Here is a 112,529-nt window from a genome sequence, read left to right on the forward strand (position 1 = left end):
TTTTTGTCGATGGTTTCGCCATCGCCCATGCCCTGCGCACGGAAGAACCCGAGGCGTTTCGTGCACTGTGTGAAATCCCCGTGGAGTTTCGCAACAAGGACCGTCACAGCGACTATCGCCGCCTCGCGCCGATCATTGCACTGGATGCCCTGGGCGATGTGGCGGAGATTCGCATGGCGAACTTTTTGCGCGGGCCGTTCGAGGCGCCGGTGGAGCAGATGCCGTTGTTGTATCGGGCTTATCGGCGGTTTATTGCGATGACGCGCGAGGCTCGCTTTCGCCTGGTCAAGCGCCTGAACCCGGGCGAGCTGTGGTGCTTCGATAACCGTCGCACCTTGCATGCGCGCAATGCGTTTGATCCGGCTTCCGGGGCACGGCATTTCCAGGGGTGCTATATCGACCGGGATGAGTTGTTGTCCAGGATATTGGTGTTGCAGCGGTAGACCGAGGCGCGCCCTTCGCGAGCAAGCCCGCTCCCACATTTGACCGGGCTCACACTCCAAACTGTGGGAGCTGGCTTGCCTGCGATAGGGCCAGTACCAACACCCCAGATTCCAGGCAAAAAAAAGCCCCGATCCAGCCGTGACAGGATCGGGGCAGAGTGCTTTGTGTGAGCTGCGCATCCCGAGGGTGACCAAACCTTCAAGCTGCTTGCTTGATGCCAGTGTGCACACTCCTCTTCCATGCGAGTTAGCCGAAAACGACCTGTTCATAGGTGTGCCGGACATTCACGCATTCAGGCCTTGCCGACTCGGTGATGGCCTACCAGAATCGACCTCAATCTCCCGCTCCCTACACCAGGATAAACGTCATGATGCACGCGGATTTGATTGACCAGGATGACCTGCTGAGCCAACTGCGCTCGCTGGGTTTCGAGGTATCCAGCGGCGCCAGCGCCGAACAGGCCTGCGAGTGCGCCGTGCGCGGTTTGAGTGCCGCACGGGCCAAGGCGCTCAAGGGCATGGTGGAACAGATGTACACCGGCAGCGCGACGATCCTGCCGGCGGTACGCCAGGCGATCGACAAGCAGTTGTTGCCGGCCTTGGTGCAGTTCAAGCAGAACTCTGGCGCCTGATAAAGCGCGATCGCCGGCAAGCCAGCGCCCACATTTGAATCTATTCACGGATCAAAATGTGGGAGCTGGCTTGCCTGCGATGAAGACGGCTCGGCCTAGAGCCTTACACTGGCAAAAGTCGACTCATTGCGCGCCTGGCTCAACGCCGACATCGGCCCCGACAACGGTGACAACACCAGCGCCTGCGGAATCGGCATCATCGCCACTTGCTGCGTGGTGTTGGAACCCACACGCTCATCGCGTGGCGGAATGCCGAAGTATTCGCGGTAGCACTTGGAGAAGTGCGGCGTGGAGACAAACCCGCACACCGACGCCACTTCGATGATCGACATCGGCGTTTGCTTGAGCAACTGCCGCGCACGGATCAGGCGCAGCTTGAGGTAGTAGCGCGACGGCGAGCAGTGCAGGTATTTCTGGAACAGCCGCTCCAGCTGGCGCCGCGACACGGCGACGTACACCGCCAGCTCATCCAGGTCGATCGGCTCTTCAAGGTTGGCTTCCATCAGCGCGACGATTTCCTGCAGCTTCGGCTGGTTGGTGCCGAGCATGTGCTTGAGCGGCACGCGCTGGTGATCCTGTTCGTTGCGGATGCGTTCGTACACGAACATCTCGGAGATGGCTGCGGACAGTTCGCGACCGTGGTCGCGGCTGATCAGGTGCAGCATCATGTCCAGCGGCGCGGTGCCACCGGAGCTGGTGAAACGGTTGCGGTCGAGGGTGAACAAGCGCGTGCTCATGGCGACACGCGGGAAGGCTTCCTGCATCGACGCCAGGCATTCCCAGTGCACGCTGCAATCAAACCCATCGAGCAAGCCGGCGCAGGCCAGGGCCCAGCTGCCGGTGCACACCGCGCCAAGGCGACGCGACTGGCGCGCCTGGCTTTGCAGCCACGACACGTGTTCACGGGTAACGGTGCGCTGGATACCCACGCCGCCGCACACAATCACAGTGTCCAGGGCCGGGGCTTTGTGCATGGAGGCATCGGGGGTGATTTGCAGGCCGTCGCTGGCCCAGACCTGGTTGCCGTCGACACTCAGGGTGGTCCAGCGATACAGCTCGCGGCCGGACAACTGGTTGGCCATGCGCAGCGGCTCCACTGCCGACGCCAGGGAAATCAGCGTGAAATTGTCCAGCAGCAAAAAGCCGATGGATTGAGGCGCACGGTTCTGGGGTTGGGCCCCTGAGTTGAACGACGTCATCGCGGTATCTCCTCACACAAAGCGGGTGATGGCCTCAGGCGAGGCTCTTGTTATTGCGCTCGTCCTGGAGAGGCGAGGCTTTGAATTGATAGAGCAAATGCCATGCCTAAATTTGAATGGCCATTCAATAACTCCTGAAAACGACCTGATGAAGCGTCTATATAAGCCCGCGCCGCGAGTGCGGGATATGACCCGATTCAGTGGCAGGAGTGAGCCTGCTCAAGGGGTGTGAGCAGATCGGTAGCACTTGTGGGAAGGCGCTTTCAGGGCGTAGGAAAAGTCTGTCACCACACGCACAGGTGACGGGTGGTCGAGGGGCAAATCGTTTGGGAGCTACTTATCTGTTTGCGACGCGCTAAAAGGTGGCGCTTTTGGTTGGGATGTTCACTTTATGCGCAGTTTGCACCTCAATTGTGGCGAGCGGGCTTGCCCCGCGTTGGGCTGCGCAGCAGCCCCAGAACCTGACACCTCGATATTCCTGAACGAACTCAGTGAAGTTATTGGGGCTGCTGCGCGGCCCAACGCGGGGCAAGCCCGCTCGCCACAACAAGCCGCCCACCGGCAAAGGTGGTCAACACTCCACCGCGCTCACCGCCAGCCCACCGCGCGAGGTTTCCTTGTACTTGTCGTGCATGTCCGCCCCGGTATCGCGCATGGTGCGGATCACCCGGTCGAGCGAGATGAAGTGCTGGCCATCACCGCGCAGGGCCATCTGCGCCGCGTTGATCGCCTTCACCGCCGCAATCGCGTTGCGCTCGATACACGGCACTTGCACCAATCCGCCCACTGGATCGCAGGTCAGGCCGAGGTTGTGTTCCAGGCCGATCTCCGCAGCGTTGCACAGTTGCTCCGGCGTGGCGCCGAGGATTTCCGCCAAGCCGGCGGCGGCCATCGCACAGGCCGAGCCGACTTCGCCCTGGCACCCGACCTCGGCGCCGGAAATCGACGCGTTTTTCTTGCACAGGATGCCCACCGCCGCAGCGCCGAGCAGGTAGTCGACCACGTTGGCCTCGGTCACTTCCTCGCTGAATTTCATGAAGTAGTGCAGCACTGCCGGGATGATCCCCGCCGCGCCGTTGGTGGGTGCGGTGACCATGCGTCCACCGGCAGCGTTTTCTTCATTGACCGCGAGGGCGAACAGGTTGACCCACTCCATGGCGCTCAAGGTCGAGCCGATCACATTGGGTTTGTTCAGCTCCAGCAAACTGCGGTGCAACTTGGCCGCGCGGCGGCGCACGTTCAGCCCGCCCGGCAAGATGCCCTCGTGCTTGAGCCCCTCCTCCACACACGCCTGCATGGCGCGCCAGAGTTTCATCAGGCCGCTGCGGATTTCATCTTCCGAGCGCCAGGTTTTTTCATTCGCCAGCATCAGCTCGGCGACGCGCAGGTTGTGGGTCTTGCACAGCTGCAACAACTCCACCGCGCTGGAAAAATCATAGGGCAGCTCGGTGCGGTCCATATCCGCCACGCCACTCTGCGCCTGGGCTTCATCCACGACAAAACCGCCGCCGACCGAGTAGTAGGTGTCGCGATGCAACTCACCGTCATCGCCGAACACCACCAGGGTCATGGCGTTGGGATGAAAGGGCAGGTTTTCGTCGAGCAGGCGCATGTCGCGTGCCCACACAAACGGCACCGGCAAGCGCCCATCCAGCAGCAACGTGTCGGTCTCGCGCAGGGTGTGGATACGCAGGCCGATCTGCGCCGGATCGATCGCGTCGGGCCACTCGCCCATCAGGCCCATGATGGTCGCGGTGTCACTGCCGTGGCCAATGCCGGTGGCCGACAATGAGCCGTAGAGCTGAACTTCGACGCGCCTGACTTGTTCCAACAGTTCACGTTCACGCAATGCCTGGACGAACAACGCCGCGGCGCGCATGGGGCCGACGGTGTGAGAACTAGAAGGCCCGATGCCGATCTTGAACAGGTCGAAAACGCTGATAGCCATTAACGTGGGACTCCGCAGGTGAGCAAACCGGACACCAAGGAGCTGCTACGCTCAGATCGCCCAGATGGCGGCATCATCAAGCTTTTATCCGCCGTCACGGCGTCTCACACCGACGTACCCATGCTCACCAGCGTCGCTCTCGTGCGATCAGGCGTTTTGGCCGTTTTTAGCGGTGCAGATCGTTGAAAACTGCAGTTTTGCCTTTGGAAAAATCTGTAAGCGACGTCACCGACACTGGATACGACCATCCCTGTACTGGTTACGACGCCCCCTGTAGGCGTCAGATTTTCACTGGTACATGATCAGTCTCGACTCGTTTGCAAGGCACCGCGCCGCCGCTGCGTCGCACGTTCCAACCGCAACACATATAAAGCGCGGCGAATGCCGCCAGAAAAAACACAGGAGTCTACCCAGATGAAAGGTTCACCCTCGTTGTTGTTGGCCGCCATGCTGAGTCTGCCAGTCCTGGCGCACGCTGCAGAACCGGCACAATGTCAGACCGTCAATTTCTCCGATGTCGGCTGGACCGACATCACCGTCACCACCGCGACCACCAGCGAAGTCCTCAAGGGCCTGGGCTACAAGCCGCGCACCACGATGATTTCGGTACCTGTGACCTACAAGTCCCTGGCCGACGGCAAGAACATGGACATCTTCCTCGGCAACTGGATGCCGACCATGGAAAACGACATCAAGCAGTACCGTGATGCCGGCACCGTGGAAACCGTGCGCGCCAACCTGGAGAACGCCAAGTACACCCTGGCGGTACCCGAAGCGCTGTACAACAAAGGCCTGAAAGACTTCGCCGATATCGCCAAATTCAAGGATGAGCTGGGTGGCAAGATCTACGGCATCGAGCCGGGTAACGACGGCAACCGCACCATCCAGACGTTGATCGACAAAGACGCCTTCGGCCTGAAAACCGCCGGCTTCAAAGTCGTCGAATCCAGCGAAGCCGGCATGCTCTCCCAGGTCGAACGCGCCACCAAGCGCGACCAGGCCATCGTGTTCCTCGGCTGGGAACCGCACCCGATGAACACTCGCTTCAAGATGAAGTACCTGACCGGGGGTGACGACTCGTTCGGCCCCAACTACGGCCAGGCCACCATCTACACCAACACCCGCAAGGGCTACACCCAGGAATGCAGCAACGTCGGACAGTTGCTGAAAAACCTGGTGTTCACCCTGAACATGGAAAGCACCCTGATGGGTAAAGTCCTGGACGAAAAACAGAAACCCGATGCAGCGGCCAAGGCCTGGCTGAAGGCCAACCCGCAAGTGCTCGACACCTGGCTCGCAGGCGTCACCACCGTCGATGGCAAACCCGGTCTGGAGGCCGTCAAAGCTTATCTCGCCAAATAACACCCGCTGACCCCAGGCCGGTGCGCTGGCCTGGGATGTTTTCCCCTTCGCATGTGGACATTCACTACCATGCTGACTGAACAGAAAATCCCACTAGGCCAGTACATCGCTGCCTTCGTCGAATGGTTGACCCAACACGGCGCCAACTACTTCGACGCAATCGCATCGACGCTGGAAACGATGATCCACGGCGTGACGTTTGCGCTGACCTGGTTCAATCCGCTGGCATTGATCGGTCTGATTGCGCTGCTGGCTCACTTCATTCAACGCAAGTGGGGCCTGACTGTATTTGTCATCGCCTCGTTCCTGCTGATCCTCAACCTGGGGTACTGGCAGGAAACCATGGAAACCCTCGCGCAGGTGCTGTTCGCCACCCTGGTCTGCGTGGTCATCGGTGTGCCGCTGGGCATTGTTGCCGCGCACAAGCCGATGTTCTACACCCTGATGCGGCCGGTGCTCGATCTGATGCAGACCGTACCGACCTTCGTCTACCTCATCCCTACCCTGACCCTCTTCGGGCTGGGTGTGGTGCCCGGGCTGATATCCACGGTGGTGTTCGCGATTGCCGCGCCGATCCGCCTGACCTACCTGGGTATCCGCGACGTACCGCAAGAGTTGATGGACGCCGGCAAGGCCTTTGGCTGCTCGCGCCGTCAGTTGCTCTCGCGCATTGAACTGCCCCACGCCATGCCGAGCATTGCCGCCGGCATTACCCAATGCATCATGCTGTCGTTGTCGATGGTGGTGATCGCGGCCCTGGTAGGCGCCGACGGCCTCGGCAAGCCGGTGGTCAACGCGCTGAACACCGCCGATATCGCCCTCGGTTTCGAAGCCGGCCTGGCGATCGTATTGCTCGCCATCATGCTCGACCGCATCTGCAAACAACCCGACGCCAAAGTAGGGGGTGATGCATGAGCATTATCCGATTCGACAAGGTCGATGTGATCTTCTCCAAGGACCCACGCGAAGCCCTCAAGCTGCTGGACCAGGGGATGCACCGCAACGAAATCCTGAAAAAGACCGGGCAGATTGTCGGCGTTGAAAAAGCCAGCCTGGATATCGAGAAAGGCGAGATCTGCGTGCTCATGGGCCTCTCCGGGTCCGGCAAGTCGAGCCTGCTGCGTTGCATCAACGGCCTCAATACCGTCAGCCGTGGCCAGCTGTTCGTGGAACATGAAGGACGCCAGATCGACATCGCGTCGTGCACGCCCGCCGAGCTGAAAATGATGCGCACCAAGCGCATCGCCATGGTGTTCCAGAAGTTCGCCCTGATGCCCTGGCTGACAGTGCGCGAAAACATCAGCTTCGGCCTGGAAATGCAGGGCCGCCCGGAGAAAGACCGCCGCAAGCTGGTAGATGAGAAACTCGAGCTGGTGGGCCTGACCCAGTGGCGCAACAAGAAACCGGACGAACTCTCCGGCGGCATGCAGCAGCGCGTCGGCCTGGCGCGTGCGTTGGCGATGGACGCCGATATCCTGCTGATGGACGAACCTTTCTCCGCCCTCGACCCGCTGATCCGCCAGGGCCTGCAGGACGAGCTGCTGGAGCTGCAACGCAAGTTGAGCAAGACCATCGTGTTCGTGAGCCACGACCTCGATGAAGCGCTCAAGCTGGGCAGCCGCATCGCGATCATGAAAGACGGCAAGATCATCCAGTACAGCGTGCCGGAAGAGATCGTGCTGAACCCGGCGGACGACTATGTGCGCACCTTCGTCGCCCATACCAACCCGCTCAACGTGCTGTGCGGACGCAGCCTGATGCGCACCCTGGACAACTGCAAGCGCGTGAACGGCTCGGTGTGCCTCGATCCGGGTGGCGACTCATGGCTGGACCTGGCCGAAGGCAACACCATCACCGGTGCTCGCCAGAATGGCGCGGTGATGAACCTGCAGAACTGGGCGCCGGGGCAACCGGTGGAAGGTCTGGGCCGGGTGCCGACACTGGTGGACTCCAACATCGGCATGCGCGATGCGCTGCAGATTCGTTATCACACCGGCAACAAGCTGGTGTTGCATGACAACAACCAGGTGGTGGGGATTCTGGGGGACAGTGAGCTCTACCATGCCCTGCTGGGCAAGAACCTGGGCTGAGCAGTGCACAGATCGGCTGAATGAACTGGGTCAATGTGGGAGCTGGCTTGTCTGCGACAGCAATGGTGAATCCAACATAGCTATCGCAGGCAAGCCAGCTCCCACATTTGATCTCTGTTTCGGCATAAAAAAAGCGGCGCCAGTGAGGGCGCCGCTCCTTTCAGGCATCAGCTATAGACACGGCCAAGGAGCTGCCGATGGCTTTCAAACTGATCGAGCACGTCCCGGGTGATCTGTTCCTGGGCAAAGCCCATCAGGTCGTACTCCTGAGGCCCGTTGTGCAGGTAGACCTCGGCACGGTAGTAGCGGGTGCGCTCTTCTTCCGGCAGGTCGCTCGGCGCCGACGAGTAAGCATCCAGGCTCACTTCGTAGACAAACGGGTTGCCCTCTTCCATCTCGATGCGCACACCGATGCAACGCTTGGATTTGCCCAGCAGGGTCTGCACTTCCAGCCCCTGGTCGCGCAACGCCGTCGCGGCTTCTTCCAGCGCCGGCGTGACGTGTTTGTCCATGAAGCGCTGCACAGTGGCCTGGCTCGGTTGCAGATCCAGCGCGGTGAGGCGCTCGCTGAACCCCCGACGGCCACGCTCGGCCAACTGCGCCTGCTCCTGTTCGATTGCGACGTCCTGGCGCATGGCCTTGTGCAAACCGAACATGAAGAAAATCAGCACCACCGAGAACGGCAGCCCCGCCAGCACCACCATGGTTTGCATGGCTTCGAAGTTACCGGCGAACAGCAGGCCGATAGTCACCAGGGTGATCACCGCCGACCAGAAGATCCGCAGCCAGTGCGGCGCATCTTCATCCACATTGCCGCCTTTGCAGGAAAGGTTGGCCATCATCACCGCGCCGGAATCCGCTGGGGTCAGGAACAACACGAAGCCTACGAAGATCGACACACCGATGACGATTTTCGACGCCGGGTAATGCTCCAGCAGTTGATAGATGGCCATGGACGGTTGTTCCAGCGCCGTCTTGCCCAACTCCACCGCACCGTGGTTGAGCACCAGGTCCAGCGCCGAGTTGCCGAAGATCGACAACCACGCCAGGGTGAAGCCCAGCGGGATCAGCAGCACGCCGGCCACCAGCTCGCGCACGGTGCGACCACGGGAAATACGCGCGATGAACATGCCTACGAATGGCGCCCAGGAAATCCACCAGGCCCAGTAGAACAGGGTCCACAGGCCCATCCAGCGCTCGGTCTTGTCGGCGTCGCCTTCATACACATAGAGGTCGAAGGTTTTCAGCACCAGGCCGTTCATGTAGTCGCCGATGTTCTGCACAAAGCCGTTGAGCAAGTGCAGGGTCGGGCCGAACAGCAATACGAAGATCAGCAAACCGCTGAACAGCACGATGTTGAGGTTGGACAGGCGGCGAATGCCGTTCTCCACACCCGATACCGCAGCGATGGTTGCCACGGTGCTCATCACGATGATCACGATCAACAGGTTGGTGTTGCTGTGCTGCATGCCGAACAGGTTTTCCAACCCGGACGAGACCTGCATCGAACCAATACCCAGGTTGGTCACCAGGCCGAGCAGGGTCACGAACATGCCGAAGCCGTCCACCGCATGGCCGGCCGCGCCCTTCACCCAACGCTCGCCTACCAGCGGGTACAGCGCCGAACGCAGCGCCAGCGGCTGGTTATGCCGGTACGCGAAGTACGCCACGGCCAGGCCGACCAGGGCATAGATCGCCCAGCCGTGCAGGCCCCAGTGCAGAAAGGTCAGTTGCAGCGCCTGGCGTGCTGCGCCATTGCTGGCGGCCGCGCCTTCGGGCGGGTTGAAGTAGTGGTCCAACGGCTCCGAGGCGCCGAAGTACAGCAGCGAGATGCCGATCCCGGACGAGAACAACATGCCGGCCCAGGCGCCGTAGCTGAAGTCCGGGGTGTCGTCCTTGCTGCCCAGTTTCAATTTGCCGTAGGACGAAAACGCCAGGCCGACCACAAACACCAGGTAAGCGGCGATGACCACCATGTAGTACCAGCCAAAGCTTTTCGACAGCCAGGCCTGTGCTACGCCGAGCATGCGCCCGGCCTCCTGCGGGGCGATGATCAGAATGGCGGTCAACAACAGAATGAGCGCGGTGGAGGTGTAGAACACCCAACCGTTGACCCGGACCTTTTCCGGCGGGGTCTTTATAAGAGAGGCAGAACTCATGGCGCAGATGCTCCGGGCAGTGCGAGAGAGAAACACAAGGCAACGGTTATCCCGGGACATCGATTTTTCGGCAGTCGACGGACGGGTGTTATAAAGACACCCCGAAAATTCTTGAGCCCCGTCGAAGCGGTGCCCAGGCCCTGATACGGCCTGTTTCAAGGACTTTTGCAGGTGTCAGATGTCGCAGCTCGCAGGTAGGAAATATCTGTAGGCAGCGACCATTTGTCGCAGATCTTATTCTTTGTTGATTGAACGTTCAATCAAAACAAAATAGACTGGCCATCAAGCCGACGGACGTTGATCGCCCATCGGCAGGCCTAAGGAGAGGTGCTACATGCCCAAGGTCGGTATGCAACCCATACGCCGCCAGCAGTTGATCGAAGCCACCTTGACGGCGATCGATCAGGTCGGAATGGGGGATGCCAGCATTGCGCTGATCGCCCGTCTGGCCGGCGTCTCGAACGGCATCATCAGTCACTACTTTCAGGACAAGAACGGCCTGATCGCCGCGACGATGCGGTACCTGATGAATGTGCTGATCGAGAACGTCCACGAACGCAGGCTCGCACTGAAGGATGACAGCCCACGGGCGCACCTTCAGGTGATCATCGAGGGCAACTTCGATGCCAGCCAGGTCAACGGCCCGGCAATGAAAACCTGGCTGGCCTTCTGGGCCACCAGCATGCACCACCCGTCATTGCACAGGTTGCAGCGGATCAACGATCAACGTCTGTATTCCAACCTGTGCTGCCAGTTCCGCCGAGTGCTGCCGCTGCCGCACGCACGCAAAGCAGCCCGAGGCCTGGCGGCCCTGATCGACGGTTTGTGGTTGCGCGGCGCCCTGTCGGGAGACGCTTTCGACACGGCGCAAGCGCAACGGATCGCTTACGAATACATGGATTTCCAATTGGCCAAGCAGGTGAGTTAGAGCACACACAACCGCTCAACCCCTGAACTGCTGTCGATCAGTGATGCCAGACCCTTATGGCCCACTTTCGGCGGTTAACGCCAACCACTTATGCACTTGCGAGGACTTTATGGCCCGTTTCGAACTGCAAAAACTCTACATTGACGGCGGCTACAGCGACGCTGGCAGCGATGCCACCTTCGAAGCCATCAACCCGGCTAACGGTGAAGTTCTCGCCCAAGTGCAACGCGCAACGTTCGATGACGTTGAACGTGCCGTGGTCAGCGCCGAAAAAGGCCAGAAGATCTGGGCCGCGATGACCGCCATGGAGCGTTCGCGCATCCTGCGTCGCGCCGTCGACATCCTGCGTGAGCGCAACGACGAGTTGGCTGCCCTGGAAACCCTGGACACCGGTAAAGCTTTCTCCGAAACCCAATACGTCGACATCGTCACCGGCGCTGACGTGCTGGAGTACTACGCAGGCCTGGTGCCGGCCATCGAAGGTGAGCAGATCCCACTGCGCGACACGTCCTTCGTCTACACCCGTCGCGAGCCGCTGGGCGTGGTTGCCGGTATCGGCGCGTGGAACTACCCGATCCAGATCGCGCTGTGGAAATCCGCACCGGCCCTGGCTGCCGGCAACGCGATGATCTTCAAGCCGAGCGAAGTCACCTCGCTGACCACCCTGAAACTGGCCGAGATCTACACCGAAGCCGGCGTTCCGGCGGGCGTGTTCAACGTACTGACCGGCAGCGGCCGTGAAGTCGGCACCTGGCTGACCGAGCACCCGCGCATCGAGAAAGTCTCCTTCACCGGCGGCACCGACACCGGCAAGAAAGTCATGGCCAGCGCTTCCAGCTCCTCGCTCAAGGAAGTGACCATGGAGCTGGGTGGCAAGTCCCCGCTGATCGTGTTCGAAGACGCCGACCTGGATCGCGCCGCCGACATCGCGATGATGGCCAACTTCTACAGCTCCGGTCAGGTCTGCACCAATGGCACTCGCGTGTTCGTGCCCAAGCACCTGCAAGCCGCCTTCGAAGCCAAGATCGTTGAGCGTGTGGCACGCATTCGCGTTGGCGACCCGCAAGACGAAAACACCAACTTCGGCCCGCTGGTCAGCTTCGCCCACATGGAAAGCGTGCTCGGCTACATCGCCAAAGGTAAGGAAGAAGGCGCTCGCGTGCTCTGCGGCGGCGACCGCCTGACCGACGGTGCATTCGCCAAGGGCGCCTACGTGGCCCCGACCGTGTTCACCGACTGCACCGACGAGATGACCATCGTGCGTGAAGAAATCTTCGGCCCGGTGATGAGCATCCTCACTTACGAAACCGAAGAAGAAGTGATCCGTCGCGCCAACGACACCGACTTCGGCCTGGCTGCGGGCCTTGTGACCAAGGACCTGAACCGCGCCCACCGCGTGATTCATCAGCTGGAAGCGGGTATCTGCTGGATCAACGCCTGGGGCGAGTCCGACGCGAAAATGCCGGTCGGTGGCTACAAGCAATCCGGTGTGGGCCGTGAGAACGGCATCAGCTCGCTGAACAACTTCACCCGCATCAAATCGGTACAGGTTGAGCTGGGCGACTACGCCTCGGTGTTCTGATAAGCGGCAAGCGGCAAGCTTCAAGCTGCAAGTAAAAGCAGTTTGGTTTGCCGCACTTCCCAGATACACCGCTCGCTGCTCTTTCTTGCAGCTTGAAGCTTAGAGCTAGCAGCTCTCAAGGAGACCCCCATGACTCAAGAATACGATTACATCATTGTGGGTGCCGGTTCCGCCGGTAACACCCTGGCGACCCGTCTGACTGAAGACGAAGGCGTCACCGTCCTGCTGCTGGAAGCCGGCGGCCCGGACTACCGTTTCGATTTCCGTACGCAAATGCCGGCCGCCCTGGCGTTCCCGCTGCAAGGCCGTCGCTACAACTGGGCCTACGAAACCGATCCAGAGCCTCACATGGACGGCCGCCGGATGGAATGCGGTCGCGGCAAGGGCCTCGGCGGCTCCTCGCTGATCAACGGCATGTGCTACATCCGTGGCAACGCCATGGACTACGACAACTGGTCGAAACTGCCGGGCCTGGAAAACTGGACCTACCTGGACTGCCTGCCGTATTTCCGCAAGGCTGAAACTCGCGACATCGGCCCCAACGACTACCACGGTGGCGACGGCCCGGTCAGCGTGACCACGCCTAAAGCCGGCAACAACCCGCTGTTCCACGCCATGGTTGAAGCAGGCGTGCAAGCCGGCTACCCGCGCACCGAAGACCTGAACGGCTACCAGCAGGAAGGCTTCGGCCCGATGGACCGTACCGTCACGCCGAACGGCCGTCGCGCCAGCACCGCGCGCGGTTACCTGGACACAGCCAAGAAGCGTTCGACCCTGACCATCGTCACCCACGCCCTCACCGACAAAGTGTTGTTCGAGGGCAAGCGTGCCGTGGGCGTGCGATATCTGATCGGTGCCGCCGAAGAGCGCGTTGAAGCCCGTGCGCGTAAAGAAGTGCTGGTGTGCAGCGGTGCAATCGCTTCGCCGCAGCTGCTGCAACGCTCCGGCGTGGGCCCGGCCAAACTGCTCGAAAGCCTGGACATTCCGGTAGTCCACGACCTGCCGGGCGTTGGTGAAAACCTGCAGGACCACCTTGAGCTGTACCTGCAATACGCGTGCACTCAACCGGTCTCGCTGTACCCATCGCTGCTCTGGTACAACCAGCCAGCCATCGGTGCCGAGTGGCTGTTCAACGGCACCGGCATCGGCGCCAGCAACCAGTTCGAAGCGGGCGGTTTTATCCGTACCCGTGAAGAATTCGATTGGCCGAACATCCAGTACCACTTCCTGCCGGTGGCGATTAACTACAACGGCAGCAACGGTGTGAAAGAACACGGTTTCCAGGCGCACATGGGCTCCATGCGTTCGCCAAGCCGTGGCCGCGTGCAACTGAAGTCGAAGAACCCACGGGATTACCCGAGCATCCTCTTCAACTACATGGCCACCGAGCAGGACTGGCAGGAATTCCGTGACGGCATCCGCCTGACCCGTGAAATCATGCAGCAGCCGGCGCTGGATCCCTACCGTGGCCGCGAGATCAGCCCGGGCATCGAAGTGCAAACCGATGAGCAGTTGGACAAGTTCATCCGCGAGCACGCCGAAACCGCGTTCCACCCGTCCTGCTCGTGCAAGATGGGCACCGACGAGATGGCGGTAGTGGACGGCGAAGGCCGTGTGCATGGCATGCAGGGCCTGCGGGTGGTCGATGCGTCGATCATGCCGATCATCACCACTGGCAACCTGAACGCGCCGACGATCATGATCGCCGAGAAAATCGCCGACAAGATCCGTGGCCGTCAGCCGCTGCCGCGCAGCACCGCCGACTACTACGTGGCAGGCGATGCGCCGGTGCGTGGCAAGCCGTTGCGTGAAGTGGGCCCGACTGCGCAGTAACTGAAACACTTTGTGGCGAGCGGGCTTGCCCCGCGATGGAGTGCGTAGCGCTCCCAAGATTTTTGGGACCGCTGCGCAGCCCAACGCGGAGCAAGCCCGCTCACCACAAGGGTTCACCTGCTACAAGTAGTCGCCCTCCTTGATCAGCTCCCAGCCCAGGCCTACTCTGTTTGCCTGCCTGCGCTGAGCCGCCCACAAGGAAGGCCCCATGTTCGATCACCACGCCACACTCAAAAAGCATTTCAGTGCCCTGCGCACCACCGCCGACTTCTTCTCGCTGCGTTATGTCCGCGAATCCGGCCAGTACCTGTCGGTACGCAAGAACGTCGCCGAACCGCCCCACCTGAACCACGACGAAGGCGCCATGCTCACCGTGCGTGTCAACGGTGTGGAAGCCTACGCCGCAACCCACGATATTTCCCTGCATGGCCTGCAAGCCGCCCTTGAGCGCGCCGAACAGCAAGCCCGGCGAATTTTGCCCCACGCCCTGCTCGACCTGCGCGACCAACACGTCTCCAGCGACGTCGCCGACTACCTGTCACCCAACCTTGCGCAAGCCTTCCCTTCCCTCAGCGATTGCTACCAATTGCTCGGTGATGAATCCGCCGCCGTGCCTCAGGACGAGCGCCTGGTGAACTGGGAAGTCAGCCTCGGCCTGACCCATGTCGAGCAGATCTACCTCAACAGTGCCGGCGCCGAGCTGCGCCAGGCCCAGCGCTTTGTGTTCCCCGGCGTCAATGTCACTGCCTACGACGGCAACGACAGCCAGTCGCGCACCCTTGGCGGCAGCAACTTCGGCCAGCAAGGCGGCTTTGATGTGATCGACCGCTTCGGCCTGGTCGGCGCTGCGCCGCGCATTGCCGACGAAGCCCTGCAACTGCTGCTGGCGCCGAACGCGCCCCAGGGCCCGCGCGACCTGCTCTTGATGCCCGACCAGATGATCCTGCAGATCCACGAGTCCATCGGCCACCCGCTGGAGCTGGACCGTATCCTCGGCGATGAGCGCAATTACGCCGGTACCAGCTTCGTCAAGGCCGAGGACTTCGGCCACCTGCAATACGGCTCCGAACTGCTCAACGTGACCTTCGACCCGGACATCCCCGAACAACTGGCCAGCTACAGCCATGACGATGACGGGACCCCGGCCAGCAAACAGTTCCTGATCCGCGAAGGTGTGCTGCTCAGGCCACTCGGCGGCGCGCTGTCGCAGTTCCGTGCCGGCCTGGGCGGCGTCGCCAACAGCCGCGCCAGCAGCTGGAACCGCCCGCCGATCGACCGCATGGCCAACCTGAATATCGAAGCCGGTGACCAGAGCCTGGCGCAACTGATTGGCGGCATCGAACACGGCATCCTGATGTCGACCAACCGTTCCTGGTCCATCGACGATGCGCGCAATAAATTCCAGTTCGGCTGCGAATGGGGCCAACTGATTGAAAACGGCGAACTCAAGGGCGTGGTGAAAAACCCCAACTACCGGGCGATTTCCGCGCAGTTCTGGCGCAACCTCAGCGCCGTGGGCGATGCCAGCACCTTCAAGGTCCTGGGCACGCCAAACTGCGGCAAAGGCGAACCCAACCAAGTGATCCGCGTCGGCCACGCGTCGCCGGCCTGTGTGTTCAGCAACGTTGACGTATTTGGGGGAGATGCCTGATGAACAACTTCAAGGCATTGGTGCAATGGCTCAAACAGGCCATCACCGACAAGGAACAATTCCACCTGGGCTATGCGGCCGAGTCGTCCGAGTTCGTGCGTTTCAACCACGCCAAGGTGCGCCAGGCCGGCCAGGTGCAACAGGCCAGCCTCAACCTGAAGCTGATCAACGATGGCCGCCACGCCGACCTCGGCATCACCCTCGCCGGTGATCCGGAGCTGGACCGCCAGCGCCTCGCCGAGGGCCTGCAACAGCTGCGCGAAACCCTGCCGCTGCTGCCCCACGATCCCTACCTGCTGCTCAACCACAACGCCTGGCAGAATCACAACGAACAGGACCTGCCATTGCCGGACCTGGCCCAGGTACTGGACGAAATCAGCCAGGCAGCCGCAGGTGTCGACCTCGTCGGGTTCTACGCCGCCGGCCCGATCAGCCGCGGCTTCGCCAGCTCGAACGGCGCGTTCGGCTGGCACCAGGCCAATAGCTTCAACTTCGACTTCAGCCTGTTCCACGCCAATGGCGAGGCTGTCAAAGCCAGCTACGCCGGCCATGCCTGGAACAGCGCCGAGTTCGCCCGGCGCTTCCAACTGGCCCGCGAACAGCTGGAATTCCTCGGCCGCCCGTTGCACGCGCTGGCACCCGGTGAATACCGCGCCTACCTGGCCCCGGCGGCGCTGGAAGAAATCATCAGCATCATCACCTGGGGCGGTTTCTCGGCCCAGGCCATCGCCAGCAAGGGCAGCTCCCTGCAACGCCTGTACGCCGGCGAGCAACACCTCAGCCCGCAGGTGACGGTGGACGAACAGGTCAGCGGCTCCCTGAGCCCGGCGTTTTCCAGCGAAGGCTACCCGCGCAGCGATGTCAGGTTGATCAACGCCGGCAAGGCCGACGGCCAACTGGTGAACTCGCGCAGCGCCGCCGAGTACGGCCTGAGTGCCAACGGCGCCAGCCGTGACGAATCCCCCAGCGCCTTGCAGATGGCAGCGGGCACCCTCGCCCAGGCCGACATCCTCAAGCAACTGGGCACCGGTTTGTACATCAGCAACCTGTGGTACCTGAACTACTCCGACCTGCCGGCCGCCCGCCTGACCGGCATGACGCGCTTCGCCACGTTCTGGGTGGAAGACGGCGAGATCAAGGCGCCGGTCAGCACCATGCGCTTTGATGACAGCGTGTTCCAGTTGCTCGGTGCGCAGCTGGAAGCACTGACCGCTGATCGGGAACTGCTGCTGTCGGCCAGCACGTATGGCCAGCGCAACACCGCCTCCAACCTGCTGCCAGGCGCCCTGGTCAAACGCCTGACCCTGACCTTATAAGCACCGCCAGTCCCGGTGGGAGCTGGCTGGCCTGCGATAGCATCACCGCGGTGTCACTGATACACCCTGGTGCCTGCAGCGCAGGCAAGCCACTTCCCACACTGCTTTGCAGTGCTTTCAGCCACTGCATTTCGTCCCTTCCTACCGACAATTCCCATCTCACCCGTCTCTGCGTGCGGCCGGTTGTCGCCCGCAAAAAACCTCGTTATAACGGTTAGTGGCACCCCGCCACTAACCCCACGTGCGCGCACGTGATGCACGACCTTGCCTGGATTGGGCAAGCTGGAGCGTTGACATGAACCATGGAAGTTTTGTCATTGAAAAGCTGTTCAAGCACTACAACGTTCATGTTGAGCAGCTGGGAAACGATTCGGAAAAGAACACCGTGCTGATGGTCAATGGAGCGCTGTCCACCACGCGCTCCTTTGCCCGGACCAGCAAATGCCTGGCCGAGCACTTCAATGTGCTGCTGTTCGACCTGCCGTTCTCCGGCTATTCGCGCGAACACAACACCGACCTCGACCTGGTGACCAAGGACGACGAGGTGCAGATCCTGCGGGCCCTGGTCGAACGCTTCGAGGTCAATCACCTGGTGTCGGCCTCCTGGGGCGGCATCTCGACACTGCTGACCCTGGCGCACAATCCGCCCTCCATCGAAAGCTCGGTGGTGATGGCCCTGGCACCCAACCTCAACCAGGCGATGCTCGATTATGTAGAGCGCGTACGCGTGCTGATCGAGGCCGATGACAAATCCGCCGTCGGCCACTTGCTCAACGAGACGGTGGGCAAGTACCTGTCGCCGCGCCTCAAGCGCAACAACCATCGTCACCTGTCGAACATGGCCACCACCGAATACCGCCAGGCGCGCTTTCATATCCATCAGGTACTCGCGCTGGGGGATGGCAACTACCTGCCGGCCCTCACCCGCATCGAGACGCCGGTGCACTTCATCAACGGCACGCTGGACGAATACACCCCCGCCGCAGAAGCCCGGTTATTCAAACAGTATGTCGGGCGCAGCAGCTTTGCCGTGGCGGAACACACCGGCCATTTGCTTGACCTGGAATCCCGTGAGGCGGCCCTGGCGGTGCACCGTGCCTTGTTGGATTTCCTGGTGGGAGAGCATGCAACGATGTCGGATTTAGACGAACCGCCAGTGGGAAAAGGAGCGACGGATGGCGCATAATCGCCGACACATAGCCTGCTAACAAAAAGGTCACCTATGCCGAATCGCGCCCCTCTCGATGCCAAGACCGCCCGCTGGCTACCCTGGGTGGTCGCGATTGCCTTCTTCATGCAATCGCTGGATGGGACGATTCTGAACACGGCATTGCCGGCCATGGCCCGCGACCTCGCAGAGAACCCGCTGCGCATGCAAGGGGTGGTGATCGCCTACATGCTCACCGTCGCCTTGCTGATCCCGGCGTCGGGCTGGGTTGCCGACCGTTTCGGCACCAAACGCATCTTTTTCGGCGCGATCATGCTGTTCAGCATCGGCTCATTGTTGTGTGCACTGTCGAGCAGCCTGACCATGCTGGTCGGCGCGCGGGTGATCCAGGGCCTGGGTGGCGCGCTGATGCTGCCGGTCGGCCGGCTCGTGGTGCTGCGCGCCTACCCCCGCTCCGAGCTGGTGCGCATCATGGGTTTCATCACCATCCCCGGCCTGCTTGGCCCGCTGCTTGGCCCGACCATGGGCGGCTGGATGGTGCAATACCTGACCTGGCACTGGATCTTCCTGATCAACCTGCCGGTAGGCATGATCGGTTGCTACGCCGTGTGGAAATTCATTCCCGACCTGCGCGGCAGCGAGCGCACGCGCTTTGATGGCGTCGGGTTTCTGCTGTTCGGCGCGGCAATGGTGCTGATCACTATCGCCATGGAGGGCCTGGGCGAACTGCACTTGCCGCACCTGCGCGTGATGTTGCTGCTGTTCGGCGGGCTGGCGTGCCTGGCGGCGTACTGGCTGCGCGCCGGGCATATCGAGAACCCGCTGTTTTCGCCCGTGCTGTTCAAGACCCGCACGTTCGCCGTGGGCATCCTCGGCAACCTGTTCGCGCGCCTGGGCAGCGGCGCCCTGCCGTTCCTGGTGCCGTTGCTGTTGCAGGTAGCGCTGGGCTACTCGCCGTCCGAAGCCGGCATGAGCATGCTGCCGCTGGCGGCGGCGGCGATGTTTGCCAAGTCCATCGCCCGGCCGCTGATCGAGCGCCTGGGTTACCGAGTGGTGCTGACCGGCAACACCCTGGCTTTGGGCATCATGCTCGCGAGCATGGGCCTGGTCAGTGAACACACGCCCTACCCACTGCTGCTGGGCATGCTGGCGATACTGGGCGCGATCAACTCGCTGCAGTTCACCGCGATGAACACCGTCACCCTGATCGACCTCGACGACGCCCAGGCCAGCAGCGGCAACAGTTTGCTCTCGGTAGTGGCGCAGTTGTCCCTGAGCCTGGGGGTGGCCTGTGCAGGCGCGTTGCTCGGTGGCTTTACCGCCGAAGCCGGCAACGACGGGGTCGACAGTGTGCTCGGCGCCTTCCAGCTGACCTTCCTGACCGTGGGCATCATGGCGATGCTGGCTGCTGCGATCTTCCTGCAGCTGTCGCCCAAAGACGGCAAACGCGTGGTCAGCCGCGAGCACGACATCGAGCATTGAAGCCGCTGCAAGCGTGCCGCTTGCAGCTCATCAGTTGCCGCTGTCCCCCACCCCCTTGTCTGGAACATGCGAAAAAACCCACGGGGGGCTGCTACACTGCGCAACATTTTGTTTTGCAGAGCCAGTCCCGTGACTACCATCGCCACCGCTTTTAATACTTTGCCGCTTTCCGCCGCCATGCTGGCTAACCTCGACTCGCTGGGTTATGTCGAGATGACGCAGATCCAGGCGCAAAGCTTGCCGGTGATCCTCAAGGGGCTGGACCTGATCGCCCAGGCCAAGACCGGCAGCGGCAAGACCGCGGCCTTCGGCATCGGCCTGCTGAACCCGATCAACCCGCGCTACTTCGGCTGCCAGGCCCTGGTAATGTGCCCGACCCGCGAGCTGGCCGACCAGGTCGCCAAGGAAATCCGCCGCCTGGCCCGCGCCGAAGACAACATCAAGGTGCTGACGCTGTGCGGCGGCGTGTCCCTCGGCCCGCAGATCGCTTCCCTGGAACATGGCGCCCACGTCATCGTCGGCACCCCGGGCCGGATCCAGCAGCACTTGCGCAAAGGCTCACTGGTACTCGACGGCTTGAACACGCTGATCCTCGATGAAGCCGACCGCATGCTCGACATGGGTTTCTACGACGCCATCGAAGACATCATCAGCAAGACCCCGGCCCGTCGCCAGACCCTGCTGTTCTCGGCCACCTACCCGGTGAGCATCAAGCAGCTGGCGTCGAAATTCATGCGTGCGCCGCAGCAAGTGAAGGCCGAGGCGTTTCACTCCGACGACCAGATCGAGCAGCGTTTCTACGAGATTTCCCCGGAAGAACGCATGGACGCCGTGACCAAGGTGCTGGCGCATTTCCGCCCGGCATCCTGCGTGGCGTTCTGCTTCACCAAGCAGCAGGTGCAGGAAACCGTGGATCACCTGACGGCCAAGGGCATTTCTGCCGTCGGCCTGCATGGCGACCTGGAGCAGCGCGACCGTGACCAGGTGCTGGCGATGTTTGCCAACCGCAGCACCTCGGTACTGGTCGCCACCGACGTTGCCGCCCGTGGCCTGGACATTGACTCGCTGGACATGGTGATCAACGTCGAGCTGGCCCGTGACTCGGAAATCCACATCCACCGCGTCGGCCGTACCGGGCGTGCGGGCGAGACCGGCATCGCCATCAGCCTGGTAGCACCGTCCGAGGCGCACCGCGCCCAGGCCATCGAGCAGCTGCAGAAATCGCCGCTGAACTGGGACCAGCTGGACAACCTCAAGCCACAAAGCGGCGGCCCGCTGCTGCCGCAGATGAGCACCCTGTGCATCGCCGCCGGCCGTAAGGATAAGGTTCGCCCGGGCGATATCCTCGGCGCCTTGACCGGTGAAGCGGGCATCCCGGGTGCGCAGGTCGGCAAGATCGCCATCTTCGACTTCCAGGCGTTTGTAGCCGTGGAGCGTGGGATCGCCAAGCAGGCGCTGCAGCGCTTGAACGACGGCAAGATCAAAGGCCGTTCGCTGCGCGTGCGGATCCTGTAAAAAAAACCGCGTTCCTATTGAAGGAACCGAATCAATGTGGGAGCCGGGCTTGCCCGCGATGCAGGCGACTCGGTCTGAAAGATTGACCGAGTTGATGCCATCGCAGGCAAGCCAGCTCCCACTTTTGATTGCATTTCAGATCAATATTTTTGTGAGGACATTGCTGTGCGCTCGACCGAAGTTGTGATCATTGGCGCCGGCGCCGCAGGCTTGATGTGCGCACTGACCGCCGCCGGGCGTGGGCGCAAGGTGATGTTGATCGACCATGCCAACAAGGCCGGCAAGAAGATCCTGATGTCCGGTGGTGGCCGCTGCAACTTCACCAATATGTACACCGAGCCGGCCAACTTCCTCTCGCACAACGCACACTTCTGCAAATCCGCCCTGGCCCGCTATACCCAGTGGGATTTCATCGGGCTGGTGGCCAAGCACGGCGTGCCATACCACGAGAAAAAACTCGGCCAGCTGTTCTGCGACAACAAGTCCAGCGACATCCTCGGCATGCTCTTGGATGAGTGCATCCAGACCGGCGTGAGCCTGCACCTGGACACCTCCATCGAAGAAATCGCCAAGCTCGACAACGGCTATCAGCTGCAGACCACCCTGGGTGAGTTGCGCTGCGAGTCCCTGGTGATTGCCACAGGCGGCCTGTCGATTCCGACACTTGGCGCCACCGGCTTTGGTTATCAGGTGGCCAAGCAGTTCGGTCACGAGCTGCTGCCGACCCGCGCGGGGCTGGTGCCGTTCACCATCACCGACCAGCTCAAGGAATTGTGCGGCGAGCTGTCCGGCACCTCGGTGGATTGCCTGGTCAGCTGCAACGGCCAGAGCTTTCGCGAGAACCTCCTGTTTACCCACCGTGGCCTGAGCGGCCCGGCGATCCTGCAGATTTCCTCGTACTGGGAGTCCGGCGATACCGTGGAGATCAACCTGCTGCCCGATCACGACGCCCACAGCTGGCTGCAACAGCAACAAGTCGAGCGTCCCAACAGCGAGTTGAAAACCCTGCTGGGAGAGATCTTCACCAAGAAGATGGCCAACCTGCTGGCGGAAACCTGGTTCGTATCCAAGCCCATGAAGCAATACACCCATGCCGAAGTGGCCGATATCGCGCAAAAACTCGCGAGCTGGCAACTGGTGCCGGCGGGCACCGAAGGCTATCGCACCGCCGAGGTGACGCTGGGTGGCGTGGACACGCGGGAAGTCTCGTCGAAAACCATGGAGTCGCTGAAAAGCCCCGGGTTGTACTTCATTGGGGAAGTGCTGGATGTGACCGGTCACCTGGGCGGGTTCAATTTCCAGTGGGCGTGGGCATCCGGCTACGCCGCCGCGCAGTACGCCTGAAGCGCGTACTCGGTCAAACTGTGGGGGCTGGCTTGCCTGCGATAGCGGTGGTGAATTCACCGCCGTCATCGCAGGCAAGCCCGCTCCCACATTCGTTTTGGGGTGGCACTCAAAAATATGCAATGAGATGTGATCGCTACGCTTGCCGTGACGTCACTGATGGCTCAATTTAGCGGCATCGTCCCGGAAGACTCCAGCCTTCATGTCATCGACCTCGTTCAAGCAGTCCATGCGGCGCCTGTGGGCGCTGGATAAATTCAGTTACAGCGTTCGGGTATTCATCGCCCTCACCGGCAGCATGGCGCTGTGCTGGTACCAGGATGAAATGACGCTGCTGATCCCGCTGTTCCTGGGGATTATCGCCAGCGCCCTGGCCGAGACCGACGACAGTTGGCAAGGCCGCCTGAATGCCCTGGCGGTGACGCTGGTGTGTTTCAGCATTGCCGCGCTGTCGGTGGAGTTGCTGTTCCCCTACCCCTGGATCTTCGCGATCGCCCTGGCGCTGGCCAGTTTCTGCCTGACCATGCTCGGCGCCCTCGGCGAGCGCTACGGGGCGATTGCGTCGGCGACGCTGATCCTGTCGGTCTACACCATGATCGGCGTTGACCAGCGCGGTGGCGCGGTTTCCGATTTCTGGCACGAACCGCTGCTGCTGGTGGCGGGAGCTGCCTGGTATGGCGTGCTTTCGGTGCTGTGGCAGGCGCTGTTTTCCAACCAACCGGTGCAGCAGAGCCTGGCGCGGCTGTTCCGCGAACTGGGGCGCTACCTCAAGCTCAAGTCATCCCTGTTCGAACCGATCCGTCAACTGGATGTGGAAGCGCGCCGCCTGGAATTGGCCCAGCAGAACGGCCGGGTGGTCGCGGCGCTGAATGCGGCGAAGGAAATCATCCTGCACCGTGTGGGCAATGGTCGCCCAGGCTCGAAGGTCAGTCGCTACCTGAAGCTGTACTTCCTGGCCCAGGACATCCACGAGCGCGCCAGCTCATCGCATTATCCCTACAACGCCCTGGCCGAGGCGTTCTTCCACAGCGATGTGCTGTTCCGCTGCCAGCGCCTGCTGCGCCAGCAAGGCAAGGCGTGCCAGGCCCTGGCCGAGTCGATCCAACTGCGCCAGCCGTTCATCTATGACGACAGCTTCGCCGAGGCCCTGGGCGACCTGAACGCATCGCTGGAACACCTGCGCATCCAGAGCAACCCGGCCTGGCGCGGCCTGCTGCGCTCGTTGCGCGCCCTGGCGGCCAACCTGTCGACCCTCGACCGCCTGCTCGGCGACGCCAGCAACCCCGACGCCCTGGCCGACGCCACCGACAGCAACCTGCTGGACCGCGCGCCGCGCAACCTCAAGGAAATGTGGACGCGCCTGCGCACCCAGCTCACGCCGACGTCGCTGCTGTTTCGCCACGCCTTGCGCCTGGCCCTCGCCTTGACCGTCGGCTACGGCATGCTCCACGCGATCCACGCCTCCCAAGGCTACTGGATCATCCTCACCACCCTGTTCGTGTGCCAGCCCAACTACGGCGCGACCCGGCGCAAACTCGGCCAGCGGATCATCGGCACCGCCATCGGCCTCACCGTGGCCTGGGCACTGTTTGATCTGTTCCCCAGCCCGCTGGTGCAATCGATGTTTGCCATCGCCGCCGGCCTGGTGTTCTTTATCAACCGCACCACGCGCTACACCCTGGCCACGGCGGCAATCACCCTGATGGTGCTGTTCTGCTTCAACCAGGTGGGCGATGGCTACGGGCTGTTCCTGCCGCGCCTGTTCGATACCTTGCTCGGCAGCCTGATCGCCGGCCTGGCGGTGTTCCTGTTCCTGCCGGACTGGCAGGGCCGACGCCTGAACAAAGTGCTGGCCAACACCCTGACCTGCAACAGCATTTACCTGCGCCAGATCATGCAGCAGTACGCCGCCGGCAAGAGCGACGACCTCGCTTACCGCCTGGCCCGGCGCAATGCGCACAACGCCGACGCAGCCCTGTCCACCACCCTGGCGAATATGCTGATGGAGCCCGGACACTTTCGTAAGGAGGCCGATGTGGGCTTCCGCTTCCTGGTGTTGTCGCACACCTTGCTCAGCTACTTGTCGGGCCTGGGCGCGCACCGCGAAACCCAGCTGCCAGCCGAAGTACGCGAGCATTTGATCGACGGTGCCGGTAACAGCCTGGCGGCGAGCATTGATGAAATCGCCACCGGGCTGGCGAACAAGCAGCCGATTGCGATCCAGAGCGATGCCGAAGAAGCGCTGGCGGCGGACCTGGAGCAGATGCCGGATGAGATCGATGAAGGCCAGCGGTTGGTGCAGACGCAGTTGGCGCTGATCTGCCGGCAGTTGGGGCCGTTGCGCACCTTGGCGGCGCATTTGATCAAAGACACCCGCGCGGCTTAGGTCGCTACCCCCGTAGGCGCCGGCTTGCCGGCGATAGGGCCCCCAAGGACGCTACATCCCATGCTGCCGCATCAATCGCGCATAACTGCCATCAGCCTTCATCTTGGCAATCTCCCGATCAAAGCTGGCAACGATCTGCTCATGCTGCGGGTTCTTCAGGCTGACCAGAATATGCAGGCTGTTTTCACTCAGCGGCTTGGGTAGAAACTCCACCGCATTGCGCACCCGCGCCGATTCGCGCGCCAGGTAATAACGCGCCACGTATTCATCTTCCACTGTCAGCCGCACCCGCTGCGCCGCGAGCATGCGCACGGCCATGGCGAAGTTATGCACAGGGACTTTCTGCAACTGTGCATCCGCATCGAACGCCGCCGAATAGGCATAGCCGCGCACCACCGCGACGGGGTAGTCGTGCAGTTGCTCAAGGGTCTGGAAGTCGATGGGGTCGTCGTGGCGCTTGATGAAGCGCACACGGTTAAGCAGGTATTCGCCGGAGAACTGGCCCAGTTTCGTACGGGCATCGTCGTACCAGGCATTGACCAGCACGTCATAGCGGCCATCGCCGACGCCCATCAGCGCACGGGCCCAGGGCACTTGTTCGAAATCGCTGGCGTAGCCCGCGCGAGCCAGGGCCGTGCTGACAATGTCGGTAGCCAGCCCGCCGTTGATCAAGGTGGCATCGGTAAAGGGTGGCCAGGCATCCGCCACCAGGCGCAGACGCTGAGCGAACGCAGGCGTCGCCAGCAACACCACTCCAATCAAAGCAACGACACGAGTGAATCGCAGCATGCTCAAAGTCCTTGGCGGGCACTTGTTCCAGGCGGTGCCTGAGGTTCTAACAGTAGCTCAGATTACACAAAGAAACGGGCAGCGAATGCACTCAATGATGGCAAATTGATTTCACTCACAAAAATAGCTGATTTAGACAGACTCACCCGCCGCGCTTACTATCCAGACCTGACACTTATGCGAGAACACACCATGACAGTTGATTGGGTCTGCAAACATCACGACGAGCTGGGCAAAGAGCAGCTATACGCCATCATGCGCCTGCGCAACGAAGTGTTTGTCGTCGAGCAGAAATGCATTTACCAGGACCTCGACGGGCAGGACTTGTCGGGCGACACCCATCACCTCATGGCCTGGCAGGACAATGAACTGGTGGCCTACCTGCGCCTGCTGGACCCGGAGTTCCAGGGTGGTGATGTGGTGATCGGCCGCGTGATCGTCGCACCGGTGGCGCGCGGCACCGGGCTGGGGCATCGGATGATGACCGAAGCGCTCAAGCAAATCGCTGATATCTGGCCCGAGACGCCGATTTTTCTCTCGGCCCAGGCGCACCTGCAGGGCTATTACGGGCAGTATGGCTTTGTGGTGGCGGGTGAGGAGTATCTGGAAGATGACATTCCACACATCGGCATGCGCCGCGACTGAGAGCCTCATCGCAGGCAGCTCCCACACATCAAAAGGTGGGAGCAGCCAATCAAGCTTCAGCGAAGCGGCGGCATGGGCGATAGGGGTTGGCCCCTCGCGATCCCTGTGGGAGCTGGCTTGCCTGCGATGGCGCCAGCGCACTCACCACCGACCTTCAGGGATACCCCAGCACCTGCTTCACCGACGCCAGATTCGCCTCGATCCACCGCCGATCAATCGCACCCCAGTCGCGAATCCGGTAATGCCCGGCATGGTTGCGGGCGCCGTCTTCCTGCTCGAACTCACACACGATATCCAGGTCCGCCAACGCCGCAATCGTGTCCTGCGCGGTGCGCCGGGGCATGCCGGTGGCGTCGGTCAGGGCCGGTACGCTGCTGGCCTGGCCGCTGTCGATCAGGTAGGCCACGTACAGGCGGCGGTAGAAGCTGCTCTTGGTCTTGCTCACATCCATGGTCGGTCGCCTTGTGCGGTCAGGGTTTGCCCTGCAGGTCGCGATACGTGAGGTACACCCGCAGGTCGAATTCCACCTGATGGTAGCCGGGCATCATGTATTCGCAGAGTTTATAGAACGCCTTGTTGTGGTCCGATTCCTTGAAGTGTGCCAGCTCGTGCACCACGATCATGCGCAGAAATTCCGGCGCGGCCTCTTTAAACAGCGCGGCGATGCGAATCTCTTTCTTGGACTTGAGGTTGCCGCCCTGCACCCGCGAAATCGTGGTGTGCAGGCCGAGGGCGCGATGGGTCAGGTCCAGGCGGTTATCGAACAGCACCTTGTCGATGGCCGGCGCGTTGCGCAGGTGTTCCTGTTTCAAGGCCAGGGCATACGCGTACAGGGCCTTGTCGCTCTGCACGGCATGGCGTTCGGGGTAGCGCTGCTCCAGGTAGGCGCCCAATTGGTCCTTGGCGATCAATTGGCGCACTTGCTCTTGAAGGGCAGCGGGGTAGGCCTGGAGGTATTTCAGCGCGGTCATGGGGTATGGCAACAGAATTCGGAAGGTCGCCAGTGTAACGAATTCAGCGCAAGCGAGTGCGTGACCAGTCGACCACTTCCTCGGCCATCAACGGCTGCGCCGCCCAGGAACCCTGGATAAACGCGCAACCATTGGTCTTGAGCCAGTGGGCTTGCTCGGGGGTTTCCACGCCTTCGGCCACCACCAGCACATCAAAATGCCCGCACAGCTCGATGATGCTGCGCGCCATCGCGGCGTCGCGTGCCGAGCCCGGCAGGCGTGCGACCAATTGCGGATCGAGTTTGAGCGTATCGAACGCCAGGTCGCGCAGGTGGGCCAGGGAGCACTGGCCGGCGCCAAAGTCATCGAGGGCAATGCGCACGCCGATCCGACGCAGCAACTTGAGCTGTTTGGCGGACTCTTCCAGGTTGCTCATCAAGCAGTCCTCGCCGATTTCCACCTCCAGCTGCCGCGCCTGCAGCCCATGTCGCTCGAGTACCTGCTGCAGTTGGTTGGCCAGGTTGGGCATATTGAACTGGCTGCTGCTCAGGCTCACGCTCAACACCAGCTCATCGTCGAACGTGGCTTGCCACGCCTGGCGCTGGGCAGCGACCTGCTGGTAGATCCAGGCACTCAATTGGCTGATCAACCGCGCCTCTTCCAACAATGGCAGGAACAACCCCGGCGGCACATCGCCGACACTCGGGTGCTGCCAGCGCAACAGCGCCTCGACGCCGCGCAGACGTCCGTCTGCCAGCGACACCTGAGGCTGATACACCAGGGTGAAGTCCTTGTTTTGTATGGCGGTGCGCACGCTGTCTTCGAGCATCAGGCGCGAACGGGCGCGGCCGTTCATTTCCTGATCGTAATAGCGATATTGCTGACGCCCCGCACGCTTGGCTTCGTACATGGCGATGTCGGCAGCGCGCAGCAGGCCATTGAGGTCCGAACCACAGTCCGGAAAAATCGCGATACCAATGCTCACACCCAGCATCACATCCAGGCCATCCACCTGCTGGCAAATCGAAACCCGGTCGATCAGTTTTTCCGCAATCTTCGCCGCCTGCTCCGGGAACTCCAGCTCCAGCAACGCGGTAAATTCATCCCCACCCATGCGGCCCAGAACGTCACCGGAGCGCAGGCAACCCTGCAATTGCTCCGAGACCCAGCGCAGCACCCGGTCGCCGGCGTCATGACCCAGGGAGTCGTTGACTCGTTTGAAGCCATCGAGATCCAGATAGAGCAGCACCAGGCAATGTTCCGCGCGCTCGCTGCGCAGCAAGGTGTTCTCGACGGTCTGGTAGAAGCCGCGCCGGTTCAGCAGGCCGGTCAGCGGGTCGGTGACCGCCTGGAACTCCAACTGCTGATGCAGGTGACGCACCTCGGACATGTCCAGCACGGTCACCACCATGGCCTTCTGTTCGGTCGGCAACGGCGCACACGACAACGCCACCGGCACTTGCTGGCCACGGCCGGTGCGCAGGATGGCGTCGTGCAGGCGCCAGGTTTCGCCCTTGCGAAACCCGGCATACATCTGCGACTCCAGCCACGTAGGGACATGCGGTTTTTGCAGGAAGCCGAGGAATTCCTGGCCCTGCAGCTCATGGATCGTGGCATTGAGCAGGCGCGAGATCGCCGGGTTGGCGTATTCGATCACCCCACCTTCGCTCACCACCAGGATGCCTTCGGCGGCGTTATCCAGCACCGAGGCGTTGAAGGCGCGCGCCGATTCCAGGTCATGACTCAGGCGCTGCAAGGCCCGGCGGTTACGCTGGTGCTCCAGCAACGCCTGGACCTTGGGCTTGAGGATATGCGGGTCGAAGGGTTTGAACAGGTAGTCGATGGCGCCACTGGCGTAGCCTTCCAGCACAGCAGCCGGGGATTGGGCATTGGCACTCAGGAAGATGATCGGCGTCATGCAAGTGCGCTGGCTGCCGCGCATCAGGCGGGCGACTTCAAAGCCGTCCATGCCGGGCATCATCACGTCGAGCAGCACCAGGTCGACCTCATGTACCAGCAGCAACTCAAGGGCTTCCAGGCCGGAACCGGCGGTGACTACCTGCCAGTCTTCCCGCTGCAAAAGTGCGCGCATGCTGATCAGGTTTTCCGGGTAGTCATCGACCACCAAAAGAACCGAACTGCTATCGCCGTGGTGTGGAGCGCATTCCATGCTACATCTCTTCCTTGGGAGCCCACTCCGGTCACTTCTGGGAGAAAACCCGGACAAACACTGAGGCCTCACTCTAGCCCCGGTTCCGAAAAATCAGAAGTAACCTCAGTGCCATCATTGCGCCAAAGCTCAGGAAGCCGACTAACGGTCAGTGCCTGCAGCCCACGGTTCATGGGAAACATGGCTTTTTGGCATTCCTCTGGCGCCAATAATTTGCCAGCGATTAATTAACAAGCGGAGGACTACGGCCTATAAAGAACCTGTCTGGCCTAAGGGCCATAGCCTACACCCCTCTGTAAAAAGGCCTACGCCATGATCGACCTCTCTACCTGGAACCTGAGCATTCCCGTTGGCTCGCCCCCCGCGACCATCGACACCCCGAAACTGCTTAGCGGCTTCAAGGACCAATATTTCCAGGCCGAAGGCAGCAACGTACAATTCTGGACCCCCGTCACCGGTACCCGCACCGAAAACGCCGTCTACCCGCGCAGCGAACTGCGCGAAACCTACGCCGACGGCCGCTTGCGCAACTGGACCTACCCCGACGCCGACAATTTCCTGCGCGCCACCCTGGCCGTCAACCAGGTGCCCTCCAGCGGCAAGATCGTCATCGGCCAGATTCACGCCTATGACAGCCAGAAACCGCTGATCAAGCTGGAGTATCAATTCAAGGAAAAAACCCAGACCGGCAACATCGTCGCCAAAGTGCGCATGCGCCCGGACGAGGACGAAGGCCGGGTGATCATCGTCGCCTCGAATGTGCCGCTGGAAAAAACCTTCACCTACGTCATCAACCTGAACAAGGCCGGGCTGCTAAGTGTGTATGCCGCCGACGGTGAGTGGAACGAGCGCATCGGCGCAGCGTGGGGTGCCAAGCCGCTGTACTTCAAGGCCGGCGCGTATGTGCAGGACAACAGTGGCAACAGCAAGGAAGGCGCGCGGGTGACGTTTGCGAAGTTGGACATTGATCACGACTGAGCGGCATCTCATCTCAAGACCCTCAAGCGCGTGCCCGTAGTGGCCCGGCTTGCCGGCGATGGCGTGCGCAGGGTCGTCCTCAGGCTTCAGGCGCCCATCGCCGGCAAGCGGGGCGCCTGCACATTAAGCGTCGCGCATAAAAAAACCCGCATTTCTGCGGGTTTTTTATTAACGCTTAGGCTTAGTTCACCTTGGCGTTCAACTCACCTTTCAGGTAACGCTGGTACATCGCTTCCAGGGAGATCGGCTTGATCTTCGAAGCGTTGCCCGCAGTACCGAAGGCTTCATAACGCGCGATACATACGTCACGCATGGCCGTCACGGTAGCGCCGAAGAATTTGCGTGGGTCAAATTCGCTCGGGTTGGTGGCCATCAGGCGACGCATCGCACCGGTGGAGGCCAGGCGCAGGTCGGTGTCGATGTTGACCTTGCGCACGCCGTACTTGATGCCTTCGACGATTTCTTCAACCGGTACGCCGTAGGTTTCTTTGATGTCACCGCCGTACTGGTTGATGATCGCCAGCCACTCTTGCGGAACCGAGGAAGAGCCGTGCATCACCAGGTGGGTGTTAGGGATGCGCTTGTGGATTTCCTTGATGCGGTCGATGGCCAGCACGTCGCCGGTAGGCGGCTTGGTGAACTTGTAGGCGCCGTGGCTGGTGCCGATGGCGATGGCCAGGGCATCAACCTGGGTCTTCTTGACGAAGTCGGCGGCTTCTTCCGGATCAGTCAGCATCTGGCTGTGATCCAGCACACCTTCGGCGCCGATGCCGTCTTCTTCACCGGCCATGCCGGTTTCCAGGGAACCCAGGCAGCCCAGCTCGCCTTCAACCGAAACGCCGCAGGCGTGCGCCATGGCCACGGTTTGTTGGGTGACGCGGACGTTGTATTCGTAGTCGGTCGGGGTCTTGCCGTCTTCACCGAGGGAGCCGTCCATCATCACCGAGCTGAAGCCCAGCTGGATGGAACGCTGGCACACGTCCGGGCTGGTGCCGTGGTCCTGGTGCATGCACACCGGGATATGCGGGAATTCTTCGATCGCGGCGAGGATCAGGTGACGCAGGAACGGGGCACCGGCGTATTTGCGCGCACCGGCCGAAGCCTGGACGATCACCGGGGAGTCTGTCTTGTCAGCGGCTTCCATGATGGCGCGCATCTGCTCAAGGTTGTTGACGTTAAAGGCTGGGACGCCGTAGCCGAACTCGGCTGCGTGGTCCAGCATTTGACGCATGCTGATAAGTGCCATTGTGTTGTCTCTCCCGGTCGAGGGTCGTTAATCGTGCAAGCCTGCCGTAGCGGCGGCTGCTATTCAAGTTATTGCAGGTCAGGGTGAGTGCATCTGACCGGCTGAATCGTTATTGCTGATGAGCTGGACTTAAATTCCAATCGGAAACACCGCTTTCGCGGGCAAGCCAGTTCCCACATTTGATCTTCAGTGATCTCACTATTGGGCCTTGCAGCCGCGCCCGATCAAATCATCAGTGGCGACCCAGTAAACCAGGCCTTCCTCACCTTTTGTGTGGAACGCCAACTGGTCGTTGCTATAAAGCACGCCCGAGGCGGCAACGTCCTGTTTAAGGCGATAAACCTGGTCCGAACCACCGAGGCGAACATCCACCTCGTTGCGGGCCTGGTTGGCAAAGCGCCAGTTCACCTCGGCCTTGCTGTCGCAAATCCAAGTGGTCCATTTATCGGCAGGCTCTGCCTTGTTGAACATGTTCATGCTGCTGCAACCGGCCAGAAGGGCCAGGGCTGCCAGGGCGAAAACGCCTTTCATTGCCAATCCTCGAACGACGGCCCAAAGCGCCGTCATTGCTGTCGGTTAGTTGATCTGACCCGTCAAGGGCAACCCTGTTCCTGACCGTTGGGCGCGGCGTCGTATTTCTCCAGCCGCTCGTTGCCGATGCGCTTGTTGATCACCGGCATGGTCTCGGCCTGCCAGCCCGCCTGATAACAGCTCTTTTTCTGCGCCGGGGCAGACTTATCCGCCTCCGGCACACTGCTTGGCGTGCTGCCGCAGCCGGCCAACAGGCCCGCCGCGATCATCAATGCCAACGGCTTGATCATGGGAATACTCCTTTTCCGGATCACGAGCCTCAGCCTTTGGCTCGGGTTTCCAGCACTTCAACGGCCGGCAGGACTTTGCCTTCGACGAACTCGAGGAACGCGCCGCCACCGGTAGAAATGTAGGAGATCTGGTCAGCAACGCCATATTTATCGATGGCGGCCAGGGTGTCGCCACCACCGGCAATGGAGAACGCCGAGCTTTCGGCAATAGCCTTGGCCAGCACTTTGGTGCCGTTGCCGAACTGGTCGAACTCGAACACGCCGACCGGGCCGTTCCACAGGATGGTCTGCGAGGCTTTCAGCAGTTCAGCGAAGTTCGCCGCGGTTTGTGGGCCGATATCCAGGATCATGTCGTCGGCAGCCACATCAGCAATCAGCTTGACGGTAGCTTCGGCGCTTTCAGCGAATTCCTTGGCCACGACCACGTCGACCGGCAATGGCACGCTGACTTTGGCGGCGATGGCGCGGGCGGTGTCGAGCAGGTCCGGCTCGTACAGCGACTTGCCTACCGGATGGCCGGCGGCGGCCAGGAAGGTGTTGGCAATGCCGCCGCCGACGATCAACTGGTTGCAGATCTGGCTGAGGCTGTTGAGCACGTCCAGCTTGGTCGAGACCTTGGAGCCGGCCACGATGGCGGCCATTGGTTGTGCCGGCGCACCCAGGGCCTTGCCCAATGCATCCAGTTCAGCGGCCAGCAGTGGGCCAGCAGCGGCGACCTTGGCGAACTTGGCCACGCCGTGGGTCGAACCTTCGGCGCGGTGGGCGGTGCCGAAGGCGTCCATCACAAACACGTCGCACAGCGCAGCGTACTGCTGGGCCAGTTCGTCGCTGTTCTTTTTCTCGCCTTTGTTGAAGCGCACGTTTTCGAACAGCACGATGTCGCCGGCCTTCACGTCGACGCCACCCAGGTAATCAGCGACCAGTGGCACGTCGCGACCCAAGGCCTTGCTCAGGTAGTCGGCTACCGGCTTGAGGCTGTTCTCGGCGGAGAACTCACCCTCGGTCGGACGACCCAGGTGCGAGCAGACCATCACGGCCGCGCCTTTTTCCAGGGCCAGCTTGATGGTCGGCAGCGAGGCCAGGATTCGCGCATCGCTGGTGACAACACCGTCCTTGACTGGGACGTTGAGGTCTTCGCGAATCAGTACGCGCTTACCTTGCAGATCGAGGTCGGTCATCTTCAACACGGTCATGGGTCGCAGTTCCTGAATTACTGTTGAGGTTGTTTAGAGGCGATGTGCAGATAATGTTCCGCAACATCCAGCATTCGGTTGGCAAAGCCCCATTCGTTGTCGAACCAGGCCAGGATGTTCACCAGCCTCGGGCCGGAAACGCGGGTCTGGCTGGCATCGACAATGGCCGAATGCGGGTCATGGTTGAAATCACAACTGGCGTGGGGCAACTCGGTGTAGGCCAGCAGGCCTTTGAGCGGGCCGCTGGTGGCGGCGTCGCGCAGGATCCGGTTGACCTCCGTCGCGTCGGTATCGCTGACGGTTTGCATGGTGATGTCCAGGCAGGACACGTTCACCGTCGGCACCCGTACGGCTTTGGCCTGAATTCGCCCGGCAAGTTCCGGCAACAGTCGCTCGATACCGCGAGCCAGGCCGGTGGACACCGGAATCACTGACTGGAACGCCGAGCGCGTGCGACGCAGGTCTTCGTGGTGATAGGCATCGATCACCGGCTGGTCGTTCATCGCCGAGTGAATCGTGGTGATCGACACGTAATCCAGGCCAATCGCCTGATCCAGCAGGCGCAACAGCGGCACGCTGCAATTGGTGGTGCAGGACGCGTTGGAGACCAGCAACTCGTTGCCGGTCAGGCAATCCTGGTTGATGCCGTAGACGATGGTGGCGTCGACATCCGCCTCGCTGGCCATCGGCTGGGAAAACAGCACGCGCGGTGCGCCGGCGTCGAGGAAACGCTGGCCATCGGCACGGGTGTGGTAGGCACCGGAGCATTCCAACACCAGGTCGACGCCCAGCGCCGCCCAGTCGATGCCCTCGGGGGTGGCACTGCGTAATACTTTTACGCAGTCGCCATTGATATGCAGACAATCGCCTTCCACACGCACTTCGCCGGGGAAGCGGCCGTGAGTGGAGTCAAAGCGTGTCAGGTATTCGATGCTGGCCATGTCGGCCAAATCGTTGATAGCAACAATCTCAAACCCGGCCGCCGCCCCTCGCTCGAACAGAGCACGCAAGACGCAACGACCAATGCGGCCGTAGCCGTTGAGTGCAACTTTGTAAGGACGCGGTTGGGGCATGGGGTTCTCGATTACCTTGGGTAATGGGGTGTCTACCAGACTGCCTTCGCGAGCAAGCCCGCTCCCACATTTGGAATGGGTTCACAATTGCAACCATGTGAACCCGATCTAATGTGGGAGCGGGCTTGCTCGCGAAGGCGTCAGTACAGCCACCTCAATCTACAGCCTTAGTCTTCCAGCAGCTCTTCAGCCTGGCCCAGGATATTTTCCAGGGTGAAGCCGAACTCTTCGAACAACGCTGGCGCCGGCGCCGACTCACCGTAGGTGGTCATGCCGATCACGCGGCCTTCCAGGCCCACGTACTTGTACCAGTAGTCGGCGTGAGCCGCTTCGATGGCGATACGCGCGCTGACCTGCAGTGGCAATACCGATTGCTTGTAGCCGGCGTCCTGGGCTTCGAACACGCTGGTGCACGGCATGGACACAACGCGCACGTTGCGGCCTTGCTCGGTCAGCTTGTCGTAGGCCTGGACGGTCAGGCCGACTTCGGAACCGGTGGAGATCAGGATCAGCTCCGGCTCGCCGACGCAGTCCTTGAGCACATAACCGCCACGGCTGATGTCGGCGATCTGCGCGTCGGTACGCGCCTGGTGCTGCAGGTTCTGACGCGAGAAGATCAGCGCCGAAGGGCCGTCCTTACGCTCGATCGCGTGTTTCCAGGCCACTGCGGATTCGACCGCGTCGGCTGGACGCCAGGTGTCCAGGTTCGGCGTGGTGCGCAGGCTGGTCAACTGCTCGACCGGCTGGTGCGTCGGGCCGTCTTCGCCCAGGCCGATGGAGTCGTGGGTGTACACGTGGATCACGCGCTTCTTCATCAATGCGGCCATGCGCACGGCATTGCGCGCATATTCCATGAACATCAGGAAAGTCGCGCCGTAAGGCACCAGGCCGCCGTGCAGGGACACGCCGTTCATGATGGCGCTCATGCCGAACTCGCGCACGCCGTAGTACATGTAGTTGCCGCTGGCGTCTTCGGCCGAGACACCTTTGCAGCCTTTCCACAGGGTCAGGTTGGAACCGGCCAGGTCAGCCGAGCCGCCGAGGATCTCAGGCAGCAGCGGGCCAAAGGCGTTCAGGGTGTTCTGGCTGGCTTTACGGCTGGCGATGGTCTCGCCCTTGGCCGCGACTTCGGCGATGTAGGCCGAGGCTTTTTCCGAGAAGTCCGCAGGCAGGTCACCGGCCAGGCGGCGTACCAGTTCGTTGGCCAACTCAGGGAATTCGGCGGAGTAGGCCGCGAAACGCTGGTCCCACTCGGCTTCGGTCGCCAGGCCTTTTTCCTTGGCGCTCCACTCGGCGTAGATGTCGGCCGGGATTTCGAACGGGCCGTGGTTCCACTTCAGCGCTTCGCGGGTCAGGGCGATTTCCGCGTCACCCAGTGGGGCGCCGTGGCAGTCTTCTTTACCCTGCTTGTTCGGCGAGCCGAAACCGATGGTGGTCTTGCAGCAGATCAGGGTGGGTTGCTCGCTCTTGCGCGCGGTGTCGATGGCGGTCTTGATCTCTTCCGGATCGTGGCCATCCACGTTGCGGATCACCTGCCAGTTGTAGGCTTCGAAACGCTTGGGCGTGTCATCGGTGAACCAGCCTTCGACTTCGCCGTCGATGGAAATGCCGTTGTCATCGTAGAAGGCGATCAGCTTGCCCAGGCCCAGGGTGCCGGCGAGGGACGCGACTTCGTGGGAAATGCCTTCCATCATGCAGCCATCACCCAGGAACACGTAGGTGTGGTGGTCGACGATGTTGTGGCCAGGGCGGTTGAACTGCGCGCCCAGGACTTTTTCGGCCAGCGCGAAACCAACAGCGTTGGCCAGGCCTTGGCCCAGGGGACCGGTGGTGGTCTCGACGCCTGGGGTGTAGCCGAATTCCGGGTGGCCCGGGGTGCGGCTGTGCAGCTGGCGGAAGCTCTTGAGGTCATCGATGGTGACGTCGTAGCCGGTCAGGTGCAGCAGCGAATAGATCAGCATCGAGCCGTGGCCGTTGGACAGCACGAAGCGGTCACGGTCGGCGAACGACGGGTTGCTCGGGTTGTGTTTCAGGTAGTCACGCCAAAGTACCTCGGCGATATCCGCCATGCCCATCGGGGCACCGGGATGGCCGCTGTTGGCTTTTTGCACGGCATCCATGCTGAGGGCACGAATGGCGTTGGCACGCTCACGACGGCTGGGCATCGCTGATCTCCTGGGGTTTGAATAAAAGAAACGGAAAAAAGGACCGGCATTTTCCCTCAGCCACCGCCTGCGGGCAATGACAGATAGTCACTTGTGGGTGTTTTTCCTGTGCTTTGCGCGGCAATCGCTTGCAGAAAAGACCGACCGGTTCGTCTAAAGGTTATAGCGGCTGCTTATAACTGCCACTTATCGTTCAATATCAAAACTTTTTGATATTGGCCTTGCGAGGTCTTCACCTCGTCACTAGACTGCTGGCCTTATGAATCTACCCGTGCCCTCCCTGCGTCCTGACGACGGCGATGACCTGGCAGCCTTGTGCAAGGCCGCTGGCGACCCGTTGCGCCTGAACGTATTGCGCGCACTGGCCAACGATTCGTTCGGCGTACTCGAACTGGCGCAGATCTTCGCCATCGGCCAGTCCGGCATGAGCCACCATTTGAAGGTCCTGGCCCAGGCCGACCTGGTGGCCACCCGCCGCGAAGGCAATGCGATTTTCTACCGTCGCGCCCTGCCCCACACCGAGTTGCTCGGCGGCAAGCTGCACGCCGCCCTGCTCGAAGAAGTCGACAGCCTGGCCCTGCCCAGCGACGTGCAGTCGCGCATCGGTCAGGTCCACGGTCAGCGCGCCGCCGCCAGCCAGGATTTTTTCACCCGGGTTGCCGAGAAGTTTCGCGCCCAGCAGGACCTGATCGCAGGTTTGCCGCAATACCGCGACAGCGTACTGGCGCTGCTGGACAAGCTGAGCTTCAGTGATGAAGCCACGGCACTCGAAGTGGGCCCTGGCGATGGCGGTTTCCTGCCAGAACTGGCGCGGCGTTTCCAGCAAGTCACGGCGCTGGACAACAGCCCGGCCATGCTCGAACTGGCGCGCCAGCTCTGCGAGCGTGAAGCGTTGGGCAACGTGCGCCTGCAGTTGGCGGATGCGCTCAATCACAACAGTCTGCAGGCCGACTGCGTGGTGCTGAATATGGTGCTGCACCATTTCGCTGCCCCCGCAGACGCCCTCAAGCAGATGGCGAAGTTGCTGCAACCCGGCGGTAGCCTGCTGGTCACAGATTTATGCAGCCACAACCAGAATTGGGCCAGGGAGGCCTGCGGTGATCTCTGGTTGGGTTTTGAACAGGACGATCTGGCCCGTTGGGCCACCGCTGCGGGACTCGTTCCCGGGGAAAGCCTCTATGTAGGTTTACGTAATGGTTTCCAGATCCAGGTCCGCCATTTCCAGCGGCCGGCTGGCGACACTCACCATCGGTAAATTTCAGGAAAACATCGAGATGAGCGAATACTCCCTTTTCACCTCCGAGTCCGTGTCTGAAGGGCATCCGGACAAAATCGCCGACCAGATTTCTGATGCGGTGCTGGACGCCATCATTGCTGAAGACAAGTTCGCCCGTGTGGCGTGCGAGACTCTGGTGAAAACCGGTGTAGCGATCATCGCTGGCGAAGTAACGACTACCGCCTGGGTTGACCTGGAGCAGATCGTTCGTGATGTGATCACCGACATCGGCTACACCAGCTCCGACGTCGGCTTCGACGGCGCGACCTGCGGCGTGATGAACATCATCGGCAAGCAATCGCCTGACATCAACCAGGGTGTCGACCGTGCCAAGCCTGAAGATCAGGGCGCCGGCGACCAGGGCCTGATGTTCGGCTACGCCAGCAACGAAACCGACGTGCTGATGCCAGCGCCGATCACCTTCTCGCACCAGCTGGTGCAACGCCAGGCTGAAGCCCGCAAGAACGGCCTGCTGCCTTGGCTGCGCCCGGACGCCAAGTCCCAGGTGACCTGCCGCTACGAAGGCGGCAAAGTCGTCGGCATCGACGCCGTTGTACTGTCGACCCAGCACAACCCGGACGTTTCCTACGCTGATCTGCGTGAAGGCGTGATGGAGCTGATCGTCAAGCACGTACTGCCGGCCGAACTGCTGTCCAAGGACACCCAGTTCCACATCAACCCGACTGGCCAGTTCATCATTGGTGGCCCGGTGGGCGACTGCGGCCTGACCGGTCGCAAGATCATCGTCGACAGCTACGGCGGCATGGCCCGTCACGGCGGTGGCGCGTTCTCCGGCAAAGACCCGTCCAAGGTTGACCGTTCGGCGGCCTACGCCGGTCGCTACGTGGCCAAGAACATTGTCGCCGCGGGCCTGGCCGAGCGCTGCGAGATCCAGGTGTCCTACGCCATCGGCGTGGCCCAGCCGACGTCGATCTCGCTGAATACCTTCGGTACCGGCAAGATCAGCGACGACAAGATCGTCAAGCTGGTGCGCGAGATCTTCGACCTGCGCCCTTACGCGATCACCACCATGCTCGACCTGCTGCACCCGATGTACCAGGAAACCGCAGCCTACGGCCACTTCGGTCGTACCCCTGCGCAGAAGACTGTCGGCGACGACACCTTCACCACCTTCACCTGGGAAAAAACCGATCGCGCCAACGACCTGCGCACCGCCGCCGGCCTGTAATCGCTCACGGCATATAAAGCCTCGCCGGGTTTACCCCCGGCGGGGCTTTTTTATTGCCTGCGGGATCACCCTCACATTTTTTGGATCCAAAGCTTGCAGGCCAAATAATGGCCCTCTAGAATCCGCGCCCTCTCGGGCCCTCTACCTTATTTGGATATTGCCCTGCGCCAGCCCGGGATCGATCAGCGCGCAGGCAATCGAACATTGAGGTTTTTCATGCGCATCTCCACGCTCGCCCCTGCCGCCCTTCTGCTCAGCCTGTTCGCCCTGCCGGCCCAATCCGCCGACCTGAGCGCACTGAGTGGCGCGCTGACGTCCCAACTGGGTGGCGGCAACTCCGGCGACTGCCAGAAGCAATCCGCGGACCTGCAAGCCAAGATCGATGCAGCCGAAGCCCAGAAAGACAACCTGAAAGTGAAGGCCTTCAAAGCGGCGCAGGAGCAGATCAACAAAGGCTGTAACAAACTTGCTGAAACCCAGGCCAAGGCCGACGCCAAGCAGCAAACCCAGGAGGCCAAGGCTGATAAGAATGACGCCGTGAAAGCCTTGGGCGGTCTGTTCAAGTAACTGGAAACACCCGGTAAAAAGCCCCGCACTGCCGGGGCTTTTTTGTGCCTGCCTGGATCACTTAGGCTGGGCGCCCTTTACGAGCAAGGAATGCTCATGACGCGCTTACTGATTGCGCTGCTGCTCAGCACGCTGACCTTTTCAGCCTGGGCTGACGGCTGCCCGGCTGAAGCCCGGACCCAACTCGGCAGCCTGGCCGAACAGATCCGCCAGTGGGATGACAGCTATCACCGGCTCGGCCATTCCCCCGTCAGTGATGAACTCTACGACCAGGCTCGCCAACGCCTCGCGCAATGGCGCGAATGTTTCCCTCAACCCACGGCAAAGGCCGACAACCCACTGGCCAGCGCACGCGGCACCCTGGCTCACCCGGTCGCCCATACCGGGCTGGCAAAACTGCTGGATGAACAGGCAGTCGGCACCTGGCTCGGCACGCGCCAGGAAGTGTGGATACAACCCAAGGTCGATGGCGTGGCGGTGACATTGGTGTACCGCCAGGGTCGGCTGAGCCGGGTCATCAGCCGTGGCGATGGCCTGCTCGGCCAGGACTGGTCAGCCTCGGCGCGCAAGATCCCCGCTATTGTCCAGCAGCTGCCGGAGCCCCTCGACCTGGTGCTGCAAGGCGAACTCTACTGGCGCCTCGACGACCACGTGCAGTCGGCACATGGCGGGCTCAATGCCCGCAGCAAAGTGGCTGGGCTGATGAACCGCAAACACTTGAGCGACATCGAAGCCGCCGGCATCGGCGTGTTCATCTGGGCCTGGCCCGACGGCCCGGCCGCGTTCAACGAGCGCCTCGCCAGCCTGGCACGCTGGGGTTTCACCGACAGCCAGCGCTACAGCCAGCCCATCCAGGACATTACCCACGCCGCACACTGGCGCGCCTATTGGTACAACCATCCCCTGCCCTTCGCCAGTGATGGCGTGGTGCTGCACCAGGCGCAGCGCGCACCCGCCGGGCGCTGGCAGGCCAGCACGCCGTACTGGGCGGTCGCCTGGAAGTACCCGGCGGCCAAGGCCCTGGCACTGGTGCGCAACGTGCGGTTCAAGATCGGCCGTACCGGGCGCATCACCCCCATGCTCGAACTCGAACCCGTGCGACTGGATGACCGGCAGATCAGCCGTGTCAACGTCGGCTCGCTGAAACGCTGGCAAGCACTGGACATCCGCCCTGGCGATCAGGTCGCCATCAGCCTGGCGGGCCAGATCATCCCACGGTTGGACCAAGTGATCCTGCGCAACGCCACCCGGGTCGACCTGCCGGTCCCGGACCCTCTGGACTTCCACGCCTTGAGCTGCTGGCAGCTGGACCCCGGCTGCGAGGAACAACTGCTGGCGCGGCTCACCTGGCTCAGCGGTGATCAAGGCCTGGCCTTGCCCCATATCGGCCGCGAAACCTGGAACATATTGATCCAGGCCGGTCTAATCGCAGGCTTTCTCGATTGGTTAACCCTGGACGCGGCAGAGCTTGCTAACATTGATGGCTTCGGCGATCGCAGCCGCGCGCGGGTGCTCGACAGCCTGCACAGCGCGCGGCAACGGCCCTTCGCCCAATGGCTCAAGGCCCTGGGCATACCGCCTGCGGCACGCAACAACCTGGAAGGCGGCTGGCAGACACTGGCCGCCAAGGACACCCAGGCCTGGCAGGCCACCGATGGCATCGGCCCGGGTCGCGCAGCGCAACTGAGCGCTTTTTTTCGCGATCCGCACGTACAGGCTTTGGCTGAAACACTACGCGTGGCCGGGATAGACGGGTTTTGAACCCGGCCTGGCCACCTTTGAACGGCGGCAGAATTCATCCTGCTGCCAGATTGCGACTTTGGAGTCCCACATGAAATTTCTCGCCCCCTTTGTCTTGTTGACTGTCGCAAGCTGCATGGCCACGCCACTGCTGGCGGCCGAAGAAGTTGCCCCCCTCACCGGCTGCGCCGCCAAGCGCCAGGCCATCAGCGCCCAGATCGAACAAGCCAAGGCGCATGGCAACAGCGCGCAACAGGCCGGCCTGGAAAAAGCCCTGAGCGAAGTCACTGCCAACTGCACCGACGCCTCCTTGAGGAAGGAGCGCGAAAACAAGGTGCTCGACGCCAAGCACGAAGTCAGCCGCCGTCAGGCTGACCTCGACAAGGCAATGAAAAAGGGCGATGCCGAGAAAATCAACAAACGTAAGGACAAGCTCGCCCAGTCGCGCAAAGAACTGCAGGACGCCGTGGAACAACTCGACGAATAACGCCGGTCAGTGATCGCGAAACTGCTTATGGCAGGCGCTGCAGGCATCTTCGACTTTCTGCACCGCAGGCCCAAGGTTGCTGGCCTTGTACGGCTGGACCTGGCTGGCGACCACCAGTTCACCGGTGGCCGCTTCAAGGTTGCGGGCCAGTTCCTGGAAGCGTGCCTGTTGTTGCCATACGTCGTCCTTGGCACTGGTGTGATCTTCTTCGCGCACGCTCGGGAAGTGCTTCCACGGTTCATGCGACAACGCATCAAGCTTGACCGCGCCTTCGGCAAACTTCGCGCCGTCGAACGGGATGCGCCCACGCAACATGCCGCCCAGGTCCTCGCCAGTCTTGAGCATCTGCTTGAAAATCGCCTTGCGCTGGCCCAGCGGGGAATTTGGATCGACGCCGCCACAGGCGGACAAGGCCACGCAGGCCAGCAATACAACCGTCAGTTTTTTAAAAGTCATGATGGCTCAGGGTCACGGGAAACGGCGGCCAGTATCCTCGCCCCGCCCGTAAAGACCAATAGCCCTATTAATAATAAGGGTTGCCCGACTGCGCTACAGCGCGGGCAATCGCTTCAGGAATTGCGTTTATGAATGTCGTGCTGAAAACCTGGAGCCGCCGCCTGGCGTGGGCTCTGCCGATTGCTGCACTGCTGGCCGGCTGTGATGGCAGTAAAGACGCCAACAAAACAGAGGAAGTGGCCAAACCCCATGCCGTAGCCACCTACGTGAGCGCGCCATGGGAAGCCCTACCGGCGGTGTCCGACAGCGACCTGCTGGCCGGCTTTGAAGCCTGGCGCAGCGCCTGCCAACGCCTCAAGGCCGACCCGATCTGGGGTGCGACCTGTGCCGCAGCGGTCACCGTGCCGGGCAATGCCGTGGCGGTGCGTGGTTTTCTCAAAGAACGCCTGGATGTATTCGGCCTGCGCTCGGCCGACGACACCCCCAATGGCCTGATCACCGGCTACTACGAACCGGTCTACCCCGGCAGCCTGACCAAGACTGCCACCGCCCATGTGCCCGTGTATGGCGTGCCGGATGACCTGATCATCGTCAATCTGGAAAGCATCTATCCGGAACTCAAGGGCAAGCGCCTGCGCGGTCGCCTCGAAGGCCGCGTGCTCAAGCCCTATGACGATGCCAGCGCCATCAACGGCCAAGGCTCCAGCGCCAAGCCGATTGCCTGGCTGACCAACCCGATGGACCTGCAATTTCTGCAGATCCAGGGCTCGGGCCGCATTCAACTCAAGGACGGCCGCCAACTGCGCGTGGGTTATGGCGACCAGAACGGCTACCCCTATCGTCCTATCGGCCGCTGGCTGGTGGAGCAAGGCGAGTTGAAGAAAGAAGAAGTGACCATGGGCGCCATCAGCGCTTGGGCCAAGGCGCACCCGGAGCGAATCCCGGAACTACTCGCGAGCAACCCCAGCTACGTGTTCTTCAGCGCCCGTCCCGACAGCAATGAAGGTCCGCGCGGTTCGCTGAACGTGCCGCTGACGGCAGGCTACAGCGTGGCGGTGGATCGCAAGGTGATCCCGCTGGGCAGCCTGTTGTGGCTGTCGACCACCACGCCCGACGGCTCGGCATTGGCACGTCCCGTCGCCGCACAGGACACCGGCGGTGCAATCACTGGCGAAGTGCGCGCGGATCTGTTCTGGGGCACGGGTGATGCGGCAGGCGAGTTGGCGGGGAATATGAAGCAGCAAGGCCAGATCTGGATGCTGTGGCCCAAAGGCGCGGCGTTGCCGCACGTGCCGGATGCACCCGCGGGTACCTGAGGAACACTGTAGATCAAATGTGGAAACGGGCTTGTCGTGGGGAGAAGGCCTGTCGTGGGGAGCGGACTTCTGTGGCGAGCGGGCTTTTCGTGGCGAGCGGGCTTGCCCCGCGTTGGGGTGCGAAGCAGCCCTGACAACAGGCGCCGAGTTCCTTCTGAAAAAACTCGGTGTGCCGATTGGGGCCGCTTCGCGCCCCAACGCGGGGCAAGCCCGCTCGCCACAGTAGGCGGGCTTGCCACAGCAGCCCGCTTGCCACAGTAAGCCCGGCCACAATAGAAGGGCCGGGCTACGCCTTAGATCGATACGAAGAAGAAGCTCGCGATCAATACCATCCCTACAAACCACACCAGCGAACGCAGCATTGCCCAGTCGGCGACGTAGCAGATGATGTACAACAGGCGACTGGTGATAAACAGCACCGCCAGCACATTGATGGTCACCAACGACGCAGTCCCGGCAAGGTGGGCGATAATCACCGCCGCCGCGAAGGCGGGTGTCACCTCAAAGCTGTTGAGCTGCGCGTTGTGGGCGCGCTTGGCGAAGCCGTCGAGGGTATCCAGAAAAGCGCGCGGATCATGATTCTGCCGCGGGCCGAATTTGCCGCCACTGAACTTGGCCACCCCTGTGCACAGGTAAGGCAGGAAAATCGCTATCAACACACACCAGAAAGCCACCGTCATCACTGATTCCTTTTGTAGTTTTAAACAGAAATTAGAGTTTTAGCACTAAACCTAGCAAACCGCACTCACCGGCTATGAGCACGCCGCGCACCGAAAGGTTCTATCGCGCTGTGCAACCTCATGCCCGCCCTGCGGTCCACCCATGCACCAAAGAACTGCCACCCAACCTCCAAGGACCCCGGATGCTTGAACTTGTCGCCGCCTTCATCTGCCTCACCACCCTGCTCACCTATGTGAACTTCCGTTTTATCGGCCTGCCACCCACCATCGGCGTGATGGTCACGGCCCTGCTGTTTTCGCTGATCCTGCAAGGCCTGAGCGTGCTCGGCTACCCGGGCCTGGAGGAACGTATCCAGCAACTGATCGGCCAGATCGACTTCGGCGATTTGCTGATGAACTGGATGCTGTCGTTCCTACTGTTCGCCGGCGCCCTGCACGTCAACCTCAACGACCTGCGCAGCTACCGCTGGCCCATCGGCCTGCTGGCAACGTTCGGCGTGTTGATTGCCACCGTGGTGATCGGCAGCCTGGCGTACTACATCTTCGCGCTGTTTGGCTGGCACGTAAGCTTCCTCTACTGCCTGCTGTTCGGCGCGCTGATCTCACCCACCGACCCGATTGCGGTCTTGGGCGTGCTGCGTACCGCCAACGCCTCCAAACCGCTGAAAACCACGATCGTCGGCGAGTCGCTGTTCAACGACGGCACGGCGGTGGTGGTGTTTACGGTTTTACTGGGTATTGCACAGCTGGGCGAAACGCCGACCGTAGGCGCTACCGCGATGCTGTTTGCCCATGAGGCGATTGGCGGCGTGGTGTTTGGTGGCCTGATCGGCTACCTCGTGTACCTGATGATCAAGAGCATCGAGCAGCACCAGATCGAAGTGATGCTGACCCTGGCCCTGGTCATCGGCGGTTCGGCGATGGCCACCGAACTGCACGTCTCGGCGCCGATTGCGATGGTGGTGGCCGGTCTGATCATCGGCAACCTGGGGCGCAAGCTGGCGATGAACGACATGACCCGTCGCTATCTGGATGGCTTCTGGGAACTGCTCGATGACATGCTCAACGCGCTGCTGTTCGCGCTGATCGGCATGGAGCTGCTGCTCTTGCCGTTCAACTGGCTGCACGTCTTCGCTGCCAGCCTCCTGGCCGTGGCAATCCTGCTGTCACGCCTGCTGACCGTTGCTCCGGCGATCCTGCTGCTGCGCCGCTGGCGCACGGTGCCACGCGGGACCATCCGCATCCTGACCTGGGGCGGCTTGCGCGGCGGGGTTTCGGTAGCGCTGGCACTGGCATTGCCGCTCGGCCCGGAGCGCGACCTGCTGCTGAGCATCACCTACATCGTGGTGCTGTCGTCGATCCTGTTGCAGGGGTTGAGCATCGGCAGGCTGGTCAAGCGCGTGACTCGGGACGAGCCCCCAGCCACGCCCGAGCCTCACTGATCCTTGTTGATCTGCTGCGGATGCCTCGGGTCCGCAGCGGTTTTTCCCGGCAAGCTGCTTTCACTGCGAATCTGCGCGTGACTGATCAACGCAAAGATAAAGCTGCCGCCGATGATATTGCCGGCCAGGGTCGGACCGGCAAACACCAGCCAGAAGTCTTTCCACGGCAATTCGCCGGCAAACACCAGGTACGAAACCTCGGCCGAACCGACGACGATATGGGTGAAGTCCCCCAGCGCCATCAGGTAAGTGATCAGGATAATGATCCACATCTTGGCGCTTTCCATGGAAGGGATCATCCACACCATGGTCGCGATCATCCAACCGGAAACGATGCCTTTTGCAAACATCTGGCCGGCGTCGTTTTCCATGATCTTGCGGCCGATTTCGAGGAAGGCCAGGTCGGTCTTGGTATCGAAGATCGGCAGGTGCAGCATCACATACGCCACCAGCAGGGTGCCGCACAGGTTGCCGACCAGCACGACTGTCCATAAGCGCAGCAGGCGTCCCGCATTGCCCAGCGTAGGCTTGCTCATCACCGGCAGCACGGCGGTCAGGGTGTTTTCGGTGAACAATTGCTGGCGCGCCAGGATCACCGCGAGGAAGCCCGCGCAGTAGCCGAAGCTGGCGATGACCTTGAAGGCTTCGCCATCTGGCAGACGCGAGTTGAGCAAGCCCATCGCCATCAGCGACAGTCCCATGGTCAGGCCGGCAGCGAGCGCCGACCACCACAAGGCGGCGACGCTGCGCTCCAGTTCCTGGTCGCCTTGGGTGCGGATGATTTCATGCAACACCGCCGCGCGGGGGGGTTGGTTCTTGTCTACGTCCTGTTGCTCTTCCTGCGACAGGTTGGGGGTCTTGCCGTCTGCTTGAGTGGCCATGATGTACCAGAGTCCGAGGGGTGCCTGTAGCTACGACATGCCGGCACAGTAGCTGTTCAGTGGCCAGGCAACTAAACCCGTTTGCGCCAGGCCTTGGCCATCTCCACAGTAGTGTCACTGGAAGACATACTCCATGGCATGTTGCGCGCCTGGTAATGTTCGCTGAGATCATCAAGCACACGATTGAACGCCTGCGGCGTGGTGGCCTTGGCCAAGTCTCGTGCCGCGCGCTGCAACAGTTCGACATTGAATGCCGGCTGGCCAGGCCGGAACAGTGACGGGTAGATAACCTCCCGTGTAAAGCTCTCGGCACTCACCGCAATATCGCGACGTTTCATTTCGGCAACAGCGCAAGCCATGACCCTGGAAGTGGACGGTACATCGCCGGAGCCCTGACTAGCAGCCACTTGCAGCAATCGCTGAAAATTTCGCTGGCCTGGGTCATTCAAGCGCCGTCCCAACCACTCCAATTGCTCGGGACTTCGGGCAAGTGCTTCCAGATTGCGCACTGCCGACGACAGCTTCGGTGTGAACAGCAAGCCAGCATGCGACTTATCGACCTCTGTAATCGCATGGTCCAGCGCGCGCAACGCCTGTTTCGCTTCTTCTCGAAACATCAGCACACTGGCTGCGGCACTGTCTGCCTGCAACGCCGTCTGCACACTGGCCAGTGTTTCATCATCCATCGCCAGCACCGCCGCATCCAGCGAACCGAACGAGTGAGAATCCCTCGTCGAGGCAAGATTCTGCAGGTGCCCAGCCACCGTTTCACGGGTCCTTTCCTGCAGGTGCTGCTTGTGCTCATCCTTCATGGTGAAGTTGACCGTACCGTTGAACAGGCCGCGAAAATCTCCCTGCTCAGTATTCAGTGGCGACACCAGCGTCTGGTCGGCAAATGCCTTGAGCCTATTATCCTGGTAAGCCTCGGCAGCCGAATGTGGCGTTCCCGTAATGCAGTCGACCAAGCTGCTGAAAAAACTGCCACTTTGGGCAGGCTCCTCGGCGGAGTCAGGCTCGAATTTGATGATCAGCGACTCGGGCTTGCTCAGGAGGCTCTCGGCAAACAATCGGTCCACCACGCCTGGCGCTGGCGTATTGAGCATCAGGCCACCGTCCTGAAAGGTCGTGGTTTCTGTCGCCATCTGGAAGCCATGCCCCTGTTCCACAGGGCTTTTGAACAGTGCCGGCAACGAACCCGAAATACGCGCAGCGCGGGCAATATCCATGTCCGGCGTCAAACTGCTGTTGAACACTACCAACTGTGGACGCCCTCCAAACATGCCCGTGCCGGTGATATTGAGTTGCTTGACCGCTGCAATACTGCGGCTTAACACCTCAAGGTCGGCAAACGTCGGCGCGCCACCAGCACTGAGCTTGTCAGCAATGCGCATGACGTCGGCAGGCCGGGTTTCTCTGGGAGTGTCGGCAATATGACCAAGAAGCGCCTTGCGCGACTCGTCGCGGACCATGTCCTCCAGCGGGGCGGCATCGGTTTTCAGGCGCGGCAGCAGGGTCATCAGCAACTGGGAAATATTGCCGACCGGGCCCGGCAAGTACCCGAGGTATTTGCCCAGTGTCGAACTGGCGTCCTGCAACCAGGCCGTCACCGGGTCTTTGCTGTTCAGCAAAGTTGGCAGACTGATGTTGTCCGACAGTCCATCGAAGGCCGCCGTACTCATTCCACTGGCGATCAATGCTGCAGAAATCGCACCGGCGGATGAGCCGGAAATCACCTGGATGCCTTCCAGCTTCCGGGCGTCCTCGAGTGCCTGCACCACCCCCGAAAAGGCAACCCCCTTGGCGCCACCACCGCTGAGCACCAAATGCGTGATGGGCGGCCGCGACAATGTCACCTCCACACGCCCATGGGGATCGCGCTGGAGGATCAGATTGCGCGCGCCGCCGCCCTCCACCCGTAACGTCTTCGCGGTGTGATCGACGCGGGTACTGACATCCCCAGGCGAGGGAAACTGAACGGGGTTGACCGGATTGAGCACTTTCATGCGCTGACTCACTCTGCGGGGGGTGTAGTGCTGAGTGATGACAGCGCCTGGGAAAGATCCAACCGGAACAATCAGGTAACAGAAACCAAACCGGTGGGCATGCAGTTACTCCTGGATGCCATCCTCTTGAAACTGGTCTTTCACGTACTTGATTTCCGTACGGCCGTGAGGCGCTGGCAGGCCATCTTCACCGAGGTTGACGAAGACCATTTTCTCGACGGTGAGGATGCTTTTACGGGTGATCTTGTTGCGCACTTCACAGGTCAGGGTGATCGAGGTGCGACCGAATTCGGTGGCGGTGATGCCCAGCTCGATGATGTCGCCCTGGCGCGAGGCACTGACGAAGTTGATTTCGGAGATGTACTTGGTCACCACGCGCTGGTTGCCCAACTGGACAATCGCATAGATCGCCGCTTCTTCGTCGATCCAGCGCAACAGGCTGCCACCGAACAGGGTGCCGTTGGGGTTGAGGTCTTCGGGTTTTACCCATTTGCGGGTGTGGAAGTTCATGGGGACTCCAGGTTTGAGATGTTTGGCGATGGGGTTGTGGCCCCCAGCTTCAAGTTTTAAGCGACAAGCTGCAAGTAGTAGCCGATTCGCTCTTACTTGCCGCTTGTAGCTTGTTGCTTGCCACTAGCCGGATAAAGACAGCTATAATCGCCCCCGATTTCAGAACGGCTACTACTACCGTTCTCCCGCCACCTGTCCGAGGGGCGCTGCAGCAGGTTCAACCTGTCAGGCTCGGATGGGGCGTTGTCCGGCCTGGTTAGCCAGCTGGATACTAAACGCACAACGGCGCCCATTCGCACACTACGAATGGAGGCTCTTCATGAGCGCTGTAAACACGCCTGCAGATTTCAACGACTACAAAGTCGCCGACATGTCCCTCGCTGCCTGGGGCCGTCGCGAAACCTTTATCGCCGAATCCGAAATGCCTGCGCTGATGGGCCTGCGTCGCAAGTACGCCGCTGAGCAACCGCTCAAGGGCGCGAAGATCCTCGGCTGCATCCACATGACCATCCAGACTGCCGTGCTGATCGAGACCCTGGTTGCCCTGGGTGCCGAAGTACGCTGGTCGTCCTGCAACATCTTCTCGACTCAAGACCAGGCCGCTGCCGCTATCGCTGCTGCCGGTATCGCCGTGTTCGCCTGGAAAGGCGAGACCGAAGAAGAGTACGAGTGGTGCCTGGAGCAAACCATCCTCAAGGATGGCAAGCCATGGGACGCCAACATGATCCTCGACGACGGCGGCGACCTGACCGAGCTGCTGCACAAGAAGTACCCGCAGATCCTCGACCGCGTCCACGGCGTGACCGAAGAAACCACCACCGGCGTACACCGCCTGCTGGACATGCTGGCCAAGGGCGAGCTGAAAATCCCGGCCATCAACGTCAACGACTCGGTGACCAAGAGCAAGAACGACAACAAGTACGGCTGCCGTCACAGCCTGAACGATGCCATCAAGCGCGGCACCGACCACCTGCTGTCGGGCAAGCAAGCCCTGGTGATCGGCTACGGTGACGTGGGCAAGGGTTCGTCCCAGTCCCTGCGTCAGGAAGGCATGATCGTCAAGGTGTCCGAAGTCGATCCGATCTGCGCCATGCAAGCCTGCATGGACGGTTTCGAAGTGGTTTCGCCGTTCATCAACGGCCAGAACGACGGCACCGAAGCGAGCATCGACAAAGCCCTGCTGGGCAAGATCGACCTGATCGTGACCACCACCGGTAACGTCAATGTTTGCGATGCGAACATGCTCAAGGCCCTGAAAAAGCGCGCCGTGGTGTGCAACATCGGTCACTTCGACAACGAAATCGACACTGCTTTCATGCGCAAGAACTGGGCATGGGAAGAAGTGAAGCCACAGGTACACAAGGTTCACCGTACCGGCGCTGGCGATTTCGACCCGCAGAACGATGACTACCTGATCCTGCTGGCTGAAGGCCGCCTGGTTAACCTGGGCAACGCCACCGGCCACCCAAGCCGCATCATGGATGGCTCGTTCGCCAACCAGGTTCTGGCCCAGATCTTCCTGTTCGGCCAGAAATACGCCGACCTGTCGCCTGCCCAGAAAGCCGAGCGCCTGACCGTGGAAGTACTGCCGAAGAAACTCGACGAAGAAGTGGCCCTGGAAATGGTCCGCGGCTTCGGTGGCGTCGTGACTCAACTGACCAAGACCCAGGCCGACTACATCGGCGTGACCGTCGAAGGTCCGTTCAAGCCGCACGCTTACCGCTACTAAGCAGCGGCAAGCTTTCAGCGGCAAGCGTCAAGAAATGCGCTTGTGCCGAGGGCTTGCTACTTCATTGCTCTTTAAGCAGCTACCAGCTGCGAGCTCCAAGCTGCAAGAACAGGCACACCGCCCTCTTGCAGCTTGAGGCTTGCAACTTGCAGCTGGAGACCTCACATGTCCCAAGACCGTCGCTACAGCTTCGAGTTCTTCCCGACCAAGACCGATGCTGGACATGAAAAACTGATGGCCGTTGCCAAGCAACTGGCCAGCTACAACCCTGACTTCTTCTCCTGCACCTACGGCGCCGGCGGCTCGACCCGTGACCGCACGATCAACACCGTGCTGCAGCTGGAAAGCGAAGCCAACATTCCCGCCGCTCCGCACTTGTCGTGCGTGGGCGACAGCAAGGCCGACCTGCGCGGCCTGCTGACCCAATACCAGCAAGCCGGCATCAAGCGCATCGTCGCCTTGCGTGGCGACCTGCCATCCGGCATGGGCATGGCCAGCGGTGAGCTGCGCTACGCCAACGACCTGGTGAGTTTCATCCGTGAAGAAAGCGGCGATCACTTCCATATCGAAGTGGCGGCTTACCCGGAGATGCACCCCCAGGCGCGTAACTTCGAAGACGATCTGCAGAATTTCGTGCGCAAGGCCAACGCCGGTGCCGACAGCGCGATCACCCAGTACTTCTTCAACGCCGACAGCTACTTCTACTTCGTGGAGCGCGTGCGGGCCATGGGTGTGAACATCCCGATCGTGCCAGGCATCATGCCGATCACCAACTACAGCAAGCTGGCACGTTTCTCCGACGCGTGCGGTGCCGAGATCCCACGCTGGATCCGCAAGCAACTGGAAGCCTACGGCGACGACGTCAAGAGCATCCAGGCGTTCGGCGAACAGGTCATCAGCAGCATGTGTGAAGAATTGCTGCAAGGTGGCGCACCTGGGCTGCACTTCTATACGCTTAACCAGGCTGAGCCGAGCCTTGCAATCTGGAACAACCTCAAGCTGCCGCGCTGAGGTCTGACCGAGTTGCACCCAGGCCCTCGTTTATACGAGGGCTTTTTTTGTTCACATCTCCCCGGAATGGAAGCCTGCAGTAAATGAATACAGCGTCCCCGACTCCCCGCCCGCAGCTGGTTTACCTGGTATTCGGCGCCGAGACCTATCATCAGGAAGCGGTATTCAGCATCGCCAGTGCCCTGGCGCAGCTGGGCGCAACCGAGGACCTGCCCCTGGACATCCAGGTGTTCAGCGACAACCCGGCGCCCTACGACGGCCTGCCGGTGCAGGTCCACGTACTGGATGAGGCCACGCGCAAACGCTGGAGCGAGCCTCACGGCTACCATTTCCGCACCAAGCACGTGCTGTTGCGCCAAGTCCTGGAAACGGCGGAGCGCGCACTGCTGATCGACACCGATACGTTTTTCCACGACTCGCCCATGGCCCTGTTCGAGCGCGTCGCGCCCGGCACCCTGCTGTGCAACGCCTTCCACGCCAAGTACGGCGATAACCGCGAAAGCGTGCTGTACGAAGCGCTCGCGCCATACCTGAGCGAAAAAGGCCTGGCCGACGACAACATGTGGCTGCTCAACTCCGGGGTCATGGGCCTGGCACGCCAGGACGCGCACCTGCTGGACCAGTCGATCGCGCTGATGGACGAACTGTTCCCGATGGCTCTCGGCGCCTACACCCTGGAAGAGTTCTGCCTGTCGGTTGCCGCCTACCGCCAGGTCAACGTGCGCCAATGCCCGGACCTGATCCACCATTACTGGAGCCGCAAACAGCTGTTCCGGGCCAAGGTCAAGGCGTGGATCACCAAGCACAGGGCCAGCCCCATCAGCACGCTGGCCCTGGCCGACACACGCAAGGTCTCCGCCCACTTGCCGCGCCCGCCACGCCTGCAGCGCCTGATGTACAAGCTGATCACCCTGGCCCTGCCCAAGCGCAAGCAGCAGTTCATCCGCGAGATTCTCTACGGGTGCTACGAGCACCAAAACGAGTTCGACCAGGCATGTGGCCCGGTTTGGTGGGACAAGGCCCGCCAGAATCAGGAAGAGCGCCAGCAGCGCCCGGTCGATGCACACCAGTTGGAGCACTGGTTCGCCAACCCGTTGGTGCGCCTGATTCTCGGTGAGCGGCGTACCGCTATCTACGAGCACCTGATGAGTTCGCAGACGCATTGATACCGCCTGCAGATGCGTGTGCCAGAGCTTCTCTTTAGCGCAGGAGCGTCGTAACCTCAGGGTATGCCCGTGATCCTGAAGCTTGCGACCGCTGCCCTTTTCACTTGCCTGAGCCTGGCCGCTTATGGCGAGAAACTGCGCATTGTCACCGAGCCCTGGGCACCCTATGTGTACGAAGAACGCGGCGCCATGCAGGGACTGGACTACGACACCACGGTGATCGTGTTCCAGCGCCTGGGGGTCGATGTAGAGTGGCAATTCCTGCCCTGGAAGCGCTGCCTGGCCATGCTTGACCAGGGCCAGGCCGACGGCGCGCTGGATATTTTCCACAGCCATGAGCGCGACGCGCTGCTGCTCTACCCCAGCGAACCGCTGTCACAAGTCGAGTTCACCCTGTTCTATGCCAACGAACGGCCGCACCCGGCCCAAAGCCTTGAGGACCTGCGCGGCCTGACTGTCGGCACCTCGCCAGGCTACCTGTATGGCGAGCCGTTCAGCGATTCCGCGCTGTTCAACCGCGAAGCGGCGCCCAGCCATGAGGCCAACTTCGGCAAATTGATGCTCGGGCGCATCGACCTGGTGATCACCGACCGCCGGGTCGGCCAGCACGTGATCAAGGCCATGGGCCTGGAAGGCAAGGTCAGCCAGGCCCAGGTCGTGGTCAGCCGCCAGCCGCAGTTCCTGGCCGTGCGCCGGGGTGCGGGCATGGACCTGCTGGTGCAGCGCTTTGCCGCCGAGCTGAGGCGCTTCAAACAGGAACCGGCCTACGCCGCCTTGAGTGCCAAATATGGTGGAATCCAGGCCATATCGGCAGCAGGAGACACCGTTGAGCAGCAGGAAAGCAGCGCGCAGTGATTGCTCTGTTATACTCCGGCCTTTCCGCCAGGCTTACGCCCGGCCGCTGAGGTCTTGAAAAAGGCACCCAACCCCGCTACAGCGCAGCTTTGAGCCCGCGCGAGCCGGTGGAGTGCTCGCCAGACGCAGCAGGACCGGACGGGATTGCGCTCCCCTAAGCGCCATTCGCGCCCGGCAAGATTATCCCTCTGGGCCAAGCCCTAACTAAAACAGGATTACTCATGTCCTTTGCTTCCCTCGGTCTCTCCGAGGCTTTAGTCCGCGCCATCGAGGCAGCGGGCTATACCGAGCCTACTCCGGTGCAACAGCGGGCCATTCCCGCCGTGTTGCAAGGTCGCGACCTGATGGTTGCGGCTCAGACAGGTACTGGTAAAACCGGCGGCTTCGCCCTCCCGATTCTGGAGCGGTTGTTCCCCAATGGTCACCCGGACAAATCCCAGCGTCACGGCCCGCGCCAACCGCGCGTACTGGTCCTGACCCCCACCCGCGAACTCGCCGCGCAAGTGCACGACAGCTTCAAGCTGTATGCCCGCGACCTGAAGTTCGTCAGCGCCTGCATCTTCGGCGGCGTCGGCATGAACCCACAGGTTCAGGCCATGTCCCGTGGTGTCGACGTGCTGGTCGCCTGCCCCGGTCGCTTGCTCGACCTGTGCGGCCAAGGCAGCGTCGACTTGTCCCACGTGGAAATCCTCGTGCTGGACGAAGCAGACCGCATGCTCGACATGGGCTTTGTCCATGACGTGAAAAAGGTCCTCGCACGCCTGCCGGCCAAACGTCAGAACCTGCTGTTCTCGGCAACGTTCTCCAACGACATCACCGCCCTGGCCGGCAAGCTGCTGCACAACCCGGAACGCATTGAAGTCACGCCGCCGAACACCACGGTCGAGCGTATCGAACAACGCGTGTTCCGCCTGGCCGCCAGCCACAAGCGTGCGCTGCTGGCCCACCTGATCACCGCCGGCGCGTGGGAACAGGTACTGGTGTTCACCCGCACCAAGCACGGCGCGAACCGCCTGGCCGAGTACCTGGACAAGCACGGCCTCACCGCCGTCGCCATCCACGGCAACAAGAGCCAGAACGCCCGCACCAAAGCCCTGGCCGATTTCAAGGCCGGTGAAGTGCGCATCCTGGTGGCCACCGATATCGCCGCCCGCGGCCTGGATATCGACCAACTGCCACACGTGGTCAACTTCGAACTGCCGAACGTCGACGAAGACTACGTGCACCGTATCGGCCGTACCGGCCGTGCCGGTCGTTCGGGTGAAGCCATCTCCCTGGTTGCACCGGACGAAGAAAAACTGCTGAAAAGCATCGAGCGCATGACCAAGCAGAAAATCGCCGACGGCGACCTGATGGGCTTCGATGCCAGCGCCGTCGAGGCTGAAAAGCCAGAAGCGCGCGAGCGTCCGGACGTGCGCAACCCACGCAACCCACGCGGTCCGAAGGGCGATGGCCCGAACGGCGGCGGTGGTGGCGGTGGTCGTCGCGACAAGGGCAAGGACAAGGGCGGCAAGGAAAAAGCGCCTACCAACGGCCGTGGCGAGCGCCCGGCCCGTGAGCAAAAACCACGTGAAGGCACCCCGGCCCGCGAACAGCGCCAGCCGACCCAGCCACCACGCGCTGCAGCCGACCGCGCCCCGGACGAGTTCCTCGACGACGACGTGGATAACTTCGGTAACCGCGTCGACTACGTGCCCCAGGCCAAACCGGCCCAGGGTCGTGGCCGTCGTCCAGGCGCCCCGGCGCAAGGTGCCGGCGCTGGTGCCCCACGTGGCGGCCAGCCACAGGGCGGTCGTCAGAACGGTCCGCGCAACAGCAGCGGCGGCACCACCGGTACGCCACCGGCCAAGCGCAACGGCCCGCGTAACGGCGCGCCTCGTGATGGCCAGGCCCGTCGCGATGATTCGCGCAGCAACAACCGTCGCCCGGCCCGTGACGACCAGCCACGCTTGTCCGAACCCGCCGTGCAGAACCCGCGCGGTGGCCCGGCGCCGAAGATCATCCACAAGGAGTCGAAAGCCGACCGCTTCCCGACACCGGAGCAGTTGGATCAACTGCCAGGCCGTCCTCGTGGTGAAAAACCAGCGCTGCTGACCCGCAACCGCTGAGTTTCACAGCACCACAAAAAATGCCCCGCCTCTTTCGAGACGGGGCATTTTTTTTGACTCGACACTGATCAACGTGGGAGCTGGCTTGCCTGCGATCGTATCGACTCGGTGTGCCTGATGCTTCGATGCGCCCGCATCGCAGGCAAGCCAGCGCCCACATTGCGTGCATTCCAGGCATAAAAAAACCGGATCTCAGGATCCGGTTTTTTCGGGTAAAAACAGAAATTACTTCTGCTTGACGCCTTCCAGCGAGATGTCCAGGTCCACAGTCTGCGAGGACGGGCCTGGGCCTTTGATGCCGAAGTCGTTCAGGTTGACGGTAGTGGTGGCGTTGAAGCCAGCACGTTCGCCGCCCCATGGATCCTTGCCTTCACCGTTGAAGGTCGCCTTGAAGGTCACAGGCTTGGTCACGCCGTGGAAAGTCAGGTCGCCCGTCACGTCAGCGGTTTTTTCGCCGGTGGATTTAACAGCGGTGGACACGAACTTGGCATCGGCAAACTTGCCAACATCGAGGAAGTCCTTGCTGGCGATGTGCTTGTCACGTTCTGCGTGGTTCGACCACAGGCTGGCGGTTTTCACGTCGACCGCGATTTTGCTGGCTTCAGGCTTGGCGGCATCCCAGCTGAACGAACCATCCCAGTCCTTGAAGGTACCGTGGATGTAGCTGTAGCCCAGGTGGCTGATTTTCCAGTCGATGAAGGCGTGCTGGCCTTCCTTGTCGATCTTGTAGTCGGCGGCCATCACCTGACCAGCAGACAGCAGGGCGGTACCGATTGCCAGAGCGGCGAGCGTCTTTTTCAACATGCTTTCTATTCCTTGTGAGTCGAGGTTGAACATCAGGCTTTGCGCCCCAGCATACGAACCAGGGTCACATCACGATCAATGAAATGGTGTTTCAGCGCGGCCACGCCATGCAGGCCGGCGAACACCACCAATACCCAGGCCAGGTACAAATGCACCACGCCTGCAGTGTCTGCCTGGTCCGGTAGCCCGGAAACCAGCGCAGGAATCTCAAACAAGCCAAACACCGGGATCCCGACACCGTCTGCGGTGGAAATCAGGTAACCGGCAATCATCACGGCAAACAGCCCGAGATACAGGAACGCGTGGCCAAACGCAGCCCCCAGACGCGTCATGCGGCTATAGCTGGCAAGCGGTGGCGGCGGCGGGCTGACCAGGCGCCAGACGATCCGCACGAGCATGATGGCGAACAGCGTAATGCCGATGCTCTTGTGCAGGTCCGGGGCGTCTTTGCGCCAGGCACTGTAGTAGTCGAGACCGACCATCCACAGGCCCAATGCGAACAGACTGAACACCACCAGAGCCACGCCCCAGTGCAAAACGATGCTGACCCAGCCATAGCGGGCCGGTGAATTACGTAGTTGCATGTCCCAAATCCCGTAAGAGCTGTGGCAAGACTATCGATTTACCTATCGAATTAAAGCGGAAAATTTCGCTTTGAAATATCGAGAAATACGATCAAGAGCGTATGCAGAGTAAGTTAACAAGAGATTAAGGACTATCCAGAAGAAACGTGACGGACTGTCCTGCGTTTACCACCAATTTACGCTTCAAACTCGCAATGGGTTGTGACACAGGCCTGCATTGCATAGGCTTGCGCGACTGTTTCACCTGCGCCACACGCAGGACCGCTTCGAGGAGATGACCGATGGGCTTGAACAACCAGTGGATGCAACGCGACCTGGCCGTGTTGTGGCATCCCTGCACCCAGATGAAAGACCACCAGCAACTGCCGCTGATCCCCATCAAGCGCGGTGAAGGCGTGTGGCTGGAAGATTTCGAAGGCAAGCGCTACCTCGATGCCGTCAGCTCCTGGTGGGTCAACGTGTTCGGCCACGCCAACCCACGTATCAACCAGCGCATCAAGGATCAGGTCGACCAACTCGAACACGTGATCCTCGCCGGTTTCAGCCACCAACCGGTGATCGAACTGTCCGAGCGCCTGGTGGCGATGACGCCCGAAGGCCTGACCCGCTGTTTCTATGCCGACAACGGTTCGTCGTGCATCGAAGTGGCGCTGAAGATGAGCTTTCATTATTGGCTCAACCGCGGCCTGCCGAACAAGAAGCGCTTCGTCACCCTGACCAACAGCTACCACGGCGAAACCATCGCCGCGATGTCGGTGGGCGATGTGCCGCTGTTTACCGAAACCTACAAGGCGCTGCTCTTGGACACCCTCAAGGTGCCGAGCCCGGATTGCTACCTGCGTCCCGAAGGCATGAGCTGGGAAGAGCATTCGCGCAACATGTTCCAGGCCATGGAACAGACCCTCGCCGAAAACCACGACAGCGTCGCGGCGGTGATCGTCGAGCCGCTGATCCAGGGCGCCGGCGGCATGCGCATGTACCACCCGGTGTACCTCAAGCTGCTGCGCGAAGCCTGTGACCGCTATGGCGTGCACCTGATCCACGATGAAATCGCCGTGGGCTTCGGCCGCACCGGCAGCATGTTCGCGTGCGAGCAGGCCGGTATCCGCCCGGATTTCCTGTGTTTGTCCAAGGCCCTCACCGGCGGCTACCTGCCATTGGCGGCGGTGGTCACCACCGATGATGTCTACGACGCCTTCTACGACGACTACCCGACCCTGCGCGCCTTCCTGCACTCTCACAGCTACACTGGCAACCCGCTGGCGTGCGCGGCCGCCTTGGCGACCCTGGATATTTTCGAAGAAGACAACGTCATCGAGAACAACAAGGCCCTGGCCCAGCGCATGGCCACCGCCACCGCGCACCTGGTGGACCACCCGCACGTGTCGGAAGTGCGCCAGACCGGCATGGTCCTGGCCATCGAGATGGTCCAGGACAAAGCCACCAAGACCGCCTACCCGTGGCAGGAACGCCGTGGCCTGAAGGTCTTCGAGCATGCCCTGGAACGCGGTGCGCTGTTGCGGCCCTTGGGCAGCGTGGTGTATTTCCTGCCGCCGTATGTGATCACGCCGGAGCAGATCGATTTCCTGGCCGAGGTGGCCAGTGAAGGCATCGACATTGCCACCAACAGCAAAGTCAGTGTCGCCGTGCCGAAGGACTTCCACCCAGGCTTTCGCGATCCCGGCTGATCACACCCTTGCAGGCGCCGGCAAGCCGGCGCCTGCAGAAACACCTTATTTTCCAGAGAACAGAAATGAGACTGTCCCGCTTTTTCACCGACACCCCGCTGAGCCTTGGCGAGCACGAACTGCCCGAAGCCCAGGCGCACTACATCAGCCGTGTACTGCGCATGAACGAAGGCGACGCCGTGCAGTTGTTCGACGGTTCCGGCCAGGAGTTCCTGGGTACTTTGCTGGATGTCGGCAAGAAGCGCGTCAGCGTGCAACTCACGCAAAGCTTCGCCGGGCAGGCCGAATCGCCGCTGCACATCCACCTCGGCCAGGGGCTGTCGCGGGGCGAGCGCATGGATTGGGCGATACAGAAAGCCACCGAACTGGGCGTCAACGCGATCACGCCGATTTTCAGCGAGCGCTGCGAAGTGCGCCTCAAGGATGAACGCGCCGACAAACGCCTGCTGCACTGGCGCCAGGTGGCAATCAGCGCGTGCGAACAATGTGGGCGTTCGACAGTGCCAGTGATTCACCCACCGCTGCTGCTGGCGGACTGGTTGAAGCAGACCGAGGCCGACTTGAAACTGGTCCTGCACCCGGTGGCCGAGCCGCTGGTCAGCCATGCCAAGCCTGCCAGCCTGGCCTTCCTGATCGGTCCTGAAGGCGGTTTGACCGACAATGAAGTGCAAACCGCGCAAGACGCCGGCTTCCATGCCGCCCGCCTGGGCCCGCGCGTATTGCGGACCGAGACGGCGCCCGTCGTCGCGCTGGCGGTGGCCCAGCAACTCTGGGGCGATTTCTAACCCTCCCTCCAATGCAGGCGCTGGCTAGCCGGCGCCTACAGTTGATCAGGTGATCACTCCACCGGGTCACTCACCGGCGTGGCAATGATCGCCTTCAACTCGCTGGTCATCGGGAACTCCAGGTTCAAGCCCTTGGGCGGAATCGGCTGTTCAAACCAACGCTGGTAAATCCCGTTGATCGCCCCCGAGCGGTACAGGTCGCCCAGTGCCTCGTTGACCACCGCGAGAAACTGCGGGTCGCCCTTGCGCACCATGCAGCTGTAGATTTCCCGCGACTGCTCTTTGCCGACCACCACCCATTTGTGCGGATCCCTGGCCTTGGCGCGCTCACCGTAGAGCAGCGCATCGTCCATATAGAACGCCGCTGCGCGACCGGTCTCGAGCATCTTGAACGCCTCGCCGTGGTCCTTGGCGCTGATCACGAACATATTGGTCTTGTGCTCGGCGTTGTAGTTCTTGAGAAACCGCTCGTTGGTGGTACCGGCGGTGGTCACCACGTTTTTGCCCTTGAGGTCGTCAAAGCCCTGGATACCGCTGTCCTTGGCGGTCAGCAACTGCCCCTTCACGTAGATAAAGCCGTAGGAAAATGCCACCTGTTGCTGGCGCTCTGCAGTCACCCCGGTAGAGCCGCATTCCAGGTCGACGGTACCGTTCTGCACCAGCGGGATACGCGTCTGGGAAGTCACCAGGTTGTATTTCACCTTGAGATCGGCCACCCCGGTTTTCTCCTCGATGCGCTCGACGATCTTGCTCGCCAGGTCTACCGAATACCCCATGGGCTTGCCACTGCTATCCCCCACGTAGGAAAACGGCACCGACGCATCGCGATAGCCCAGGGTGATCGACTTGGCACTGGCGATCTTGCCCAGCGTGCCGTCCAGCGGCGCTTGATTGGCATGGGCCTGCGCCCCCAGCAACAGCCCCAGGGTGCAACCGGTCAACAGGATTTTTTTCATTGTTATTCTCCGTTGGTCTTTGAGTTATTTACGGACAGCAATCACGCTGATTTCCACCAGCACACTCGGTCGCGCCAGTTCCGCCTGCAAGGTGGTGCGCGTCGGCGCCATGCCCGGCGACAGCCAGGCTGACCACACATCATTCATTGGGGCGAAACCGTTGCCGATATCTTTCAAGTAAATGGTCGCATTCAAGACATGATCCTTGTCACTGCCGGCCTGGGCCAGCAGCCCGTCGATCTTCGCCAGCACTTCGCGGGTCTGGGTCGCCACGTCGACACCCTCGCCCGGCACCTGGCCCGAGAGGAATACCAGGTCCTTGAAGGTGACGGCGCCGGACAGTCGTTCGTTGCTGCTGATTCGCGTGATGGTCATGGGTGCATCCTTATGCGGCGCGGGGCGCCAGGCCCTGCATATCAATGGAAGGGACGTGTTGGCCGATCAACTCGGCGAGCAATTGGCCGCTGCCGCACGCCAGGGTAAAGCCCAGGGCACCGTGGCCCAGGTTCAGCCACAGGTTGCGATAGCGACTGGCGCCAATCAGCGGCACGCCGGTCGGGGTAGCCGGGCGCATGCCGGCCCATTCCAGCGCATGCGCGTAGTCGCCAGCTGTAGGAAATGTCTCGATTGCCTGGCGCTTGATCAGTGCCAGGCGCTTGGGCTCAAGGCTGGCGTCGAAGCCGACGATATCCACCATCGCCGCCACCCGCAGTTGTTCGCCGATGCGCGCGTAGACGATCTTGCGGTCGTAGTCGGTGATGCTCACGTTCGGCGCGCGGTGCTGCGCGCCAATCGGCACGCTCAGGCTGTAGCCCTTGAGCGGGTACAGCGGCAGTGACAAGCCCGGCAACGCCAACTCGGCACTGCGATGCCCGGCAGCCAGCACCAATTGCTGCACTGGCATCACTTCGCCGCCCAGTTCGATAGCCTGTACCGCACCGTCGGCATGCAGGATCCCGGTGACCTTGCGCCCCAGCATGAAGGTACAGCGCCCCGACGCTTGAAGACGCGCCGCCAACTGCTGGCAGAAGGCATGACAGTCCGCCACTTCCTCATTGGGCGTGTAGATGCCGCCGACAAACCCACCTGCCGCGAGTGTCGGCTCCAGGCGCGCACAATCTACCGCCGACAGCACCTGCTGCTGCAGGACGTCGGTGACCTTGCTGCGCGCCCGCTCGAAGGTATCGGCGTTGCGAAAAGTCACCAGCTTGCCGTTGCGTCGCCAGTCGAAACCGTCCAGGCCGTCATCGACGCGCCATTGCTGCAAGGTGGATTGGCTCAGGCTCGCCAGGCGCAGCAAGTGCGCGGCGTTGCGTTTGTTCACCGAGCCGCGGCAGGCGCCGATGAAGGCCGCCATCCAGCGCCATTGCTGGGGGTCCAGGCGCGGGCGCAGCTTGAGCGGCGAATCGCCACGCAGCAACCAGCCAATCGCCTGCAGCGGCACGCCGGCGTCTGCCAGCGGGGCGACGTAGCGGTAGGACAACTGCCCACCATTGGCAAAACTGGTTTCGCTGCCCAGGCTGTCGCGTGCCTCGATCACCGTCACTTCATGGCCGGCGCGGACCAACGCGTAGGCACTCGCCAGGCCGATAACCCCTCCACCGATGATGCAAACCTGCCTGGTCATGCCAGCCCCCAGCCGTTGAATAAGAAGGCTCAAGCCTAGGGGCAGGTGACAGGTCACCGACAATGAATAAAGATGGGTCACCTATAAACAAAGGTTATGGACACGCCATGCGCTTGCGTCATATCGAGATCTTCCAGGCTATCCGCCAGACCGGCTCCATCAGCGCTGCCGCGCAGTTGCTGCATGTGTCGCAGCCGGCCGTGACCAAGGTGTTGCAACACGCGGAGTTACAATTAGGCTTTCCGCTGTTCCTGCGGGTGCGCGGCAAGCTGCAACCCACGCCGGAAGCCCTGGCGCTCGAAAGCGAAGTGGAAAAAGTCACCCAGAGCCTGCAAGGCGTGCGACGCCTGGCCAAGAGCTTGCGCCGCGAGCCGGGCCAAAGTGTGCGCATTGGCGCGATCCCGGCCCTGGCGCTGTCGCTGCTGCCGCCGGCGATTCTGGAGTGGAAGCACGATTACCCGGACATCGCCTGCGAACTGTCCAGCGACCACAGCCGCGAACTGGTGCAGAAACTGTTGATGCGCGAGATCGACCTGGCATTGACGCTCAACTTCGCCGGCCATCCGGGGTTGACCACCCAGGTGTTGGCCAATGGCGTGCTGGTGGCGCTGGCGTCCAAAGGCTATTGGTCCGAGGCTGAAACCCGCCAGCCGCTGCCGCTCGCCGACCTGGCGGGTGCGCCGCTGATCGGGCTGTCCAGCGCCGACCCGCTGGCCGCGAAACTCGACAGTTACCTGGAAAACGTCGACCCGCCGCCCCAGGTGACGATCTCGGTGCAAACCTATTCGCTGGCCCGGGCCATGGTGGAATCCGGCGCCGGGCTCACGGTGATCGACCCCTTCACCGCGCTGGGAGCCTCGACCGCCACCACGCGCATCCGCACGCTCACGCCGCCCTTGCCGATCACCCTGTACGCCCTCACCCGCGCCGACGAACCACCGCCGCACATGCTGGCAAACCTGCTGCAGATTTTCGGCAAGCGTGCCCGCGAGCTACTGGAACGCCTGTAAGCGTAATCGCCGGCAAGTGACGGTCACAGCACGTAGTGCATGATCGCCACAAAATGCAGCAGGCTGCCGCCGATCACGAACAGGTGCCAGATGCCATGGGAATGCCGCAGGCGATCCTCCAGGGCAAAAAAGATGATGCCCACGGTATACAGCACCCCGCCCGACGCCAGCCAGGCGAACCCCGCCGTGCCCAGCGCGGCGAGCAGCGGCTTGACCGCCACCAGTACGATCCAGCCCATCACCGCGTAGATCACGATCGACAGGATGCGCGCCTCGGACCGCGGCTTGATCTCCTGCAGGATGCCGATCACCGCCAGCCCCCACACAATCCCGAACAGCGTCCAGCCCCATGGCCCGCGCAGCGTGACCAGGCAGAACGGCGTATAGCTGCCGGCAATCAACAGGTAGATCGAGAAGTGATCGACCTTCTGCATGATCTCTTTCCGTCGCCCCTGCACGCTGTGGTACACGGTGGACGCGCTGTACAACACCAGCAGGGTAAAGCCGTAAATGGCCACACTGACGATTTTCCAGGGGCTGCCGTCCAGGCTCGCCACCACCAACATCCATACCGCACCGACAAAAGCTGCAACCGTCCCGAGCAAATGGCTCCAGGCGTTGAATCGTTCCCCGTGATACATGTGTCACTCACCTCGAATAACCGTTATCACCTTGAGCATTCTGACCGCAGTCACTCACTATCGGGTAACAACCTTTCTTCATTTGCCCTAACACCGCTGCCCATCGGATGATTCACACCGTCCTTGCCGGCACAGGGCTCAAGGGCCTCATCGCCGGCAAGCCGGCCCCTGCAAGGGTGCACCTGCCCCCAATGGTATCGACAATGCCTGAGCTTGAACCCGACATGCCGCAACCCAGCCTATGGCAACTGTTTTACAACTTCGCCATGGTCGGCCTGTTCGGCTTTGGCGGCGTGATGCCTTGGGCGCGGCAGATGATGGTCGACCGCCGCCGCTGGGTCAGCGAGCAAGGCTTCAATGAGCTGCTGACCACCGGCCAGTTCTTCCCCGGCCCCAACATCGCCAACGTCGGCATCATCTACGGCCGGCGCCTGCATGGCTTGCCGGGTGCGATTGTGACCGTCTGCGGGCTGTACCTGTTCCCCTCGCTGATCACCGTGTTCGCCGGTTTCGCCTACGCCAAGTGGTGGAGCAACGAGGTGGTGCAGCAGATTTTCGGCGCCGTGATGCCGATCGCCACCGGGCTGATGCTCGGCACCACCCTGCGCTTGCTCAAGGCCATGCCTCGCACCCTGGCCAACTACAGCGCGTTCGTGCTGACCTTCGTGCTGATGGCGGTTTTCGTGCTGCCGCTGTGGATGGTGCTGCTGATCTGCATCCCCAGCTCGCTGGCCCTGAGTTTTGTCAGCACACATAAGGTGGCCGGCTGATGCAAACCGTGCTGCTGCACCTGATGATCCAATGCGCGCTGTGGTCGTTGATGTCGATTGGCGGCAATACCGTGGCCATCAGTGATATCCACCGCTACGCCGTCACTGACATGAACTGGATCACCGACGCGCAATTCGTCGCGTTCTTCGCCCTGTCCCAGGCGCTGCCGGGGCCCAACGGCATGTTCCTGGTATTTATCGGCCAGCAGGCGGCAGGGTTGCCCGGCGCGCTGGTGGCGCTGGCCGCCAAACTGGTGCCTTGCTCGGTGTTGACCTACGTCGGCGCCGGCTGGCTGGAGCGTCACACCCGCACGCCCTGGGTGCAGCGCGTCAAGCGCAGCCTGCTGCCGCTCTCCATCGGCTTGATTCTCGCCTCGACCTACATCCTGATGAACAGCCTGGAAAACAATGCCACCAGCCTGGTGCTGACGCTGGCCAGTGCTGCCGTGGTGTATTACACGCGCCTGAACGCGATCTGGCTGATCATCCTCGGCGTGGTGCTGGGCCTGTGCAGCGCATGGCTGGGAGTGAACTGGTTTTAGGGGCACAATCGACGGCATTCGAACAAGAGCCCATGGCCATGCTGATCGACGAAGAATTCACCCTCAAAAAGCTCGAGATCTTCCTGGCGTTCATGCGCACCGGCAACCTGGCCCGCGCCGCCGCCGAGCTGCAAACCAGCAACGTCAGCGTGCACCGCGCCATTCACTCGCTGGAAAATGCCCTGCGCTGCCCGCTGTTCAAACACGAAGGGCGCAACCTCACGCCGCTGGAAAGCGCCTACGTGCTTGAAGAACGCGCGCAAAAACTCATCGCCGATGTGGTCGACAGCGTGCGCCTGACCCGCGAAGCCGCCGGGTTCTCCGCCGAGCGCTTCAAGCTTGGCTCGCTGTACTCGCTGACCGTCAAGACCGTGCCGCAACTGATCATGGGCCTCAAAATCAGGCGCAGCGAACTCAATATCGACCTGATCCTGGGCTCGAATTTCGACCTGCTGTACAAGCTCAAGAACATGGAAGTGGACGCGATCCTCATCTCTCTGGATGAGCACGCCAACGACCCCGACTGCGAACAGATTGCCTTGTTCAACGACGACATCTTCCTCGCTACCCCGGCCGATTCGCCCTTCGACCGCGAGCGGGAAATCGACCTTGCCGACGTGCGCGACGCGACCTTCATCACCCTCACCCAGGGCTTCGCCACGCACCAGGATGGCAATCGCGTGTTCAAGCAGGCGGGGTTCGAGCCGAAGGTGGCGATGCAGGTCAATGACATCTTCACGCTGTTGAGCATGGTCAGTTCGGGCGTGGGTTATGCGCTGCTGCCGGGAAGGATTGCGGCGGTGTACGAGAACCGCGTGAAGCTGATACCGCTGCAACCCAGGTATCGGTTGCAGCAGCATATCGGCGTGGTGTTCCTGAAGGCCAAGGAAAGAGACCCGAACTTGCTGGCGTTGTTGGCGGAGTGTCGGATGTATGCCAATCGGCAGGGGACAGCCTGACACTCCGCTATCGGGGGTCAGCCCACCAACCCACGCACGATGAAGTACAGCAGCGAAGGCCCGAGCAAACACCCCAGCCCGGTATGGAACGTCGCCGTCAGCGCGCCATACGGCACCAATCGCCGATCCGTTGCCGCCAAGCCTGCCGTCACTCCACTCACGGTGCCGGCCAAGCCGCCAAACACCATCGCCGAGCGCGGGTTATCCAAGCCCATCCAACGCGCCGCCACGGGCGTGCCGACCATCACCAGGATCGCCTTGATCAACCCGGTGGCAATCGACAGCGCCATCACATCCGAGGTCGCGCCAATCGCCGCGCCAGTCACCGGGCCGACGATGTACGTCACCGCGCCCGCGCCGATGGTGGTCATGCTGATTGCATCGCGGTAGCCAAACACCCAGGCCATGCTCGCGCCGACGATAAACGGCAGGATCGTGCCCAGCAGCAAGGCGATCACGCCAATCATGCCGGCCTTGCGCGCTTCGGTGGCCTGCACCTCAAACGCGGTGGCGACGATGGCGAAGTCACGCAGCATCGCTCCGCCCATCAGGCCGATACCGGAGAACAGTGCCAGGTCGGCCAGGCCTTTTTGCCCGCCCGTGATCGTGCCGCCGACCCAGGCCAGCACCAGGCCAATGACGATGGCAATCGCCGAGCCGTGGATGCGTCCGAAGGTGAGTCGCTTGGACAGCACCACGGAAATCCACATGACCACGCCAACAAAGGCAAACGCGGTGATCAGGCCGTTATGTTCCAAACCTTTTTCAATGAGATCCCACATATCAGCGGCCTCCCACGACAGGTGTCGGCGTGATCAGCGGCTCTTCATCGGGTAAAGGTTCACCCTTGTGCGTGCGGCTGATCAGGGCAATGGTGCACCCGCACACCACCACCGAACCAATCGCCGCGAGCACCGCGACCGGTCCGCCGTGCAGGGCAGTGACGACGTTCTGTTGCGCGGCCATCGCCACGACCACGGGGATGTACATCGCGCCCCAGAAGCCCACGCCCATCTCGCAATCCTTGGTCATGCCGCCGCGTTTTTGCATCCACAGGCGGGCGCAGATCAGCAGGATCATCGCAATCCCCACCCCGCCCACGTTGGATTTGACGCCGAGCAACACGCCAAGCATGTCGCCCATGATCACGCCCGCGAGCGTGCAGATCGCCAGCAATGCCACACCGTAAATAATCATTGTTGTTGTCCTCAAAGTGCTCGATCGAAATTGTTGTTTTTGTGCTTCGAAAGCCTTGGGTGGTGCTTTATCGGTGGCGGCGCTCCTCCTCTTCCAGCAAGGCCTGCAAGGTGTCCAGGCGGGCGCCTTCACAGGCGATCACCGTGCCTTGTTCAAACACGCGGCGCGACAGGCCGGTGAGCACGGCGCCCGGCGGCAGTTCGATCTGCAGGCGCACGCCGCGCTCGTAGGCGCTTTGCACGGTGCCGCGCCAGTCGACGACGCGGCACATATTGAAGGCCAGGTCGTCGCGCAATTGCTCGGGGTTGTGGATCGGCCGCGCACGCGTGCTGCTCAGGTAGGTGATGCGCGGCGGCTTGAGTGCACCGAACGCCTGGGCCAAGCGCTGGGCAGGCGCGTCCAGCAGCGCGCAATGGGACGGCACGCTGACCGCCAGGCGCTTGGCGATGCCGTTGCCCTGGATGCGTTCTGCGACAAGCTTCATTGCTGCATCGCTGCCGGCAATGACGGTCTGGTTGTCGGCGTTGATATTGGCCAGGTACACCGGCGTTTCAGCACGGTGTATTTCGGCCAGCAGGTTTTCCACCGTGGATAACGCCGGGCCGATGATTGCGGTCATGCCGTAGCCGTGTGGATAAGCGTTTTGCATCAGCTCGCCACGCAGGCTGACCAGTTTGATGGCCTCGTCGAAGTCCAGCGCGCCCGCAATCACCGCCGCAGGGTAGGCACCGATGGACAGGCCCGCGACATAATCCGGGGTGTGTTGCAGGAGGCGGGCGTGGGCCACACCGGCGATCAACAGGCAGAGTTGTACCGCTCGGGTCGACTCAAGGGCTTGCGCCGAGTCGAGCGCCAGGACGTCTTCGCCCAAGGCCTCACTGGCCTGCTCCAACACCTCCACAGGCAGCTGGTGAAGCATGCCCGGCCGTTGGGCGCCCTGCCCCGGGAAGACCAGGAGGCTGCTCATGCTACGGCCTGCCAAGGGTCCTGCACAAGGTGTGCACCGCTGGCGGTCTTGAGCAGCACGCGGCGTGACCCACTTGCCCATTCGCGCAAGGCGACGGCGCCAAACGGGGTTTGCAGTTGCAGATCCACGGCGCACGGTGCGGTGTTCAATATCGCCAGCAGATCCTCGGCATCACCGCGCTCAAGTCGCTCGGACGTACGCAGGATCAAATCCAGATCACTCTGCGCGTGCAGCGCTTGAATCCCGCTGGCCAACTCGAAACCCGCGCTGCCCGTGACACCCCACGCCTCCTGCGCCAGCACCGGCCGCAATAGATCGAGCGCGCGCAGCGCGGGTAAATCCCGTGGCGAGACCACACCACACAGAGCCTCGGGGATCACGCGCCGCTGCACTGCCGCCAGCGGCATCTGGGCAGCATAGCGCTGCTCACGCAACCGCCCGCGTACGCCGACGGGCACATGACCCGGCTCGGCCATGGCGCGGCGCACCACCACCGGATGGCCAGAGGCGACGGCCTCCAGCACCCAGGCCGGTGCGTCGGCAGGCACGTGCGCCGGGGTCATGCCCCAGAGCAAATCGTGGGCGTTCACCATTGCTCCCGCAGCAGCTGGCGTACATGGCTGGAGGCGGCGCGATTCGCCGCGCCGAGACGCCCGCTCAAATCGCGGCCGTCGATATCCTTGATCGCGTTGACCAGGCAATCGCTGACCCGCGCCACATCGTCCGGCGTGGGCTGTTCAATCTGGCTGACCGACAAGGTCTCCCACAACAGCCCCAAGCTGGCATAGCTGTCGATGTCATAAGCCATCGGCGGCACGCTGGCGGCCAGGGCTTCCAGCTCCTCGACACTGCGCAGGGTCACCCGCGCCGCCGAGGCCTTGCCCATGGCGTGCACCATCACCCCGGGGTCGCGCAGGGCGATCAGGCGGTTGGCCTGGTAGCCGTGGGCGAGGAACGCCCCGGACATCGCCTTGCCCACCAGCAGTGCGATCACCGGGTGGCCGGCCAACCGGGCGCGCGCATAGCTGTCGGCGGCGGCGGCCAGGGCCTGGTGAATGCCGAGGGCTTCTTCGCGACGGCCGTAGGCTTGGCTCGGTACATCGACGATGGCGATGATCGGACGCTGGTCACCGTGGGCGATGGCTTCATCCACCGCCTTGGCCAGGCCCCAGCCTTCGAGCAACCCGACTTCGCCGTTACGGGCGCGCGGGAAGCGGTTCTGAGGGTCGCTGACCACGGCGACGAAGCGCACTGTCTGCTCACCCAAGAGACCGTCGGCAACCCTCAGCGACTGCGGCAAACCGTCGACAGGGGTGGCGCCGGCGCTCAATGCGTTGAACCACTGCAAGCCTCTCATGAGCGTTCTCCTTGATACAGGTCGCGCACCGTTGCCGGGTCGATTTGCGGCGTGGCGTCCAGTTGCCCAAGACGCGCCAGGTAATGTTCGGCCTGACGGCTGCGCTGTTGAGCAGGCAAGCCTTGTTGCAGCAATGCAGTGACGGTCTGCTGGATCTGCGTCACATCGTCTGCCACGTAACGGTCGGCCAGGCCGCTGTTGAAGCGCTGCTCGCCGCCGGTCAGGCTCCAGATAAACGGGCGGTCGCGCGAATCGTATTCTTCCAGGCCGGCTTCCTGTTCGATCACTTGCGGGCCATTGAGGCCAAGGCGTGCTTCGCGGGTCACGACCAGGTAACTGCACAGCCCGGCGGCGATGGACATGCCGCCAAAGCACCCGACACTGCCCGCCACCACACCAATCACCGGCTGGTACTGGCGCAGGTCGACAATCGCCGCGTGGATATCGGCAATCGCGGCCAGGCCCAGGTTGGCTTCCTGCAGACGCACGCCGCCAGTCTCCAGCAACAGCACGGCGCGGGTCGGGATGCCCTTGCGATTGTCCTCGGCTGCCAGCTCCAAAGCGCCGGCGATTTTCGCGCCGCCTACTTCGCCAAGGCTGCCGCCCTGGAAGTTGCCCTCGATGGCGGCAATCACCACCGGTTTTCCATCGATGCTGCCCTTGGCAATCACCACCCCGTCATCGGCCTGCGGCACCACGCCTTGGCGGCTGAGCCAGGGCGACATGACGCGTTGGAATGGGTCGATCAGTTCGCGGTAGGAACCGGCGTCCAACAAGGACTTGGCCCGCTGCCGGGCGCCCAGTTCGACGAAGCTGTGTTTGGTGAGGTCAGTCATGGCCGATCTCCTCGAAGCCCTGCTCCAGGCGCAGACGCACCACGCCTGGGGTGGCGCCGAAATCGTGAATATCAATCTTCAAGGCCGGTGGCGTCTGCTCCTGGAAGATCCGTTCGAACAGATGCTGCCAGCGGAGTGCGGCGCCATTCACCGAGGTCTGCACCTGGATGGTCAGCGTGCCCGGCGTACCCGGTTCCAGCAGGACTTCCAGGTCACCCGAGCCGACGCAACCCACCAGCGCACGGCCTTTTGGCGACTGCCCGGCGGGGAATTCAAAGGATAAGGTTTCCATCACAACGCTCCGTCGAGGCGGTCGATAAACAGGCAGGCGGCCAACAGGTCGGCGGCGCCACCGGGGGAGGCATTCAGGGCCAGCAGTTGATGGTCCAGTTCATGCAAATGACGGCGACCGGCGAGGGTCGCGCTGCCGCCTGCATCAAGCACGGCCTGGGCGCCGCGCTGCATGGCATGCAGGCCTTCCAGGCCGGCGCGATAGAGCACACAGGTGTCGGCCAGGTCCGTCATGATCGCGAGCAAGGCATCCAGGCGCGCGTTCTGTTCGCCGACGTTTTGCCGGCGGCTCTTGTGCAGTTGCGGCAGGCCGCGTTGCACCACCGAAGGGAAGCCCAGTTGCGCTTCCTCACGGGCGCCCCGTGCGCCAAAGCGCTGTGCAACCTGGGCGCCGTGGCTCATCGGTTGCGGGGCGTAGCGGTCGTTGAGCAAGGCCAGTTTGGCCGCGGTGAGTGTCACGGCGCGCGGCTCCAACGCCGCCGCTGCGGTCAGCAAGCCAAGCGCCCAGATCGCACCGCGATGGGTATTCACGCCGCCGGTAGTGGCGAGCATGGCTTGCTCACCTTCGCGGCCAATGCGTCCAAGGGCTTCGCGCAGGGGCAGGCCGACTTCACCGACGTCAATCGCTGCCTCGGCCATTGCCTTGAACATCGGCCCCAGCGACAGCGCCGACGCGTGCATCAGGCCCAGGTGCAAATCGTCGTGGGCACCATTACCACGCCGATCCACGAGGGCGGGCTTGGGCGATAAGTCAGCCTCATCGATCAACGCGTCGACGGCCATGTCTGCCAGGCGATCAGCCAGGCTCAGTTCATGCAGTTTGAGGGCGCGCATTTACCAGCTCCTGAATTTGGCGGGCGGGTTGTACAAACCACCCGACCAGTCCACCAGGTCGGCGACGCTCTTGGCCGCCAACAACTCGCGGGTGGCATCGGTGCGGCGAATGCCCAAGTCTTCGGGCAAGGCAATCAAGCCTTCGCGACGCATGCGTGCGGTGTCTTTTGGGTTGTGGCGCATGCCGATGGCCGTCACCCCGGCGACGGCGGCGATCATTGCCTGGCGTTCTTCGAGTGAACGCGCCTTGTACAGGTAGGCGATGCCTTCTTCGGTGAGCAGATGGGTCACGTCGTCGCCGTAGATCATGATCGGCGCCAGCGGCATGCCGCTTTTGCGCGCCACTTCCACCGCGTCGAGGGTCTCAACGAAGGTCGGCTTGCCGCCTTCCTGGAAGGTCTCGACCATCTGCACCACCAGCTTCTTGCCGCGTTCGAGCAAGGCTTCTGGCGCATCGTCGTGACGCATGTCCAGCCAGGCCGGTGTGCCGTGGCGACGACCGCGCGGGTCGTGCCCCATGTTCGGTGCGCCACCAAACCCGGCGAGACGCCCACGGGTCACGGTGCTGGAATGGCCGTCGCCGTCGACTTGCAAGGTCGCGCCGATAAACAGGTCCACCGCGTACTGGCCAGCGAGTTGGCAGAACATCCGGTTGGAGCGCATCGAGCCGTCGCGGCCTGTGAAGAACACATCCGGGCGCGCGGCGATGTAGTTTTCCATGCCCAGTTCGGTGCCGAAGCAATGCACGCTTTCCACCCAGCCGCTTTCGATCGCAGGGATCAGGGTCGGGTGCGGGTTGAGGGTCCAGTTGCGGCAGATTTTGCCCTTAAGCCCCAGGGACTCGCCGTAGGTGGGCAGGATCAGCTCGATGGCGGCGGTGTTGAAGCCGATGCCGTGGTTGAGCGATTGCACATTGTGTTTTTCGTAGATGCCACGGATCGCCATCATCGCCATCAGCACATGCACCGGCTTGATGTGGCGCGGGTCGCGGGTGAACAGCGGTTCGATGTAGAACGGCTTGTCGGCCACCACCACGAAATCCACCCAACTGGCGGGGATATCCACGCGGGGCAAGTCGCTGACGTCATCCACCAACTGGTTGACCTGCACGATCACGATGCCATCGCTGAACGCGGCAGGCTCGATCAATGCCGGGGTGTCTTCAGTGCTGGCACCGGTGTAGATATTGCCGGCGCGGTCGGCCATGAACCCGGCAGACAGCACCACATTGGGGATCAAGTCCACCACCAGCCGCGCGTAGAGTTCGATGTAGGTATGGATCGCGCCGATTTCCAGCAGGCCGTCTTCCAGCAACTGGCTGATGCGCAGGGATTGAGTGCCGGCGAACGAAAAGTCCAGTTTGCGCGCGATGCCCTTTTCAAACAGGTCCAGGTGCTCGGAGCGGCCGACACTGGGCATGATCATGTGCAAATCGTGGAGCTTGGCCGGGTCGGCCTTGGCCAGGGAGCGCGAGAGGAAGTCAGCTTGCTTCTGGTTGTTGCCCTCCAGCACCACGCGGTCGCCGGGGAGGATCAACGCCTCAAGCGCCGCGACGATCTTGTCACTGGGCAACACGGCCCCGTCGGCAAAGTGCTTGACCAGCCCGAGCCGCCGCTGCTTCTCGTCGCGCCGCCGCGTCCAGCGCGAGTCGGGGGTTATTGTCGTTGTCATGGTCGCTCCACGGGTTTGCTGTCGTGGGCTGTACCTTAGGAGTGATTCGGGGGGCCATCAATCAAGCTGGGCGACGGATCATTACGGCTGGAGTAATGGAGCATCAGCAAACGCTGACCCGAGCCCAGTGAAGATCAAAAATATGGGACGGGGCTTGCCCCCGATGGCGGTGGGTCAGCGAAGTGATGTATCAACTGACACTCAGCCATCGGGGGCAAGCCCCCTCCCACATTTGTTCAGTGGTGTCTGTGAGATAGCGGTCCCCAAAAGGGGCTGATCAGTCCCTGCTTGGGACCTTTTCCGCAAGCGGACGCCGGCCCCTCCCTATCGCCACTCATGGCCAGCCAACATAACTTCCACTTTATTCAGCAGTGCCGTCGCGCTATCAACCAACTGGCCTAGCAGCGCCTCATCCTCATCCATATACCCTTCATATTCCGCCAGGTTTCGACGCTCATGACACAGGGCCAACAACCTTACCGCCACCTTGCCCACGTCGGTGGTGTGAACCAGACATTGAAAGACCAGATAGCGTTTGTCCGAGCGATAGCCTTGCAGGCGCAAGGCCGTGAGTGCGAGAGCATGGGCGGCGTTATAAGCCAGGTCGAAACGACTGGCGAACGATAACGCGGCATTACCGGCGTCCTTCAACCGATCCCTGACCGAACGCATCAGCCCATCACACTCCTTGCGATCCGGCGGCTCAGCTTTCAAGCCACCGCTACGTTGCAGATTCTCCAGGTTTGCTTTGCTGTCCATCCGTGGATACCAGGGGGTTGCCCCCAATCAGATTGATCTTGTCCTGCTGCACGACCCGCTGCACAAAACTGTTCCCGGCATTCCATTTGCCAATCCAGTCTTCAGGTGTGTAAAGCGTCGGGTTGATGGGGCGCCCCAGTTGCTCTTCCAACGGTATAAGCCGCTCCATGACTTCACTGTAGTTGAGGCTTTGGCCAATCAGCATCAGATCTATGTCACTGGATGAGTGCGCCTCGCCCTTGGCGATGGAGCCGTAGATAAAGGCCCAGGTTATGTGCTCGGCGAACGGTGCCAATGCATTGCGCAATGGCTCATCCAGGCTCAGCGTCTTGCGCACAATGGCTAACAGCTCCGAGTAGATCGGGCATTGGGGGTTGGCCTGGTAGTGGGTTTGGTTGCCCTGGCGCGTCATGCTCAAAATGCCCGCTGACTGCAAGCGCTCCAGTTCACGGGTGAGACTGCCTTTGCCCACCTGAGCCCACCGCGCAATTTCATTGGTGAAGAAGCTTTTGTCGGGCTTACCGAAAAGCAGGCCCAGCACTTTTTGCTGGGTGACAGTGAAGAGCGCGGTGCTGAGCGGTAAGGTGTGCATGACGGCGACCAAAGAGTCCCAAAAAGGGAACGATAGGTCCCTTTTTGGGAACGATCAAGTTTTAAGCCGCTGGGGAGGGAGAAATCTGCTCCAGCGCTTGATCCACCAACAACTGCCCCATCTCGGCCATTTGCTGGATCCCGAGCATGATGGCGCGCTGAGAAGTGTCCAGGTCGAAGGCCAGGTTGCAGGTGAGCGCGTTGAGGGAGGACAGGGTTTCGCTGGCGTTGACCAGCAGGGTTTCGGTGTCTTGGTGGGGGGTTACGGTGAAGAGGGGCGGATTGGGGGTAGGTTTGACCATGATTAACAGCTCCGATATGTGATGGAAACTGCCCTCTTCCGCTTGCACGCAAATAAGGTGGCAGCCGTGCGCAGGTGTGCAAGACCGGGCATATCGGACCCCGGCAGACCCCAAGGGATCTCCCACGCACAGCCGCCATAACGAATACAGCAGGCATAAAAAACGCCCGTTGGATGGCTATGGGCGCTGGTGCGCCGACATGTAACCGGACTTGCACGTCCGTGTCACCGTTTTTTGCGATGACGGGACAAAGACTAGGCGCGCTGACTGCATGCGACAAGTTCATGCAAGGCTCAAAATCCTGCAGGAAAAATCCGAAGGCTCACCACAACTCTCAAGGCAAAGCACTTCCTGTGGCGAGCGGGCTTGCCCCGCGTTGGGCTGCGAAGCAGCCCCAGGCAGATCAATGCGGTGTATCAGATGTAAACCGTGGGCAGGTTTTGGGGCTGCTGCGCAACCCAACGCGGGGCAAGCCCGATCGCCACATTGATATTGCCCAACCTCGCGCGCAGCATCGAGAATCACAACGCCATGACCACCTTGGCCCCTCCCAGGCCTTCGAGGGCATAACTCTTGTACTCATACACCCGCCCCTGAACATCCAATCGAAGCTCGCCATCCTGCTCACTCACTTGCACAGTGGGCTCTTGGGTTTTCAGAAAGGGATGTGCCGACACTAATGTGGTGAGTATTTCCTGATCAGTACCCAGATCCTTATGGACGTAGTATCTGTAGGAAAAGCCCACCGTCGCTCCGCCTTGGCCATCTCGCGCACCGTAAATCGAATTACCGTTGCCCAAGGAGTACTTCAACACCACTTCGTCCAGAGCCGGCGCTCCGGGTGACATCAGCCAGCCGCCGCCGATATAGATCAGGCAGACCGCCAGCAAGCAATTACGCAGAACAGGTGTGAGTCCCTTAATGGCCTTGAGAAATTGCATACTCAATACCTCTCCTTATCCAATATTGATCTCGCGGGTCGTCACCAAAAGGCTCACCGCCCCACCATAATCCAAAATCCGGAAGCGTGGTTTTTGCGAGGGTTTGAGCAACACCTGCCGCCCGCAACAGCACATGCTCTGGAATCCCCAGCACGGTGCCTGTTGCACCGTAATTGAAATTACCAAAAGCCTCGTATTGACGTCCCCGCCTCTTGTAGTTCCAGGGGCCGGCGGCACGAACCTGAGAATAAAACCAGGAGTAGACGAATGCCGACCCGGGCTTGAGATGAATGCGTTTGCATGTAGATATCGCCATGTTTTCAAGAATTGAAACACCAGGCGGCATTAACGGTACGGCCATTTGCGAGTCCTAGCTGGCAGTGAGGAGCTAAGAAGCTAGCCATCCCACCCAGGCTTGAATACCCGCTCAATCAAATGCAGAACTCGCCTACAGCCAACTCATACCATTCCGACATTCTTTGATCATTTACATGGTCTGCGAGGGCGTGTCGCCTGGTCCTCCGACAGACAGCGAAGAATGTTCGGATAGGCTTTTCAGGCTATTGCTCAAAGACCCAGCCGAAATAGTCGATTATCTTGACTACCACTGAGTAGGAGTCTCTATAGGGGTATGCACAACCCACCTCACCCAGGCGAAATTCTGCTGGAGGACGTGGGCCCTGCCCTGGGCATCACCATCACCGAAATGGCCAGACGACTTGGCTTCGCCCGCGAAACCTTTTCAAGGATCTTGCATGGCCACGCGCCTCTCAGCCCCGGCCTTGCCGTGAGGCTTGAGCGAGCCGGCGTGAGTACCGCGCATCTATGGCTGTCGATGCAAAGCGCCTACGACTTGTGGCAGGCCGAGCATCGGGAGCAGCCGATGATTGAGCCGTTTGCGCGGATTGATTAAGGAAAAATCCGACCGGACGCTCAACGCGCCATGACGTTAACCACTACATGCAAAATGAACGCAGGGCCGTAACAAGGTTTCCCCTGCTCATCCTCGATTCTCCAGACTGAAGCCACCGTACACGTCTCCCTGGGTGCTGCAAACTCCACACTGATACGCACCGGCTGGCCCGGCAGCGTATCGGCAATAGGGAGCTCGCTGTGCAGGCTACGCAAATGAATATCCATCACAACCTCCAACTGGCCTTGTGGATCTGCGCGGCGGGCAATCACATACTCCCTATCAACACGCACCAGTCGTCGCCCGCGCCAGGGTCGTGTGCCCAAGTTCTGAATCTCCCAGGTTTTCTGAAAGACTTCCCCCGGCAACACGACGGTTTGATCAGGCGTCGTGACATCGGCATTGAACACCGCAACGTCCTCCGGATCATCAATACCTGCAGCCCGATTGGTGGTAGCCATTGAGCACGCATGATCGGGCGCGCCTGTCAGGTCAGCGAAGTAGCGAAACAGCAGCAAGGGAGAAACCTGCAATGCCTTTGCCAGCTTGATCAGCGTACGCACCGACGGGTCCTTGGAGGCGCCAGCCGCTAGACCGTACAGGTAGGTTCTGGAAATTCCCGCCTCCTTGGCCAGCGCAGTCAGGGGCTTGCCCAACTCGCGGCTGCGCCGTGCAACCAGTGACCTGAGGGTATCTCGCGTTCTTATATTCATACGAAGTTTGCGGTTCCCATTTTTAGGTGAACGTCATTTCTTTGTCCGCCAAAAAAGACAATCTGTCCGCCGCCACGTGTCTTGAACCCTGCACACTCGCCACCTGCTGGCGATGTTGTGAAGGACATGGATGGGGCACTTTTAGTCGGTCATATCCAGTGTCGTAGTTTCTCGCATGCTTGCGAACCTAGTGTTTGTTGCATTCCTTTACATCTACCTTTGGATATAGCCATGAACCACATCAAAGCGTGCTGTGAATCCGTTGCTCAAACAGGATTTGGCACCCTGCAAATATCAGAAGCGATGCTGCTGGATTACAAAAAAATCGTTGATGGATACTCCGCAATATCGCCAGCCACCAAGGCCTCGTTTTCCTTCGCGAAAGACACCGATGGATTTTTCCCCTTTGGCGCTGAGTACTCGAGCCTCGAGGATCAGCCGGACTTGTGTGAGCGATTTTGTTATTGGCCTGCGCACTCATCAAAACGAAGAGCTTTTGAATTCACACAAAGTGAATTTTTCGCCGCCGTTAATGCTTTTGAACAACAGATCAGCGAGCTTGCCCAGGAATTGATGGACGGAATTTGCGCGGAGTTTGGAGCCACTTCGTTGAACTCTTTGCGTGCAGCGTCCTATTTGCAACTGTGTGTCTATGGAGCTAACTCCGGGTCGAGTCAGCGACATGAAAAGCGCCATACCGGTTTCGGTAATCAACCCCTTCCATTGAACTGATACCCAAGCGGTCGAGCACTTCATGACTCCAGACCTCAACGCCTTTTATCTCGAAGGCCTTCTACTGGGCATCGGACTGTTCGCCGCTCCTGGACCGAAGGACACCCTGGTTATTCGCCAGGGTGTCAGTCGCAGCCCTGTCTGGGGAGTGGTGGCGGTATGCGTGCTCGCCGATATCATCCTCATCGCTCTTGGGGTCATGGGCTTGGGCTCGTTGCTTGGCAGCAAGCCAGGTTTGGTGGCGTTCCTGCTGCTGTCGGGAGCGGCTTACCTGTTGTGGTTTGGCTGGCAGCGGTTATTGGCGTGTGTGCGTAACCAGTCGATGCCAGACACTCGAAGCAACCTCACCTCACAACGGGGATTGCTGCGCACGGCGGTGATACTTGGATTTGCCAATCCGTATGCTTGGCTGGATACCGTGGTACTGATTGGCTCTGTTGGTGCGGCAAAGCCCGTCAGCCAACAAGCATTCTTTGCCGGCGGAGCAATGACCGCGTCGCTGATATGGTTTGTGGTTTTGGCGTTGGGATGCCAGCGGTTGACGGGGCTATTTCGTTCGGCAAAAGTCTGGCGTTTGCTGGACGCGGGCGTGGTGATTTTGATGGTGTACCTGGCGGGTATGCTGATTGCTGATTTTCATCTGCTGCAGCGTCTCTGAACGGGAAAGCGCCCTCACCACAGGGGCCTTTCATTTCTCATGGAGAAGGCGCAGCTCAGGCCAGCCCGGACTCCACCAGCAGCGCCTCCAACCCCATCAAATCCGGCACCTTCGCCACATGCTCGCCCACCTGCACCGCTGCCAGTTCCAATGGGCACAGCGGTACATCGACATAGCTCAACTGGCTATCGAGCTTGTAAGAACGCGGAATTCCCTGAATCACCAGCGCAATAAACTTCAACGTCGGCCGCCCGCCCAAGGCGTTCAACACCACAATGCGCGAGCGCTCTCCCGTCACGATGGCCTCGCCGCATACCGCTTCGAAGCTGATCAATGGCAATTGCCGATCACGCCACGTCACTTGCCGTAAATACCATGGCGGCGCATCGCTGGCCGGTTCGCCGCGTTGGAAGTCGATCAGCTCGGCGATGGCGACGTTGGGCAGCACCAGGTGGCGGTCGGCCAGGGGCAGGAGCAGGCCGGTGAGTTGGCTGGTGCGGTGGTCAAGCATGGGACTTGCTCCAATAGGCGATGCTTTCCAGCAGCACCGACTCTTGATACGGCTTGCCGAGGTAGTCGTTGACGCCAATCGCCATGGCGCGGTCGCGGTGTTTCTGGCCGGTACGCGAGGTGATCATGATGATCGGCAGCCGCATCAGGCGCGGGTCGTTGCGCACCTGGATGGCCACCTCGAAACCGTCCATGCGCGGCATTTCGATGTCGAGCAGCATCAGGTCCGGGGTGTGTTCTTCGAGCACGGCGATGGCGTCGATGCCGTCTTTGGCCGTGAGCACGTTCATGCCGTTGCGCTCCAGCAGGCGGCTGGTAACTTTGCGCACGGTGACCGAGTCGTCCACCACCAACACCAGCAGCGGGCGCTTTTTCAGCGGGTCGTTGAGGATCAGTGGCGCGTCAACCGTCTGCGCCGGCAACGCCGGTTGCCGCGCGCGGATATGCGCGAGCAAATCGATGATCAGCACCACGCGGCCATCCCCGAGGATGGTCGCCCCGGACAAGCCCTGGACCCCGGCAAACTGCGGGCCCAGGCCCTTGACCACAATCTCGCGCGTGCCGGCCATGGCATCCACGTGCACCGCCACGCGGCGCTCGTTGCACTGCACCAGTAGCACCGGCACCGGCTGGTACTGGCCGAGCAATTTCGGACGGGCAACGGTGTGTAGCAGGTCGCCGAGGTAGAACAGCTCGTAGCGCTGGCCGGCGTATTCGTAGCGCGGCGGGTCTTGCTGATAGTGCCCGGCCAACTCGTGCGGCAGCACGCGCACCAGGCCCTCGATGGTGTTGAGCGGGATCGCGTATTGGTCGTCCGCGCATTGCACCATCAGCGCACGGTTGACCGACACGGTGAAGGGCAGGCGAATGCGAAAGTGCACGCCCTCGCCCGGCGTCGAATCAATGAACATCGAGCCGCCGAGTTGACGCACCTCTTCATGCACCACGTCCATGCCCACGCCACGCCCGGAGATCTGCGTGATTTTTTCCGCCGTGGAGAACCCCGGCTGCAGGATGAACTGCAAGACGTCGCGGTCGCTGATCTCTTGATTGGGATCGAGCAGGCCACGCTTGATCGCCTTGCGCCGCACCGCTTCAAGGGGCACGCCGGCGCCGTCGTCGCGCATGTCGAAGACGATGTCGCCGCCTTCGTGGGTCAGGTCCAGGGTGATGCGCCCCTTCTCCGGCTTGCCGGCGGCCAAGCGTGCGTCGCGGGATTCCAGGCCATGGTCGACGGCGTTGCGCAGCATATGTTCGAGCGGCGCGGCCATGCGCTCCAGCACGTTGCGGTCCATCTCACCCTCGGCATTGCCGACGATGAATTCCACGTCCTTGCCCAGCTCGCCCGCCACCTGGCGCACAATGCGCTTGAGGCGCGGCAGCATGCGCTCGAACGGCACCATGCGCGTGCGCATCAGGCCTTCCTGCAACTCGGTGTTGATGCGTGCCTGTTGCTGCAACAGGTCGTGGGCGTCCTGGTTGCGGCGTTCAAGCGTGTCCTTGAGGTCGAGCAGGTCGGAGGCCGATTCAGAGAGTGCGCGGGACAATTGCTGCAACTGTGAATGGCGGTCCATTTCCAGCGGGTCGAATTCTTCATACCCCAGGCGCTCGGCCTCGGCCTGCTGGCGACTGAGGATGCGGCCCTGGGTCTCGGTGTCGAGGCGGCGCAGCTGGTCGCGCATGCGCTCGATGGTGGTTTCCACTTCAGTCAGAGCGATGCGCGCGTCGTTGACCTGCTGCTCGATCCGACCGCGAAAAATCGAGGTTTCACCGGCGAGGTTGACCAGGTCGTCGAGCAGGTCGGCGGAGATTTTCACCATGTCCGCAGCCGGGTCTATCGCTGCTTCGACCTTGCCCGCCGGCAATGCCACCGGCACCACCGGTTCATCGCTGGGGTGCACGAGGCTTTTGATGCGTTCGATCAGCTTGTCCACCGAACCCACCGGCAGGCCATCGGCGACCGCATCGATCATCTGCGCCAGGCGGTCATGGCAGCCCTGCAGCAATGCAAACAACTCGTCAGACGGCGCCAGCAAGCCGGCGGACAAACCCTCGTAGAGAAACTCCAGTTCATGCGCCAGATCACCAATCGGCCCGATCTCGACCATGCGCGCGCCACCCTTGAGGGTGTGCAGGTCGCGCAGCAGGGTTTCGACTTCCTGGCGATTGTTCGGCTCGGCCTGCCAGCGCAGCAAGGCGCTGCCGGAACTGTCGAGAATGTCGGCGGCCTCTTCAAGGAAGATATCCAGCAACTCCGGGTCGGCGCTCGAGGTTTCAGCGGCCTGCGCAGCGGCGGAGGACGTACCGCCCTGGCGCAGCGCGCGCACCTTGGCGATCAACTCGGCGCTGTCACTCAGGGGCTGATGGTGTTGCAGCTCTTCCAGCTGCAGCGCCAGGCGTTCATGGCTGGCCATCAGTACTTGGGATAGCTCGGGGGAGTAGCTGTAGCGACGGTCCACCAGGCCTTCGTAAAGGCATTCGAGCTCATGGGCCAGGTCGCCCACCGGGCCGATTTCGGCCATCCGCGCGCCGCCCTTGAGGGTGTGCAGGTCGCGCTGCAATGAGGACAACGGCGCCGCGCTGTCGGGCTCCAGCAACCAGCGCTTGAGGGACTGCCCGGCGCTGTCGAGGATATCCACCGCCTCTTCCAGGAAGATCTCGACGATCTCGTCGTCCATGGCGGTGTCGTGCTCCAACTGCTGCGTCGCGGCGCCCAGTTCGGAGATGCTCAGGGCGCGGCTGCCATCACTTTTGATCAGGCCGGTGGCGGACGGGTCGAGCGCCTCATCCAACAGTTCGCGCAGCGCCTCGACCCGGGCCGGCGCCGGGTTGATTTCCTGCCCGGCGGCCAGTTGGTCGAGCATGCTGATCAACGCTTCATGGGCCTGCTCGGCCTCATGGAAAAACCGCTCGCTGACCGCCAGGCTGCTCTCTTCCACGGCGCCATACAGGTCGAGCAAGGCTTCACACAGTTCGTCGATGGCGTGCAGGTCGGCGACGTGCGCGCCCTCGCCCAGCGTAGTCAGTTCGTCGAGCAGCGCGGTGAGTTCCTGGCGTTCGCCGGGGTGCTGTTGCCAGCGGCGCAGCAGGCTTTCGGCGTCCAGCAGGATGTCCATGCCCTGGGCCAGGAAGTTGGCGATCAACTGCGGGTCGCGCTTGATGCGCAGGCCGGTGTTGGGCGCGTCGAGCAGCGCTGCGAGCTGTTGATCGAGCAGGCTTTGGGTCCGATTGATCAGGTCCTGTGCGCCCTGGATCGGCGCCAGGGGATCGTTCAGGCGGCGCAGCCCGCGCTGGAACAGGCCCTCGGCTTCGAGCAGCAACTCCACTTCGTCCAGGTCCAGCGGCAGGCGGTGCGCCTTGTACTCGCGGGTCAGGTGATCGAGTGGACGCGCCAGCTCGGCGATAGGCAGCACGCCAGCCATGTAGGCGCTGCCCTTGAGGGTATGCAGGGCGCGCTGCAATTCATCGCTGACCTGCAGCGGCACATGCTCGGCGGCCTCTTGCAGGAAGTGGTTGAGGCTCTCCAGGTGACTCTGGGCTTCGTTGCGGAAGATCTCCAGCAGCATCGGGTCATGGGCTTCGGCAACCGGCGCCTGCGCACCGCTGGCCAAGGCGTGGGCGCGAGCGGCCAGGGCGTCGACTGCATCACGCTGGTGCTGGTCGTCGGTGGCAAAATCGGCGATCAGTTCCGGCAGCAAATCCACCGCCTCGTCCAGCACCTGTTGCACCTCGGGTCCGAGCGCCACGCTGCGCTCCAGCACGCGGTTGAGCAGGTTCTCCACGGCCCAGGCCAGCTCGGCCAGCACCAGCGCGCGCACCATGCGGCCGCTGCCCTTGAGGGTGTGAAAGGCGCGGCGCATTTCGCCCTGGGCGGCTTTATCGCCGCTGTTGGGCAAGGAGCGGTGCAGCACCTCAAGGACTTCGTCGGTTTCTTCGAGGAAGACCTCACGCAGCTCGTCGTCGATCGGTTCCTCATCGGCCGGCGGCGGCAGCAGGCTGCCGGGACGCTGCAGGGCCGGCGGGTTGAGGCGCGAAGTGGGGCTGGCCAGGGCGTCGAATTGGGATTGGCTGGGTGCGATCTCGGTCGAGAGTGCACCGTCCGGCGCGACCAGCGCCTGGCGCCAGGGCTTTTCGGCGGGCAGATAACCCAGCGCGGCCAAGCCTTGGGTGGCCAGCTCCAGCACCCGTTCGCCGGCGGCGTCGGGGTCCTGGAGCATGCGTTCGAGGTAGTACTCCAGGCTGCTGATCACATCGGCAAAATGTCCCAACTGCGCCTCGGAAGGCGGGCTGTCGTGGGTCATCAACTGTTCATCGACATAATCGGTGCAACCGCGCATCAGGCTGGCCGCCCGTGGCAACGGAATCATCGCCAGCGCACCGCGTACCTGGCTCAGCAGCTCCGGCAGGGATTCCAGGCGCTGGCGGTCCCACTGCGCTTCGATGCAATCAATCACCAACTCCTTGGCCTGGCGCAGGCACTGGCAGGACTCGCGGATCACCAGTTGATGAATCTGGGTCAGGTCCGTGGTCGGCAGGCGGCTCTCTTCGCGGCTTTCCGGCTCGACGGTGCCGACCATGCCGGCCAGCGTCGCTTCGACATACAGCAAGGCACCCGCGACATCCATGAGCACCGCGTCATTCGGCTCGCGCTGCCCCTGGGCCAGGCTCAGCACCACGGCGAGCTGGTCGATGATCACTTTGCGTGGCTGGCCAAAGCCCAGCACGGCCAGGGTATCGGCGATCTGCCGCAGCGGCGCGAGCAGCGCGTCGAGGTCGCTGGTGTGCTGGCGGTCGCTGCGCACGAACAGGTCGAGACGTTCCTTGACCCGCACCAGTTCCTCGCACAACGCACCGAGTACCGAGCCCATGGCATTGCGGTCCGGCCCGGCCAGGCGCGCGCGTTCGGCATCGACCACGGCACTGTCGGGCAAGGCCTCATCCAGGCCGTAGCGCTCCTTGAGGCTTTGCATGCGCGGCGTCGGCCGGGTGACCTTGGCCACGTAGAACAGCAGGCTCTTGAGCAATTCATCCGGCGCCGGCCGGTTGATCGCACCAATGCCCTGGGCCAGCAAGCGCTTGAGTTCCTTGTCACTGGCCTTGAGCAGGCTGCGCAGCGCCGGGCTGTTGGCGATCACGCCGGTGAGCATGCCTTCGACCAGCGCCGAGGTGACCTGCCACAGCGGCAACAGCGGCGCGCCCTGGCACAGGGCTTCGAGGCGGGCAAAGACCCGCGCCATGTCTTCCAGGTTGCTCGGGCCGTGGTCTTCGCGTAGCAGGCCGGCCAAGGCCTGTTGCAGCAATTGGTGCCACTGGCGCAGTTGCTCGGCAAGGTCAGGGGCGGCGCGCTGGGCCAGGGCTTCGTCGGGCAGCGGTGCAATCGACAGCAGTTGCGGGCTGAACAGGCTGGTTTCCGAGAGCAGGCTTTCACCGCGTGCGGTGCGCAGGTCGTTGAGCAGCGGCAACACTACCAACGGCAGGTCGCGGCGGGCGCTATGGATGCGGTCCAGGTACAACGGCAATTGACCGAGGGCCTGTTGCAGCAGGCGGATGCTTTCATCGCGCCGGCTGACACGCCCCGCCTGCAGGGCCAGGGCCAGTTCTTCGATCTCTTCGGCGAGCAGCGCCGCGCCGTAGAACTCGACCATTTGCAGCGCACCGTGGACCTGGTGGATACCGGCCAGGCACTCGGCGATCGCATCGCCATCGCTGGTGTCGACATAGGTATCGAGCGCCGACCGGGCCTGCTTCAGAGTTTCGGCAATGTCGCCCTTGACCCATTCGAGGGCCACGTAGTCGTGCCGATCAACCATAACTGCTCCGCTTAGAATTCGTGAATTGCGTGTGTTGCCAAGAACCCTGGAGATTCACTGTAGGCGCTGGCTTGCCTGCGATGGCGGTGGGTCAGCTGCTGATGTATCCACTGACAGTCCGCTATCCCAGGCAAGCCAGCTCCCACAGTTGGACTGTGGTGTTCTCCAGATAGCCTTTCAATCATCCACCTGTTTTGGCGGCGGCAGGGTGAACCCCGATACCGACCGGCGTAACTGGCTGGCCATCTTCGCCAGGTTGCCGATGCTCTCGGCAGTGGCGGTGGAGCCCGAGGACGTCTGGGTGGTGATCTGCTGGATCACGTTCATGGTCAGCGAGATCTGCCCCGCCGACGAGGTCTGTTGCTGCGCCGCGTTGGAGATACTCTGGATCAGTGCCGCGAGGGTTTTCGACACGCCTTCGATCTCTTCCAGCGCCACCCCGGCGTCCTGCGCCAGCCGCGCGCCGCGCACCACTTCGGTGGTGGTCTGCTCCATGGAGATCACCGCTTCGTTGGTGTCGGCCTGGATCGCCCGCACCAGGGTTTCGATTTGCCGGGTGGCGGCGGAAGAACGCTCGGCGAGGCGCTGCACTTCATCGGCCACCACCGCAAAACCGCGCCCGGCATCACCGGCCATGCTTGCCTGGATCGCCGCGTTGAGGGCGAGGATGTTGGTCTGGTCGGCGATGTCATCGATCAGGCTGACGATATCGCCAATCTCCTGGGACGACTCGCCCAGGCGCTTGATGCGCTTGGCGGTGTCCTGGATCTGCTCGCGAATGTTGTCCATGCCGTGGATGGTGTTGTGCACCACCTCGTTGCCTTTGTTGGCAATCTCCACCGAACGCTCGGCCACCGCCGAGGATTCAGCGGCGTTGGCCGAGACCTGGTCGATGGACTGGGCCATCTGGTTGATCGCGGTGGAGGCTTCGGCGATCTGTTGGGCCTGATGCTCCGAGGCCTGGGCCAGGTGCATGGCGGTGGCCTGGGTGTCCTGCACCGCGCCGGCGACTTGCCCGGCGGTGAGGTTGATGGTGGCGACCAGGTCGCGCAGCTGGTCGACGGAATAGTTGATGGAGTCGGCGATGGTGCCGGTGAAGTCCTCGGTCACAGACGCCGTCACGGTGAGGTCGCCGTCGGCCAGGTCCTCGATTTCATCCAGCAGGCGCATGATCGCGTTCTGGTTACGCTCGTTCTTCTCGGCGGTTTCATGCAGCTGGCGGTTGGTCTCGCGCACCATGACCAGGCCGATGAGGATGATCGAGGTCAGCGCCAGCAGGCCCAGCACGTAGCCGCCGATGGTGTCGAAGCTGCGCCCGCTGGCGAGGTTTTCAAAACCGGTGGCCAGGTGCGAGGCTTCATCGAGCAGGGTTTGCGACAGGTTGAAAATATTGCTCGCCGAAGCGCGCACCTGGAACAGCTGCGGCGAGGTCTCGAGGATTTCATCCACGGAGCCGGAGACAAACTCGAACAGCTCGGCAATTTCTGCCAGCCGCGCACGGGCGTCGCGGTCTTCGACCTGAGTGATGCGCAGCCCGGCGTTGCCCTGGAGCATGCCGTTGAGCACCTGGCCGAAGCGGTTGGCGTCGCGGCCGAAAGCGTCGGCGGCCTGCACGGCGGTTTCGTCGCCGGCGAGCACGGTATTCACCGCGCCGAGGATGCGCTCGGCCAGCAGCGACTGGCGCTGGGCCAAGGCCACCTGGCTGGCCGGGGCGCCGCGTTGCAGCAGGATATCGACGACTTTTTCCGACTCCATCTGCAACTGCGGCACGGTTTCAGCCAGGGTTGCGGCCACCTGGTGCAGGGACAGCACGGTCTGCTCGCTGGCGAGGATCGCGTCGGTGTTCTTCAGCAGCGCTTCCCAGTCGGTCTGTACCGCGCGCATTTCCGCACGTACAGCATTGGGCGCGGCGGGCAACCCGGTCTCAATGTCACCTTTTTTCAGGTAGCCCCAGCGTTGCGCGAAGTCGTTGCGCGCATCGCTCAAGAGCTTGAACGCAGCCGCCTTGCCGGCAGCCGCTTCGGTGGCGTTCTTGGCGATGCGCTGGGACAGCACGCGCAACTCACCGGCGTGACCGATGTACTGCTTGTCGTAGGTGGACTGGGTATTGAGGTACGCGAAGTTGGCGAACAACAGCATGATGAACACGATCAGCGCGATAAACAGCACGATGATCTGCGAGCGGCTGCGTGAAGCGGCCTGGGGTTTGGGCGTGGTCGGGGTGCTCATGCGGCAACATCCATGAAGCCTGGGGCCTGGGCCAGGGCGAAGGGGCTGAACACCTGCCACTGCTGGTCGCCATCGAACTGGCCCTGGATAAACGGTGCGGCGAAAGCTGCGCTCGCCCGCAGTGCGTCTTGTGCGAAATGCTGCATGCCCACCACCTCGTCTACCAGCAGCCCGACAAACAGGTCGTTGAATTCCACTACCAGCACCCGCCGCTGCTTGCGTGCCCGGGACAGTTCCAGGCCGAGAAACCCGCCCAGGTCCATCACCGGCAGCAAGCGCCCGCGCAGATTGGCCACGCCCTTGACCCACGGCTTGACCCCCGGCATCAAGGTGCAGCGCGGTTCATGCAAGACCTCGGCGACTTCGCCCATGGGCGCCACATACCAATGCGGCCCCAGGCGAAAACCGATCCCGCTCCAGCGCTGCAGGCGGGTTTCCTGCGACGGCAGGTCGGCGGCCAGCAGTCGGCAGCGGCGGTCGATGTCCAGCAGCAGCTCGAAGGCGGTTTGCGACTCGGTCATCATCGCGAGCCTTTAGCCGGCCAGCACCTTGTTCAGCGTGGCGATCAGGGTTTCTTCATCCACCGGTTTGGTCAGGTAATCCTTGGCGCCCTGGCGCGCGCCCCAGATCTTGTCGGTTTCCTGATCCTTGGTGGTGATGATGATGATCGGGATGCCGTTGGTTTCCGGCTCCTTGGACAGCTGGCGCGTGGCCTGGAAGCCATTGAGCCCCGGCATTACGATGTCCATCAGCACGGCATCGGGCTTTTCCTGGCGGGCCAGGGCCACGCCGTCCGCGCCGTTTTCGGCCTTGAGCACCTGGTGGCCATGCTTTTCCAGCATGCCGGTGAGTTTGTACATTTCAGTCGGCGAATCGTCGACGATCAGAACGCGTGCCATGGTTTTCCCCACTACATTGGTCGGCGCCAGCCCTTGTGGGGCGGCGTCAGTGTGCTTGTTCTACTGCGGCGAACCCAGGCACGTAGGCCTTGATCGCGCCCAGCAGTTCTTCCTTGCTGAAAGGCTTGGTCAAAAACTGATCGACACCGACGATGCGCCCCTTGGCCTTGTCGAACAGGCCGTCCTTGGAGGACAGCATGATCACCGGGATCGACTTGAACGCCGGGTTGTTCTTCACCAGGGCGCAGGTCTGATAACCATCCAGGCGCGGCATCATGATGTCGACAAAGATAATGTGCGGGTGATGATCAACAATCCGGGCCAGGGCATCGAAACCGTCGATGGCCGTGATGACATCGCACCCCACGTTCTTCAACAGGGTCTCGGCGGTGCGGCGGATCGTTTTCGAATCGTCGATCACCATCACTCTCAAGGCGTTGGAATGCTGTTCCATATCTGCTCTACCATCGCCACAGCGAATCGGTTTTCGGTGTGTACTGCCTGATGTTGCACAGGATGAGCGCCGCAAGCCTTGGAATTCAAGGGCTGCTGCGCCGTGGCAGTCTTTTTAGCACAGTCTCCGGGCGCAATCTATCGAGCAACCGGCCAGGTGGTTTTTCCTTGACCCACAACAGCCGCAGCGCCACTCTGACGCCACTTTTATGCGCCTAATTTGCTAGAGGAAATCCCCCATGAGCGTTCGCGTCGGCATTGTCATGGACCCTATCGCCAGCATCTCCTATAAAAAGGACAGCTCGCTGGCCATGCTCCTGGCCGCCCAGGCCCGCGGCTGGAGCCTGTTCTATATGGAACAGCCGGATCTTTACCAGGGTGACGGCCAGGCTCGCGCGCGCATGCGCCCGCTGCAGGTGTTTGCCAACCCCGAGAAGTGGTTCGAGCTTTCGGACGAAATCGACAGCCCCCTGAGCGACCTGGACGTGATCCTGATGCGCAAGGACCCGCCGTTCGACATGGAATTCGTCTACTCCACTTACCTGCTGGAGCAGGCCGAGCGCGCCGGGGTATTGATCGTTAACAAGCCGCAGAGCCTGCGCGACTGCAATGAAAAACTGTTCGCCACGCTGTTCCCGCAGTGCACGCCGCCGACCGTGGTCAGCCGCCGCGCCGATGTGCTGCGTGAATTCGCCGCCAAGCACGGCGACGTGATCCTCAAGCCGCTGGACGGCATGGGCGGTACCTCGATCTTCCGTCACCGTGCAGGGGATCCGAACCTGTCGGTGATCCTGGAGACCCTGACCGCGCTGGGCACCCAGCAGATCATGGGCCAGGCCTACCTGCCGGCGATCAAGGATGGCGACAAACGCATCCTGATGATCGACGGCGAGCCGGTGGACTACTGCCTGGCGCGCATCCCGGCGGCCGGCGAGACCCGTGGCAACCTGGCCGCGGGTGGCCGTGGTGAAGCGCGGCCGCTGTCGGACAAGGACCGCTGGATTGCTTCCCAGGTCGGCCCGACCCTGCGCGAAAAGGGCCTGCTGTTTGTCGGCCTCGATGTGATTGGTGAAAACCTCACTGAAATCAACGTCACCAGCCCCACCTGTATCCGCGAGATCGACAATGCGTTCGGCACCAATATTGGTGAAATGCTGATGGCGGCGATTGAGCGCAAGCTCCAGGCCAAGTGACATAGAACAGCCGGACATAAACCAACATTGCGTTATCATGCGCCACCTGTGAAACGCGCGATGTTGGTTTTCTTGTCATGACACTCCCGTCCGATCTGCCCCCCGAACTCTCCCACAGCGGCGTGCGCCCGGCTGATCGGCTCGGATTTACCCTGTTCCTCGCTGCACTGATTCACCTGGCCTTGATCCTCGGCGTGGGGTTCACCATGGTCGAACCCAAGCAGATCACCCAGACCCTGGAAATCACCCTCGCCACGTTCAAGAGTGAAAAACCGCCCGAAAAGGCTGACTTTCTCGCCCAGGACAACCAGCAGGGCAGCGGCACGCTCGACAAGAAAGCGGTGCCCAAGACCACCGAAGTGGCGCCGTTCCAGGACAACAAGGTCAACAAAGTCACCCCGCCACCGCCTGCGCCCAAGCCTGAGGTCAAACAGGCTGCGCCCAAGGCCGCCGTGACCACCGTCGCGCCCAAACCGCAAAAAGCCCCGACCCAGCGCGAAAAGGCCAAGACCGAGCCGCAACCCGAGCCTGTAAAGCCGGCGCCCACGTTCGACAGCTCGCAGCTCTCCGACCAGATCTCCAGCCTCGAAGCCGAACTGGCCAACGAACAGCAGCTCTACGCCAAGCGCCCGCGCATCTACCGGTTGAACGCCGCGTCGACCATGCGCGACAAGGGCGCCTGGTATAAGGACGAGTGGCGCAAGAAGGTCGAGCGCATCGGCAACCTGAACTACCCGGATGAAGCCCGACGCCAGCAGATTTATGGCAATTTGCGCTTGTTGGTGTCGATCAACCGCGACGGCACGTTATATGAGGTGCAGGTGCTGGAGTCCTCCGGCCAGCCGCTGCTCGACCAGGCTGCCCAGCGCATCGTGCGCCTGGCCGCACCCTTTGCGCCGTTCACCGGCGACCTGAATGACGTCGACCGCCTGGAAATCATCCGCACCTGGAAATTTGCCAAGGGCGACCGGCTGTCCAGTAACTGACACACCGCCCCCTGGCAGCCAGCAGGATTAATAGGCGAACAGGCTTATTGTGGCGAGCGGGCTTGCCCCGCGTTGGGCTGCACAGCAGCCCCACTCTTCTCATCGCGTTCCTGCTGAAAAACCGCAGTGTCAGATTTTAGGGCCGCTGCGCAGCCCAACGCAGGGCAAGCCCGCTCGCCACAGTGAGCCCTCCCCCCACAGCAGCCCCGCTCGTGACAATTAGGGCCCGCCGCAGCTTGTCAGTTCGCGCCTCCCCCGCCACACTAGCGGACATGAAAAATGTCAGCCCGACCTACCTCAAGCACCAATTCCTGATCGCCATGCCCCATATGGCCGACCCGAACTTTGCGCAGACCTTGACCTATATAGTCGAGCACACGGCCAATGGTGCCATGGGGCTGGTGGTGAACCGCCCGCAGGAGCTGAACCTGGCGGATATCCTCGAGCAACTGCGCCCCGAGATCGACCCGCCGGCGCGTTGCCAGGGCGTGCCGATCTATATCGGCGGGCCGGTGCAGACGGATCGCGGTTTTGTACTGCACCCCACCGGGCCAAAGTTCCAGGCCACGGTTGACCTGGAAGGTGTGTCGCTGTCCACTTCCCAGGACATACTGTTCGCCATCGCCGACGGCGTCGGTCCGGAGCACAGTGTCATCACCCTCGGTTACGCAGGGTGGGAGGCCGGGCAGCTGGAAGCCGAACTGGCCAGCAATGCCTGGCTGACCTGCCCGTTCGACGCCGACATCCTGTTCCACACCGCCAGCGAACTGCGCCTGGAGGCGGCCGCCGCCAAGTTGCGCGTCAACCTCAGCCTGCTGACCAGCCAGGCGGGGCACGCCTGATGGCTTTGCGCTTGATCCTCGGGTTTGACTACGGCACCAAACAGATCGGCGTCGCGGTCGGCCAGGTCATCACCGGCCAGGCCCGCGAGCTGTGCACCCTTAAAGCCCAGAACGGCGTGCCGGACTGGAACCAGGTCGAAGCCCTGATCAAGGAGTGGAAGCCCGACGCCGTCGTGGTTGGCCTGCCCTTGAACATGGACGGCACACCCAGCGACATGTGCCTGCGCGCCGAGAAGTTCGCGCGTCGCCTCAATGGCCGCTACAACCTGCCCTTCTATACCCACGACGAACGCCTCACCACCTTCGAAGCCAAGGGTGAGCGCCTGGCCCGTGGCGGGCAAAAGGGCAGCTACCGCGACAACCCCGTGGACGCCATCGCCGCCGCCTTGCTGTTGCAGGGTTGGCTGGATGAAAACACCGCTTTATTTGAATCCTGACTGACGCGGCTTGCCGCGTCTTTTTACGTTTGAGCCCGGACCTTGCCGTCACCCCGCCGCGCAAGGCCTAGAAGGAGCCACCATGAGCCTGCCCAATCCCGCCGAACTGATCAGCCAGATGGCGACGAGCCTGACGGCCCATCTGCAACACCGCGCCATCAGCGAACCGCGCTTCATCGGCATTCGCACCGGCGGTGTGTGGGTGGCCCAGGCGTTGCTGGAAGCACTGGGCAGCGATTCGCCCCTGGGCACCCTGGATGTGTCCTTCTACCGCGACGACTTCAGCCAGAACGGCCTGCACCCGCAAGTGCGCCCATCGGCCCTGCCATTCGAGATCGAAGGCCAGCACCTGGTGCTGATCGACGACGTGCTGATGAGCGGCCGCACCATCCGCGCCGCCATGAACGAGCTGTTCGACTATGGCCGCCCGGCCAGCGTGACCCTGGTCTGCCTGCTGGACCTGGACGCCGGCGAACTGCCGATCAGCCCGGACGTGGTCGGCGCCACCCTGTCGCTTTCAGCCCACCAGCGGGTAAAATTGTCCGGTCCTACGCCGCTCGAACTCGAACTGCAAGACCTTGCCCTTTAAACCGCCTTGTAAAGAGTCCCCGCGATGACGCCTCTAGATGCCAAGCGCCCGCTGCAGCTCAATGCTCAGGGCCAGTTGCAACATTTCTTGTCCCTCGACGGTTTGCCCCGCGAACTGCTCACCGAAATCCTCGACACCGCCGACTCGTTCCTCGAAGTCGGTGGGCGGGCGGTGAAGAAGGTCCCGCTGCTGCGCGGCAAGACCATCTGCAACGTGTTCTTCGAGAACTCCACCCGCACCCGCACCACCTTTGAACTGGCGGCCCAGCGGCTGTCGGCCGACGTGATCACGCTGAACGTGTCGACGTCGTCGGCGAGCAAGGGCGAGACCCTGCTCGACACCCTGCGCAACCTGGAAGCCATGGCCGCCGACATGTTCGTGGTCCGCCACGGCGACTCCGGTGCCGCACACTTCATCGCCGAGCACGTGTGCCCGCAGGTCGCGATCATCAACGGCGGCGACGGCCGTCACGCCCACCCGACCCAAGGCATGCTCGACATGCTCACCATCCGTCGGCACAAGGGCAGCTTTGAAAACCTCTCGGTGGCCATCGTCGGCGACATCCTGCACTCGCGGGTCGCGCGCTCGAACATGCTGGCCCTGAAGACCCTGGGTTGCCCGGACATCCGCGTGATCGCGCCGAAAACCCTGCTGCCGATCGGCATCGAGCAATACGGCGTGAAGGTCTACACCGACATGACCGAAGGCCTCAAGGACGTGGACGTGGTGATCATGTTGCGCCTGCAGCGCGAGCGCATGGCCGGTGGCCTGCTGCCGAGCGAAGGCGAGTTCTACCGCCTGTTCGGCCTGACCACCGCGCGCCTGGCCGGGGCCAAGCCGGATGCCATCGTGATGCACCCCGGTCCGATCAACCGCGGGGTGGAGATTGAGTCGGCGGTGGCCGACGGCAACCAGTCGGTAATTCTCAACCAGGTGACCTACGGCATCGCCGTGCGCATGGCGGTGTTGTCCATGGCCATGAGCGGGCAAACCGCGCAACGTCAATTCGAGCAGGAGAAGGCCCAGTGAAGCTCAGCATTCTCGGCGCCCGAGTCATCGATCCGGCCAGTGGCCTGGATCAAGTTACCGATCTTCATCTGGAAGCCGGCAAGATCATCGCCCTCGGCGCGGCGCCCGCAGGCTTCGCCGCCAGCGAGACGATCGACGCCAAAGGCCTGGTGGCCGCGCCTGGGCTGGTCGACCTGAACGTCGCCCTGCGCGAGCCGGGCTACAGCCGCAAAGGCAACATCACCAGCGAAACCCGCGCCGCCGCGGCCGGTGGCGTGACCAGCCTGTGCTGCCCACCACACACCAAGCCTGTGCTGGACACCTCGGCCGTGACCGAGCTGATCCTCGACCGCGCCCGCGAAGCCGGCAATTGCAAGGTGTTCCCCATCGGTGCCCTGAGCAAAGGCCTGGAAGGCGAACAACTCGCCGAGCTGATCGCCCTGCGCGACGCCGGTTGCGTGGCCTTCGGCAACGGCCTGGAAAGCTTTCGCAGCACCCGCACGCTGTGCCGTGCCCTGGAATACGCGGCCACCTTCGACCTGACGGTGATCTTCCACTCCCAGGACCGCGACCTGGCGGAAGGCGGCCTGGCCCATGAAGGCGCGGTCGCCAGCTTCCTCGGCCTGCCGGGCATTCCGGAAACGGCGGAAACCGTGGCCCTGGCCCGCGACCTGCTGCTGGTGGAACAAAGCGGCGTGCGCGCGCACTTCAGCCAGCTGACCAGCGCTCGCGGCGTGGCTCTGATCGCCCAGGCGCAGGCTCGCGGCTTGCCGGTGACGGCGGATGTCGCCCTGTACCAGTTGATTTTGACGGACGAGGCGCTGATCGACTTCTCCAGCCTGTACCACGTACAACCGCCCCTGCGCACCCTGGCCGACCGTGAAGGGTTGCGTGCGGCGGTCAAATCCGGCGTGGTGTCGGCGATCTCCAGCCATCACCAGCCCCACGAGCGGGATGCCAAGCTGGCGCCATTTGGCGCGACCGAGCCGGGCATCAGCAGCGTAGAGCTGTTGCTGCCGTTGGCGATGACCCTGGTGGAAGACGGCCTGCTGGACTTGCCAACCCTGCTGGCACGCCTGAGTGCCGGCCCGGCCGAGGCCCTGCGCCTGCCGGCGGGCAAACTGGCGGTGGGTGCAGCGGCGGACCTGGTGCTGTTTGATCCGGCCAGTTCCACGGTGGCCGGTGAACACTGGCTGTCCAAGGGTGAAAACTGCCCGTTCATCGGCCATAGCCTGCCGGCGACGGTGCGCTACACCTTGGTGGACGGGCGGATCAGCTACCAAGCCTGATACAGCACATTGCTAATGTGGGCACGGTCAATGTGGGAGCTGGCTTGCCTGCGATAGCATCACCTCGGGTTGCCTGTTGCACCGAGGTGCCTGCATCGCAGGCAAGCCAGCTCCCACATTTGATTTCCTCCAGGCGGAAGAAATTTATCGTCCGCTGTTGCGCTCGGCATTGCGGATCGAGACCTGGGTATTCAACGTCCAGAAGTCATACAGCACCCCCACCAGGAACAACCCGCCGGTCAGCAGGTAGATCAGGCCGGTGATCCATTTGCCCTGGTACATGCGGTGCACGCCGAATACGCCAAGGAACGCCAATAGAATCCACGCCACGTTGTATTCGATGGGCCCGGCGGTAAAACGCAGGTCCGCTTCACGGTCCATGGCCGGAATCAGGAACAGGTCGATCAGCCATCCGATGCCCAGCAGGCCGAAGGTGAAAAACCAGATCGTACCGGTCACGGGCTTGCCGTAATAGAAGCGGTGCGCGCCGGTAAAACCGAAAATCCAGAGCAGGTAACCAATCACCTTGCTGTGGGTATCTTGCTGCGGACCAATCTGTTGATAGGTGTTCATGCAGTACCTCTTTTGCCTCGATAGATAAATTTTTTCACTTTCTTTGTGACTTTTTTACGGGCGCCCGACGTACGGCCAATGGTATCTTCACTGCCCTGAAAGCCTTATGCCACCTGACTTGTGTAGGACAATTGCGGCGATTCGTCGCGTTTTTCCTGAATTTGACCCCAAGGTTCAGTCGACAAACGGCCTGAGAACAGCACAAAAAGCTGTTATAAAGTTGCGCGCAAACCCATAAGAGCCACGCCTAATGCGACCATTTTTCAAGACATGGCTAACCATCTGCCTATTAATGCCACTGGCCGCCCACGCCACCAATCGTGAGCAACGACTTCCTAACGTCAACGGTTTCACCCCTAAAGTCCACAGCACGCCAAGCACGGCCAAGTCGGTAAAGCAGACCGTCAACCGCCCGACTCAACTGAGCACGGTGCACGGCAAATCGGCGACACACCTGGTTGCCGCCAACACCAAGCAAAGCAGCAACGTCCTCAGCCGCGCCGTCAACGTGCTCGGTACACCTTATCGTTGGGGCGGCAGCAGCCCAAGTAAAGGGTTCGATTGCAGCGGTTTGGTGAAATATGCGTTTAACGACGTCGCCGCAGTGGATTTGCCACGCACTTCCAACGCCATGGCTGCCGGCCACGGGCAGAAGGTCGAGCGCAAGGACCTGAAACCGGGTGACCTGTTGTTCTTCAAGCTCAAGAGCCGCCAGGTCAACCACGTAGCCATCTACCTGGGCAACGACCGCTTCATCCACGCACCACGCCGTGGCAAGGCTGTCAGCATCGACACGCTGAAAAAGCCGTTCTGGGACAAGAACTACGTGATTGCCAAGCGCGTTCTGCCTAAAGAGCAAAACAGCAACCTGCGCGTCGTGCAGCGCTAGATCCAACCGGCAGCCGCCCTCCTGCTTGAAATGCAATCAAATGTGGGAGCGGGCTTGCCTGCGATGACGGTGTGTCAGTGGCAGAGATGTCGCCTGACAGTGCGCTATCGCAGGCAAGCCAGCTCCCACATTGAAGCTGCGTCGCGTCGAATATTGCGATCACACAGCGGATTATCCCCTGTGGGAGTTGTCGAGCCTTGGCGAGGCTGCGAAAGCGGAGTGTCAGCCAAAGAAAATGCCCGCAATGCCGCCGCCTTCGCAGCCTCAATGGGGCTAGACAGTTGCTCCCACATTGATATCAGCGCTCTCTAGATATCTGCAGGCACCCTCGCCTTCTCCCGTGCATCCGCTTGGCTGACCAGCCCTTCGCTGACCAACGCCTTCAAGCTCATGTCCAGCGTCTTCATCCCCAACGCCCCGCCGGTCTGAATCGCCGAGACCATCTGCGCCACCTTGTCTTCGCGGATCAAATTGCGAATGGCCGGCGTGGCCAGCATGATTTCATGGGCCGCCACCCGCCCGCCGCCGATCTTCTTGACCAGCACTTGGGCCACTACCGCCTGCAGCGACTCCGACAGCATTGAGCGGACCATGGCTTTTTCTCCCGCCGGGAACACGTCCACAAGGCGGTCCACGGTCTTTGCCGCCGACGATGTGTGCAGGGTGCCAAAGACCAGGTGGCCGGTCTCAGCGGCCGTCAGCGCCAGGCGGATGGTTTCCAGGTCGCGCAGTTCACCCACCAGGATCACATCCGGGTCTTCGCGCAGTGCCGAGCGCAAGGCCGTGGAAAAGCTATGACTGTCGCGGTGGACCTGGCGCTGGTTGATCAGCGCCAGTTTCGGCGTGTGGATAAATTCGATCGGGTCTTCCAGCGTGAGGATGTGCTGGCGTCGGTGCTGGTTGAGGTAGTCGATCATCGCCGCCAGGGTGGTGGACTTGCCGGACCCGGTTGGCCCGGTCAGCAGCACCAGGCCGCGCGGCAGTTGGGCGATACGCCGGAACACCTCACCCAACTCAAGGCCTTCCAAGCTCTGGACTTCAGAGGGAATGGTGCGAAACACCGCGGCCATGCCGCGATCCTGCTGGAATACATTCGCCCGGAACCGCGCCAGCCCGGGCAGCGCGAAGGCGAAATCCGTTTCAAGAGATGTTTCGAAATCCTTTTGCTGGTATTTGTTCAGCAACGGGCTCAACAAGTCCGCCACTTGCGGGGCCGAAAGCACCGGGCAATCCAGCGGCCAAACCTCGCCATCGATTCGCAACATGGGCGCAAGGCCTGCCGACAGGTGCAGGTCAGAGGCGCCACGACGCACGCTGGCCGTGAGCAATTCAGTGATATCCATAGGGCTTTCCATTTCCAGTAGAATGCCGCGGACTCCATATCCACGGGCGCATCTTGAATGTCGACGATAGCAGACAACATCGGCCTGGTTAGCCAGCGCATCCGCGCCGCAGCCGACGCCGTGCAACGTGACGCAAACAGCATCCACCTGCTGGCCGTGAGCAAGACCAAACCCGCGCAAGCCGTGCGCGAAGCCTATGCCGCCGGCATGCTCGACTTCGGCGAGAACTATCTGCAGGAAGCCCTGGGCAAACAGGCGCAATTAACCGACCTGCCCTTGAGTTGGCACTTCATCGGCCCCATTCAATCGAACAAGACTCGCGCGATCGCCGAGAACTTCGCTTGGGTGCATTCCGTGGACCGCCTGAAAATCGCACAACGCCTGTCCGAACAACGCCCGGCCGACCTGCCACCGCTGAATATCTGCATCCAGGTCAATGTCAGCGGCGAAGCCAGCAAGTCCGGCTGTACGCCCGCCGACCTGCCGGCCCTGGCCAACGCCATCAGCGCCCTGCCGCGCCTGAAACTGCGTGGCCTGATGGCGATCCCTGAGCCGACTGAAGATCGGAGCGCACAAGATGCAGCGTTCGCTGCCGTGCGCGAGCTGCAAGCCAGCCTGAACCTGGCGCTCGACACACTTTCCATGGGCATGAGCCACGACCTCGAGTCGGCCATCGCCCAAGGCGCCACCTGGGTGCGGATCGGTACCGCCCTGTTTGGCGCCCGCGACTACGGCCAGCCATGAAATGGCTGACATCCATCTGAATAAGGACCTGTCATGAGCAACACGCGTATTGCCTTTATCGGCGCCGGCAACATGGCGGCCAGCCTGATCGGCGGCCTGCGGGCCAAAGGCCTGGACGCCGCGCAGATCCGCGCCAGTGACCCCGGTGAAGACACCCGTGCCCGCGTCAGCGCCGAACACGGTATTCAAACCTTTGCCGACAACGCCGAGGCCATCAGCGGCGTCGATGTGATCGTGCTGGCGGTCAAGCCACAAGCGATGAAAGCCGTGTGCGAAAGCCTGCGCCCGAGCCTGCAGCCACACCAGTTGGTGGTGTCCATCGCTGCCGGCATCACCTGCGCCAGCATGAACAACTGGCTCGGCGCGCAGCCGATCGTGCGCTGCATGCCCAACACGCCGGCGCTGCTGCGCCAGGGCGTGAGCGGCCTGTACGCCACCGCCGAAGTGAGCGCCGAACAGCGCGACCAGGCCCAGGAGTTGCTGTCTGCCGTGGGCATCGCCCTGTGGCTGGAACAGGAACAACAGCTGGACGCCGTCACCGCCGTCTCCGGCAGTGGCCCGGCGTACTTCTTCCTGCTGATCGAAGCCATGACCGCCGCTGGCGTGAAACTCGGCCTGCCCCACGAAGTCGCCGAGCAACTGGCCGAGCAAACCGCACTAGGCGCCGCGAAGATGGCCGTTGGCAGCGAAGTTGACGCCGCCGAGCTGCGCCGTCGCGTGACGTCTCCAGGTGGCACCACCCAGGCGGCTATCGAATCGTTCCAGGCCGGCGGCTTTGAAGCCCTGGTCGAAAAAGCTCTGGGTGCCGCGGCACATCGTTCGGCTGAAATGGCCGAGCAGCTGGGCAAATAGTCGTCCCCTACATAGGAAACAAACATGCTCGGAATCAATGACGCTGCCATTTTCATCATCCAGACCCTGGGCAGCCTGTACCTGCTGATCGTGCTGATGCGCTTTATCCTGCAACTGGTGCGGGCGAACTTCTACAACCCGCTGTGCCAGTTCGTGGTCAAGGCCACCCAGCCCTTGCTCAAGCCGCTGCGCCGGGTGATCCCGAGCCTGTTCGGCCTGGACATGTCGTCGCTGGTACTGGCGCTGCTGCTGCAGATCCTGCTGTTCGCGGTGATCCTGATGCTCAATGGCTACCAGGCCTTCACTGTGTTGCTGTTGCCTTGGGCGCTGATCGGCATCTTCTCGCTGTTTTTGAAGATCATCTTCTGGTCGATGATCATCAGCGTGATCCTCTCCTGGGTCGCTCCCGGCAGCCGTAGCCCGGGTGCCGAACTGGTCTACCAGATCACCGAGCCGGTGCTGGCGCCGTTCCGTCGCCTGATCCCCAACCTCGGCGGCCTGGATATTTCGCCGATCTTCGCGTTCATCGCGATCCAGTTGGTGCAAAGCTGGGTGATTCCACGCCTGGCGTTCTATGCGTTCATGCCCAAGGAACTGTTCGGCCTGATCTGACGCTGAACAAATGTGGGCGCTGACTTGCCTGCGATAGCAGCACAGCGGTGTAACCCCAACACCGAGGTGCCCGCATCGCAGGCAAATCGGCGCCCACATTTTGTATCTGCCTACCGGTGCAGGCCTTTGCTTGCCGCTGGGTGCAGCGGTCTTTAGACTTACGCCTCATTTAAACGAGAGCAGGGTCGATGCCAGCTGCCTTCCCCCCCGATTCTGTTGGACTGGTCGTGCCCCAAGTGGCGCACTTCAGCGAACCGCTGGCCCTGGCCTGCGGCCGTTCGCTGCCTGCCTACGACCTGATCTATGAAACCTACGGCCAGTTGAACGCCACGGCGAGCAACGCCGTGCTGATCTGCCACGCCTTGTCCGGCCATCACCATGCCGCCGGCTACCACAGCGTCGACGAGCGCAAGCCCGGCTGGTGGGACAGCTGCATCGGCCCCGGCAAGCCCATCGACACCAACACGTTCTTTGTGGTCAGCCTGAACAACCTCGGCGGCTGCAACGGCTCCACCGGCCCCAGCAGCCTCAACCCGGAAACCGGCAAGCCGTTCGGCGCCGACTTCCCGGTGCTGACCGTGGAAGACTGGGTGCACAGCCAGGCACGCCTCGCCGACCTGCTGGGCATCGCCCAATGGGCCGCCGTGATCGGCGGCAGCCTGGGCGGCATGCAGGCCCTGCAATGGACCATCACCTACCCGGATCGCGTGCGCCACTGCCTGGCAATCGCCTCGGCCCCCAAGTTGTCGGCCCAGAACATCGCCTTCAACGAAGTGGCGCGCCAGGCCATCCTCACCGACCCCGAGTTCCACGGCGGTTCGTTCCAGGAAGCCGGCGTGATCCCCAAGCGCGGCTTGATGCTGGCGCGGATGGTCGGGCACATCACCTACCTGTCCGATGACTCCATGGGCGAGAAATTCGGCCGTGGCCTCAAGAGTGAAAAGCTCAACTATGACTTCCACAGCGTCGAGTTCCAGGTCGAAAGCTACCTGCGTTACCAGGGCGAGGAGTTTTCCGGGCGTTTCGACGCCAACACCTACCTGCTGATGACCAAGGCCCTGGACTACTTCGACCCGGCAGCCAACCATGACGATGACCTGGCGAAAACCTTCGAAGCTGCCACGGCCAAGTTCTGCGTGATGTCGTTCACCACCGACTGGCGCTTCTCGCCGGCCCGCTCCCGTGAGCTGGTGGACGCGCTGATGGCTGCGCGCAAAGACGTCTGCTATCTGGAGATCGATGCTCCGCAAGGCCACGACGCCTTCCTGATCCCGATCCCGCGTTACCTGCAGGCGTTCGGCAATTACATGAACCGCATTACTTTGTGAGAACGCCATGAGAGCCGACCTGGAAATCATCCAAGACTGGATCCCCGCCGGCAGCCGCGTGCTCGACCTTGGCTGCGGCGATGGCGAACTGCTGAGCTGGCTGCGCGACAACAAGCAAGTCACCGGCTACGGCCTGGAAAACGACCCGGACAACATCGCCCAGTGCGTGGCCAAGGGCATCAACGTGATCGAGCAGGACCTGGACAAGGGCCTGGGCAATTTTGCCAGCAACAGCTTCGACATCGTGGTGATGACCCAGGCCCTGCAGGCCGTGCACTACCCGGACCGCATCCTCGACGAAATGCTGCGCGTAGGCCGCCAGTGCATCATCACTTTTCCCAACTTCGGCCACTGGCGTTGCCGCTGGTACCTGGCCACCAAAGGCCGCATGCCGGTGTCGGACTTCCTGCCCTACACCTGGTACAACACGCCGAACATTCACTTCTGCACCTTCGAAGACTTCGAAGCCCTGTGTGGCGAGCGTGAAGCCAAGGTGATCAACCGCCTTGCCGTCGATCAACAGCACCGCCACGGCTGGGCGAGTAAGCTATGGCCCAATCTGTTGGGCGAAATCGGTATTTACCGGGTCAGCAGTCCTGGCCTGACGGACCACAAGATTGCCGTCTAATCACCTTCAAGAGGGACGATCATGAGTCGCCTGGCTATTTTTCTACTGACCACACTGCTTGGGGCCAATGCCATGGCTGCCGACGCTATCGACCCCAATCGCACGAAAGAATTTGGCGATATCACCGTGCGTTACAACACGTTTACCTCGAGTTTCCTGCAACCGGAAACCGCCCAGGAGGTAGGCGTTGTACGCAGCAAGAACAAGGGGTTGATCAACGTTTCGGTATTCAAGGGCGTAACGCCCGTGGTGGCGCAGGTGACTGGCACCATCAAGGACTTGAGTGGCAAGAGCGAAGTGCTGACGTTCAAGCAGATCACCGAAAAAGGCGCGACCAATTACCTCGCGCCTTATTCCGTACCGCAGCAAGAGGTCAAGATTTTTACCATCAACGTTGAAACCGGTGGCAAGGCTCATAGCTTCCAATTCAACCAAGAACTGTTTCCGGCGCAATGATGAACCTCACCCAACTCGTATTGGCCAGCCATAACGCCGGCAAACTCAAAGAACTCCAGGCCATGCTCGGTGAGTCCGTGCAACTGCGCTCGATTGGCGAATTCAGCCAGGTCGAGCCGGAAGAGACCGGCCTGTCGTTCGTCGAAAACGCCATCCTCAAGGCTCGCAACGCTGCACGCATCTCCGGCCTGCCGGCGCTGGCGGATGATTCGGGCCTGGCGGTGGACTTCCTCGGCGGCGCCCCTGGCATCTATTCGGCACGCTATGCCGACGGCAAAGGCGATGCGGCCAACAACGCCAAGCTGCTGGACGCCCTCAAGGACGTGCCGGACGCGCTGCGCGGCGCACAGTTCGTCTGCGTGCTGGCCTTGGTTCGGCATGCCGATGACCCGCTGCCGATCCTCTGCGAAGGCTTGTGGCACGGGCGCATCCTGCACGCGGCCAGCGGCGAGCACGGGTTTGGCTATGACCCCCTGTTCTGGGTGCCGGAGCGTAATGTTTCCAGCGCCGAACTGAGCCCCGCCGACAAGAACCAGATCAGCCACCGCGCCCGCGCAATGGATTTGCTGCGCCAACGCCTGGGTCTGAAATGACCCAGAACACCTCTGCGCAGCCACTGATCCACGGTGGCGCGCAAACACCACGGGCGGCCCTGCCCCACCTGCCGCCCCTGGCGCTGTATATCCACATCCCGTGGTGCGTACGCAAATGCCCGTATTGCGACTTCAACTCCCATACCGCCAGCGCAGTGCTGCCGGAAGAAGAGTATGTCGACGCGTTGCTGGCCGACCTTGATCAAGACCTGCATGCCGTTTATGGCAGGGAACTGAGTTCGATCTTCTTCGGCGGCGGTACGCCGAGCCTGTTCAGCGCCGCCGCGCTGGGCCGCCTGCTCAAGGGCGTGGAAGCACGCATCCCGTTTGCCAGCGATATCGAGATCACCCTGGAAGCCAACCCCGGCACCTTCGAACAAGAGAAGTTCGTGGCCTACCGCAAGCTGGGGATCAACCGGCTGTCGATCGGCATCCAGAGCTTCCAGCAGGAAAAGCTCGAGGCGCTCGGGCGCATCCACAATGGCGATGAAGCCGTGCGCGCTGCCGGCATGGCGCGCCAGGCCGGGTTTGATAACTTCAACCTAGACCTGATGCACGGGCTGCCCGATCAATCCCTGGACGACGCCTTGAGCGACTTGCGCCATGCCATCGCACTGAAGCCGACGCACTTGTCCTGGTACCAGTTGACCCTGGAACCCAACACCGTGTTCTGGAACCAGCCGCCCGCGCTGCCGGAAGACGACACGCTGTGGGACATCCAGGAAGCTGGCCAGGCGCTGCTGGCCGAACACGGTTACGCGCAATATGAGGTCTCGGCCTATGCCCAGCCAGGTCGCCCGGCGCGGCACAACCTCAACTACTGGAGCTTCGGCGACTTTATCGGTATCGGTGCCGGCGCCCACGGCAAGCTCAGCCACCCGGACGGACGCATTGTGCGCACCTGGAAGACCCGTGCGCCGAAGGACTACCTCAACCCGGCCAAAAGCTTCCAGGCCGGAGCGAAAGAACTGACCAATGAGGAGCTGCCGTTCGAGTTCCTGATGAACGCCCTGCGCCTGACTGAAGGTGTCGACGCCAAGCTCTACGCCGAACGCACCGGCCTTGCGCTGGCGAGCCTGGACGCCGCGCGCCGCGAGGCAGAACAAAGTGGCTTAATGCAGGTCGAACCGTCACGCCTGGCGGCCACTGACCGCGGGCAACTCTTTCTCAATGACCTGTTGCAGAAGTTTTTGAGCTGATCGCTCTAAGGAAATCGAATGGATCTGGTACTCGACCTGCTCGCCACCGTATCCCGCTGGAGCCGTAGCAACCTGTCGGAAATCTCCCTGGCCCTGGTCGGCTGTTTGCTGGTGTTGTTTGGCGCCGATATCAAAGGCTGGGTCGAAGCGCGCCTGGGCAGCATCGCCGGAGCGTTGCGCGTGCCGTTGATGGCCCTGGTGTGCATGATCGGCAGCGGCGCCGCGCTGATCTACGCCACGCCGTGGATCGTGCGGGGGCTGAGCCAGTTCAATAACTACAGCCTCGCACCGGTGCTGGTGGTGGTGCTGGTATTGATTGGCGTAGTTGCGGACCGCCGCTGATTTAGAGCGCACCGCAAAACAACTGTGGGAGCTGGCTTGGCTGCGACGCAGACACCTCGGTGTATCAGTGATACCCAGGTGATGCTATCGCAGGCAAACCAGCTCCCACAGTTGATTGCACTTCAGGTTTCCAGCTGATTAAGCCAGCTTCTCGAACTTCAAATCCCAAACACCATGCCCAAGCCGCTCGCCGCGGCGCTCGAACTTGGTGATCGGCCGCTCGGCCGGGCGTGGCACGCATTTGCCGTCTTCGGCCAGGTTGCGGTAGCCAGGGGCGACGTTCATCACTTCCAGCATGTATTCAGCATACGGCTCCCAGTCGGTGGCCATGTGCAGGATACCGCCGACTTTCAGCTTGCTGCGCACCAGTTCCGCGAAGGATGCCTGGACGATGCGGCGCTTGTGGTGACGGGCCTTGTGCCATGGATCGGGGAAGAACAGCATCAGGCGATCCAGGCTGTTGTCGGCGATGCAGCGGTTGAGCACTTCGATCGCGTCGCAGTCATACACCCGCAGGTTGGTCAGGCCTTGGGTCAGCACGCCATTGAGCAGCGCGCCGACACCCGGACGGTGTACTTCCACGCCGATGAAATCCTGCTCCGGCGAGGCGGCAGCCATTTCCAGCAGCGAGTGCCCCATGCCGAAACCGATTTCCAGGGAGCGCGGGGCCGAACGGCCGAAGACGTGGTCGTAGTCCACCGGCGCATCGGCCAGCGGCAGGACGAACAGTGGCGTGCCCTGCTCCAGGCCCTTTTGCTGGCCTTCGGTCATGCGCCCGGCACGCATCACAAAGCTCTTGATGCGGCGGTGCTTGGACTCGTCACCTTCGTCCACGGTGTTCGGCGTTTCGTTTGATTCAGTCATCAATGGCTCTTACTTGATCAGACCATCCAGCGGCGAAGAGGCGCTGGCGTAGAGTTTTTTCGGCATGCGACCGGCGAGATAGGCCAGGCGGCCCGCGACGATGGCGTGGTTCATGGCTTCAGCCATCATGATCGGCTGCTGGGCGTGAGCGATGGCCGAGTTCATCAGCACCGCGTCGCAGCCCAGCTCCATGGCGATGGTGGCGTCGGAGGCAGTGCCCACGCCCGCATCCACCAGCACGGGGATCTTGGCTTCTTCGAGGATGATCTGCAGGTTGTAGGGGTTGCAGATGCCCAAGCCGGAACCGATCAGGCCGGCCAGCGGCATCACGGCGATACAGCCGATTTCTGCCAGTTGGCGCGCGATGATCGGGTCATCGCTGGTGTAGACCATCACGTCGAAGCCTTCCTTGACCAGCGTTTCGGCGGCCTTGAGGGTTTCGATCACATTGGGAAACAGGGTTTTCTGGTCGGCCAGCACTTCCAGCTTCACCAGGTTGTGGCCATCGAGCAGCTCACGGGCCAGGCGGCAGGTGCGCACAGCCTCGATGGCGTCGTAGCAACCGGCGGTGTTGGGCAAGAAGGTGTAGCGATCCGGCGACAGCACTTCGAGCAGGTTTGGCTCGCCTTCAATCTGGCCGAGGTTGGTGCGGCGCACGGCGAAGGTGACGATCTCGGCACCCGAGGCTTCGATGGCCAGGCGGGTTTCTTCCATGTCGCGGTACTTGCCGGTGCCGACCAGCAGGCGGGACTGGTAGGTACGACCGGCCAGGACGAAGGGCTTGTCGCTACGAACGATGCTCATGGGAAATCCTCTGTGTGGGTGAGGTTCTGCAGAATACGCGGTGGCGCACAGGCGCCGGACGGGCTAGCCGCCGCCGATGGCGTGGACCACTTCAACCTGGTCACCTTCGGTGAGCGCGGTCTCGGCGTGCTGGCTACGCGGGACGATATCCAGGTTGAGCTCCACTGCGACGCGACGCCCGGTCAGGTCCAGACGGGTCAGCAGGGCCGCAACGGTTTCACCGTCGGGCAGTTCAAAGGATTCGCCGTTCAACTGAATGCGCATGCCACGGGCCGCCATCGTTTTTAGGGGCCAGCATTCTAGCCCGATTGGGACCCAAAGGTCAGCTCCAAGCGTCAAGCGGTCAGCTGCAAGCGCCAGGCAGCGAGACCAAGGAAAAACCAGCCGAGCAGAAACGCCAACCCGCCGAACGGGGTAATGATCCCCAGTTTGCTGATGCCGGTCAGGGTCAGCACATACAGGCTGCCGGAGAACAACAGGATGCCGACGGCAAAGGAGATGCCCGCCCAGCCGACCAACCGGCCAGGAATATGTGCGGCCAGCAGCGCCACGCCAAACAGTGCCAGGGTGTGTACCAGCTGATAGGTCACGCCGGTATGGAAGATCGCCAGGTAGTCGGCGCTCAGGCGGTTTTTCAGGCCATGGGCGGCGAAGGCGCCGAGGGCAACACCGGTGAAGCCGAAAAAGGCAGCCAACATCAGAAAACCACGCAGCATGAGGAACTCCAGTCAGACTCAAAGGGCCGGGTCTGTATAATGGCCCGCTCAACGGGTTCGGCCAAGCCATCTCTATGCTGCGTCTCCTCTTCAATCGTTTTCTCAAAGTCGTGAAATGGTTCGCCATCGGCAGTGTCTTGCTGGTGCTGCTGTTTCGTGTCGTCCCGCCCCCCTTCACCGCGTTGATGGTGGAGCGCAAGGTCGAATCCTGGTTCGACGGTGAGCCGATTGACCTGCAACGCACTTGGGTGCCGTGGGACCAGATCTCCGATGACCTGAAAGTGGCGGTGATGGCCGGTGAAGACCAGCGTTTCCCGCAACACTGGGGCTTTGATTTCGGCGCGATCCAGGCAGCGATCCTGCACAACGAGCGCGGTGGTTCGATCCGTGGCGCCAGTACGCTGAGCCAGCAGGTCTCGAAAAACCTGTTCCTGTGGGCCGGCCGCAGTTATCTGCGCAAGGGCCTGGAGGCCTGGTTTACCGGGTTGATCGAGGTGCTTTGGCCCAAACAGCGGATTCTTGAGGTGTACCTCAATAGCGTGGAATGGGATGAAGGCGTGTTTGGCGCCGAGGCTGCCGCGCGGCATCACTTTGGGGTGAGTGCCAAGGCACTCTCCCGTCAGCAGGCCAGCTACCTGGCGGCGGTGCTGCCCAACCCTCGGGTGTGGAGTGCCAGCCATCCGACCGCCTATGTGGCACGGCGAGCCGCGTGGATTCGCCAGCAGATGAGCCAGTTGGGTGGGGACGGTTACTTGGTGGAGTTGAATAACTCCCGCAAGGCGCCGTGGTCCGACTGAGACCCTACCAGGGATTGCGTGAGGCTCTGGGTTTTGCGCACAAACAAAAATGCCCCAATCTTTCGATCGGGGCATTTTTTTAGCTTTTCGCAGCGTTTTAAGCGGCGATCGACAACTTCAGCTTGTTCATCGCGCTTTTCTCAAGCTGACGAATCCGCTCGGCCGACACGTTGTACTTCTGCGCCAGGTCGTGCAGCGTGGCTTTTTCTTCCGCCAGCCAGCGCTGGTAGAGGATGTCACGGCTGCGGTCGTCCAGCACTTCCAGCGCTTCGTGCAGGTTGTGGTTGGAGTTGTCGCTCCAGTCGGCGTCTTCCAGTTGACGGGCCGGGTCGTACCGGTGGTCTTCCAGGTAATTGGCCGGCGATTGGAAAGCACTGTCGTCGTCCGCTTCGGCGGCCGGGTCGAACGCCATGTCATGGCCAGTCAGGCGGCTTTCCATCTCGCGCACTTCACGCGGCTCCACGCCGAGGCTTTCGGCCACGCGGTGGACTTCCTCGTTGTTCAGCCACGCCAGGCGTTTCTTCTGGCTGCGCAGGTTGAAGAACAGCTTGCGCTGGGCCTTGGTGGTCGCGACTTTCACGATGCGCCAGTTGCGCAGGATGAACTCGTGAATTTCCGCCTTGATCCAGTGCACAGCAAACGACACCAGGCGCACACCCATCTCAGGGTTGAAGCGCTTCACAGCCTTCATCAGGCCGACGTTGCCTTCCTGGATCAGGTCAGCCTGGGCCAGGCCGTAGCCGCTATAGCTACGGGCGATATGTACGACAAAACGCAGGTGGGCGAGCACCATCTGCCGAGCCGCCCCCAAATCCTGCTCATAGTAGAGACTCTCGGCCAGTTCACGCTCCTGCTCCGGTGTCAGCAATGGAATGCTGTTCACCGTGTGCACATAGGCCTCCAGGTTCGCACCCGGGACCAAAGCATAAGCAGGTTGCAAAGAAGTGGTCATACGAAAAAACCTCCGACTCACATAACTCGTGCAGTTCAGCACTGCGAAAATTGACCGGGAACCGTAGGACAAGTTCCCTAAACCACTGATACGGTCAATACAAACGAAACCACATTACCTTGACATTAACTACTTCGGCGCCAACTCACGTAAATGCCGTGCGACCGCAATCCAAGCACCGATATACCCCAACAGGACCGCGCCAAGCAAGAGCGACAGACCATCGGCCACTGGCACGCCGGCGAGGGCAAAATCACTGCCGTACAAGCCGGCAAGCCCGACTACCGCGTCGTTCAGCCAGTTCAAGCCAAACGCCAGCACGCCCCAGGACAAAATCCCGGCACCGAAGCCATAAAGCGCGCCCATGTACAGAAAAGGCCGACGCACATAGCTGTCCGTGCCGCCGACCAGTTTAATCACTTCTATCTCGGTGCGACGGTTTTCAATATGAAGACGAATGGTATTACCTATCACCAAAAGTAATGCAGACACCAACAACACCGTCAGGCCGAACACAAACCGGTCACCCAGCTTGAGAATTGCTGCCAGCCGCTCGACCCAGACTAGATCAAGTTGCGCCTGTTGTACCTTGGGCAGCTCTGCGAGTTTTTGTCGCAGGGCTTCCAGCGCCGGCTTGTCGACTTCATTCGGCGTCACCAGCACCACGCCCGGCAGTGGGTTCTGCGGCAGCTCCTTCAGCGCCTCGCCCAGGCCGGATTGCTGCTGGAACTCCTCAAGGGCCTGGTCGCGGCTGATGTACTCGGCATCGGCCACACCCGGCAGGTTCTTGATGTCATCGCGCAGGGTCTCGCCGTCTTTGGCGCTCGCATCCAGGTTCAGGTACAGCGAAATCTGCGCCGCACGCTGCCAGGAGCCGCCCAGGCGCTCGACATTATTGAGCAGCAGCGACAGGCCCATCGGCAGGCTCAGGGCCACGGCCATCACCAGGCAGGTGAAAAAGCTGCCGATCGGTTGTTTGCCCAGGCGACGCAGACTGTCCAGCAGGCTGGCGCGGTGGCTTTCGATCCAGGCGCGCAGCAAGGTGCTGAAGTCAGGACCGTCGTCTTCGTCGTGTTTTTTCTTTTTCGGCTGCGGATCGGCCGGTTTCGGTGCCACGCGTTCGGACACCTTGGGGCTGCGTGTAGCACTCATACGCCGGCCTCCCCGTCACCGATCAGGCGGCCACGCTGCAGGGTCAGCATGCGATGGCGCATGCGCGCGATCAGGGCCAGGTCGTGACTGGCGATCAGCACGCTGGTGCCCAGGCGGTTGATGTCTTCGAACACCCCCATGATCTCGGCCGCCAGGCGCGGGTCGAGGTTACCGGTCGGTTCGTCCGCCAGCAGCAAGGCCGGACGGTGGACGATAGCGCGGGCAATGCCGACGCGCTGTTGCTGGCCGGTGGACAGGTCGCCGGGGTAGAGGTCGGTCTTGTCCGACAGCGCTACGCGCTCCAGGGCCGAATCCACGCGCTTGACGATCTCGGCCTTGGACAGCCCGAGGATCTGCAGCGGCAAGGCAATGTTGTTGAACACCGTGCGATCGAACAGCAACTGGTGGTTCTGGAACACTACGCCGATCTGGCGGCGCAGGAACGGAATCTGTGCATTGCTGATGGTGGCCAGGTCCTGGCCGGCCAGCAGCAGTTTGCCGGTGGTCGGGCGTTCCATGGCCAGCAGCAGGCGCAACAGGGTACTTTTGCCGGCGCCAGAGTGACCGGTGACAAACAAGAACTCGCCCCGCCGTACTCGAAAGCTCAGCTCATGCAAGCCGACATGCCCGTTGGCATAGCGTTTACCGACCTGTTCGAATCGAATCATGAACGCTCCCGCTCGGCAAACAGTGCCTGTACAAAGGGTTCGGCTTCAAAAGTGCGCAGGTCGTCGATACCTTCACCGACGCCGATATAACGAATCGGCAACCCGAACTGTTTGGCCAGGGCGAAGATCACACCGCCCTTGGCCGTGCCGTCGAGCTTAGTCAATGCCAGGCCGGTCAGTTGCACCGTCTGGTTGAATTGTTTGGCCTGGCTGATGGCGTTCTGGCCCGTACCGGCATCGAGCACCAGCAGCACTTCGTGCGGCGCGTCGGCGTCGAGCTTGCCGATCACGCGGCGGACTTTCTTCAGCTCTTCCATCAAATTGTCTTTGGTGTGCAGGCGACCGGCGGTATCCGCGATCAGCACATCGATGTTACGGGCCTTGGCGGCTTGCACGGCGTCGAAGATCACCGAGGCGGAATCGGCGCCGGTGTGCTGGGCGATGACCGGGATCTTGTTGCGCTCACCCCACACCTGCAACTGCTCCACGGCAGCGGCACGGAAGGTGTCGCCGGCAGCGAGCATGACTTTCTTGCCTTCCGACTGCAGCTTCTTCGCCAGCTTGCCAATGGTGGTGGTCTTGCCGGCGCCGTTGACACCGACCACCAGGATCACGAACGGCTTGTTCGGCGTGATCACCAGCGGCGCTTCCACCGGCTTGAGCATCGCTGCCAGCTCGGCCTGCAGGGATTTGTAGAGGGCATCGGCGTCGGTCAGCTGCTTGCGCGCGACCTTCTGGGTCAGGCTCTGGATGATCACCGCGGTGGCTTCGACGCCCACGTCGGCGGTCAGCAGGCGGGTTTCGATGTCTTCCAGCAGCTCGTCATCAATGACCTTCTTGCCCAGGAACAGGCTGGCCATGCCTTCGCCGATGCTGGCGCTGGTTTTGCTCAGGCCTTGCTTGAGGCGGGCGAAGAAACCGGTCTTGCTGGTTTCGACAGGCGCGGCAGGCTCTTCGATGACGGCAGGGGCGGCAGACACTGGCTCGACCACCACCGGTGCCGGTGCTGGCGCTTCTACGACAACCGGCTGCGGCTCAATGACCACCGGAATCGGCGGCGCCACATGTTCGGCCTGTACATCTTCAACCAGTGCCACGGGCTCTTCGGCCACCGGCAATTGCGGCCATGGCTTGTGCTCGGGTTCTGGTTGCGGCTCTGG

At 61.9% G+C, this 112,529-nt stretch carries 111 protein-coding genes and 1 riboswitch (2 of these 112 only partly in view); of the genes, 56 read left to right on the forward strand and 55 right to left on the reverse strand.

The annotated features are described in order from the left end of the window. Both JFU04_RS27270 and JFU04_RS27275 read left to right on the forward strand, forming a co-directional pair. Positions 1–443 carry the final stretch of a gamma-butyrobetaine dioxygenase gene (locus JFU04_RS27270; protein ID WP_201146034.1) on the forward strand. 718 nt of this gene lie to the left of the window's left edge, so 443 of the gene's 1,161 nt are visible here — the last part of the coding sequence; its start codon lies beyond the left edge, outside the window; it ends in the stop codon at positions 441–443. Between the two features lie 368 nt (positions 444–811). After that, the gene (locus JFU04_RS27275; RefSeq protein ID WP_065904803.1) at positions 812–1,075 is read left to right on the forward strand and encodes a hypothetical protein; all 264 of its coding nucleotides are present in this window, start codon (positions 812–814) and stop codon (positions 1,073–1,075) included. A 95-nt stretch (positions 1,076–1,170) separates the two neighbouring features. On the opposite strand, the gene gbdR is transcribed toward JFU04_RS27275, so the two are convergent. Both gbdR and JFU04_RS27285 read right to left on the reverse strand, forming a co-directional pair. Then, complete coding sequence (gene gbdR / locus JFU04_RS27280) at positions 1,171–2,274, reverse strand: choline metabolism transcriptional regulator GbdR (RefSeq protein WP_005792167.1); 1,104 nt, start codon at positions 2,272–2,274, stop codon at positions 1,171–1,173. 571 nt (positions 2,275–2,845) lie between these two features. Further along, positions 2,846–4,222, reverse strand: coding sequence for an L-serine ammonia-lyase (locus JFU04_RS27285; protein WP_065904808.1), 1,377 nt, complete (start codon positions 4,220–4,222; stop codon positions 2,846–2,848). Positions 4,223–4,636: 414 nt separating this feature from the next. Here JFU04_RS27285 and JFU04_RS27290 point away from each other — a divergent pair, with 414 nt between their 5' ends. The 3 genes from JFU04_RS27290 to choV all read left to right on the forward strand — a co-directional run bounded on the left by JFU04_RS27290 (position 4,637) and on the right by choV (position 7,674). After that, entirely contained in the window at positions 4,637–5,584 is a 948-nt protein-coding gene (locus JFU04_RS27290) for a choline ABC transporter substrate-binding protein (protein ID WP_065904809.1), read from the forward strand. Between the two features lie 69 nt (positions 5,585–5,653). Further along, positions 5,654–6,499, forward strand: a complete 846-nt coding sequence (gene choW, locus JFU04_RS27295) for a choline ABC transporter permease subunit (protein ID WP_015886271.1) — start codon at positions 5,654–5,656, stop codon at positions 6,497–6,499. Next, positions 6,496–7,674 (forward strand): choline ABC transporter ATP-binding protein, encoded by a 1,179-nt coding sequence (gene choV / locus JFU04_RS27300; protein WP_065904810.1) that lies wholly within the window; start codon positions 6,496–6,498, stop codon positions 7,672–7,674. Before choW ends, choV begins: the two co-directional genes overlap by 4 nt. Before the next feature lie 167 nt (positions 7,675–7,841). On the opposite strand, the gene JFU04_RS27305 is transcribed toward choV, so the two are convergent. Next, entirely contained in the window at positions 7,842–9,776 is a 1,935-nt protein-coding gene (locus JFU04_RS27305; RefSeq protein ID WP_226939981.1) for a BCCT family transporter, read from the reverse strand. Positions 9,777–10,167: 391 nt separating this feature from the next. Between JFU04_RS27305 and betI the strand changes: the two genes are divergently transcribed. From betI to yccS, 10 genes are all read left to right on the forward strand, one after another. Next, positions 10,168–10,761, forward strand: coding sequence for a transcriptional regulator BetI (gene betI, locus JFU04_RS27310; RefSeq protein WP_028618243.1), 594 nt, complete (start codon positions 10,168–10,170; stop codon positions 10,759–10,761). 109 nt (positions 10,762–10,870) lie between these two features. Then, on the forward strand, positions 10,871–12,343 hold the full coding sequence (betB, locus tag JFU04_RS27315; RefSeq protein WP_065904813.1) for a betaine-aldehyde dehydrogenase: 1,473 nt from the start codon (positions 10,871–10,873) through the stop codon (positions 12,341–12,343). 129 nt (positions 12,344–12,472) lie between these two features. After that, on the forward strand, positions 12,473–14,176 hold the full coding sequence (betA, locus tag JFU04_RS27320) for a choline dehydrogenase (protein WP_065904815.1): 1,704 nt from the start codon (positions 12,473–12,475) through the stop codon (positions 14,174–14,176). A gap of 208 nt (positions 14,177–14,384) precedes the next feature. After that, on the forward strand, positions 14,385–15,827 hold the full coding sequence (locus JFU04_RS27325) for a TldD/PmbA family protein (RefSeq protein WP_201146035.1): 1,443 nt from the start codon (positions 14,385–14,387) through the stop codon (positions 15,825–15,827). After that, entirely contained in the window at positions 15,827–17,143 is a 1,317-nt protein-coding gene (locus tag JFU04_RS27330) for a TldD/PmbA family protein (RefSeq protein ID WP_065904819.1), read from the forward strand. The genes JFU04_RS27325 and JFU04_RS27330 overlap by 1 nt, the downstream gene beginning before the upstream one ends. Before the next feature lie 295 nt (positions 17,144–17,438). Then, positions 17,439–18,329: an alpha/beta fold hydrolase gene (locus JFU04_RS27335; protein WP_106802428.1), complete on the forward strand. Its 891-nt coding sequence runs from the start codon at positions 17,439–17,441 to the stop codon at positions 18,327–18,329. A 36-nt stretch (positions 18,330–18,365) separates the two neighbouring features. After that, positions 18,366–19,793 (forward strand): multidrug transporter subunit MdtD, encoded by a 1,428-nt coding sequence (gene mdtD / locus JFU04_RS27340; protein WP_065904823.1) that lies wholly within the window; start codon positions 18,366–18,368, stop codon positions 19,791–19,793. A 177-nt stretch (positions 19,794–19,970) separates the two neighbouring features. Then, positions 19,971–21,308 carry an ATP-dependent RNA helicase DbpA gene (dbpA, locus tag JFU04_RS27345; RefSeq protein WP_232005461.1) on the forward strand — a complete coding sequence of 446 codons (1,338 nt, stop codon included), beginning with the start codon at positions 19,971–19,973 and terminating at the stop codon, positions 21,306–21,308. A 165-nt stretch (positions 21,309–21,473) separates the two neighbouring features. Further along, a complete protein-coding gene (locus JFU04_RS27350; protein ID WP_106802427.1) occupies positions 21,474–22,652 on the forward strand; it encodes an NAD(P)/FAD-dependent oxidoreductase in 1,179 nt (392 codons plus the stop codon). Between the two features lie 202 nt (positions 22,653–22,854). After that, positions 22,855–25,038 (forward strand): YccS family putative transporter, encoded by a 2,184-nt coding sequence (yccS, locus tag JFU04_RS27355; RefSeq protein WP_065904826.1) that lies wholly within the window; start codon positions 22,855–22,857, stop codon positions 25,036–25,038. A gap of 51 nt (positions 25,039–25,089) precedes the next feature. On the opposite strand, the gene JFU04_RS27360 is transcribed toward yccS, so the two are convergent. Then, positions 25,090–25,827: a substrate-binding periplasmic protein gene (locus JFU04_RS27360; RefSeq protein ID WP_065904827.1), complete on the reverse strand. Its 738-nt coding sequence runs from the start codon at positions 25,825–25,827 to the stop codon at positions 25,090–25,092. A 192-nt stretch (positions 25,828–26,019) separates the two neighbouring features. On the opposite strand from JFU04_RS27360, the gene JFU04_RS27365 reads away from it, so the two are divergent. After that, the gene (locus JFU04_RS27365; RefSeq protein ID WP_201146036.1) at positions 26,020–26,472 is read left to right on the forward strand and encodes a GNAT family N-acetyltransferase; all 453 of its coding nucleotides are present in this window, start codon (positions 26,020–26,022) and stop codon (positions 26,470–26,472) included. 154 nt (positions 26,473–26,626) lie between these two features. Here JFU04_RS27365 and JFU04_RS27370 read toward each other — a convergent pair whose 3' ends face one another. From JFU04_RS27370 to JFU04_RS27380, 3 genes are read right to left on the reverse strand one after another with little or no spacing between them, the layout of a single operon-like run. Next, positions 26,627–26,923, reverse strand: a complete 297-nt coding sequence (locus JFU04_RS27370; protein ID WP_065904835.1) for a winged helix-turn-helix domain-containing protein — start codon at positions 26,921–26,923, stop codon at positions 26,627–26,629. A gap of 19 nt (positions 26,924–26,942) precedes the next feature. Continuing rightward, a complete protein-coding gene (locus JFU04_RS27375; RefSeq protein ID WP_010207148.1) occupies positions 26,943–27,443 on the reverse strand; it encodes a M48 metallopeptidase family protein in 501 nt (166 codons plus the stop codon). Between the two features lie 43 nt (positions 27,444–27,486). Beyond that, a complete protein-coding gene (locus JFU04_RS27380) occupies positions 27,487–29,592 on the reverse strand; it encodes a putative bifunctional diguanylate cyclase/phosphodiesterase (RefSeq protein ID WP_201146037.1) in 2,106 nt (701 codons plus the stop codon). Between the two features lie 312 nt (positions 29,593–29,904). Between JFU04_RS27380 and JFU04_RS27385 the strand changes: the two genes are divergently transcribed. Continuing rightward, complete coding sequence (locus JFU04_RS27385) at positions 29,905–30,570, forward strand: polysaccharide lyase family 7 protein (protein ID WP_106802425.1); 666 nt, start codon at positions 29,905–29,907, stop codon at positions 30,568–30,570. A 181-nt stretch (positions 30,571–30,751) separates the two neighbouring features. On the opposite strand, the gene fba is transcribed toward JFU04_RS27385, so the two are convergent. The 6 genes from fba to tkt form a co-directional block, all read right to left on the reverse strand. Beyond that, positions 30,752–31,816: a class II fructose-bisphosphate aldolase gene (gene fba, locus JFU04_RS27390; protein WP_003177554.1), complete on the reverse strand. Its 1,065-nt coding sequence runs from the start codon at positions 31,814–31,816 to the stop codon at positions 30,752–30,754. A gap of 198 nt (positions 31,817–32,014) precedes the next feature. Next, positions 32,015–32,347, reverse strand: a complete 333-nt coding sequence (locus JFU04_RS27395; RefSeq protein WP_106802423.1) for an MliC family protein — start codon at positions 32,345–32,347, stop codon at positions 32,015–32,017. Positions 32,348–32,409: 62 nt separating this feature from the next. Then, a complete protein-coding gene (locus JFU04_RS27400) occupies positions 32,410–32,637 on the reverse strand; it encodes a hypothetical protein (RefSeq protein WP_201146038.1) in 228 nt (75 codons plus the stop codon). 29 nt (positions 32,638–32,666) lie between these two features. Further along, on the reverse strand, positions 32,667–33,830 hold the full coding sequence (locus JFU04_RS27405) for a phosphoglycerate kinase (protein ID WP_025857657.1): 1,164 nt from the start codon (positions 33,828–33,830) through the stop codon (positions 32,667–32,669). A 17-nt stretch (positions 33,831–33,847) separates the two neighbouring features. Then, on the reverse strand, positions 33,848–34,903 hold the full coding sequence (gene epd, locus JFU04_RS27410) for an erythrose-4-phosphate dehydrogenase (RefSeq protein ID WP_058415149.1): 1,056 nt from the start codon (positions 34,901–34,903) through the stop codon (positions 33,848–33,850). Between the two features lie 167 nt (positions 34,904–35,070). Continuing rightward, entirely contained in the window at positions 35,071–37,068 is a 1,998-nt protein-coding gene (gene tkt / locus JFU04_RS27415) for a transketolase (RefSeq protein WP_106802419.1), read from the reverse strand. 259 nt (positions 37,069–37,327) lie between these two features. On the opposite strand from tkt, the gene JFU04_RS27420 reads away from it, so the two are divergent. The 5 genes from JFU04_RS27420 (at position 37,328) to JFU04_RS27440 (ending at position 42,327) form a co-directional block, all read left to right on the forward strand. Then, the gene (locus JFU04_RS27420; protein WP_065904848.1) at positions 37,328–38,323 is read left to right on the forward strand and encodes an ArsR/SmtB family transcription factor; all 996 of its coding nucleotides are present in this window, start codon (positions 37,328–37,330) and stop codon (positions 38,321–38,323) included. A gap of 19 nt (positions 38,324–38,342) precedes the next feature. Next, complete coding sequence (gene metK / locus JFU04_RS27425; RefSeq protein ID WP_034109862.1) at positions 38,343–39,533, forward strand: methionine adenosyltransferase; 1,191 nt, start codon at positions 38,343–38,345, stop codon at positions 39,531–39,533. A gap of 216 nt (positions 39,534–39,749) precedes the next feature. Further along, a complete protein-coding gene (locus JFU04_RS27430) occupies positions 39,750–40,100 on the forward strand; it encodes a hypothetical protein (protein ID WP_065904850.1) in 351 nt (116 codons plus the stop codon). A 96-nt stretch (positions 40,101–40,196) separates the two neighbouring features. Next, a complete protein-coding gene (gene ligB / locus JFU04_RS27435; protein ID WP_201146039.1) occupies positions 40,197–41,861 on the forward strand; it encodes an NAD-dependent DNA ligase LigB in 1,665 nt (554 codons plus the stop codon). A gap of 70 nt (positions 41,862–41,931) precedes the next feature. Next, complete coding sequence (locus JFU04_RS27440) at positions 41,932–42,327, forward strand: DUF1090 domain-containing protein (protein WP_065904854.1); 396 nt, start codon at positions 41,932–41,934, stop codon at positions 42,325–42,327. A 6-nt stretch (positions 42,328–42,333) separates the two neighbouring features. Here the strand turns inward: JFU04_RS27440 and JFU04_RS27445 are convergent, their stop codons facing one another. Beyond that, positions 42,334–42,783 (reverse strand): c-type cytochrome, encoded by a 450-nt coding sequence (locus JFU04_RS27445; RefSeq protein WP_065904855.1) that lies wholly within the window; start codon positions 42,781–42,783, stop codon positions 42,334–42,336. A gap of 128 nt (positions 42,784–42,911) precedes the next feature. Here JFU04_RS27445 and mltA point away from each other — a divergent pair, with 128 nt between their 5' ends. Further along, positions 42,912–44,099 carry a murein transglycosylase A gene (mltA, locus tag JFU04_RS27450; RefSeq protein WP_201146040.1) on the forward strand — a complete coding sequence of 396 codons (1,188 nt, stop codon included), beginning with the start codon at positions 42,912–42,914 and terminating at the stop codon, positions 44,097–44,099. Between the two features lie 293 nt (positions 44,100–44,392). Here mltA and JFU04_RS27455 read toward each other — a convergent pair whose 3' ends face one another. Further along, the gene (locus JFU04_RS27455) at positions 44,393–44,779 is read right to left on the reverse strand and encodes an MAPEG family protein (RefSeq protein WP_065904857.1); all 387 of its coding nucleotides are present in this window, start codon (positions 44,777–44,779) and stop codon (positions 44,393–44,395) included. Between the two features lie 182 nt (positions 44,780–44,961). Between JFU04_RS27455 and JFU04_RS27460 the strand changes: the two genes are divergently transcribed. Then, positions 44,962–46,221, forward strand: coding sequence for a cation:proton antiporter (locus JFU04_RS27460; protein WP_201146041.1), 1,260 nt, complete (start codon positions 44,962–44,964; stop codon positions 46,219–46,221). On the opposite strand, the gene JFU04_RS27465 is transcribed toward JFU04_RS27460, so the two are convergent. The 3 genes from JFU04_RS27465 to JFU04_RS27475 all read right to left on the reverse strand — a co-directional run bounded on the left by JFU04_RS27465 (position 46,215) and on the right by JFU04_RS27475 (position 49,615). After that, on the reverse strand, positions 46,215–47,102 hold the full coding sequence (locus JFU04_RS27465; protein WP_065904861.1) for a formate/nitrite transporter family protein: 888 nt from the start codon (positions 47,100–47,102) through the stop codon (positions 46,215–46,217). The two genes, JFU04_RS27460 and JFU04_RS27465, sit on opposite strands and share 7 nt — an antisense overlap. Positions 47,103–47,173: 71 nt before the next feature. Beyond that, complete coding sequence (locus JFU04_RS27470; RefSeq protein WP_201146042.1) at positions 47,174–49,105, reverse strand: patatin-like phospholipase family protein; 1,932 nt, start codon at positions 49,103–49,105, stop codon at positions 47,174–47,176. Positions 49,106–49,210: 105 nt separating this feature from the next. Next, on the reverse strand, positions 49,211–49,615 hold the full coding sequence (locus tag JFU04_RS27475) for an acyl-CoA thioesterase (protein ID WP_065904864.1): 405 nt from the start codon (positions 49,613–49,615) through the stop codon (positions 49,211–49,213). A 192-nt stretch (positions 49,616–49,807) separates the two neighbouring features. After that, positions 49,808–49,913, forward strand: a riboswitch (S-adenosyl-L-homocysteine riboswitch). A 21-nt stretch (positions 49,914–49,934) separates the two neighbouring features. Between JFU04_RS27475 and ahcY the strand changes: the two genes are divergently transcribed. The 5 genes from ahcY to JFU04_RS27500 all read left to right on the forward strand — a co-directional run bounded on the left by ahcY (position 49,935) and on the right by JFU04_RS27500 (position 56,484). Further along, entirely contained in the window at positions 49,935–51,344 is a 1,410-nt protein-coding gene (gene ahcY / locus JFU04_RS27480) for an adenosylhomocysteinase (protein ID WP_010207176.1), read from the forward strand. Between the two features lie 165 nt (positions 51,345–51,509). Continuing rightward, positions 51,510–52,355, forward strand: coding sequence for a methylenetetrahydrofolate reductase [NAD(P)H] (metF, locus tag JFU04_RS27485; RefSeq protein WP_065904866.1), 846 nt, complete (start codon positions 51,510–51,512; stop codon positions 52,353–52,355). A gap of 83 nt (positions 52,356–52,438) precedes the next feature. Then, positions 52,439–53,521: a hypothetical protein gene (locus JFU04_RS27490; protein WP_065904867.1), complete on the forward strand. Its 1,083-nt coding sequence runs from the start codon at positions 52,439–52,441 to the stop codon at positions 53,519–53,521. Between the two features lie 63 nt (positions 53,522–53,584). Next, entirely contained in the window at positions 53,585–54,376 is a 792-nt protein-coding gene (locus JFU04_RS27495) for a substrate-binding periplasmic protein (RefSeq protein WP_201146043.1), read from the forward strand. A 221-nt stretch (positions 54,377–54,597) separates the two neighbouring features. Then, positions 54,598–56,484 (forward strand): DEAD/DEAH box helicase, encoded by a 1,887-nt coding sequence (locus JFU04_RS27500; protein ID WP_120450290.1) that lies wholly within the window; start codon positions 54,598–54,600, stop codon positions 56,482–56,484. Positions 56,485–56,709: 225 nt separating this feature from the next. Here JFU04_RS27500 and JFU04_RS27505 read toward each other — a convergent pair whose 3' ends face one another. Further along, positions 56,710–57,288 (reverse strand): YceI family protein, encoded by a 579-nt coding sequence (locus JFU04_RS27505; protein WP_065904872.1) that lies wholly within the window; start codon positions 57,286–57,288, stop codon positions 56,710–56,712. A gap of 32 nt (positions 57,289–57,320) precedes the next feature. Further along, complete coding sequence (locus tag JFU04_RS27510) at positions 57,321–57,872, reverse strand: cytochrome b (RefSeq protein ID WP_065904873.1); 552 nt, start codon at positions 57,870–57,872, stop codon at positions 57,321–57,323. Between the two features lie 281 nt (positions 57,873–58,153). On the opposite strand from JFU04_RS27510, the gene JFU04_RS27515 reads away from it, so the two are divergent. Together JFU04_RS27515 and JFU04_RS27520 are read left to right on the forward strand one after the other, a co-directional pair. Beyond that, complete coding sequence (locus JFU04_RS27515) at positions 58,154–59,560, forward strand: adenosylmethionine--8-amino-7-oxononanoate transaminase (protein WP_201146044.1); 1,407 nt, start codon at positions 58,154–58,156, stop codon at positions 59,558–59,560. A 65-nt stretch (positions 59,561–59,625) separates the two neighbouring features. Next, positions 59,626–60,345 (forward strand): 16S rRNA (uracil(1498)-N(3))-methyltransferase, encoded by a 720-nt coding sequence (locus JFU04_RS27520; RefSeq protein ID WP_120450292.1) that lies wholly within the window; start codon positions 59,626–59,628, stop codon positions 60,343–60,345. 53 nt (positions 60,346–60,398) lie between these two features. Here JFU04_RS27520 and JFU04_RS27525 read toward each other — a convergent pair whose 3' ends face one another. From JFU04_RS27525 to JFU04_RS27535, 3 genes are read right to left on the reverse strand one after another with little or no spacing between them, the layout of a single operon-like run. Further along, a complete protein-coding gene (locus JFU04_RS27525; RefSeq protein WP_106802409.1) occupies positions 60,399–61,301 on the reverse strand; it encodes a transporter substrate-binding domain-containing protein in 903 nt (300 codons plus the stop codon). 24 nt (positions 61,302–61,325) lie between these two features. Continuing rightward, positions 61,326–61,676 (reverse strand): RidA family protein, encoded by a 351-nt coding sequence (locus JFU04_RS27530; RefSeq protein WP_065904878.1) that lies wholly within the window; start codon positions 61,674–61,676, stop codon positions 61,326–61,328. 10 nt (positions 61,677–61,686) lie between these two features. Further along, complete coding sequence (locus tag JFU04_RS27535) at positions 61,687–62,928, reverse strand: D-amino acid dehydrogenase (protein WP_201146045.1); 1,242 nt, start codon at positions 62,926–62,928, stop codon at positions 61,687–61,689. Positions 62,929–63,035: 107 nt separating this feature from the next. Between JFU04_RS27535 and JFU04_RS27540 the strand changes: the two genes are divergently transcribed. Continuing rightward, positions 63,036–63,938, forward strand: a complete 903-nt coding sequence (locus JFU04_RS27540; protein ID WP_201146046.1) for a LysR family transcriptional regulator — start codon at positions 63,036–63,038, stop codon at positions 63,936–63,938. A 23-nt stretch (positions 63,939–63,961) separates the two neighbouring features. On the opposite strand, the gene trhA is transcribed toward JFU04_RS27540, so the two are convergent. Continuing rightward, the gene (gene trhA / locus JFU04_RS27545; protein WP_201146047.1) at positions 63,962–64,579 is read right to left on the reverse strand and encodes a PAQR family membrane homeostasis protein TrhA; all 618 of its coding nucleotides are present in this window, start codon (positions 64,577–64,579) and stop codon (positions 63,962–63,964) included. Between the two features lie 203 nt (positions 64,580–64,782). Between trhA and JFU04_RS27550 the strand changes: the two genes are divergently transcribed. From JFU04_RS27550 to JFU04_RS27560, 3 genes are read left to right on the forward strand one after another with little or no spacing between them, the layout of a single operon-like run. After that, positions 64,783–65,349 carry a chromate transporter gene (locus JFU04_RS27550; RefSeq protein WP_065904889.1) on the forward strand — a complete coding sequence of 189 codons (567 nt, stop codon included), beginning with the start codon at positions 64,783–64,785 and terminating at the stop codon, positions 65,347–65,349. Beyond that, positions 65,349–65,891 (forward strand): chromate transporter, encoded by a 543-nt coding sequence (locus JFU04_RS27555; protein ID WP_065904891.1) that lies wholly within the window; start codon positions 65,349–65,351, stop codon positions 65,889–65,891. The genes JFU04_RS27550 and JFU04_RS27555 overlap by 1 nt, the downstream gene beginning before the upstream one ends. A 38-nt stretch (positions 65,892–65,929) precedes the next feature. Then, entirely contained in the window at positions 65,930–66,850 is a 921-nt protein-coding gene (locus JFU04_RS27560) for a LysR family transcriptional regulator (RefSeq protein WP_201146048.1), read from the forward strand. 17 nt (positions 66,851–66,867) lie between these two features. On the opposite strand, the gene madM is transcribed toward JFU04_RS27560, so the two are convergent. The 14 genes from madM to JFU04_RS27630 all read right to left on the reverse strand — a co-directional run bounded on the left by madM (position 66,868) and on the right by JFU04_RS27630 (position 76,957). Continuing rightward, positions 66,868–67,632 (reverse strand): malonate transporter subunit MadM, encoded by a 765-nt coding sequence (gene madM / locus JFU04_RS27565; protein WP_058426582.1) that lies wholly within the window; start codon positions 67,630–67,632, stop codon positions 66,868–66,870. A 1-nt stretch (position 67,633) separates the two neighbouring features. Further along, positions 67,634–68,047 carry a malonate transporter subunit MadL gene (gene madL, locus JFU04_RS27570; RefSeq protein ID WP_064454526.1) on the reverse strand — a complete coding sequence of 138 codons (414 nt, stop codon included), beginning with the start codon at positions 68,045–68,047 and terminating at the stop codon, positions 67,634–67,636. A 67-nt stretch (positions 68,048–68,114) separates the two neighbouring features. After that, on the reverse strand, positions 68,115–69,014 hold the full coding sequence (gene mdcH / locus JFU04_RS27575; protein WP_201146049.1) for a malonate decarboxylase subunit epsilon: 900 nt from the start codon (positions 69,012–69,014) through the stop codon (positions 68,115–68,117). Further along, the gene (locus JFU04_RS27580; RefSeq protein WP_201146050.1) at positions 69,011–69,607 is read right to left on the reverse strand and encodes a malonate decarboxylase holo-ACP synthase; all 597 of its coding nucleotides are present in this window, start codon (positions 69,605–69,607) and stop codon (positions 69,011–69,013) included. The genes mdcH and JFU04_RS27580 overlap by 4 nt, the downstream gene beginning before the upstream one ends. Beyond that, positions 69,601–70,371 (reverse strand): biotin-independent malonate decarboxylase subunit gamma, encoded by a 771-nt coding sequence (gene mdcE / locus JFU04_RS27585; protein WP_065904899.1) that lies wholly within the window; start codon positions 70,369–70,371, stop codon positions 69,601–69,603. The genes JFU04_RS27580 and mdcE overlap by 7 nt, the downstream gene beginning before the upstream one ends. Further along, positions 70,368–71,207, reverse strand: a complete 840-nt coding sequence (locus tag JFU04_RS27590; RefSeq protein WP_201146051.1) for a biotin-independent malonate decarboxylase subunit beta — start codon at positions 71,205–71,207, stop codon at positions 70,368–70,370. Before JFU04_RS27590 ends, mdcE begins: the two co-directional genes overlap by 4 nt. Then, positions 71,200–71,499: a malonate decarboxylase subunit delta gene (locus JFU04_RS27595; protein ID WP_201146052.1), complete on the reverse strand. Its 300-nt coding sequence runs from the start codon at positions 71,497–71,499 to the stop codon at positions 71,200–71,202. Before JFU04_RS27595 ends, JFU04_RS27590 begins: the two co-directional genes overlap by 8 nt. Continuing rightward, a complete protein-coding gene (locus JFU04_RS27600) occupies positions 71,499–72,332 on the reverse strand; it encodes a triphosphoribosyl-dephospho-CoA synthase (protein ID WP_201146053.1) in 834 nt (277 codons plus the stop codon). Before JFU04_RS27600 ends, JFU04_RS27595 begins: the two co-directional genes overlap by 1 nt. Further along, positions 72,333–74,003: a malonate decarboxylase subunit alpha gene (gene mdcA / locus JFU04_RS27605; RefSeq protein WP_065904906.1), complete on the reverse strand. Its 1,671-nt coding sequence runs from the start codon at positions 74,001–74,003 to the stop codon at positions 72,333–72,335. A gap of 324 nt (positions 74,004–74,327) precedes the next feature. Next, the gene (locus JFU04_RS27610; protein WP_201146054.1) at positions 74,328–74,762 is read right to left on the reverse strand and encodes a hypothetical protein; all 435 of its coding nucleotides are present in this window, start codon (positions 74,760–74,762) and stop codon (positions 74,328–74,330) included. Beyond that, positions 74,725–75,354 carry a nucleotidyltransferase domain-containing protein gene (locus JFU04_RS27615; RefSeq protein ID WP_120450316.1) on the reverse strand — a complete coding sequence of 210 codons (630 nt, stop codon included), beginning with the start codon at positions 75,352–75,354 and terminating at the stop codon, positions 74,725–74,727. The genes JFU04_RS27610 and JFU04_RS27615 overlap by 38 nt, the downstream gene beginning before the upstream one ends. A 61-nt stretch (positions 75,355–75,415) precedes the next feature. Beyond that, positions 75,416–75,655, reverse strand: coding sequence for a DUF6124 family protein (locus JFU04_RS27620; protein ID WP_106802398.1), 240 nt, complete (start codon positions 75,653–75,655; stop codon positions 75,416–75,418). Between the two features lie 521 nt (positions 75,656–76,176). Beyond that, a complete protein-coding gene (locus JFU04_RS27625; protein WP_201146055.1) occupies positions 76,177–76,596 on the reverse strand; it encodes a hypothetical protein in 420 nt (139 codons plus the stop codon). Beyond that, the gene (locus tag JFU04_RS27630) at positions 76,574–76,957 is read right to left on the reverse strand and encodes a polymorphic toxin type 44 domain-containing protein (protein ID WP_201146056.1); all 384 of its coding nucleotides are present in this window, start codon (positions 76,955–76,957) and stop codon (positions 76,574–76,576) included. The genes JFU04_RS27625 and JFU04_RS27630 overlap by 23 nt, the downstream gene beginning before the upstream one ends. Before the next feature lie 270 nt (positions 76,958–77,227). On the opposite strand from JFU04_RS27630, the gene JFU04_RS27635 reads away from it, so the two are divergent. After that, positions 77,228–77,509 carry a HigA family addiction module antitoxin gene (locus JFU04_RS27635; protein WP_201146057.1) on the forward strand — a complete coding sequence of 94 codons (282 nt, stop codon included), beginning with the start codon at positions 77,228–77,230 and terminating at the stop codon, positions 77,507–77,509. A 20-nt stretch (positions 77,510–77,529) separates the two neighbouring features. Here the strand turns inward: JFU04_RS27635 and JFU04_RS27640 are convergent, their stop codons facing one another. Continuing rightward, positions 77,530–78,222: an NBR1-Ig-like domain-containing protein gene (locus JFU04_RS27640; protein WP_201146058.1), complete on the reverse strand. Its 693-nt coding sequence runs from the start codon at positions 78,220–78,222 to the stop codon at positions 77,530–77,532. Positions 78,223–78,453: 231 nt separating this feature from the next. On the opposite strand from JFU04_RS27640, the gene JFU04_RS27645 reads away from it, so the two are divergent. Together JFU04_RS27645 and JFU04_RS27650 are read left to right on the forward strand one after the other, a co-directional pair. Further along, positions 78,454–78,954, forward strand: coding sequence for a hypothetical protein (locus JFU04_RS27645; RefSeq protein WP_242485935.1), 501 nt, complete (start codon positions 78,454–78,456; stop codon positions 78,952–78,954). Between the two features lie 22 nt (positions 78,955–78,976). Then, positions 78,977–79,612, forward strand: a complete 636-nt coding sequence (locus JFU04_RS27650; protein WP_201146059.1) for a LysE/ArgO family amino acid transporter — start codon at positions 78,977–78,979, stop codon at positions 79,610–79,612. Between the two features lie 55 nt (positions 79,613–79,667). Here the strand turns inward: JFU04_RS27650 and JFU04_RS27655 are convergent, their stop codons facing one another. The 6 genes from JFU04_RS27655 to pilG form a co-directional block, all read right to left on the reverse strand. After that, positions 79,668–80,123 carry a chemotaxis protein CheW gene (locus tag JFU04_RS27655; RefSeq protein WP_065902115.1) on the reverse strand — a complete coding sequence of 152 codons (456 nt, stop codon included), beginning with the start codon at positions 80,121–80,123 and terminating at the stop codon, positions 79,668–79,670. After that, a complete protein-coding gene (locus JFU04_RS27660) occupies positions 80,116–85,932 on the reverse strand; it encodes an Hpt domain-containing protein (protein ID WP_201146060.1) in 5,817 nt (1,938 codons plus the stop codon). The genes JFU04_RS27655 and JFU04_RS27660 overlap by 8 nt, the downstream gene beginning before the upstream one ends. 177 nt (positions 85,933–86,109) lie before the next feature. Continuing rightward, positions 86,110–88,161 carry a methyl-accepting chemotaxis protein gene (locus JFU04_RS27665; RefSeq protein WP_106802394.1) on the reverse strand — a complete coding sequence of 684 codons (2,052 nt, stop codon included), beginning with the start codon at positions 88,159–88,161 and terminating at the stop codon, positions 86,110–86,112. Beyond that, positions 88,158–88,682: a chemotaxis protein CheW gene (locus tag JFU04_RS27670; protein WP_065902122.1), complete on the reverse strand. Its 525-nt coding sequence runs from the start codon at positions 88,680–88,682 to the stop codon at positions 88,158–88,160. Before JFU04_RS27670 ends, JFU04_RS27665 begins: the two co-directional genes overlap by 4 nt. Positions 88,683–88,694: 12 nt before the next feature. Beyond that, positions 88,695–89,060 carry a twitching motility response regulator PilH gene (gene pilH / locus JFU04_RS27675; RefSeq protein ID WP_014720320.1) on the reverse strand — a complete coding sequence of 122 codons (366 nt, stop codon included), beginning with the start codon at positions 89,058–89,060 and terminating at the stop codon, positions 88,695–88,697. Between the two features lie 46 nt (positions 89,061–89,106). Then, entirely contained in the window at positions 89,107–89,514 is a 408-nt protein-coding gene (gene pilG, locus JFU04_RS27680; protein ID WP_010564379.1) for a twitching motility response regulator PilG, read from the reverse strand. Positions 89,515–89,752: 238 nt separating this feature from the next. Here pilG and gshB point away from each other — a divergent pair, with 238 nt between their 5' ends. The 7 genes from gshB (at position 89,753) to JFU04_RS27715 (ending at position 95,857) form a co-directional block, all read left to right on the forward strand. Continuing rightward, positions 89,753–90,706, forward strand: coding sequence for a glutathione synthase (gshB, locus tag JFU04_RS27685; protein WP_065902124.1), 954 nt, complete (start codon positions 89,753–89,755; stop codon positions 90,704–90,706). A 77-nt stretch (positions 90,707–90,783) separates the two neighbouring features. Next, positions 90,784–91,692 carry an energy transducer TonB gene (locus JFU04_RS27690; RefSeq protein ID WP_065902126.1) on the forward strand — a complete coding sequence of 303 codons (909 nt, stop codon included), beginning with the start codon at positions 90,784–90,786 and terminating at the stop codon, positions 91,690–91,692. Positions 91,693–91,964: 272 nt separating this feature from the next. Then, complete coding sequence (locus JFU04_RS27695; protein ID WP_065902129.1) at positions 91,965–92,534, forward strand: YqgE/AlgH family protein; 570 nt, start codon at positions 91,965–91,967, stop codon at positions 92,532–92,534. Continuing rightward, positions 92,534–92,971: a Holliday junction resolvase RuvX gene (gene ruvX / locus JFU04_RS27700; RefSeq protein WP_065902131.1), complete on the forward strand. Its 438-nt coding sequence runs from the start codon at positions 92,534–92,536 to the stop codon at positions 92,969–92,971. The genes JFU04_RS27695 and ruvX overlap by 1 nt, the downstream gene beginning before the upstream one ends. An 82-nt stretch (positions 92,972–93,053) precedes the next feature. Then, positions 93,054–93,560 carry a bifunctional pyr operon transcriptional regulator/uracil phosphoribosyltransferase PyrR gene (gene pyrR, locus JFU04_RS27705; protein WP_065902137.1) on the forward strand — a complete coding sequence of 169 codons (507 nt, stop codon included), beginning with the start codon at positions 93,054–93,056 and terminating at the stop codon, positions 93,558–93,560. Positions 93,561–93,584: 24 nt separating this feature from the next. Next, positions 93,585–94,589, forward strand: a complete 1,005-nt coding sequence (locus JFU04_RS27710) for an aspartate carbamoyltransferase catalytic subunit (protein ID WP_065902138.1) — start codon at positions 93,585–93,587, stop codon at positions 94,587–94,589. Beyond that, entirely contained in the window at positions 94,586–95,857 is a 1,272-nt protein-coding gene (locus tag JFU04_RS27715) for a dihydroorotase (RefSeq protein ID WP_065902139.1), read from the forward strand. The genes JFU04_RS27710 and JFU04_RS27715 overlap by 4 nt, the downstream gene beginning before the upstream one ends. A gap of 144 nt (positions 95,858–96,001) precedes the next feature. Here JFU04_RS27715 and JFU04_RS27720 read toward each other — a convergent pair whose 3' ends face one another. Then, positions 96,002–96,430, reverse strand: coding sequence for an NINE protein (locus JFU04_RS27720; protein ID WP_065902141.1), 429 nt, complete (start codon positions 96,428–96,430; stop codon positions 96,002–96,004). A 250-nt stretch (positions 96,431–96,680) separates the two neighbouring features. On the opposite strand from JFU04_RS27720, the gene JFU04_RS27725 reads away from it, so the two are divergent. Then, positions 96,681–97,319, forward strand: a complete 639-nt coding sequence (locus JFU04_RS27725) for a C40 family peptidase (protein ID WP_106802391.1) — start codon at positions 96,681–96,683, stop codon at positions 97,317–97,319. A gap of 308 nt (positions 97,320–97,627) precedes the next feature. Here JFU04_RS27725 and JFU04_RS27730 read toward each other — a convergent pair whose 3' ends face one another. Then, positions 97,628–98,662, reverse strand: a complete 1,035-nt coding sequence (locus tag JFU04_RS27730; protein WP_201146061.1) for a type IV pilus twitching motility protein PilT — start codon at positions 98,660–98,662, stop codon at positions 97,628–97,630. A 57-nt stretch (positions 98,663–98,719) separates the two neighbouring features. Between JFU04_RS27730 and JFU04_RS27735 the strand changes: the two genes are divergently transcribed. From JFU04_RS27735 to JFU04_RS27775, 9 genes are all read left to right on the forward strand, one after another. Further along, positions 98,720–99,406 (forward strand): YggS family pyridoxal phosphate-dependent enzyme, encoded by a 687-nt coding sequence (locus JFU04_RS27735; protein ID WP_201146062.1) that lies wholly within the window; start codon positions 98,720–98,722, stop codon positions 99,404–99,406. Positions 99,407–99,439: 33 nt separating this feature from the next. Then, positions 99,440–100,258, forward strand: a complete 819-nt coding sequence (gene proC / locus JFU04_RS27740) for a pyrroline-5-carboxylate reductase (protein ID WP_201146063.1) — start codon at positions 99,440–99,442, stop codon at positions 100,256–100,258. A 24-nt stretch (positions 100,259–100,282) separates the two neighbouring features. After that, positions 100,283–100,870 (forward strand): YggT family protein, encoded by a 588-nt coding sequence (locus tag JFU04_RS27745; RefSeq protein ID WP_065902151.1) that lies wholly within the window; start codon positions 100,283–100,285, stop codon positions 100,868–100,870. A gap of 188 nt (positions 100,871–101,058) precedes the next feature. Then, positions 101,059–102,198, forward strand: a complete 1,140-nt coding sequence (gene metX, locus JFU04_RS27750) for a homoserine O-succinyltransferase MetX (protein WP_065902154.1) — start codon at positions 101,059–101,061, stop codon at positions 102,196–102,198. Positions 102,199–102,205: 7 nt separating this feature from the next. Beyond that, positions 102,206–102,826: a methionine biosynthesis protein MetW gene (metW, locus tag JFU04_RS27755; RefSeq protein ID WP_016972957.1), complete on the forward strand. Its 621-nt coding sequence runs from the start codon at positions 102,206–102,208 to the stop codon at positions 102,824–102,826. A gap of 21 nt (positions 102,827–102,847) precedes the next feature. Next, positions 102,848–103,282: a DUF4426 domain-containing protein gene (locus tag JFU04_RS27760; RefSeq protein ID WP_065902156.1), complete on the forward strand. Its 435-nt coding sequence runs from the start codon at positions 102,848–102,850 to the stop codon at positions 103,280–103,282. Further along, a complete protein-coding gene (gene rdgB / locus JFU04_RS27765; RefSeq protein ID WP_065902158.1) occupies positions 103,279–103,875 on the forward strand; it encodes an RdgB/HAM1 family non-canonical purine NTP pyrophosphatase in 597 nt (198 codons plus the stop codon). The genes JFU04_RS27760 and rdgB overlap by 4 nt, the downstream gene beginning before the upstream one ends. Further along, the gene (hemW, locus tag JFU04_RS27770) at positions 103,872–105,074 is read left to right on the forward strand and encodes a radical SAM family heme chaperone HemW (protein ID WP_242485936.1); all 1,203 of its coding nucleotides are present in this window, start codon (positions 103,872–103,874) and stop codon (positions 105,072–105,074) included. Before rdgB ends, hemW begins: the two co-directional genes overlap by 4 nt. 18 nt (positions 105,075–105,092) lie before the next feature. Next, on the forward strand, positions 105,093–105,416 hold the full coding sequence (locus tag JFU04_RS27775) for a DUF3392 domain-containing protein (protein WP_016972961.1): 324 nt from the start codon (positions 105,093–105,095) through the stop codon (positions 105,414–105,416). Between the two features lie 138 nt (positions 105,417–105,554). Here JFU04_RS27775 and trmB read toward each other — a convergent pair whose 3' ends face one another. The 4 genes from trmB to JFU04_RS27795 form a co-directional block, all read right to left on the reverse strand. After that, positions 105,555–106,280: a tRNA (guanosine(46)-N7)-methyltransferase TrmB gene (gene trmB, locus JFU04_RS27780; RefSeq protein ID WP_065902164.1), complete on the reverse strand. Its 726-nt coding sequence runs from the start codon at positions 106,278–106,280 to the stop codon at positions 105,555–105,557. A 9-nt stretch (positions 106,281–106,289) separates the two neighbouring features. Next, complete coding sequence (locus JFU04_RS27785; protein ID WP_015886353.1) at positions 106,290–107,084, reverse strand: thiazole synthase; 795 nt, start codon at positions 107,082–107,084, stop codon at positions 106,290–106,292. 63 nt (positions 107,085–107,147) lie between these two features. Beyond that, positions 107,148–107,348 (reverse strand): sulfur carrier protein ThiS, encoded by a 201-nt coding sequence (thiS, locus tag JFU04_RS27790; protein WP_032865944.1) that lies wholly within the window; start codon positions 107,346–107,348, stop codon positions 107,148–107,150. 71 nt (positions 107,349–107,419) lie between these two features. Beyond that, positions 107,420–107,800 carry a DUF423 domain-containing protein gene (locus JFU04_RS27795; protein WP_065902165.1) on the reverse strand — a complete coding sequence of 127 codons (381 nt, stop codon included), beginning with the start codon at positions 107,798–107,800 and terminating at the stop codon, positions 107,420–107,422. 74 nt (positions 107,801–107,874) lie between these two features. Between JFU04_RS27795 and mtgA the strand changes: the two genes are divergently transcribed. Continuing rightward, positions 107,875–108,597, forward strand: a complete 723-nt coding sequence (mtgA, locus tag JFU04_RS27800) for a monofunctional biosynthetic peptidoglycan transglycosylase (protein ID WP_120450346.1) — start codon at positions 107,875–107,877, stop codon at positions 108,595–108,597. 97 nt (positions 108,598–108,694) lie between these two features. Here the strand turns inward: mtgA and rpoH are convergent, their stop codons facing one another. The 4 genes from rpoH to ftsY all read right to left on the reverse strand — a co-directional run. Then, positions 108,695–109,549, reverse strand: coding sequence for an RNA polymerase sigma factor RpoH (rpoH, locus tag JFU04_RS27805; RefSeq protein ID WP_003176698.1), 855 nt, complete (start codon positions 109,547–109,549; stop codon positions 108,695–108,697). 129 nt (positions 109,550–109,678) lie between these two features. Next, the gene (gene ftsX, locus JFU04_RS27810; RefSeq protein WP_106802384.1) at positions 109,679–110,701 is read right to left on the reverse strand and encodes a permease-like cell division protein FtsX; all 1,023 of its coding nucleotides are present in this window, start codon (positions 110,699–110,701) and stop codon (positions 109,679–109,681) included. Beyond that, positions 110,698–111,369, reverse strand: a complete 672-nt coding sequence (gene ftsE / locus JFU04_RS27815; RefSeq protein WP_003213784.1) for a cell division ATP-binding protein FtsE — start codon at positions 111,367–111,369, stop codon at positions 110,698–110,700. The genes ftsX and ftsE overlap by 4 nt, the downstream gene beginning before the upstream one ends. After that, positions 111,366–112,529, reverse strand: partial view of a signal recognition particle-docking protein FtsY gene (gene ftsY, locus JFU04_RS27820; protein WP_201146064.1) — the 3' portion only. Its footprint extends 243 nt past the window's final position; the window shows 1,164 of its 1,407 coding nt (coding positions 244–1,407); the start codon falls outside the window, past its right edge; the stop codon is at positions 111,366–111,368. The genes ftsE and ftsY overlap by 4 nt, the downstream gene beginning before the upstream one ends.

The sequence above is a fragment of the Pseudomonas sp. TH21 genome (genome assembly GCF_016651025.1).
In the GTDB taxonomy this organism is placed as follows: Bacteria; Pseudomonadota; Gammaproteobacteria; order Pseudomonadales; family Pseudomonadaceae; genus Aquipseudomonas; species Aquipseudomonas aylmerensis.

Bases quoted from the DNA above. Each gene is read 5' to 3' on its own strand.
- hemW (WP_242485936.1), top strand. From the start codon at position 103,872: ATGACCCAGAACACCTCTGCGCAGCCACTGATCCACGGTGGCGCGCAA.
- JFU04_RS27665 (WP_106802394.1), bottom strand. From the start codon at position 88,161: ATGAGCACCCCGACCACGCCCAAACCCCAGGCCGCTTCACGCAGCCGC.
- JFU04_RS27370 (WP_065904835.1), bottom strand. From the start codon at position 26,923: ATGGATGTGAGCAAGACCAAGAGCAGCTTCTACCGCCGCCTGTACGTG.
- JFU04_RS27430 (WP_065904850.1), top strand. From the start codon at position 39,750: ATGCGCATCTCCACGCTCGCCCCTGCCGCCCTTCTGCTCAGCCTGTTC.
- mdcE (WP_065904899.1), bottom strand. From the start codon at position 70,371: ATGAGAGGCTTGCAGTGGTTCAACGCATTGAGCGCCGGCGCCACCCCT.
- thiS (WP_032865944.1), bottom strand. From the start codon at position 107,348: ATGCGCATTCAGTTGAACGGCGAATCCTTTGAACTGCCCGACGGTGAA.
- ruvX (WP_065902131.1), top strand. From the start codon at position 92,534: ATGGCTTTGCGCTTGATCCTCGGGTTTGACTACGGCACCAAACAGATC.
- JFU04_RS27645 (WP_242485935.1), top strand. From the start codon at position 78,454: ATGAACCACATCAAAGCGTGCTGTGAATCCGTTGCTCAAACAGGATTT.
- JFU04_RS27495 (WP_201146043.1), top strand. From the start codon at position 53,585: ATGCCCGTGATCCTGAAGCTTGCGACCGCTGCCCTTTTCACTTGCCTG.
- JFU04_RS27445 (WP_065904855.1), bottom strand. From the start codon at position 42,783: ATGACTTTTAAAAAACTGACGGTTGTATTGCTGGCCTGCGTGGCCTTG.
- JFU04_RS27440 (WP_065904854.1), top strand. From the start codon at position 41,932: ATGAAATTTCTCGCCCCCTTTGTCTTGTTGACTGTCGCAAGCTGCATG.
- JFU04_RS27395 (WP_106802423.1), bottom strand. From the start codon at position 32,347: ATGAAAGGCGTTTTCGCCCTGGCAGCCCTGGCCCTTCTGGCCGGTTGC.
- JFU04_RS27555 (WP_065904891.1), top strand. From the start codon at position 65,349: ATGCAAACCGTGCTGCTGCACCTGATGATCCAATGCGCGCTGTGGTCG.
- JFU04_RS27695 (WP_065902129.1), top strand. From the start codon at position 91,965: ATGAAAAATGTCAGCCCGACCTACCTCAAGCACCAATTCCTGATCGCC.
- JFU04_RS27420 (WP_065904848.1), top strand. From the start codon at position 37,328: ATGAATCTACCCGTGCCCTCCCTGCGTCCTGACGACGGCGATGACCTG.
- JFU04_RS27735 (WP_201146062.1), top strand. From the start codon at position 98,720: ATGTCGACGATAGCAGACAACATCGGCCTGGTTAGCCAGCGCATCCGC.
- JFU04_RS27500 (WP_120450290.1), top strand. From the start codon at position 54,598: ATGTCCTTTGCTTCCCTCGGTCTCTCCGAGGCTTTAGTCCGCGCCATC.
- pyrR (WP_065902137.1), top strand. From the start codon at position 93,054: ATGAGCCTGCCCAATCCCGCCGAACTGATCAGCCAGATGGCGACGAGC.
- JFU04_RS27795 (WP_065902165.1), bottom strand. From the start codon at position 107,800: ATGCTGCGTGGTTTTCTGATGTTGGCTGCCTTTTTCGGCTTCACCGGT.
- JFU04_RS27560 (WP_201146048.1), top strand. From the start codon at position 65,930: ATGCTGATCGACGAAGAATTCACCCTCAAAAAGCTCGAGATCTTCCTG.
- fba (WP_003177554.1), bottom strand. From the start codon at position 31,816: ATGGCACTTATCAGCATGCGTCAAATGCTGGACCACGCAGCCGAGTTC.
- ftsE (WP_003213784.1), bottom strand. From the start codon at position 111,369: ATGATTCGATTCGAACAGGTCGGTAAACGCTATGCCAACGGGCATGTC.
- JFU04_RS27650 (WP_201146059.1), top strand. From the start codon at position 78,977: ATGACTCCAGACCTCAACGCCTTTTATCTCGAAGGCCTTCTACTGGGC.
- JFU04_RS27580 (WP_201146050.1), bottom strand. From the start codon at position 69,607: ATGGTGAACGCCCACGATTTGCTCTGGGGCATGACCCCGGCGCACGTG.
- JFU04_RS27620 (WP_106802398.1), bottom strand. From the start codon at position 75,655: ATGGTCAAACCTACCCCCAATCCGCCCCTCTTCACCGTAACCCCCCAC.
- JFU04_RS27525 (WP_106802409.1), bottom strand. From the start codon at position 61,301: ATGAAAAAAATCCTGTTGACCGGTTGCACCCTGGGGCTGTTGCTGGGG.
- rdgB (WP_065902158.1), top strand. From the start codon at position 103,279: ATGATGAACCTCACCCAACTCGTATTGGCCAGCCATAACGCCGGCAAA.
- JFU04_RS27710 (WP_065902138.1), top strand. From the start codon at position 93,585: ATGACGCCTCTAGATGCCAAGCGCCCGCTGCAGCTCAATGCTCAGGGC.
- JFU04_RS27775 (WP_016972961.1), top strand. From the start codon at position 105,093: ATGGATCTGGTACTCGACCTGCTCGCCACCGTATCCCGCTGGAGCCGT.
- JFU04_RS27335 (WP_106802428.1), top strand. From the start codon at position 17,439: ATGAACCATGGAAGTTTTGTCATTGAAAAGCTGTTCAAGCACTACAAC.
- metF (WP_065904866.1), top strand. From the start codon at position 51,510: ATGTCCCAAGACCGTCGCTACAGCTTCGAGTTCTTCCCGACCAAGACC.
- tkt (WP_106802419.1), bottom strand. From the start codon at position 37,068: ATGCCCAGCCGTCGTGAGCGTGCCAACGCCATTCGTGCCCTCAGCATG.
- JFU04_RS27290 (WP_065904809.1), top strand. From the start codon at position 4,637: ATGAAAGGTTCACCCTCGTTGTTGTTGGCCGCCATGCTGAGTCTGCCA.
- JFU04_RS27670 (WP_065902122.1), bottom strand. From the start codon at position 88,682: ATGACCGAGTCGCAAACCGCCTTCGAGCTGCTGCTGGACATCGACCGC.
- JFU04_RS27530 (WP_065904878.1), bottom strand. From the start codon at position 61,676: ATGACCATCACGCGAATCAGCAGCAACGAACGACTGTCCGGCGCCGTC.
- JFU04_RS27760 (WP_065902156.1), top strand. From the start codon at position 102,848: ATGAGTCGCCTGGCTATTTTTCTACTGACCACACTGCTTGGGGCCAAT.
- JFU04_RS27590 (WP_201146051.1), bottom strand. From the start codon at position 71,207: ATGACTGACCTCACCAAACACAGCTTCGTCGAACTGGGCGCCCGGCAG.
- choV (WP_065904810.1), top strand. From the start codon at position 6,496: ATGAGCATTATCCGATTCGACAAGGTCGATGTGATCTTCTCCAAGGAC.
- pilH (WP_014720320.1), bottom strand. From the start codon at position 89,060: ATGGCACGCGTTCTGATCGTCGACGATTCGCCGACTGAAATGTACAAA.
- mtgA (WP_120450346.1), top strand. From the start codon at position 107,875: ATGCTGCGTCTCCTCTTCAATCGTTTTCTCAAAGTCGTGAAATGGTTC.
- JFU04_RS27550 (WP_065904889.1), top strand. From the start codon at position 64,783: ATGCCTGAGCTTGAACCCGACATGCCGCAACCCAGCCTATGGCAACTG.
- mltA (WP_201146040.1), top strand. From the start codon at position 42,912: ATGAATGTCGTGCTGAAAACCTGGAGCCGCCGCCTGGCGTGGGCTCTG.
- JFU04_RS27745 (WP_065902151.1), top strand. From the start codon at position 100,283: ATGCTCGGAATCAATGACGCTGCCATTTTCATCATCCAGACCCTGGGC.
- rpoH (WP_003176698.1), bottom strand. From the start codon at position 109,549: ATGACCACTTCTTTGCAACCTGCTTATGCTTTGGTCCCGGGTGCGAAC.
- JFU04_RS27465 (WP_065904861.1), bottom strand. From the start codon at position 47,102: ATGGCCACTCAAGCAGACGGCAAGACCCCCAACCTGTCGCAGGAAGAG.
- choW (WP_015886271.1), top strand. From the start codon at position 5,654: ATGCTGACTGAACAGAAAATCCCACTAGGCCAGTACATCGCTGCCTTC.
- metW (WP_016972957.1), top strand. From the start codon at position 102,206: ATGAGAGCCGACCTGGAAATCATCCAAGACTGGATCCCCGCCGGCAGC.
- betB (WP_065904813.1), top strand. From the start codon at position 10,871: ATGGCCCGTTTCGAACTGCAAAAACTCTACATTGACGGCGGCTACAGC.
- JFU04_RS27540 (WP_201146046.1), top strand. From the start codon at position 63,036: ATGCGCTTGCGTCATATCGAGATCTTCCAGGCTATCCGCCAGACCGGC.
- JFU04_RS27785 (WP_015886353.1), bottom strand. From the start codon at position 107,084: ATGAGCATCGTTCGTAGCGACAAGCCCTTCGTCCTGGCCGGTCGTACC.
- mdcA (WP_065904906.1), bottom strand. From the start codon at position 74,003: ATGACAACGACAATAACCCCCGACTCGCGCTGGACGCGGCGGCGCGAC.
- JFU04_RS27600 (WP_201146053.1), bottom strand. From the start codon at position 72,332: ATGCGCGCCCTCAAACTGCATGAACTGAGCCTGGCTGATCGCCTGGCA.
- ftsX (WP_106802384.1), bottom strand. From the start codon at position 110,701: ATGAGTGCTACACGCAGCCCCAAGGTGTCCGAACGCGTGGCACCGAAA.
- madM (WP_058426582.1), bottom strand. From the start codon at position 67,632: ATGTGGGATCTCATTGAAAAAGGTTTGGAACATAACGGCCTGATCACC.
- JFU04_RS27730 (WP_201146061.1), bottom strand. From the start codon at position 98,662: ATGGATATCACTGAATTGCTCACGGCCAGCGTGCGTCGTGGCGCCTCT.
- JFU04_RS27690 (WP_065902126.1), top strand. From the start codon at position 90,784: ATGACACTCCCGTCCGATCTGCCCCCCGAACTCTCCCACAGCGGCGTG.
- JFU04_RS27505 (WP_065904872.1), bottom strand. From the start codon at position 57,288: ATGTTGAAAAAGACGCTCGCCGCTCTGGCAATCGGTACCGCCCTGCTG.
- JFU04_RS27380 (WP_201146037.1), bottom strand. From the start codon at position 29,592: ATGGAATGCGCTCCACACCACGGCGATAGCAGTTCGGTTCTTTTGGTG.
- betA (WP_065904815.1), top strand. From the start codon at position 12,473: ATGACTCAAGAATACGATTACATCATTGTGGGTGCCGGTTCCGCCGGT.
- JFU04_RS27460 (WP_201146041.1), top strand. From the start codon at position 44,962: ATGCTTGAACTTGTCGCCGCCTTCATCTGCCTCACCACCCTGCTCACC.
- JFU04_RS27455 (WP_065904857.1), bottom strand. From the start codon at position 44,779: ATGACGGTGGCTTTCTGGTGTGTGTTGATAGCGATTTTCCTGCCTTAC.
- JFU04_RS27375 (WP_010207148.1), bottom strand. From the start codon at position 27,443: ATGACCGCGCTGAAATACCTCCAGGCCTACCCCGCTGCCCTTCAAGAG.
- mdcH (WP_201146049.1), bottom strand. From the start codon at position 69,014: ATGAGCAGCCTCCTGGTCTTCCCGGGGCAGGGCGCCCAACGGCCGGGC.
- JFU04_RS27475 (WP_065904864.1), bottom strand. From the start codon at position 49,615: ATGAACTTCCACACCCGCAAATGGGTAAAACCCGAAGACCTCAACCCC.
- ligB (WP_201146039.1), top strand. From the start codon at position 40,197: ATGACGCGCTTACTGATTGCGCTGCTGCTCAGCACGCTGACCTTTTCA.
- trmB (WP_065902164.1), bottom strand. From the start codon at position 106,280: ATGACTGAATCAAACGAAACGCCGAACACCGTGGACGAAGGTGACGAG.
- JFU04_RS27385 (WP_106802425.1), top strand. From the start codon at position 29,905: ATGATCGACCTCTCTACCTGGAACCTGAGCATTCCCGTTGGCTCGCCC.
- JFU04_RS27400 (WP_201146038.1), bottom strand. From the start codon at position 32,637: ATGATCAAGCCGTTGGCATTGATGATCGCGGCGGGCCTGTTGGCCGGC.
- JFU04_RS27630 (WP_201146056.1), bottom strand. From the start codon at position 76,957: ATGGCCGTACCGTTAATGCCGCCTGGTGTTTCAATTCTTGAAAACATG.
- JFU04_RS27470 (WP_201146042.1), bottom strand. From the start codon at position 49,105: ATGAAAGTGCTCAATCCGGTCAACCCCGTTCAGTTTCCCTCGCCTGGG.
- dbpA (WP_232005461.1), top strand. From the start codon at position 19,971: ATGCTGGCTAACCTCGACTCGCTGGGTTATGTCGAGATGACGCAGATC.
- trhA (WP_201146047.1), bottom strand. From the start codon at position 64,579: ATGTATCACGGGGAACGATTCAACGCCTGGAGCCATTTGCTCGGGACG.
- JFU04_RS27515 (WP_201146044.1), top strand. From the start codon at position 58,154: ATGGGCTTGAACAACCAGTGGATGCAACGCGACCTGGCCGTGTTGTGG.
- JFU04_RS27615 (WP_120450316.1), bottom strand. From the start codon at position 75,354: ATGCACACCTTACCGCTCAGCACCGCGCTCTTCACTGTCACCCAGCAA.
- JFU04_RS27285 (WP_065904808.1), bottom strand. From the start codon at position 4,222: ATGGCTATCAGCGTTTTCGACCTGTTCAAGATCGGCATCGGGCCTTCT.
- JFU04_RS27635 (WP_201146057.1), top strand. From the start codon at position 77,228: ATGCACAACCCACCTCACCCAGGCGAAATTCTGCTGGAGGACGTGGGC.
- gshB (WP_065902124.1), top strand. From the start codon at position 89,753: ATGAGCGTTCGCGTCGGCATTGTCATGGACCCTATCGCCAGCATCTCC.
- JFU04_RS27275 (WP_065904803.1), top strand. From the start codon at position 812: ATGATGCACGCGGATTTGATTGACCAGGATGACCTGCTGAGCCAACTG.
- proC (WP_201146063.1), top strand. From the start codon at position 99,440: ATGAGCAACACGCGTATTGCCTTTATCGGCGCCGGCAACATGGCGGCC.
- JFU04_RS27595 (WP_201146052.1), bottom strand. From the start codon at position 71,499: ATGGAAACCTTATCCTTTGAATTCCCCGCCGGGCAGTCGCCAAAAGGC.
- mdtD (WP_065904823.1), top strand. From the start codon at position 18,366: ATGCCGAATCGCGCCCCTCTCGATGCCAAGACCGCCCGCTGGCTACCC.
- JFU04_RS27535 (WP_201146045.1), bottom strand. From the start codon at position 62,928: ATGACCAGGCAGGTTTGCATCATCGGTGGAGGGGTTATCGGCCTGGCG.
- JFU04_RS27725 (WP_106802391.1), top strand. From the start codon at position 96,681: ATGCGACCATTTTTCAAGACATGGCTAACCATCTGCCTATTAATGCCA.
- JFU04_RS27510 (WP_065904873.1), bottom strand. From the start codon at position 57,872: ATGCAACTACGTAATTCACCGGCCCGCTATGGCTGGGTCAGCATCGTT.
- yccS (WP_065904826.1), top strand. From the start codon at position 22,855: ATGTCATCGACCTCGTTCAAGCAGTCCATGCGGCGCCTGTGGGCGCTG.
- JFU04_RS27360 (WP_065904827.1), bottom strand. From the start codon at position 25,827: ATGCTGCGATTCACTCGTGTCGTTGCTTTGATTGGAGTGGTGTTGCTG.
- epd (WP_058415149.1), bottom strand. From the start codon at position 34,903: ATGCCCCAACCGCGTCCTTACAAAGTTGCACTCAACGGCTACGGCCGC.
- ahcY (WP_010207176.1), top strand. From the start codon at position 49,935: ATGAGCGCTGTAAACACGCCTGCAGATTTCAACGACTACAAAGTCGCC.
- JFU04_RS27655 (WP_065902115.1), bottom strand. From the start codon at position 80,123: ATGCTTGACCACCGCACCAGCCAACTCACCGGCCTGCTCCTGCCCCTG.
- betI (WP_028618243.1), top strand. From the start codon at position 10,168: ATGCCCAAGGTCGGTATGCAACCCATACGCCGCCAGCAGTTGATCGAA.
- JFU04_RS27405 (WP_025857657.1), bottom strand. From the start codon at position 33,830: ATGACCGTGTTGAAGATGACCGACCTCGATCTGCAAGGTAAGCGCGTA.
- JFU04_RS27490 (WP_065904867.1), top strand. From the start codon at position 52,439: ATGAATACAGCGTCCCCGACTCCCCGCCCGCAGCTGGTTTACCTGGTA.
- metK (WP_034109862.1), top strand. From the start codon at position 38,343: ATGAGCGAATACTCCCTTTTCACCTCCGAGTCCGTGTCTGAAGGGCAT.
- JFU04_RS27625 (WP_201146055.1), bottom strand. From the start codon at position 76,596: ATGCAATTTCTCAAGGCCATTAAGGGACTCACACCTGTTCTGCGTAAT.
- JFU04_RS27640 (WP_201146058.1), bottom strand. From the start codon at position 78,222: ATGAATATAAGAACGCGAGATACCCTCAGGTCACTGGTTGCACGGCGC.
- JFU04_RS27520 (WP_120450292.1), top strand. From the start codon at position 59,626: ATGAGACTGTCCCGCTTTTTCACCGACACCCCGCTGAGCCTTGGCGAG.
- pilG (WP_010564379.1), bottom strand. From the start codon at position 89,514: ATGGAACAGCATTCCAACGCCTTGAGAGTGATGGTGATCGACGATTCG.
- JFU04_RS27660 (WP_201146060.1), bottom strand. From the start codon at position 85,932: ATGGTTGATCGGCACGACTACGTGGCCCTCGAATGGGTCAAGGGCGAC.
- JFU04_RS27610 (WP_201146054.1), bottom strand. From the start codon at position 74,762: ATGGACAGCAAAGCAAACCTGGAGAATCTGCAACGTAGCGGTGGCTTG.
- gbdR (WP_005792167.1), bottom strand. From the start codon at position 2,274: ATGACGTCGTTCAACTCAGGGGCCCAACCCCAGAACCGTGCGCCTCAA.
- madL (WP_064454526.1), bottom strand. From the start codon at position 68,047: ATGATTATTTACGGTGTGGCATTGCTGGCGATCTGCACGCTCGCGGGC.
- JFU04_RS27330 (WP_065904819.1), top strand. From the start codon at position 15,827: ATGAACAACTTCAAGGCATTGGTGCAATGGCTCAAACAGGCCATCACC.
- JFU04_RS27365 (WP_201146036.1), top strand. From the start codon at position 26,020: ATGACAGTTGATTGGGTCTGCAAACATCACGACGAGCTGGGCAAAGAG.
- JFU04_RS27720 (WP_065902141.1), bottom strand. From the start codon at position 96,430: ATGAACACCTATCAACAGATTGGTCCGCAGCAAGATACCCACAGCAAG.
- metX (WP_065902154.1), top strand. From the start codon at position 101,059: ATGCCAGCTGCCTTCCCCCCCGATTCTGTTGGACTGGTCGTGCCCCAA.
- JFU04_RS27325 (WP_201146035.1), top strand. From the start codon at position 14,385: ATGTTCGATCACCACGCCACACTCAAAAAGCATTTCAGTGCCCTGCGC.